We start from the raw sequence: 110,843 nt of genomic DNA on the forward strand, positions 1-110,843 counted from the left end.
ACCGCCCCGCCGCGACGAGCTTGTCGAGCACGGGCGCCATGGAATGGTCCTCGTTGAGGCGTGCCATTTCGCCGCGCCTGTAGAGGTAGAGGGGGCTATCGCCGACGCTGATCCAGCTCACGTGATCATCGTGGAAAGCGACACCGATCAGCGTCGAGCCCATGCCGCGAAGCTGCGGCTGGGCCGCGACGAGCGCGGTTATGGCGCCGTTCGCCGCGCTCAAGGCCGACTTGAGACGGTGCCGTGGGCTCCCTTGCTGCTCGATGAACTGGGCCTCGAAGCTCGCGCATACGGCATCGCTGGCGATGGCACCGCCGGCATGACCGCCCATGCCATCGGCGAGGATGGCCAGCACGCAGGTCGGATCGCCCGCGCTTGCATCGTGATCCGGCGGCTGCCAGACGGCCGCAGCATCCTCCTGGTAGCTGCGCGCGCCCTGGCTGGCCCGAATGGCGACCTGAAACTTCACGATCCAGCCTCCTGGCCCCGATCCGAGCCAAGGCGCCCGGGCGGCCTCCACCTTCATGGGTGCCTCGGTCCGGAGCGTCAAGGGGCCTTCAAGTGAACGTCATGCCGCTCGTGTAGTGATCGAGAAATTCGCCACCTCTCGGGCGGACCCTATTGGGGCTCCGTAGCTCAGCCCTTCAGGTCATTCAGCTCCGACCAGTCGAAATCGCCCCCGCAGAAGGGAACGAAGGCGAGCTGCGTGCGCCCGACCGTAATCAGGTCCATGGCCGATAGCTCAACGGCGCTCGTCGGCTTTTTCTCGTTCACGGAGATGATGTTGGTCTTGGCGAGGTTCGGCACCAGCAGGAACTTGCGATCGACGGAATCATAGCGGAGGTACGCCTGCTCCTCGTTCGAAATGGCCTCATCGCCGAAATTGAGGGGAATGCGCTGCGTCGTACCCCGCCCGATCGTGTTGTTGCCTTCGTAGATGGGCCGGAAGGCGCCGAGCCCTGGCCCCCCGACAATCACCAGCCAGCCGACCACCGGGTCCTGATGAAACTCGGTCCGCTTGACCGTCGAGCGTCCCCGCACGAGTTGCGTGCGCGGGGGCGAGGAGATCGGATCGTCGGCCGTGGATTGCACCTCGACCTCGACGTGGTTGTTTGCTGGGCGCAGAGCGGGCTTTGCCGCAATCACGCGAGCCGGCTCGGCTGCGGGAACAGGCGCCAATGCAGCAGGTGCCGCGGGCAGCGGCGGCGGCACGCGGACGGTCGTCTCTGCGTGGGTTTCAGGCGGCGCGCTGCGCTCGGTGATCTTGGTGATGCGGGCGTCGTCACGTCCGGCCGCGATGAGTGCCTCGCGCAGAGACCCGCTCGGACGGGCCGATACGGCGCGTTTGGATCCCGTCGGCGGGCCGTCCGGCGAGCCCGTCACCGGCGTCTCGTTCGTCATCTGTCATCTCCCTCGCAGATGGGGTGGTCGGCGTGCGCGCATCAGGCTGCCGGCTTGCGGCCGGAACCTCGACGCCGAGATGGAAGGTCAGGATCACGTCGCCGAGCGCGATGCGATCGCTATCGCTCAACATCGCCCGCGAAGCCGGTCGTCCATTGACGAGCGGCTGGTTGCCCGTGCCAGCGGTCAGATCCATGAGCACGAACTCTTCGTCCGGCGTGCGCTGGATGAGCACATGATGGCGATGGACGGACTCGTGCGCGAGCGCGATGTCGTTGTCGCTGTGCCGGCCGATGCGGAGAATCTCGCCTGTGAAGGCAACAGGCATGGCATCCGCACCTTCGCCGATGTTGATCCAGGCCTTGTCAGCGATCGGCGACGGCTCGGGCGCGGATGGTGCATCGCGCTCCCGGCGCGCCGCACGCCGCCGCATCGCGCGGCCGATCGCGAAAAGCCCGGCCAGGAGCGGCACGGCACCCGCAAGTGCAAGACCCATCCCCAGGACCGGCGACCGGCGATAGGCCTCGGCAAACTGCGCACCTGCCTGCCACGCGGCATCCATGACGCGCTGGTGCACGGGCTCCATGCCGAGCGGAACGGTCGTCCCGGGTGGTGTACCTTTCGGCGCCTCGGCGAGAACGGGGGATGAAAGCACGACAATGCAGGCTGCCGCCCGCAGTCCGCGCCATCCTGAGCCACCCCTCGCCAACGTCGCGCCCGCCATTATTCACAAAGCCGAATCACACAAGTGTCCCGATTCCGAAGTTCGCCATACCTCGATACTGGTGTCTCGAGCGAACGTCGGCATCAAAAGGGACACTAGAATCATAGGCTTGCAAGTGCGATTCAGATCGAGAAATTCGCTCGAAACCGTGCAGCAAGGTGTGGCGAATTTCTCGATCATCGCACGAGCACCCTGCGTGCCCATGTCGGCAGGAACATGGCTTTTCTGAGGGGCGCGTCTCTGAGCCGCCGAGGCCTGGGGAAAATCCATCGCACCGAGGGCGCAAGCCCCATCACAGCGAACGCGAAGCTCTCCGCACGGCGACCGCGGGCATACCGCCACGGAAGTAGGCGACAGCACCCCTTCCCGGCAGCCCGCGGCGAGCCAATTAATTATGCATGGCCTTGACGATTTCTTCCGTCATCTTCTTCGCGTCGCCGAGCAGCATCATGGTGTTGTCGCGATAGAAGAGCGGATTGTCGATGCCGGCATAGCCGCTCGCGAGCGAGCGCTTGTTGAACATGACGGTGCCCGCCTTCCAGACCTGCAGCACGGGCATGCCATAGATCGGCGATGACTTGTCCTCTTCGGCGGCGGGGTTCGTCACGTCGTTGGCGCCGATGACGTAAGCGATATCGGCCTGCGCGAACTCGGAGTTGATGTCCTCGAGCTCGAAGACCTCGTCGTAGGGCACGTTCGCCTCGGCGAGGAGCACGTTCATGTGGCCCGGCATACGGCCGGCGACCGGATGGATCGCGTACTTCACCTCGACGCCGTTGGCCTTGAGTGTGTCCGCCATCTCGCGCAGCGCGTGCTGGGCCTGCGCGACGGCCATGCCATAGCCCGGCACGATGATGACCTTGCCGGCATTCTTCATGAGGAAGGCTGCGTCCTCGGCCGAGCCGAGCTTGACGGGGCGCTGCTCCTGCTCGCCGCCCGCTGGGCCCGCGACCTCGCCGCCGAAGCCGCCCGCGATCACGGACAAGAAGGCGCGGTTCATGCCGCGGCACATGATGTAGGAGAGGATCGCACCCGATGAGCCGACGAGCGCGCCCGTGATGATGAGCGCGACGTTGCCGACCGTGAAGCCGATGCCGGCCGCGGCCCAGCCCGAGTAGGAGTTCAGCATGGACACGACGACGGGCATGTCGGCGCCGCCAATCGGGATGATGAGCAGGATGCCGAAGGCCAACGCGAGGATGGTGATCAGCCAGAAGAGCCAGGCCGAGCCGCCGGACTGCGTGAACTGATAGACGAGGAAGATCAGCACGAGGCCGAGCGCGCCATTGATGAGGTGGCGCACGGGCAGCAGGATAGGCTTCCCGGACATGCGGCCCGAGAGCTTGGCGAAGGCAATGACCGAGCCCGTGAAGGTGATCGCGCCGATCGCAACGCCGAGCGACATCTCGACGAGGCTCGACGGGAAGATGTGGCCGGTGCCATCGGAAATGCCGAAGGCGGTCGGCGCATAGAGGGCCGCTGCCGCGACGAACACGGCGGCGAGACCGACCAGCGAGTGGAAGGCCGCGACCAGCTCGGGCATCATGGTCATGGGGATCTGGCGCGCGGTATAGGCGCCGATGCCGCCGCCGATGCCGATGCCGGCGATGATCAGGAACCAGGTGAAGAAGCTGTCGCCGGACTGGAGCAGCGCGAGCGTCGTGACGATCGCGATGGCCATGCCGACCATGCCGAAGAGGTTGCCCGAGCGCGATGTCTCCGGGCTCGACAGACCGCGCAGCGCGAGGATGAACAGGACGCCCGAGGCGAGATAGAGCAGGGCGGCGGCGTTGGCACTCATGGTTTCATCCTGCTGAGAAACGTCATCAAGCGGCTGGGAATGGGGAGCTCGGCGAGTGCCTTTTCAGCAGCCTGCCTGAGCTCGGCCTCATCGGCTTCGTAGGCGCTGTCGGGATCGCGGAGTGCTGGATCGGGGCAATAGGCTTCGACAACGAAGAAGAGCGTCTCGATGGCGGGCGGCGCGGGCACGTGGTCGCGGTCGGCGGCATGCCAGAGCTCGAAGAAGCGGTCATGGAAGGCCACTTCGTCCATGCGGCCGGCCACGAAGTCGCGAACGAGCATGTGCCAGCGCGCATCGCTCACTTCTTCTCCTTCTTCTTGTACATCGCCAGCATGCGCTGTGTGACAAGGAAGCCGCCGAAGATGTTGACCGAGGCCATCACCAGGGCGAGGAAGCCGAAGAACTTGGCGAGGATCGATCCCGAGGCCGCGAGGCTGACGCCGACTGCGAGTAGCGCGCCGACGACGATCACCGAGGAAATCGCGTTGGTGACGCTCATCAGGGGCGTATGCAGGGCGGGCGTGACGGACCACACGACGAAGTAGCCGACGAAGATCGCGATCACGAACACCATGAACTGATAGACGAACGGACTGACGTCACCACCGCCGGCGGCAAGCGCGGGCGCGGTCGTCAGCGCGAGCAGCAGAGGCGTCCATGCTAGAGCGGGGCGCATCATTTCAGGCTCCCTTCGGCTGCAAGCTCGGATGCACGACCTGTCCGCCCTTGGCGACCAGCGTGCCCTTGATGACATCATCCTCCCAGTCGACCTTGAGGGTCTTTTCCTTCTTGTCGATCATGAGCTCGATGAAGGTGAGGAGGTTCTTGGCGTAGAGGCTCGAGGCATTGACCGGCACCTGGCCCGCGAGATTGAGCGTGCCGTCGATGCGCACGCCGTTATGCTCGACGATCTCGCCGGGCTTGGTCAGCTCGCAGTTGCCGCCGCGCTCGGCTGCAAGGTCGATGATCACCGCGCCGGGCTTCATGCTCTCGACCATGGCGCGCGTGATGAGGCGCGGCGCCGGCCGGCCCGGAATGAGCGCGGTCGTGATGACGATGTCCTGTACCTTGATGTGTCCCGCAACCAGCTCCGCCTGCTTCTGCTGGTAGGCCTCCGACATCGGCTTGGCGTAGCCGGCTGCCGTTTGCGCCTGCTTGAATTCCTCGTCCTCGACGGCGACGAACTTCGCGCCGAGCGAAGCGACCTGCTCCTTGGTTGCAGGGCGCACGTCCGTTGCCGAGACGATGGCGCCGAGGCGGCGCGCCGTCGCGATGGCCTGGAGGCCGGCGACGCCGACGCCCATGATGAAGGCCTTGGCCGCGGGCACGGTGCCGGCGGCCGTCATCATCATCGGCACAGCCTGCTCGAACATCGCCGCCGCATTCACGACAGCCTTGTAGCCCGCGAGGTTCGCCTGGCTGGAGAGCACGTCCATGGACTGCGCACGCGTGATGCGCGGCATGAACTCCATGGAAAAGAGTGTGGTGCCCGTTTGGGCGAGTGCATCGAGCCCGGGGCGATCGTCCGTCGGGCTCAACATGGCAATGGCCATGCCGCCCGAGGTCAGACCGCGCACTTCCTCCACGGAAGGCCGGCGCACTTTCAGCAGGATATCCGCACCCGCAACCGCCTCGGCGGCACTCGGCACGATCTCTGCGCCCTGCGCCTTGTAGGTCTCGTCGGAGAAGCGCGAGCGGGCGCCACTCCCCGAGGCAATGCGGACTTTGGCGCCGAGCGCGACAAGCTTGCGCACCGTCTCGGGCGAGATGGCGACGCGCGGCTCCTCGGGCGCCTCGGGCGTAACCGCAACGGTCACCATCGCGTCGCGTCCTTCGTCGTGAATGAGCTTGAGAGAAGGTGCCCCGGCGTCGATATGGAGCCGGGCGCGGCCGGTCGGTAGAGAGGATTGGCGGGTCTAAACCAGGAACCGCGCCATGCCGGCCAGGATGACCACGACGATGACGGTCAGAACGATGGCGCCGCGCACGAAGCCGTTGTAGGTCCGCACGTGCTCCGGGTAATCCATCTCGGGATGGCCATCGGTCGTGTCAATGCTCATGGGTGTCCCCTGCCGCTGCCTGAATTGCGTTGTTCTCACTACCCGATGGCTTTCGGCGCATCAAGCTTGGCTTTTCATCCAAAAGTTGCGCTCCCTGGGCCTTCAGGCAGCAATCGCCTGACGAGCGGAGGCGCCCCAGGCGGCAATGGCCTCGATATCGGGCGGCGTGCCATTGCGCAGTACACGCTGGCCGTCCGTGCTGGCCGCAAAAGCGAGAACGCGGGCACAGAGGTCGGCGGGCTCGGCAGCGGCGAGGCTCTCGGGATCTCGAAAGCCAGCGCCGACGATGAGCTGGGCATGTGTACCCCTCAGGTTCGGCACGGACATGACAAGCGCACTCTGGTCCTGCCAGTCGCGGATGCTGTCGGCTGTGATATGGCGCACGGCGAGCATCTCCGCGACCGCCGCCGGATCGGCCTCCATGAGATCGCCGACCGTCTTGAGGCCGACCGCAATGAGCCGCTCGGCGGTCTTGGGACCGATCGACGGCGCATCGACGATGTCGTGGCCGCGGGCGAGATAGAACTTGTGCGCGCGCGACGTCGCTCCCTCGATGCTCGGAACGGAGCCTGAGCGCGTGCGCTCGTGCGCATCGAGACGCGCGACGAGGCTCGTGCGATCCACGACGCTCTCGGCCTCCGCGGCCGGCGATGCTTCGGATGCTGGTGGTTCCGCCGGCTTCGGCACGGCAGGCACGGACGCCACCGGGGTGGCAGGCTTGCTCGCCGCACGGGCCGCGGCCTGCTCGGCAACACGCCGCGCTGCCTCTTCCAATGCGCGCTTACGATTCTCCTCACGCAGGCGCGCGGCGCGCTCGACGGATGTTTCGGGCGGTGTCACGCCCTGATAGGGAAAAGCCTTGACCGACGGAAGTTGCGCAATCTTTGCGAGCACTTCCTCGGCATGCGCGGCGCGCACAGCACGGTCATCCTCGGGCAGGTTGGCCTCGACCTTCCCGGTTGCCTGAAGCTCGTCATACATACGCTCGACGGCGCGGCGGTCCGCGGCATCGGCGAGGCTTTTCTGCAGGACCCGGAGCGGCACTTTGAGCGTCGCGAGGACAGTATCGAGCGTCAGATCGACCTCGGGCGCTGTGACGGCAGCCTCATCGATCGCGCGTTGCAGCACCATGCCGAATGTCATCGCCGCGCGGGCGATCAGCTCGGCGACGAGACGCTGCGCCACGGTATCGAGCCCCGCCGGCGGATCGACGACGCCACGCGTGAAGTCGTAGTGCGCGATCAGGCGCTCGTAGTGCCCGTTGGCGACGACCGCGCCGTCACAGACGAGTGTCTCGAGCCAGTTTTCAGCGTCTTCGATCTTCACGACCGGCGGCGGCAGTGTCGCCGCGAGCTTCCACAGCGTGTCGTAGGCGCGGTTGATGCTCCACTCGACGGCGCGGTGGATGTCGTTCTCCGCCTGGGACTGGCCCGTGTGAAAGGGATGGAGCGGATCCGTCAGGTAGTGGCTCAGCACGCCCGCGGCATAGACGGCCGTCGGCCAGTCCTTCTGCTTCAGCGCCGTGACGACATGGCCATACCAGTTGCGCACCTTCGGCGGCGCCCCGCCCCAGAAGTTCTCGCGCGGATGCAGGACGTGATTCTTGAAGTCCTTGAAGCTGTCATCGGGCGCCTTGGCGCCGAGCATGAGCAGCTCGGCGTGCTTCAAAAAGACGCAGCGCCATATCTCGGCGTCATCCCCCGCCAAATGGCGCAGGCCGTCGAGTGCGAGCTTGTGGTGCGTGCCCCGTGCATGGGCGGCATAGAGCACGCGAAAGAGCATATTCATCAGCGGCTCCGGCGGTCGCCTCTGCAGTTGGGCGCACGCTAAGGCGAGTCGTGCCCAGAGCGAAGAGCGCCCCGCGCGATGAGGTGTGGTCAAAGTCGTCTGGCCCTGCTCACATGGCCTATTGCCAAAGCACGTTGGGCTTCGGGGGCTTCTTGGACAGCATCTGGATCTGGGCGAGCGTCAGCGCGGCCTTCTTTCAGGCTCTGCGCTATGCGGGCCTCAAGGTGCTGAACCAGCGCCTGTCGGCGCCGGTGACGACCTACGTGCGCATCGTATTCACGCTGCCGTTCCTGATCGTCTATCTCATCGCCATTCTCTGGTGGACGGGCGAAAGTCTTCCACCACTCAACCGCAGCCTCCTCATCTACAGCAGCATTGCCGCGCTCGCCCAGTTCACCGGGACGGTCCTGGTCGTGCGCATGTTCGCGCTCGGCAACTTCGCGGTCGCGACACTGATCATCAAGGCCGATGTGATCATGACGGCGCTGATCGGCACTGCCTTCTTCTCCGAGGCGATCACGCCGATCGGTTGGGTTGCGATCATCGTCACCATGCTCGGCGTGGTGGTTGTCTCGTCCGGCCGGACGCCAGCGCCTGCCGGCGACACGGCAGCCTCGGGGCGGCGCGCTTCGTCGACCGCGCCCGTGGTCCTCGGGCTTTCGGCCGCGATGATCTACGCGCTTTCCTACCTCAGCTTGCGCGAGGGGATCCTGGCCATCGACCCTGCTGCGGGAACGCTCGTCCGCGCCGCTTATGCCGTGCTGGTGATGACCGCCATCTCCGCGGCCATGGTCGGCGCCTACCTGCTGGCACGAGAGCCGCGCGAGCTCGCGCGCATGTTCCTATTTCCGAGGTTGTGCTGGTTCATCGGAGCCGCGAGCGCGATCGCGTCGATCACGTGGTTCTTCGCGACCGCGCTCACGAACGCCTCCTACGTGGCGGCGGTCGCGCAAGTGCAGATCGTGTTCACGCTGCTACTATCGTTCTTCTATTTTGGAGAGCGGATTCGCGCGCTCGAGATCGCCGGCATCGCTATCATCGTGAGCGGGCTCGCATTATTCCGAATGGCATGATTCAGACATCGGAAATGTTTGCCGTTTGATGTCAAGTTGCACACCACACGAGGCTTGACTTCAATGGCCTTGTGACTAAATTGCGACCGATCAACTGCTCGCTTTACAACGCGTCGACGAGACCGAGATGGCCAAGCCCGCAACACTCAAGATCAAGCTGCTCAGCACCGCAGGTACGGGCTTCTTCTATGTGACCAAGAAGAACCCGCGCACCTCGACCGAGAAGATTTCGTTCAAGAAGTATGACCCGATCGCGCGCAAGCACGTCGAGTTCAAGGAAACCAAGATCAAGTAGGAGTCATCCTGCTGCGCGTCCCGCGCTGTATTTTCTTGCGGGCTCGCTCATTAACCACGATTCAGTGAATTTTCAGCAGCGTCCGTGCGGGCGTTGCAGCGGAATTTATTTGGCAAAAACGACGGGAGGGGTCCGGCCTGTGACCTATCTCGGCAGCGGGGTACGAAGACCGAGTAGTCACAGGCCGGCACTGTACCAAGCAGACAACCAAAGAGGGCGTTGGTTCGCTGCCTGGCCAACCGATCAGCGTTTCATGGCATCTTCGAGGAGGCCACTCCTGCCATAGTCGCTGATCGCCTCATTGGGACTAGGAGATGCGGCGGACCTAATCCCAAGAGCTCGGTGTTGCTTCTTTTCCCCCTCTCGACCAGGGCGTCAGCCACTGTCCGGCGACGCAGGTCTTTCGCACAAATAGAATCAGCGGTCTGATAGACGGACTGCAGACGAAATCTACCCCAAGACAATGGCAGATTTCCGGCAGGCGCGCAATGTCAAGATGGGAAATGGAGGGTGAACTCCGGACGCCAAATTTTGTGTTGATAATTAACAACGCCACTCGATGCGAGGCACATCGGATATTTGTCCTATGTGGCGCTGTTGCCTCGCTTTACTGAGCCTCGCAAACCGATCACCCGCCCCAGACCGAGCGGAACACGCGGAGCCAGTTCAGGCCGAGCACTTTGCGGGTCTCCGGCTCGTCGAAGCCACGCTCCGCGAGGCGCGCCGTGAGCCGTTCGAGCGTGCGCGGAGTCTCGATGCCTGCGGGATAGTAGTACGGCGGCGGTGGGTACTCCTCGCGCCGCCAGTGTCCTTCCCGGATGCGCCGCTCGTAGCGCGCAAGGGCCACTGCATCACTCTCCACGCCGTGCTGGCCCTCGTAGTAGTCGATGCCGAGACCGACATGATCGATCGACGTCAGGTCGGCCTTGTAGACGATGTCGTCGATGAAACGATCGAGCGACGGGCGGCTCTCGTCACCGAGAAAGGCCGGGAAGCCGACCGTGCCGACGATGCCGCCGCTTGCGGCAATGGCGCGAATGAGCTCATCCGGCACATTGCGGCCGTTCTGGTGCACGGCGATGGCATTGGCATGGGAGATGACCACCGGCGCCAGCGAAGCCTCGATCGCGTCGAAGGTCGTGCGCAGACCCGTGTGGGCGCAGTCGATCACGAGACGCAGTGCGTTAAGCCGGCTGATGACGGCGAGGCCGAAGTGGCTGAGGCCGCTGTCCGTGCGCTCGGCGGCGCCGTCGCCGATAAGGTTGCGGCGGTTGTAGCAGAGCTGGACCATGCGCAGGCCCGCGGCCGCATAGGCATCGAGGAAATCGAGCTCGTCCTCGACGATGGACGTGCCCTGGCAGTGCAGGATCAGCCCGAGCTTGCCCTCGGCCTTGGCGCGCTCGATATCGGCGGCCGTACGCACGATCAGCGCATCATCGCGCTCGCGGACATAGCGGTGCCAGCCGCCGATTTCCCTCAGCCCGCTCTGCGCGTTGCCGCTCATGCCAGTGATGGTCGGCGCAATGGCTGTGGCCCCACCCTCGCGCCACCAGTCGATGTACTGGTGCGAGCGCGCAAGCGGACAGGTCGCATCGATGATGATGGCTTCGCGATGAAGGCGCAGGGGATCGTCCATCTCGGGCCCTCTCCAGGATCGCTCGTGTCCCGATTCCGAAGTTCGCCGCTCCTCGATGCTGGCGTCCCGAGCGTACTTCGGAATCAAAAGGGACACTAGAATCGTAAACTTGCTCGTGCGATTCAGATCGAGAAATTCGCTCGACGCCGTGCCGCGAGATGTGGCGAATTTCTCGATCAGCACACGAGCGATCGCCCGAGTATAGGTCTCAGCCCGATCGCCGACTACGGCCCACCACTACTCCTGGATCATCGCACGGCCCTGCTCGACGTGGATCGCGACGTCGAGGCCCTCCGCGCCACCGCCGACGCGGGCGCCGCGCACGGCCGCCGCCTCCCGCGCATCACAGCCGATCGCAACGCGCACATGGCGCTCTGTCGTGCAGATGCCGTGGGCCGGATCAAAGGCAATCCAGCCGAGGCGCGGCACGTGGACCTCCGCCCAGGCGTGGCCGGCCTCCTGATCAATGCGGTCGGTTCGAAGATAGTAGCCGCTGACATAGCGCGCCGGCAGACCGAGCGCCCGGGCCGTCGCGAGCATGATGTGCGCGAAGTCCTGGCAAATGCCTTTCTTGCCTTCGAAGGCCTCGCCGGCTGTCGTCTCGGGCTTCGTTGAGCCGATCGCGAACGCCATGGCCTTGTGGATACCGCGATTGAGCGCATGGAGCGTGGCGAGGGCATCGCCCCCCTGCCCTGCCGAGGTCTCGCGCGCAAATCGCCGGAGCGAGGGCGTGAGCCGCGTCAGCGCCGTCTCGCGAAGGAAGAGGCGCGCCGGCTGACGCTCCACGCCGCCGCGGAGAAAGCCGTTCGTGTCGCGCGTATCGACCTCGCCCTCGATGGTGATCGTCGCCTGCGTGAGCGGCCCGTGCAGGAAGACGAGGTGCGTGATGTTGCCGTAGGCGTCCTCGCTGCGGTCGAGGCGCGCATCCGCGTCAACCGTGACGCGCCAGCGCCGCACGAACTGCCCCTCGTGCGGGCGCGGCGTCATGCGCAGGAGCTGCAGCGCGTCGCTTGCAGGCTCGTCGTAGGTGTAGCGCGTCTCGTGCCGGACTTTGATGCGCATCGCAGCGACCGCTTACGAGAGGTACTGCTGGGTGATCGCAGCGCCCAGCCGATTGTTGTCCTCGATGAACTCGACGAGGAACTCGTGCAGACCGGACTGGAAGATCTGGTCCATGTCGGCGTTCTGGAGCCGCGCCGTCGTCGAGCGCGCAATGTGCTGCGCGGGGCCCTGGCGGCCGTAGCGCTCCGCGATCTGATCGAGGTAGTCGTTGAGCGCCATGTAGCAGGAGATGAGCGAGCGCGGCTGCTCGGGTCTCAGGATCAGGAAGTCCGCAACGAGCCACGGCTTGACGTTCTCGCGATACACCCAGTGATAGGACGTGAGCGCATTCACGCTGCGCAGGATCGAGGACCACTGGAAGTAGTCGAGGCCGCCGCCGACCGGCTCCTTCTCCGGGAGCAGCAGGTGGTACTTCACATCGAGTAGGCGCGCCATGTTGTCGGCCCGCTCGATGAAGGTGCCGAGACGCTGGAACCAGTACTGGTCCGAGCGCAGCATGGTGCGATAGGCCGCGCCGTCGAAGCGGAGCGACATCTGCTGCACGCGCTGGAGGAACTGCGTCAGCGCCGACTGCGAGATGCCGTCGAACTCAATGCCGCGCATCTCGTTCCAGCCCTCGTTCAGGATCTCCCACATCTCGCTCGTAATCGCCGTGCGCACGGCGCGCGCATTCGAACGGGCCGTCTCGATGCAGGCCTTGATCGAGCTGGGATTGGTCGGTGAATCGACGATGTAGCGGATGACGTTCTCGCGCGTCGCACCGTCCGGATAGAGCGCCTTGAACTCATCGGCGCAGGCCGCGGTCGCGATCGCCGATTCCCACTCGTTCGAGGCGCCGGCATAGGCCGAAGGAAGCGCGGCGAGGCGCTGCGCCACGTGCAGAATGCGGGCGAGGTTCTCCGCGCGCTCGGTGTAGCGCGAGAGCCAGTAGAGATTATCCGCCATTCGCGAGAGCATCAGGTCTCCACCACCCAGGTGTCCTTCGTGCCGCCACCCTGGGAGGAGTTCACGACCAGCGAACCTTCCTTGAGCGCGACGCGCGTGAGACCGCCCGGCACGCAACGCACGCCGTCCGCGCCGCAGAGCACATAGGGGCGCAGGTCCACGTGCCGCGGCGCGAGCCCCGAGTCGACGAAGCAGGGCACAGTCGAGAGCGCGAGCGTCGGCTGGGCAATGAAGTCGTCTGGGTGCGCCTTGAGCTTGGCCGCGAAGGTGTCGCGCTCGGCCTTGGTCGCGTGTGGCCCGACGAGCATGCCATAGCCGCCCGAGCCGTTCACTTCCTTCACGACGAGCTCATGGAGTCGCGAGAGGACATAGCGGAGCGCTTCCGGCTCGCGGCAGCGATGCGTCGGCACGTTGGAGAGGAGCGGCTTCTCGCCGAGATAGAACTCTATGATCTCGGGCATGTAGCTGTAGATGGCCTTGTCGTCGCCGACGCCCGTGCCGATCGCGTTGGAAATCGTGACATTGCCGGCTTTGTAGGCCGACATGAGGCCCGGCACGCCGAGCATGGAGCCCGGATTGAAGGCGATCGGATCGAGATACTCGTCGTCGATCCGCCGGTAGATGACATCCACGCGGCGCGGGCCTTCGGTCGTGCGCATATAGACGACATTGTCGCGCACGAGCAGATCGCGGCCCTCCACCAATTCAACTCCCATCTTGTCGGCCAAGAAAGAATGCTCGTAGTAGGCCGAGTTGAAGGGGCCAGGCGTGAGCAGCACGACGGTCGGATCGCGCGAGGCCGAGCGCGGGGCGACGGAGCGGAGCGTCTCGAGCAGCGCATCGGGGTAGTTGTCGACGGGCGCGACGCGCAGCGAGCCGAACAGCTCCGGCATGAGCCGCATCATGGCCTCGCGGTTCTCCAGCATGTAGGAGACGCCCGACGGCGTACGCGCATTGTCCTCGAGCACGTAGAAGGTGTCGGCATCGACGCGAACGATGTCGATCCCCGCAATGTGCACGTGGATGCCGCCCGGTGGCATGAAGTCCGTCATTTCCGGCTGGAAGGCCGGGTTCTGCAGGATCAGCTCCTCCGGCACGATGCCCGCGGCGACGATCTCGCGCCCGTTGTAGCTGTCGGCGATGAAAGCATTGAGCGCTTTGACGCGCTGCTCGAGCCCGCGCACGAGCTTCTGCCATTCGGCTGCCGTGAGAACTCGCGGCACGATGTCGAAGGGGATCAGCCGCTCGGTGCCCTGGTTGTCGCCGTAGACATTGAAGGTGATGCCGATGCGGCGGAAAAAGTGCTCGGCCTCGAGCTTGCGGTTGACGAGAAGCTCACGGGGCGCCTGCTTGAGCCATTCCGATATCGCCTCATATCCGGCACGCACGCCACCATCGGGAATATTCATCTCGTCGAAGAATGCGGCGGCAGCGGCTGCGGACATAGGCTCTCCTCGTGCGCGGAGCGGGCAATCAGTGGATACTAGAGTCGGCCGCGTGGCAATTGAAGCGTTTGCTGATTAGGCGTTTGCCCCCTTATTGGGCGGCGCACGATGGCTGCGCCAGCAGATCGGCTGAGATTTGGGCAGATATTGCGCCGCACGATCGCCCGGAGGAACAGGCGCCGCCCAAAGATCGACCACTGACGGGCCGGCCCATCAGCCGATATTCTGTCACCACGCAAGCCCGGCACCGGCGTTCGTGCCGGCGCCCCCTTCATAGGAGACACGCATGAGGTCCCTGCTTTTGACTTGGCAGCTCTGGGCTGTTCTTTCCGCCGTCTTTGCCGCCCTGACGGCCATATTCGCGAAGATCGGCGTCGAGAACATCGGATCGGACTTCGCCACCTTCATCAGGACGATCGTCATCCTGCTCGTGGTGGCCCTGCTCCTTCTGGGGACCGGCCAGTGGCAGTCGCCGACGAGCGTATCGGGCCGCACCTACCTCTTCCTGATCCTCTCAGGCATGGCGACGGGGGCCTCCTGGCTCTGCTATTTCCGCGCCCTGAAGCTCGGGGACGCCGCGCGGGTGGCCCCGATCGACAAGCTGAGCGTGGTGCTGGTTGCGATCTTCGGCGTTCTGCTGCTCGGGGAGAAGCTCTCGGCCCCCAACTGGCTGGGCGTCGCCATGATCGGCGCCGGCGCGATCCTCGTCGCCTATCAGGCTTGAGCGGCGCGCAACGGCACACAACGGGCGGGAATGCGCCCGTAAGCCTTTGATTGTTCGCGCTGGCTGGGATTTTCGATGGAGCGGGCGATGGGATTCGAACCCACGACCCCAACCTTGGCAAGGTTGTGCTCTACCCCTGAGCTACACCCGCATCCATTCGAGAGCGACCGCCCCGGGGGCGATCGAGGGCCACCTTATGGCCGAAAGGCGGACCGATTGCAAGCCGCTCGCAACGCCCCTGGCGATCAATAGTTCCAAGGCCCGCGCCCGCCTCCTCGGAACAACAGCTTCCGCCAGCGTCTGAGAAACCAGAGCGCCCCTCTCGCGCTTTGCTTTAGCCGGGTAACGGAGAGGAGAATTCATATGCTTCGAGGACTGATCGTGGCGGCAACACTGGCCGTCGGCAGCTTGGCCTTTGGCAGTGTCGGTGCGATTGCTGCACCGGCATCGAGCGGCCTGTCCAACGGGATCGCGCCGCAGATGTCGCTCATCGAGAAGACGCAGGCCCGCTTCTGCCGCCGCTGGCACCGCGAATGCCGCGCACGCTGGGGCGGTGGCCGCGACTACCGTCGTTGTATGCGCCGTCACGGTTGCTGAGGTCTCACTTTGGCTTGGCGCGGCTCATGCCGCGCCAAGCTCGCCCGAACGTCGAGACTTTTTCCTCACGCCTTCGAACCTTTCTACGCAGGCCGCGACCAAAGGTGCAGGGACGCACGAAGCGTCTCGGACACCAAAGGAAGCGACCATGAAAACTCCAATCATTGCAGCAATCTTTGCGGCGGTCGGCATGACGGCCATCGCCCAGCCCGCCTTCGCCTGTCCGAACGGCTATGAGTCGGTTTGGATCCAGGGCAACCGGGTCTGCAAAATCAAGACGCCGAAGCTCGGTCTCAAGGCCAAGCAGGGCCATGAGCTGAAGAAGAGCACGACCTTCAAGGCGAAGAAGAGCGCCCGCTAAGCCCGCGATGCTGCCCCACGATGCTGCCTATGAGAACGAGCCCCGACTGCACCGTCGGCTGGGGCTCGTTTTCGGCAGAAACTCATGCCTCGCAGATGTAGCTTACCGTGCGGATGCGCCGCTCCAGGAGGTTGCGCACCTGATTGCGCGTCATCTCCTGAAAGTCGTCCCCGAGGAACGTGCGGAAGGTCAGCGGCGGCGCCGGCCCCTTGCTCATGCGCTCTGCCATGGCCTCGAACCAGCGCCCGCTCTCCTCGGTGGAATCGACGGCGCTCAGGATCTTGAAGCCGGCGCCGGAGAGGAGCGCCTGCATGGCGTCCGGCGTGGCGACATGGCTGATCGACGGCTCGCGCGCCCAGGGCACGGGGAAGAGAATATCGCCGCCTTCACCCTGCAGCACATCGTAGACACCGAAGCGGCCGCCGGGCTTCAGCACGCGCCGGGCTTCCGCGTACATGCGGTCCTTGGCGGCGATGTTCATCGCCACATGGATGGTCATCGCGGCATCGAAGAGGCCATCCGCGAAGGGGAGGTGCGTGGCATCACCGACCTGGAAATTCAGGCGATCGCTCAGCCCAACCCATTGGCTCAGCGCCGTCGCCGCCTCGCAGAAGGCTGGCGTGAGATCGATGCCCGTCATGCGGCATCCGTAGGTCTCGACGAGCGTCCGGGCCGGGCCGCCAAGACCACTGCCGATGTCGAGCACGTGCGAGCTCGCCGAGAGACCCAGGCCTTCGGCAAGCTCGAGGGTCGCCTTGCGGCCGCGGATGTGGAACTCGTCGATTGCGCCGAGATCGGCGGTCTTGAGCGTCGCGATATCCTTCCCGGCCTCTCGCAGCTTGTCGGCAATCTTGTCGGCCAGATTCTGCGTCGCGCTGTAGTGGCTTGCCACCTTGTCGGTCATGGGCATCACTCCGGTTGCTGCGCAATAGGCTTGTTGAGAATTCAGCGGAATCGCAGGTTCGAGCGCGACAACTGCCCGACGGACGTGCATCCCATGAGCTTCATGTCGCGCTCGATCTCTTCCCGCATCAATCCGAGTGCGCGCTCGACGCCGGGCCGTCCGGCCGCCGCCAGCGCAAACAAATAGTAGCGGCCGACGCCAACAGCCTTGGCGCCGAGCGACAGCGCCTTGAGAACGTGGGTCCCGCGCTGGATGCCGCCGTCCATGAGCACGTCGATACGATCACCGACGGCATCGACGATCTCGGCGAGCTGATCGAAGGCGCTGCGTGAGCCGTCGAGCTGGCGGCCACCATGGTTCGAGATGACGATGCCCGTGCAGCCGATATCGATGGCGCGTCGCGCATCCTCGACGCTCATGACACCCTTCAGGCAGAACTGACCGCCCCACTGCTCGACCATCTCCGCAATGTCCCGCCAGCTCATCGTCGGATCGAGCATGTTGGTGAAATATGCACCGATCGAGCTGACGCCGCCGTCCATGCTGATGTGCTCGTCGAGCTGCGGCAGGCGGAACTTCTCGTGCGTGAGGTAGTCGATGGCCCAGCGCGGCTTCATCGCGAACTCGAGTACGCCCCCGAGCGTCAGACGGAAGGGAATGGCGAAGCCCGTGCGCAGATCGCGCTCGCGATTGCCGCCGGTGATGGAATCGACGGTCAGCATCATGATCGGAACGCCGGCCGTCTTGGCCCGCTCGAGCATGGCGCGATTGAGGCCGCGGTCCTTGTGAAAATAGAACTGATAGACCTGCGGACAGGAGAAGTTCGACCTTATCTCCTCCAGGCTGACGGTGCCGAGCGAGGACACGCCGAACATGGTGCCGAACTTGTCGGCCGCATGCGCAACGGCGCGCTCGCCCTCGTGATGAAAGAGCCGCTGCAGGGCCGTCGGCGAGCAATAAACAGGCATGTCGAGCGTATGCCCGAGGACCTTCACAGAAAGATCGACTTCGCCGAGCCCTGTCAGCACGTTCGGTACGAGGTCGCAGGCCTCGAACGCGCGCGTGTTCCGGCGCAGTGTTGCCTCGTCGTCGGCGCCACCGTCGATGTAGTTGAATATCGGACCTGGAAGGCGCCGGCGCGCCAGCTCGCGAAAGTCGTGAAAGTTGTGGCAATGATGCAGACGCATTGAGCCACCTTCAGCGACGCTGGCCGCACTAAGACGGCGCTACTTCCCCCACTTCGCCCAGTACGGCCCGAACAGCGCCTCTTCCGATGGCTTGTCCTCGGGAATGGTCATGACGAGATGCGTGATATTGACGAAGTTACGCCAGGAAAGGTTATCCGAGAAGGCGTTCGCCTGCCACGTGCCGCAGCCCATGGTGAGCGTGAACGGAAGCGCGTTGTTGAAGCCACCGCCATTGCCGAAGGTGTGCGCCTGATTGACGAGGACGCGCACGACGTCGGTGTCCGCGGCAAGCTCGCGCGCGTGGTCCATGTTCTTCGTGTGGATGCCACAGGAATGGCCGCGGCCCTGATAGTCGAGAATGTTCTTCACGACCCGCTTGGCATCGGCGAAATCCTTCGCGCGATAGATGGTGAGCACCAGCGAGAGCTTCTCGCCCGAGAGCGGATGTGCCTTACCGATACCCGTCTCCTCGGCCATGACGAACTTGCAGCCGCGCGCGCGTGACGAAAGCTCGAAGACCTCGACGAGGCGCTCAGGCCCCTGCGCGATCACGGCGCGATTGAGCTTGCCGTCAACCCACAAGCGATCGACGATGCGCGCGCGCTCGGCCTTGTCGGCCATGTAGCCGCCGTGCTTCTCGAGCGCCTTGATCGCTGCATCGTAGACATCATCGACGATGACGACCGCGTTCTCCGAGGAGCACGACGTGGCGTTGTCGAATGTTTTCGACTGCATGATGAGGTCGGCGGCCTGATCGAGATCGGCGCTCGTGTCGATGATGACAGGCGCATTGCCGAGGCCGACTCCGAGCGCGGGCTTCCCCGACTTGTAGGCGGCCTTCACGTTCGCCTGGCTGCCTGTCGCGACGACGAGATCGGACATCTCCATGAGCCGCGTCGTCATCTCGCGCGATACGGGGTTCGGCAGCATCTGCACGAGGTCAGCAGGCAAACCGATGCGCGTCAGCTCCGCGCGCATTCCGGCGACGGCCGGCTCGGTCGCAGCCCAGGCGGCCGGCGGCGGCGCGATGATGATGGCGTTCCCGCCCTTGATGGCCATCATGGCCTTGTTGACGGGCGTTGCCTGCGGGTTCGTCGAGGGCGTGATGGCCGCGACGACGCCGACGGGCTTGGCCCACTTCACGAGGCCCTTCTCGGGCATCTCCTCGATGATGCCGGTGGATTTTGCGCGGAGCAGATCACGCAGCGTGCCGAAGGTCTTGCGCTGGTTCTTGATGACCTTGCTCTCGACATGGCCGATACCCGTCACCTCCACGGCCAGCTCGGCATAGCGCCTCGCCGTCTCCGGCTTGTAGATCGACCAGGCGAGTGCCGTAACCGCCTCGTCAATGCGGGGCTGGCCCTCGCGCGCGATCTCGGCCGCAAAGGTAGCCATGGCCGCGCGGGCGCGCCTGATGAGGTCGGGGACGGGGTCTGCGGCTGTGGTCTCGGCGGGCTTGCGGGCGGGCGTATCCTGCATGGCGTCCCTCTTGGGCTAGGACTTCCGGCTGTTTTTCTCTTTTCGCCTATTCGGCCATCAATTGACAGGCTGCGCACCGGCATGTCAAACCGCGAGACGAAACGTCCTGGTGAATGAGACGCTGCAGTGCGTCATCCGCGGCTTGGCGGCGCCTGGGATGTCCGCAAAGATAGCCGAGTACGTGAACGATCAAGGGAGGTGCGGCCATGACCAAGATGACGACCGAAGAAGCGTTTGTGAAAGTGCTCCAGATGCACGGCATCGAGCACGCTTTCGGCATCATCGGCTCGGCCTTCATGCCGATCTCGGACCTTTTCCCGAAGGCCGGCATCACCTTCTGGGACGTCGCCAACGAGATGAACGGCGGCTTCATGTGCGACGGGTACACCCGCGCCTCCGGCAAGATCGCCATGTGCGTGGCGCAGAACGGCCCGGGCATCACGAACTTCGTCACGCCGGTCAAGACCGCCTACTGGAACCACACGCCCATGCTGCTGGTGACCCCGCAGGCGGCGAACAAGACCATCGGCCAGGGCGGCTTCCAGGAAGTGGAGCAGATGGCCCTCTTCCGCGACATGGTCTGCTACCAGGAGGAAGTGCGCGATCCCTCGCGCATTGCCGAAGTGCTCAACCGGGTGATCCTGAAGGCGAAGCGCCTCTCCGCGCCGGCGCAGATCAACGTTCCGCGCGACTACTGGACCCAGGTCGTCGACATCAGCCTCCCGGCCGTCGTCGAGTTCGAGCGGCCTGCGGGCGGCGCCGAGGCGATCGCGGAAGCGGCCAAGCTGCTCTCGGAAGCGAAGTTTCCGGTCATTCTCTCGGGTGCTGGCGTCGTCATCGGTGGCGCGATCCCGGACTGCAAGGCGCTGGCCGAGAAGCTCGATGCGCCCGTGTGCAGCGGCTACCAGCACAATGACAGCTTCCCCGGCAGCCATCCGCTCGCCGTCGGCCCACTCGGCTACAACGGCTCGAAGGCGGCCATGGAGCTGATCGCGAAAGCCGACGTGGTGCTCGCACTCGGCACGCGTCTCAATCCCTTCTCGACGCTGCCGGGCTACGGCATCGACTACTGGCCGAAGGAAGCCAAGATCATCCAGGTGGACATCAACCCGGATCGGATCGGCCTCACGAAGCCGATCGCCGTCGGCATCGTCGGTGACGCCAAGCAGGTCGCGCGCCAGATCCTCGGCAAGCTCACGCCGACCGCCGGCAATGCCGGCCGCGACGAGCGCAAGGCCCTCGTCCATCGCACGAAGTCCGCCTGGCTGCAGACGCTCTCGGGCATGGATCACGAGGATGATGATCCCGGCACGACGTGGAACGAGCGCGCGAGGAAGCGCGATCCGAACCGCCTGTCGCCGCGTCAGGCCTGGCGGGCCATTCAGGCCGGCCTGCCGAAGGAGGCGATCATCTCCACGGACATCGGCAACAACTGCGCGATCGGCAATGCCTATCCGACCTTCGAGCAGGGGCGGAAGTATCTGGCGCCAGGCCTCTTCGGGCCGTGCGGCTATGGCTTCCCCGCCATCATCGGCGCGAAGATCGGCTGCCCCGATACGCCGGTCGTGGGCTTTGCCGGTGACGGCGCCTTCGGCATCTCGATGAGCGAGATGGGCTCGGTCGGGCGCAAGGAATATCCCGGCATCACGATGGTCGTTTTCCGCAACTACCAGTGGGGTGCGGAGAAGCGCAACACGACGCTCTGGTACGACGACAACTTCGTCGGCACGGAGCTCGATCCGAACCTGAGCTACGCCAAGGTCGCCGAGGGCTGCGGGCTCAAGGGCGTCGCAGTGAGGACGCAGGACGAGCTCAAGGCCGCGATCGCGGAGTCGTGCGAGGCGCAGAAGAAGGGCATCACGACCTTCATCGAGGTCATCCTCAATCAGGAGCTCGGCGAGCCCTTCCGCCGTGATGCCATGAAGAAGCCCGTCGTCGTCGCTGGCATCAAGCGCGAGGACTTCCGGCCGCAGAAGGTGGATTAAGGAGCGCTCTCCTCGCAGTCGCTCCGCGAGTGGGGCTTTCGCCCCACGCCCCAACCGGGAGGGACACCCTCCCGGACCCACCCGCCTTTATTTTGGTTACGCGGGCTGCTGGGAAGAGGCGCTGTCGCTTTCTGACGTAGTGCTATGGCCCCGGCGGCCATGCAGACAGCGCTCACGTGTTGCACCGTTCCTTCCCCTTCTCCCCGTTCTTACGGGGAGAAGGTCGGGATGAGGGGCGGCGGTATACGCAAACGTCTCACAAGTTTCCGCCCCCCCCCCTAACCCTCTCCCCGCATGCGGGGAGAGGGGATGATCGCTGCGCTCGCGGCTTGCTCCAAATCCATAAAAGGCGGGGGTGCGGGGGTGTCCCCCGCTCGGGGTGTGGGGCCTGAGGCCCCACTTGCGCCGAAGGCGCAACTTCCTCGCGGCAGTGAGTTAGGTCTTGGGCTTGCGATCGCCGGCCTGGAGGTGGCGGCCGCTGTCGAGCAGCTCCGCCGTGTATTCCTCGTAGGTCACGCCCGCCGCCTCGGCGCGCTTGAGGCGGAACATCATGATGCTGTAGGGCGGGTTCTTCCAGGCCTCGCGGTGCGCCTTGCGCCAGCGGTAGGCAACGAACGCGTCATTGACCGGCGGATCGAGCGGCGGGCCGCCATTGTGGCCGATAGTCGCCGCAGTCGGGGCAAGGCCCCATTTGATGATCTCCGGGGGAGGGCGCCTGAGCCCCGCGACGAAGGGCGGCCGCGGCCCCTTACCCCAACCTCGGTCGTAACGGTCGCCCATGTGCCGCGCCCGACGTCTGCGATTCCAAGCTTCATCTTGGCTTCCACGGAACCATGAGGCGGAGCCGCGTGGCGAGCCTGAAGTCCGGGCGCCGTGCCCAACAATCAGGCACGCCGTCCGGCTGCACGGACAGGAGGCGTCATTGCCTTCAGACGAAGTTAAGCATCGAGCTCTACAATCTATAGTTGTAAATATAGACGACCACCATCAGAGGAAGAGCGCCGGATGCCGGTCCTCGAGTTTCCCGCCATGTTCGTCAGGCCCGAAGTCGGATGCCCCATCGGCGCCAGGATCCGCTTCGGTAACTCGAAGGTCCATCGTGTGGTCCACGAAAGACGCGCCCGCAGAACCCGCCTCGATCTGAGCCTGCTCACGACCAGCGGCCCCCGCGAGGCCACCTTGGCAGCCATGACGCTCTACGGCGCCACGCTCGATGCGGGGCATCGTCTGCGCAGACGCGAGCTGGTCGCCATGCGCCTGCCGAGCGGCCGGCGGGTCAAGGCCCGCGTTGCCTGGCGTCTCGGTAAGCGATGTGGCGTCACGTTCCTCTCGCCCGTAGCCGACTTCGCCCAGCTCCTGCGCGAGTGCCACGCCGTCCACGGCACGCGCCGGCTACGCCGTGCCAGCCTGACGTCTCAGGAGGCGAAAATCGCCGGGAGAGACTGGGTCCGCCCGCTGCGATCGGCGCTGACAAAAGGGCAGCGGATGAGCCGGCAGCTCCTTCGCTGGTGCCGGACCTTGTGAGCACACCGACCAACGCCGTGCCTTATTTTCCTCGCGTTATCCTGATCGTGGACTGAAAGCCCATCGCGCCCTCCATCACGGCAGAGCGCGCCGGCTATTCATGTGCCCCGTCTGAAGGGCGCGCGAGAAAAGGAGATCGGTGAGCGATGAGGCGCCTGCGGCTGCCGGTGGGCATTGGCCAGCTTGGGCTGGCTGTCACGATCCTGATGACGACATGGACCGCGAGCGCGGTGGCACAGATGGCCACCTACCGCTTGGACAAGGACTACACCGCCATCAATTTCTCCTGGTCGCACCTCGGGCTTTCCCGCCAATCGGCCCGCCTCACGAATGTGGACGGACGCATCCAGTTCGATCCCATGATGCCGGAACTGAGCGTCATCGACGTCACCATGAGGGCGGCGAGCATCTGGACGGGCGTTGCCGAGTTCGACCAGCTCATCAAGTCGCCCGACTATTTCAGCGCCGCGCAGTTTCCCTTGATCACTTTCCGCTCGAAAGAAGTTCGTCGCACCAGCGACAAGACCGGACAGGTCGCGGGCGACCTGACGATCAAGGGCATTACCCGGCCAGTGACACTCAATGTCGTCTGGAATTTCTCGGGCGAGCATCCGCTCGCCAAGGTCAATCCCAACTACCGGGATGTCTACGTCGCGGGCTTCTCGGCGACCGCCGTCCTGAGACGCTCGGACTGGGATATGTCGCTGGCCATACCGCTGGTCTCGGATGAAGTCCGCCTCAGCATCGAGACGGAGCTCCTGCGCAGCGATTAGAATGAGAGCGCCGCGCTGCGTGACAGACCGCAGCCGCCGAACTAGCCTTCGAGGGCTCGGTTTCCACTCGGCGGAGAGGCTTCATGAAGTCGCGCTTCGAACAGCTCGCGGCCTACAACAAATGGGCCAACGCTCGCATCTACGAGGCGGCCCTGGCCCTGGATGAGAAGGACTACCGGCGCGATGTCGGCGCGTTCTTCAAGAGCCTGCACGGGACGCTCAATCATCTGCTCGTTGCCGATCGCATCTGGATGAAACGCCTGACGGGCGAGGGCGAGCATCCCAACACGCTGAATGCCATCATCCATGAAGATCGAAGGGCGTTGGCGCTGGCGCGAGCCGACGAGGACGATCGGATTGTCCGGTTTGTCACTTCACTGGATGAAGCAGCGCTGGCCGGCACGCTGAAGTACGCGACCACATCGGGAAAGACCTTCGAGCAGCCGCGGGCAGACGTCCTCTCGCACTTCTTCAATCACCAGACGCATCATCGCGGGCAGGCGCACACGATCCTCTCGATCTGCACGGGCGAGGAGCCGCCGTCGCTGGATCTGCTCGCCATGCAGCGCGGCGTTGTGGCACCGGATCTACGGGCGCTTGCGCGCGGTTGAAAACACAATCCGTCGACCGACATTCGGCTCAGTCGAACGTCAGCAGGACGTTGCCGATCTTCTGGCCGGAATTGACATAGGTGAAAGCCTCGCGGATGTCGTCGAGGGCGTAGCGGCGATCGATCAGCGGCTTGTACACGCCCTGCGCCAGCAGCGAAGAGACGAGCGCGAGGGATTGTGGAATATCGGTCGGTACGGGAAAGCGGACCTTGGGCCCGCGCATGAGCGGCGCGATGAGCGCCAGAAAAGGGTTTTCCCCTCGCGGCCCGAGCTCGGACGACAGATACACGCCCGTCTTGGCGAGCAAAGGGCGACTTTCTCCGAAGCTGCTCTTGCCGACAGCATCGAAGACGAAGGCGAATGTCTCCCCCTCGAGCTGGGCCGTGAACGGCGCGCGCAGGTAGTCGATCGTGCGGTCCGCGCCGAGAGCGGCGACGGCGGCACGATGCGGCTCGGCGCAGACGGCCGTAACAATCGCGCCGGCATTCTTGAGCAGGGCAATGGCGGCTGAACCGATGGCGCCGGTCGCGCCATTGACGAGCACCGCATCGCCTGGCTTCAGAGGAACGCACCTCAGGAAATTGCGCGCGTAGTGTGCGCCTTCCATGCTCGCGGCTGCCGCCTCGAGGGATACGCCGTCGGGAATGCGCACTATGGGGCGGCGCTCGGACACGCGGAGATATTGCGCGTGAGAGCCAAGGCCATGGTCGTGGAAGCTCATGACGCGATCGCCGGTCGCGAACCGCGTGACACCTGAGCCGATCGCGACGACTTCACCTGCGAAATCGGTGCCCGTGGCCACCTCGCGCGGTCGCGGCCAACCGACGAAGAAGCGAAATATGTAGGGCTTGCCCCAGAGCGCACCGCAGTCCGTGCGGTTCACAGTCGCGGCCCGCACCCGCACGAGAAGCTCGCCCGGCCCCGGCTCGGGGATGGGCATCTCGCGAACAGTCAGGACATCGGGTGGGCCGTAAGCAGTGCGGTAGCTCGTCCTCATCCGGCGGGCCTATAGCACAACCGTCGCAGACGCGTGACGCTTACACGCCGAGGTCCTTCCGCACGGCGAAGACCTCCATGATGCGCGCGCCCTTGTGCGGACCATCGCAGACGAACTGCCAGCGCCCCTCGGAGTAGGTGTCGCAGAGCTTCACGCCCTTCACGAGCACCCAGTGCCCCTCGCGCCCCTTGTGCACCGCGAGAATGTAGTGCGCCCAGGCACTCCGCGGCTTCTGCATCCAGGTCCAGAGGCTCGGACGCTCCTTGCGCTCGAGATGCATGTAGCTTTCGGTGAGATCCATGCGATAGCCGAAGTGCGCCAATGCAGCGGCCACTTCCTCGTTGTCGGTGCCCTTTACGACCGGCTTGCGGTGGGCCGGTATGTTGCGGAAGGTACGGATCTCGTCTTCCATCCGGCTGATCGGATACCCCGTGATAGCCGCGAGCACATAGGGCCCGCAGAAGGCAATGCGGCCCGTGTCGTTCGTGACCTCGTTGAGGCTCGCGGTCAGGTGTGCGCTGGTCATGGCTGGGGTCGGCGGCAGAAGCGGGATGGTTAACAAAATCTTTCCACGTATCGGTTAACGAAAGGTTTCCAGCGAGCGCCATCCGTGACGCGCAGGTGATGAATTGTCGCAATCAGGAACTGGGACCACGGCGCGTCGTTGCATGGGCATGGAAACGCTCCAAACGGACAACTCCCATGACGAAAATCACATCCCTTATCCCCGCTCTGGCAATCACAGCCCTCGTCAGCGGGTTCGGCAGCGGTGCGGTGGCAGCCGCGACAGCCCATCCGACGACGCCCCATTCGCGGCAGAGTACGCAGGGGACCCACGCGCGGCACCCAGTGGCCCATGAGCACGCCCAGCAGGCAGCGCCCTGCGGGCAGTACATGTACCATCACGACGGCAAGTGCACCGATATCAGGAACGAGAAGGGCAAGTCCTGGATGAACTCGGTCTTCTAGGATCACCGAGCTGGTGGTAGCGCCAGATCCTGCGTGCCGTCAGGATGGCGCGCGTGCCGACAGACCGGACTGACGACAGCGCCCCAGCACATCGATGAAGCGAAATCTTTTCATCGATCGCTTGCTGACCGCTTCTCCCCGTCGCAATCTCATGCGGTCGGGCGGGAGAGCCCGATCTCCACGGGTAGCGGGGCCGCCACGGCCCCGCCGGCGAGCAGAGGCGGGGCAATGACAAAAAAAGCGAAATCGGACGGCGCGGATGGCGGCAAGGGCAGCGGCGGCGCGAAAGCGAGCGTGCCGCAGAAGGGCTTTCTCCAGGGCCTCGCCAACTACGGCGATGCGGATTTCTCGATCTACATGCGCCGTGCCTTCGCGCGCTCGCAGGGCTTCTCGCTCGACGAGCTTTCGCGCCCCGTCGTCGGCATCGCCAATACCTACAGCCGCTTCAATCCCTGCCATCGCCATTTCCCAGAGCTCATCGATGCCATCAAGCGCGGCGTCGCCTCGGCCGGCGGCCTCGCGCTCGAATTCCCGACCATCTCGCTGCACGAGTCGACGCTCACGCCGAACTCCATGAAGTTCCGCAACCTCATGGCCATGGACACCGAGGAGATGATCCGCGCCCAGCCCATGGACGCGGTCGTGCTCATGGGTGGCTGCGACAAGACCGTGCCCGCACAGCTCATGGGCGCGGCGAGCGCGAACAAGCCCGCCATCCAGCTCATTGGCGGCCCGCAGATGACCGGCCGCTGGCGCGAGCATCGCGTCGGCGCCTGCACGGACTGCCGCAAATTCTGGGTCGAATACCGCGCCGGCCGCATGGGCAAGAGCGAGATCGAGGAAGCTGAGGGGCGCCTCGTCACGACGGCCGGCACGTGCGCCGTCATGGGCACGGCTTCGACCATGGCCGCCATCGCCGAAGCGCTCGGCATGACACTGCCGGGTACGGCCGCGATCCCTGCTGTGCACGCCGACCGCATTCGCGCGGCGGAGGCAACCGGCGTGCGCGCCGTCGCGCTCGCGCGTGGCGACCTGACGCCGAGCAAGATCATCACGCAGAAATCCGTCGAGAATGCCGCGCGCGTTCTGCTCGCGCTCGGCGGCTCGACGAACGGTGTCGTGCATCTGGCTGCGATCGCGGGACGCGTCGGCGCGAAGCTCGATCTTCAGCGCTTCAACGAGCTGTCCGACACGACGCCCGTACTCGCCGCCGTGAAGCCGGTCGGCAACGAGCACTACATGGAGGACTTCTTCGCCGCCGGCGGCATCGGCGCGGTGTTGCGCGAGCTGAAGGATCGCTTGCATCTCGACGCCATGACCATCACCGGTGAGACGCTCGGCGAACGCTTGGCGGCAGAAGAAGGCATCTGGGTCGACCGCCGCGTGATCAAGCCGATCAAGGAGCCCATCGAGCCGCAGGGTGGCCTCGTCGCGCTCTTCGGCTCGCTCGCGCCCAAGGGTGCGATCATCAAGCGCTCGGCGGCGACGCCGGAGCTTTTCGAGCGCACGGGCCGCGCTGTCGTGTTCACCTCGCTCGCGGATCTCTCAGCCCGCGTCGACGATCCCGACCTGGACGTTACGGCGGACGACTTCCTCATTCTGCAGAATGCCGGGCCAAGTTCGCCCGCGGGCATGCCTGAAGCGGGCTTCCTGCCCATCCCGAAGAAGCTGCTCGCAGCGGGCGTGAAGGACATGGTGCGCATTTCGGATGCGCGCATGTCCGGCACGGCCTACGGCACCATCGTGCTGCACGTCGCGCCTGAAGCCGCTGCCGGCGGCCCGCTCGCGCTCGTGCGCACAGGCGACAAGATCAAGCTGTCGGTGAAGAACCGGACGATCGATCTGCTCGTCGATGAGGCGGAACTCGCCAAGCGCCGCAAGGCCTGGGAGCAGGAAAAGCAGCCGACCGCGCCGCGCGGCTACGACCGCCTCTTCCGCGAGCGCGTGCTGCAGGCGCCGGAGGGGTGTGATTTCGACTTCCTGGCGCCGGGTGAGTAGGTCGCTTCGCGAGCGAGGGCTAGCCCTCGCGCTCCCACCGGGAGGGACACCCTCCCGGACCCACCCGCTTTTATTTAGTGCCGCGGGCTGCCGGGAAGGGGTGCTATCGCGTTCCTTCCGCGTGCAACGCCCGCGGCGGGTCATAGCGACAGGTCTCGCGTGAGGCGCCCCACTTCCCCTTCTCCCCGTCCTAACGGGGAGAGGGGACTGGCGATGAACTCGCGGCACGCGACCGTCATGAGCGCGCGACTGCGCGCCGGCCGGTAGGCCGTACTAGAAACTAAAAATCAAGCCGCGTCGGCGACGACGCGGTTGCGGCCTTCGCGCTTGGCTGAATAGAGCGCACGATCGGCGCGCTTGAAGAGTGTCTCGGGCGTATCGTCGCGATACTCGAGTGTCGAGATACCGACGCTCGCCGTCACGCGCAGCTCTTTGTTGCCGGACATCGGGAAGGGATCGGCGGCGATCGTCGCGCGCAGGCGCTCGCCGACCTGGATGGCGCGCGCGAGATCCGTATCCGGCATGATGATCACGAACTCCTCGCCGCCGAGGCGACAGGCGAGATCGATGCCGCGCGTATTGCGGCGGAAGCGGCGCGCGAACTCGCGCAGCACGTGGTCGCCCGCGTCGTGGCCGTAGGTGTCGTTGACGGATTTGAAGAAGTCGATATCGGCGACGAGCAGCGAGAGCGCGCGGCCGGACTGGATGGACTGCGCGACCAGCGTCTTCAGATGGCCTTCCATGTAGCGCCGGTTGTGGAGGCCGGTGAGGCCGTCCGTAATGGCCATCTCGACGCTCTCTTCGAGACGGGCCTTGAGGAGATCGGCGTGGCGCTTGCGCTTCACCTGCGTCTTCACGCGGGCCATCATCTCGTGGCGATCGATCGGGCGCACGACATAGTCGTTGACGCCCATGTCGAGGCCGCGCAGGAGCCGGGCCTCGTCACTGGGCTCGACGATGATGAGGATCGGCAGGTGCCGCGTGCGATCGAGCGAGCGCACCTGCGAGCAGAGGCGCAGGCCGTCCGCGTTCGTGAGGCTCAGGCTGACAACCAGCACGTCCACGGGCTGCTCGGCGAGTTTCAAGAGCGCAGCCTGAGGATCGCTTTCGAGAGTGACGGTGTGGACGGTGCGCAGTGTCTCGACGAGGCGCTGCGCGGAACGGCCCTGATCCTCGACGATCAGCACGTTGCCGCTCTCACCGGCGCTCTGCCAGTCGAGAGCCGGGGCGCCGCTGATGCCCATTTGGTGGGTGGTGGCGGCGCGCATCAGCATTTCGTCCGAGAGGACCTTGAGGCGCGCGAGGTTCTTCACGCGCGTCACGAGCGCGATGTCATCCACCGGTTTGGTCAGGAAGTCGTCGGCACCAGCTTCGAGCCCGTGCACCTTGTCGGCCGGCTGGTCGAGCGCGGTGACCATGATGACAGGAATGTGCGCCGTCTTCGGGTTTTGCTTGATGTGCCGACAGGCCTCGAAGCCGTCCATGCCGGGCATCATCACGTCGAGCAGCACCACGTCGATGCTTTCACGCTCGAGAATGTCCAGAGCCTCGCGGCCGCTCGAGGCCGTCAGGATCTCGAAGTACTCGGCCGAGAGCCGAGCCTCGAGGAGCTTCACGTTGGACAAGATGTCGTCGACAACGAGGACGCGGGCGGTCATGGGCGAGGTCTTGCCGCTGAGATGAGTTGAAGATCAATCCGCTTCGACGAACCGGCGCACGGTATCGATGAAAAGGCCGATCGAGATGGGCTTTGAAAGGTACGCCTCGCACCCGCCCTGGCGGATCCGCTCCTCGTCCCCCTTCATGGCGAACGCGGTCACCGCGATCACCGGAATGTCGCAGAGGTCCTCGTCGTCCTTGAGCCACTTCGTGACCTCGAGACCGGAGACCTCGGGAAGCTGGATGTCCATCAGCACCAGATCGGGCCGATGGGTGCGCGCGAGATCGAGCGCGTCATGACCGTTGCGCGCCTCGATGGTTGCATAACCATGGGCCTCGAGCAGATCGCGGAAGAGCTTCATATTGAGCTCGTTGTCCTCCACGATGAGCACCGTCGCCTGCCCGGCGCTCGCGCGCGGACGTCGCCCCTCGATCGCCTGTCGGCGCTCCTGGTAGCCCATCGATTTGGTCCGCTCGATTGTGGTCATCCGACTTTCCGCCGAATCGCATGTTTAGTTGGGGATCACTCTGCGCCAAAAGCCTAAGGATATGTTTAAGAATGGCGGTCCAACCGGCACTAGAGGCGCGGCACGGATGCCCAAAGACAACGATCGCGGAAGGGGCGCACCCCTTGAAACAGCACGGCAATTGGCGCTCGACGCGCTCCTCTTCCTTGCCGGGGATGCGTTAAGGATTACAAAGTTTCTCAACGTCACCGGCATGGAGGCCGCGACGCTTCGCGAGCGCGCCCGGGACGACGAGACGCTGATCGCCGTGCTGGAGTATCTGCTGGCGGACGAAACATTGCTCCTCGTCTTTGCCGCGAATGGCAATCATCGTCCCGCTGAAGTGGCGCCGGCGCTGGAGCGTCTGCAGCGCGAGGGAGATATGTCAGGAGGCCGGCGATGAGGCCAAAGGTCTCTGTCTCGGTGTCTCACCCGCCGACCCTGCTGCGGGTCGGCATCGACCTCGGCGGAACCAAGATCGAAGGCGTCCTCATGGACGAGACGGGCGCCGAGCGGCCGCGCCGCCGCGTCTCGACCCCGCGCGACGACTACGCGGCAACCCTCGACGCGATCGCTCAGTTGGTGGATGAGCTTCTGGCCGAGGCTGCAGCCGATCCGGCGCCCTCGACTGCGACAATCGGCGTCGCGACGCCCGGCTCGGTCTCCCCGCGCACGGGCCAGATGCAGAATGCCAATTCAACCTGGCTCAATGGGCGGACGCTCGGACCCGATCTTGCGGATCGCCTCGGACGCCCTGTGCGGCTCGCCAATGACGCCAACTGCTTTGCCCTTTCCGAGGCCCTCGACGGTGCCGCGGCCGGCGCGCGCAATGTCCTCGGCGTCATACTCGGCACGGGCTGCGGCGCCGGGGTCGTGATCGAGGGCCGTCTGCTTGATGGACCACGCGGCATCGGCGGCGAATGGGGCCACAACCCCCTGCCCTGGGCGACCTCGGACGAGTTGCCTGGGCCGCTCTGCTGGTGCGGCCGGCGGGGCTGCATGGAGACGTGGGTCTCGGGGCCGGCGCTGGCCGCCGCGTACCTCCAGGATGGCGGCACAACGACGCGGGCCGAGGAAATCGTTGAACGAGCTGCCGCCGGTGAGGAGAGGGCGCAAATAGCCCTGGATCGCCACGCAGACCGCCTCGCGCGTGGCCTCGCCCATGTCGTGAACATTCTCGATCCCGACGTGATCGTGCTCGGCGGCGGGCTCTCGCGGCTCAATCACCTCTACGAGAAGCTGCCGGGGCTCATGGCACCGCACATCTTCGCCGAGGATACGCGCGTGGACATCCGCCCACCCCGCTGGGGTGATGCCTCGGGCGCGCGCGGGGCGGCTTGGCTCTGGCAGGACACGGCCCAATGAAAACGGGGCCTCACGGCCCCGTCGTCCCATCGCGCCATGCGGAGTGGGTTCAGCTCACGGGCTGTCGAGAAAGCGCGACGGATCCGGCTTCAGGCCGGTGACGCGCTCGAGAGCCATCGCGGCGAGCATGCGATCGCTCATGGTCTTCTCAGGCAGGCGGTCGATGCCGTAGCGGTCCTGGCGCTCATGCGCCTGCGCAACCGAGCCGTAGCCCGGTCCGCCAAGCTTCATCGCGGCAAAGTCACTGCGACAGCCTGCAAGTGCCAGCACAAGGGCCATGGCGACGCCAGCACGCACGATCATGGGTAACCCCCCGTCTTCTGTGCCGCCGCCGAATTGTGGCGAAGTCGCCACGGCGATGGCCAATTCCCGTCTCCCCCGAGGCGGACGAGAGTTAATTTAATGGACTCGTTGCGAGCAGGCAACCAGGAAGAGTTGCTTTTCCACTTACGGCTGTATCGATCTTTTTCTATACACCAATACGGGCGTTCAGGTGCCGTCTCGCGGCTTTCCCGCAGCGTCGACCGAAAGTGCCTGCGTGATGAAGGCGTGCGTCGGCGTCGGCACGCCATGGCGCGCCCCGACACGCACCACGCCGCCCGAGAGCCACTCCACCTCCAGCGGCTTTCCCGCCCGCTTGTCGTGGGCCATGGACGAGACCATCCCGTCAGGGAGCTGATCGATAGTCTTCATGACACCCTCGAAGTCATCGGGCTTGATCGCGACACCCTCGGCCTTGGCGACGTCGATCACCTCCTGAACGGCCGAGCGGATCAGCGCGTACGTGCCGGGCGCATTCCGCAGCTCCTTGGCGGCGTGGCCAGTCAGCGCAGTGACGCCGGAGAAGGGCGCCAGCATCGCGAACTTGATCCACTGCGCGCGGCGGATGTCGGCCGGCATGATGGCGTCGATGCCGGCCGCCTTGCAGAGCGCATGGAAGGCCGCGAGCTTCTCGTTCTTGGAGCCGTCCGGCTCGGCGAACTCTATGCGTGCGAACTTGCTCGCGTGCTCGATCACGCCGGGCCGCGAGATATGCGAGGCAATGCGCGCGACACCCGGAATGACATGCGCTGCGGGCACGACACGCTTCACCACGTCCGCGCCTTCGACACCGTTCTGGAAAGCGATGACGATCGTCTGCGGACCGACAACGGACTTGAGCTGCGCCGCAGCACTCTCGGCATCGACCATCTTCGTTGCGAACATCACGATATCGGGCGTGCCTGCCTCGGCAGGATCGCGGACGGCGCGCACGGGCTTGACGAGCGCCTGGCCAAGCAGGCTGTCGAGCAGAAGACCGTTCTCGAGCATGGCCGCGAGATGGCTCCCGCGCGCGACGAACGTCACGTCGTTGCCTGCCGCGGCGAGCCGGCCGCCGAAGTAGCCGCCGACACCGCCCGAACCCATGATCAGAATGCGCATGACCGATCCTTTCGTTGTTCCTTGGGCGCCACTTTTGCAACCGAGCGGGCTATCGTGCAACGGCCCACGAGGCATTGCAGCCAAGCGGGCCGACTATCCGCCGCTCAGCTACTGCCGGGCTTCGTCAGCACGTATCGATGCTGCTGGATGCTCGCTCCGCGCGGGCGAGAAAAGCGTTCAACAATATCGAGCGGAACGAACCCGAGCTTTCGAAGTACCCGGCCGGAAGCCGCATTGTCATAGGCATGACCCGCTTTGATGCGCGAGAGGCCGAGTTCTGCGAAGCCAAAGCGGGTCACGGCTTGCGCGGCCTCGTAAGCATATCCGCGCCCCCAGCTCGCGCGCTCGATCCAGTAGCCGAGCGCCGCCTCGCTCTCGGTGAGGCCATCGAGATCGACCAGTCCGACGAGGTTTCCATCGCTCTCTATGGCAAAGCGATAGGCCTCGCCATCGCGCCACTCCCGCTCGTGATCGGCGAACCACTGCTCCATTTCCTGTTGATCAGGCGGGAAGGACGCCATGCTCAGCATGCGCGTCACGTCCCAATCGCTCTGAATTTCGAATGCGCGATCTGCATCCGTACCACGAGATGGGCGCAGGACGAGCCGGTCGGTCTTTATCGAACGCATCGGCACGGACGACATTACTGGCTCGCAACCCGGAAACATAAAGGTCCCGGCCAAAGCCGGGACCCTGAACACAAGGCCTCGCGCGGCAGGCTCAGTGATTGTCGCGCGGAAGGCCCTTTGTCTTGGCAATGCGCTGGTACTTCACAGCAGGCTTCAGCACCATGCCGTTCGACAGCTCGTCGACAATACCGCGCTGTATCTCCTGCCACGGCGTCTGATGGTCGGGATACTTGTAGCCGCCGGCCTTCTTCAGAGCCTCGCGACGCTTTTCCAGCTCGGCCGCACTGATCTTGATGTCGGCCGTGCGCTTCCTGAGGTCGATGCGCACGATGTCGCCGGTCTTGAGCAGCGCGAGCCCGCCGCCTGTCGCCGCTTCCGGCGAAGCATTGAGGATCGAGGGACTTCCCGAGGTGCCGGACTGGCGCCCATCGCCGATGCACGGCAGTGAGGTGATGCCCTTCTTCAGCAGATAGTCTGGCGCGCGCATGTTCACGACCTCGGCCGCGCCGGGATAGCCGACCGGCCCGGTGCCGCGCATGAACAGCAGACACGACGCATCGATCTCGAGCTTCGGGTCGTCAATGCGCTTGTGATAGTCCTCCGGCCCGTCGAACACGATCGCGCGCCCCTCGAAGGCTTCGGGATCCTTCGGGTTCGACAGGTAGCGCTGGCGGAACTCCTCGGAGATCACCGACGCCTTCATGATCGCGCTGTCGAACAGGTTGCCCTTGAAGTTCAGGAACCCGGCGCTGCGCTTCATCGGCTGATCGTACGTCTTGATGACATCGCGATCCGACGCGAACTTGCCCTCGCAGTTCTCGTAGAGCGTCCGGCCGTTCACCGTCACGGCCTTCTTGTTGATCTTGCCCTTGGCGATCAGCTCCGCGACCACGGCCGGCACGCCGCCCGCGCGATGATACTCCTCGCCGAGATACTCGCCCGCCGGCTGCAGGTTCACGATCAGCGGCACCTCGTAGCCGATCTTCTCCCAGTCGTCATTGTCGAGCTCGACGCCGATGTGGCGCGCGATCGCATTCAGATGGATCGGCGCATTCGTCGAGCCGCCAATCGCCGAATTGACGACGATCGCGTTCTCGAAGGCATGGCGCGTGAGAATGTCGGAGGGCTTCAGATCCTCCCACACCATCTCGACAATGCGCTTGCCCGTCAGATACGCCATCTGCTGGCGCTCGCGATAAGGCCCGGGGATCGCAGCGCAGCCGGGCAGGCTCATGCCCAGCGCCTCGGCGAGGCTGTTCATGGTCGAGGCCGTGCCCATGGTATTGCAGTGGCCCGCGGACGGCGCCGACGAGGCAACGAGCTCGAGGAATTCTTTGTACTCGATCTCGCCGCGCGCCATCATCTCGCGCGCCTTCCACACGATCGTGCCCGAGCCCGTGCGCTCGCCCTTGAACCAGCCATTGAGCATGGGCCCGCCCGAGAGCACGATTGCCGGCAGGTCGACGGTCGCCGCCGCCATGATCTGCGAGGGCGTGGTCTTGTCGCAGCCCGTGGTCAGCACGACGCCATCGAGCGGATAGCCGTAGAGCACTTCCACGAGCGAGAGATAGGCGAGGTTGCGGTCGAGGCTCGCGGTCGGGCGCTTGCAGGTCTCCTGGATGGGGTGCAGCGGAAATTCGAAGGCGATACCGCCGGCCTCGCGGATGCCCTCGCGCACGCGCTCGGCGAGGACGAGATGATGCCGGTTGCAGGGCGAGAGGTCAGAGCCCGACTGCGCGATGCCGATGATCGGCTTACCCGACTGCAGCTCGTCCAGCGTCAGGCCGAAGTTCATCGTGCGCTCGAGGTAGAGCGCCGTCATGTCGGCATTGTCTGGATTGTCGAACCACGCCTTGGAGCGCAGCTCCGAGGGTTTCACGCGGCGCGCGCCGTTCGGAGATTTCTTGCCGTTTTTCATGATTGAGCCCCGGTTCCGAGAACGTTTCCAGGATGGACCATAGCGGAAGGCTGGCCCATCGGACATACTCGGATCGTGCGGCGCATATCAGCTCAGGCCACCCGAGCGAACGCATGAGCCAAAATCGGAGCCAGATTCACGCCACGGCCATCGCCCTCGACGGGCGCGTGGCCCTGCTCATCGGGCCGCCCGGCTCGGGGAAGTCCGATCTCGCACTCCGCTGCATTCTGCAGGGCGCGTGGATCGATGGGCGCCATTGCCTCGCGACACTCCTGGCGGACGATCAGGTCATCGTCGATCGCAGCGGCGGCGGGCTCGTCGCCTGCGCACCGGACACGATCGCGGGGCGCATCGAGGTCCGCGGGCTCGGCATTATCGACATGCCGAGCGTACCGGCAGCCGAGATCGGGCTGGCCGTGGAGCTTGTGGCTCCGGCCGCCATCGAGCGCCTACCCGAGGCCGGATCGACGTGGCCGCTGCTCGGTGCGGAAGTGCCGCTTCTGCGGGTCTCGGCATTCGAGACCTCGGCGCATCTGAAGGTTCTGCTCGCTCTCGCGCGCGGCTTGCCGAGCGCCTGACGGATTTCGCGCCTCCGGCGCGAGCGAGGCTAAGCCTCGCGCTCCACTGGGAGGGACACCCCGCCTTTATTTAGTGCCGCGGGCTGCTGGGAAGAGGCGCTGTCGCCTTCCAGCGTCGTGCTATGCCCGCGGCGACCAGTGCGACGGCGTTTCCGAGCTACGGAATGAGGGGCGGCGGCATACGCCGACGTCAGCGCAAGTTCCCACCCCTCACCCTAACCCTCTCGTCGCGCCAGAGGCGCGCTTCCAGCGCGACAAGAGCGGGGAGAGGGGATTCGGGGCGCGCTCACGGCGAACTCCAGGTCATAAAAAGGAGGGGGTCCGGGGTCTCCCCGGTTGGGGCCAGGGGCGAAAGCCCCGTCGCGCCGCAGGCGCGAGCTGCGATCACCGCGCCGGCAGCAGCTCGGGCCGGTACTCGAAGTGCATGGTATCGTAGTGGTACCACTTGCCGCCCCAGATGAAGCCGTGCTTCTCGAAAATGGCGACGATCTCCTGTGGGATGCGATTGCGAAACGCATAGCTCCCGTCAGCGCCGGGCTTCCCCCAGCGCCAGTAGTCCGATTCCTTGGTCGAGATATCGATCGCGATGCCAAGGCCGTGCGGGCTGACGCGCTCCGTACCGGCGATCGCCCGGCAGTTGTAGGTGCCTGCAGGCGGATAGAGATAGACGTCGAAGCGCGCCGGCAGGCCATCGAGCTCGGCCGAGACAGCCGCCAGCCGCTCGGCAACGCCGTTGACACGGGTCACCTGCAGGGTTTTTCCCCACTTCTTCGGCAGCCACACCACCGGCGCGAGGTTCTTGCGCACCTCATCGCGGCGGCAGTCGCCGTACATGGTGGTGAAGAATTCACCATTGCGCGCCCGGCCGGGATCGGCGTCTCGCGCGGGCTGCGGCGCGGCGCCGAGAGGATAGGGCTGAGCCAGCATGTCCTTGAGATCAGGGGCATCCAGGCGCGCTGCCGGGGTCTTCGGGCCGAGGCCGTCGTCGATAGCCATGCGCTTGCCGTCACGCCACACCAAGGCGTTGCCCTCCCGCCGCGCCAGGAATGTGGGATAGGCCGCGATCAGCCGATCCGTGATTGCCGTAATATTGGGCGTTTCGGCCCTAAGTGCCTCCGGTGCCCAGAACAGAAGCCCGAGGATAAGCGGCAATAAAGCCATGCTTTTCCTGCATATCATGGGACCAGCTCGCTCCGATTCGACTTTCGGTGAACGATTGCTTTCGCCTCATCTGACGATCACGATCGCTTTACGCCACCGATTTAGCTGCTAAACTTTGCCGCAAGTACGATCCAGACCGAAGCCTGTTGACCCGTACCGGGGTGTTGCCGAGCGGCATCACGCGTCCCAGGCGCTGGAGTATCGCACCTATGGAGGCGGATGACGAACAGGGAGCCGTGGCTCCCGCCGGGCAGTTGGCACCCGCGATTTCGCCGGGGCTGCCGGACTGCGCCGCCGCCATTCAGCCGATCGCTTTCCGCAATGAAGTCCCGGACGTCCCCCTCACCGTCGAGCCAGTTCCTCCGCCCCGCACGATCGAGCGTACGGGCGAGCGCACAGGTGAACGCAACGGCGAGCGTCACAACGGCCCGACGTACGGCGCACTCGACCTCGGCACGAACAACTGTCGCCTGCTTGTCGCGCGGCCGTCGCGGCGCGGCTTCCTCGTCGTCGATGCCTTCTCGCGCATCATCCGCCTCGGCGAAGGCGTCTCCGCGACGGGACGGCTCTCCGACGCCGCCATGCACCGCACGATCGACGCGTTGAAGATCTGCGAGGCGAAGTTACGCAAGGCAAATGTCGCGCGCTCGCGCCTCATTGCCACCCAGGCCTGTCGCGTCGCCGAGAACGGCGATGAATTCCTGGAGCGCGTGCGCCGCGATGTCGGCCTCGAGATCGAGGTCGTCTGCCGGGAGACCGAAGCGCGCCTTGCCGTCTCCGGCTGTGCCGCACTGATCGATCGTCACTGCGATCTCGTGCTCGTCTTCGACATCGGCGGCGGCTCATCGGAGCTCATCTGGCTCGACCTGAACCGGCGCCGCGACGGCTGGCGCCGTTCGATCGCCGATCGCATCGAGGCCCAGCACTGCATTGCCGCCTGGACCTCGCTGCCCGTCGGCGTCGTCACCATTGCGGAGCGCTTCGGCGGCCGCCACGTGGATGAAGATTCCTTCGAGGCCATGGTCGACTTCGTCTCCGACCTGCTGGCGCCCTTCGAGCGTGAGCACGGCTTCCGCTCCCGCATGCACAATCGGCGCGTGCACCTGCTCGGCACATCCGGCACCGTGACGACCGTCGCCGGGATCCATCTGCGCCTCCCCCGCTACGATCGCAATCGCGTCGATGGCTGCTGGCTCAAGTCGGGCCAGGTGCGCACGGTCACGGCCGATCTGCTGGCGCGCGGCTATGACGGGCGCGTCAGCGAGCCCTGCATCGGCCGCGACCGCGCCGATCTCGTGCTCGCCGGCTGCGCGATCCTCGAAGCCCTCATGCGCATGTGGCCGTGTGAGATGCTGCGCGTCGCCGACCGCGGCCTGCGCGAGGGCATTCTCGCGACGCTCATGGCCGAGGACGGCGTCTTCCGCGCTTCACGCCGCGATGGTTGGCAATAGATGACGAGCGATGGCAAGCGCAAAGGCAAGGGCACCGGCAGCGGCGGCTCTTCGACGAAGAACTTCGGTGACGCGCGCCAGCTCACGGTGCGCCTCAAGACGGCGCGCGGGCGCTCGGCCTCCTCTCAGCGCTGGCTCGAACGCCAGCTCAACGATCCTTATGTCGCCGCCGCCAAGCGGGAGGGTTGGCGCTCGCGTGCCGCTTTCAAGCTCATCGAGATCGACGACAAATATCACATCCTCAAACCCGGCCAGCGCATCGTCGACCTCGGCGCGGCGCCCGGCGGATGGACGCAGGTCGCCGCACAACGCGTGAAGGCCGTCGAAGGGCGCGGCCAGGTGATCGGCATCGACTATCTGCCCGTCGATCCCATTCCCGGCGCCACCATTCTGGAACTCGACTTCCTCGCCGACGACGCCCCCGACAAGCTCAAGGCCCTGCTGCGGGACGGCGGCGCGGATGTGGTGCTCTCTGACATGGCCGCGCCGACCACGGGTCACGCCAGCACGGACCATCTGCGCATCATGGCGCTCGCCGAGGCCGCTGCCCAATTCGCGACGGAAGTTCTGGCGCCTGGCGGCGCGTTCATTGCCAAGGTGTTCCAAGGCGGCACGGAGCGCGCGCTGCTCGATATGCTCAAGCGTGACTTCGCCATCGTGCGTCACGTCAAACCCAAGGCGAGCCGCGCCGACTCCTCCGAGCTCTACGTCCTCGCGACGGGCTTTCGCGGCCGAAGCTAACCCTCACGCGGCCGCCTGCGAGCGCGGCTCGAATTGCGCGACCACGACATAGGCGAGGAAAGCCGAGGCAAGGCCCGCCACGTACGGCGCTTGGAGCTCGAAGACATGCGAGCCGATCAGCCACACCAGCGCTCCGCTTGCCATGGAAGCGAAGGCGCTGAGCTCACCGCCGAGGCGCGTGAACAGGCCGAACACGAGCGCCACGAAAATGCCGGCGCTCGCGAACGCCGATGCCAGCTCCACGAGATCGGAAATGTGCGTCGCGCGCAGTGCCAGCAGATAGGCGATCACGCCGAGCGTCGCCACCGACGTGCGCGCGACGGTGACCTTGGTCCGCTCGGTCGCTGTCGGATGAAGCCGGAGCAGCAGGTTGTGAGAGAGCAGCGTGCCCGCGGCAAGCAGCGCGGAATCCACTGTCGTCAGAATGGCCGAGATGAGCGCGCCGACGAACAGCACGTACAGCACCGGCGGCAGGTGTCGCTCCGCGATCTCCGGCACGATCTGCTCCGAGTTCGCGATGTCGGGCACGATATGTGGCCCGACGAGCCCGAGCGTCACCGGAACGAGCGCGATCAGCAGATAGCAAGCCCCACCGAGTGTGGCACCCGTGCGTGCGACCTCCGGCGAGCGGCAGGCGAGCACGCGCGAGATCAGCTCGACAGCAACTACCGAGCCGCAGATCGGGATGGCCCATTTTTCCATGATCGCGAGCAGCGACTGCTCCGGCGGGAAGAGCACCCAGCGCGATGGCTCGATACGCGCGAGGCTCGTCGCAATCCCACCGGCTTCGGCGACGGCAACCCAACACAGCCCGGAGAGACCAGCCACGATCACCGTGCTCTGAATGGCGTCGTTGTAGGCGTCCGCGAGCAGGCCGCCGAGCACCGTGTAGCAAACGACCGCGATGACGGCGAGCGTCAACGCCGTCTCGAGCTCGATGTCTGCAGCCGAGCCGACAATCTGCCCGAAGCCGCGGATCTGTGCTGCTGCCCACAGCACTGAGCCCGGAATGAGCAGTGCTGCCGCAAGGCGCTCGATGCGTCCGGAAAATCGAAAGCGGAAGAAGTCGGCCAAAGTCTGGATGCCGCGCCGCCAGAGGCGCGCCGCAAACACGAGCCCCATGACCATGATGCCCGCGGCATAGGCAAAGGGCTCGGCTTGTGCGCCCGAAATGCCCTGCGTGTAGACGCGGCTCGCAGCGCCGATCACAACCTCGGCGCCGAACCACGTGGCGAAGATCGAGACGCTCGCCAGAGCGACGCCGAATGAGCGTCCGGCCAGCATGTAGTCGGTCTCGGTCGCGATGCGCCGCGAGACCCAGGCGCCAACCAGAATCTGCAGGCCGACATAGCCGATGATGCCCGCAACCGTCGCGTTCATGCGATCCCCCGCCTCATCCGCGCCCGGCGCAAGCATCGTTCAAATCGCGCGAAGGATGCAAGAGGCGACGACGTCACTCGGATGATCGCGTGTTCGATGCATCGTGGCTTTGCCACGAACAGGGCTGCCGCCCTGTAACCCGCTCGGGGGACACCCCCGAACCCCCGTCTTTTGTGTGTTTGGAGCGCGCGGCAAACGCGACAGGTCCCTTCTCCCCGTCCTTTACGGGGAGAAGGTTAGGATGAGGGGCCGCGACACATGAGACATCGGCATATGCCGCCGCCCCTCACCCCGACCCTCTCCCCATTGAAGGCAATGGGGAGAGAGGGAAAGTGGCGCGTCTCATACGCTGGCTGTCGCTCTGTCCGCCGCGGGCATAGCACCGCCGCAAGGTTGCGAAGCACCCCTTCCCAGCAGCCCGAGGTACACAAATAAAAGGACGGGGGTTCGGGGTCTCGTCGTGTCGAAGACACGCGCCTTCGGCACGATACGGGTTTGGACGGTAGCCCATTCGCGCCGCAGGCACGAGCTGCGATCAGAAATCCAGCGGCAGGACGCGCACGGTTTCGCCAGGCACCACGGCCGGAGATTTCGGCGAACGCACGATCAGGCAATCGGCAATGGCCAGCGGCGACAGCAGCGAGCTGTCCTGCGAGCGCACCGGCGTCACGCGCGGCAGGCCGTCGCCGTCGCCCGCGAGCGTGGCGCGCATGTAGTGCTGGCGCGGGCCGTTCGCCTCGATGGCGACGGCCGCCTCAGCAAGACGCGTCGCCTCCGATGCTTCAGCGCGCCCCGCGAGATGCTCGACCAGCGGAACGAGGAACACGCGCGCACAAACCAGCGCCGACACCGGATTTCCCGGCAGGCCGATCACGCGCAGATTGCCGAGCCGTCCGCTCATGAGCGGCTTGCCCGGTCGCATGGCGATCTTCCAGAAGGCGAGCTCCATGCCCTGCTTCGAGAGCACCGGCGCGACGAGATCATGATCGCCGACAGAAGCCCCGCCGATCGTCACCAGGATGTCCGCGTCCTTGGCGCGCGCGACATGCGCGTTGAGGCTTTCCGCAGTGTCGCGCGCAATGCCGAGCTGGATGACCTCGGCCCCAAAGCCGCGCACCATCGCGCCGACACCGAGGTGGTTCGAGGCTACGATCTGCCCTGTACCCGGCGTCTCGCCCGGCCGCACGAGCTCGTCGCCCGTGGAAAGAATGGCGACCTTCGGCCGCCGATAGACGACGACTTCGCCATGCCCCATGGCAGCCGCGAGCGAAAGCTCGCGTGGCCCGAGGCGACGGCCCGCATCCAGCAGACGCAGTCCCTCGCGGAAATCTCCTCCGCGCGGGCGAATGTGATCCGTCTGGACGTCATCGCCCTGCACGAGCACCTGAGCGCCCTCACGCGTGGTGTGCTCCTGAATGACGATGCCGTCGGCACCCTCCGGCACCGGCGCGCCCGTGAAGATACGCACGGCTTCGCCTTGTCCCACGCGGCCGAAGAACGGATGTCCTGCCGCCGACTCGCCGATCACCGTGAGCTTGGCGGGAAGCTGTGCCACATCCGCCGCGCGCACGGCATAGCCGTCCATGGCGGAGGCATCGAACGGCGGCTGCGTGAGACGCGCGGCCAGCGGCTCGGCGAGAATGCGATCGTGCGCTGCGTCGATTGTGATGCGTTCCGTGCCGAGTGGCGAAGCATCCGCGAGTATGCGGGCCAGTGCCTCTTCGACGGACAGCAACGGCGATGCCATGACCTCAGTCCTTCGTGCTGGCCGGCGCCGCGCGCCACGTGCCCGAGCGGCCGCCGGTCTTCGCGACGAGTTGCACCGGACCGATGACCATGCCGCGGTCGGCAGCCTTGAGCATGTCGTAGATCGTAAGGCACGCGACCGAGACGGCCGTCAGCGCCTCCATCTCGACGCCCGTCTGGCCGCTCACCTTGACCTCGGCCGTCACGGCAATGCCGCACGGATCGGCACTCGTCTCGAAATCGACGCTCGCCTTGGTGATCGCGAGCGGATGGCAGAGCGGGATCAGCTCGTGCGTGCGCTTGGCCGCCATGATGCCGGCGAGGCGCGCCGCAGCGAGCACATCACCTTTCTTGGCCTCACCCGTCGTGACGAGCGCCAGCGTCTCGGGCGCCATGGCAACGAAACCTTCGGCGACTGCCGTGCGCGCGGTCACGGCCTTGTCCGACACATCGACCATGACGGCATCACCCGCCTCGTTGATGTGCGAGAGGCGGCTCATGTGGCTTGCCCCGTGAGCAGCTCGCGCGTCGCAGCCGTAACGTCGTCCTTGCGCATGAGGCTCTCGCCGACGAGGAACGTGCGCACGCCGACCTTGGCGAGACGCTCGAGATCGCCGTAGTTGGCAATGCCGCTCTCGCCGATGACGATGCGATCCTTGGGCACGCGCGGGGCGAGGCGCTCGGTCGTCGCAAGCGTCGTCTCGAAGGTCTTGAGATTGCGGTTGTTGATGCCGATCAGACGGCAGGGAAGTTCGAGCGCGCGATCGAGCTCGGCATCGTCGTGCACTTCGACGATCGCATCCATGCCCCAGGCCTGGGCCGCCGCCGCGAGATCGCGTGCCACGGCATCCTCGATCTGCGCCATGATGATGAGAATGCAGTCCGCACCCCAGGCGCGCGCCTCGGCCACCTGGTAGGTGTCGAGCATGAAATCCTTGCGCAGCGCCGGCAGCCGCGTCGCCTTGCGCGCCGCGGTCAGAAATTCGGGCGCACCCTGGAACGACGGCGTGTCCGTCAGCACGGAAAGACAGGCTGCGCCACCCGCCTCGTAGGCCTTGGCGAGCGACGGGGGATCGAAGTCCGCGCGGATGAGGCCCTTGGAGGGCGAGGCCTTCTTGATCTCCGCGATCAGGGCGAACTGGCCCTCGCGGATGCGCCGATCGAGAGCCCCGGCGAACGAGCGCACAGGCGTCGCGCGCCGCGCCGCCTCCTCTATGGCCGCCTGCGGCCGGGCGCGCTTCGCCTCGGCGATCTCGGCGAGCTTGTACTTTGTGATCTTGCTGAGAATATCGCTCATGATGCCCGTATACTCCGGTCGGGCCTCGCCTTTCCAGCACCAACGATCGCCGGGGCGGACACAACGCTGGGATTGCTTAAGGTTTGCGCCTTTGCCGCACCTCGGCAGCTCGCGTATAAGCCACCACATTCACCTTACCATGGCAGGCGCGGGCAGAATGACGGAGGCAAACAGGCGCAGCACGGACTTCACGCCCGATTTCACATTGGCGCATCTGTCGGACGTGCACCTCAGCCCCCTGCCGCCCATTGGCGCTCGCCATTGGAACCTCAAGCGCCTCCTCGGCTGGCTCAACTGGCAGCGCCGCCGACGCCACCTCTACAGCCGCGACGTTCTCGACCGGATCGTCGCGGACATCGCCGAGCAGGCCCCCGACCATATTGCCGTGACCGGCGACCTCGCCAACCTCGGCCTCCCCGCCGAGCACGAGGCGGCGCTCGCCTGGCTCCGCACGCTCGGCGACGCCGAACGCGTGACCGTCATCCCCGGCAACCACGACATCTACAGCCATATCGGCGCCGACCGCGGCACGGGGCGCTGGCATCCGCACATGTCGCCGAACACCGCGGCGGCGGACTATGCGATCGCCGAAGCCCAAAGCGCGGGCATGAGCGGCGACGCGGCTTTTCCCTTCGTGCGCCGCTTCGGCAAGCTCGCGATCATCGCGCTCAACTCGGCCGTGCCGACACGCCCCTTCTATGCCATCGGCCGCATCGGCAAGGCGCAGCTCGATCGCCTCGCCCGCATTCTCGATCGGCTCGGCGCCGAGGGGCTGATGCGCGTGGTGCTCATCCACCATCCTCCGCTGCCGGGCCTCGCGAAAGCGCGCCACGATCTCCAGGATGCCGATGCGCTGGCCGAAGTTCTCGCGCGCCACGGCGCCGAGCTCGTGTTGCATGGCCACGAGCACATTTCGAGCGAGCACTGGCATCCGGCGCCCTCCGGCCATATTCCGATCATCGGCGTGCCCTCCGCCTCGCTCGCGCGCCCCTACAAGAAAGAGCCGCCGGCGCGCTATCATCTCTACCGGGTTGCCCTCGACACGAACCGCCCGAGCATCGAGCTGATCGCGCGCGGTCTCGCCGAGCCCGGCGGCCCGATCATCGAGTTGGAACGGCGGCTCATCGTGCCGGATAGTCAATAAAGGCGGGCGGGTCCGGGAAGGTGCCCCTCCCGGCAGGGGTTCAGGGGTCATGCCAGAGGCATGCGCCCCCATCGCGCCGCAGGCGCGAGCAGGGCTGCCGCCCTGCACCCGCGCGGGGGACACCCCCGCACCCCCGTCTTTTATGGATTTGGAATCAGCCGCGAGCGCACCAGTATCCCCTCTCCCCGTCCTTCACGGGGAGAGGGTTAGGGTGAGGGGCGGCGGCATACGCCGACGTCGCAAAGTGGCCGCCCCTCACCCCGGCCCTCTCCCATTGAAGACAATGGGGAGAGGAGGAAGTGCGCGTCTCACTCCCCCAACAGCTCGAGCTGGCCTCTGCTGTCCACGACGATCACCGGGCCACGGCGCTGCTCGATCCAGCCGCGCACCAGAACGCGTCGGCCAACGAGCGTACGCGGCGCAGCGCCGCCAGTCACGTGCGCGCGGTTCGGCGGAACCACGGCCGCAAGCGGATAGGCACGGCCGCGACGTGCACCGAGCGACACGAATATTTCGCCGGAGCCGCGCGAGACGCGATGCACGGTGCCGCTCACGACCTGATAGGAACCGACAGCACGCGCCCAATCGCCGCGCGAGGCCACACGCGCGCGATAAGCGGCGTTCTCCCAGAGGCCGAGGCCTTCCTCGCGCGCGCTCCGCTCCAGCCTGACCAATGCCTCGGTGCAGGCGTCGACACCAGGACGCCCATACACGCGCGCGTGGCCGCGCGAAACGAGCGCGCCCTGCAGCCAGTCTTTGCCGATGGTAACGTGGGCAAGCACATGCCCGTAGCGGTCGCTCTGCACCGTATCGTGCCAGAGCGTCACCGATTGCCCCTCGGCGAGCGCCGCGAGCGCTGCTCGCGCCTCGTTCTCCGGTGGCCAGCTTCCGGCTGCCGCACCGACATCTCCGGCCCGCGGCGCCAGGGCGCCGATCAGGCGAACGCGGCGGCCATCATCAAGCGCGAGGGTCTCGCCATCGAGCACGCGCGCAACGGCGTGCGTTTCGCCACGCGTTAGGGCACACGGCGGCGCCTCCGCATACGCAACGGTCACGAGAAATGGCAGCGCCGCGACTGTGAGCCACGCGGCGCGCATCACACTAGTGTCCCGATTCCGGAGTTCGCCTCACCTCGATGCCGGCGTTCCGAGCGAACTTCCGCATCATAAGGGACACCAGAATCACAATCTTGCTCGTGTGATGCAGTTCGAGAAATTCGCTCGGTGCCATGCCCCGGGATGTGGCGAATTTCTCGATCATCACACTAGAGCCAGCCCTTGCGCCGGAAATAGACGTAGGGGAGCACGGCCGCGAGCACCATGAGCCCAATCGCGAGCGGATAGCCCCAGGGCCAGTCCAGCTCCGGCATATGCTTGAAGTTCATGCCGTAGATCGAGGCGATGAGTGTCGGCGGCAGGAACACGACGGCAGCCACCGAGAAGAGCTTGATGATCTGGTTCTGCTCGATGTTGATCATGCCGAGCGTCGCCTCGAGCAGGAACTCGAGACGCGTGCTCAGGAAGCGCATGTTGTCGAGCAGCGAGGAAATGTCGCGCTGCGCCGACTTGATGCGCTTGCTGATCTTGGAGTCGCCGCCGCGTTCGCGCATCGCGCTCGCGAAGAAGGCCAGCACGCGATCGATGGAGAAGGCGCTTTCCTGCACGCGCGCGATGATGTCGCCTTCCTTGCCGATCGTGCGCAAAGCCACATCGAGGCGCCTGCCGCGCGTCTGCTGTCCGCCCTTGATCACGAAGACGCTCGGCGCGAGGCGATCGACATCGTCCTGGATGCGCTCGATGAGATCGGCTTGGCGATGGATCAGCGACTCGATCAGCCCGACCATGATGTCCGGCCCGCTCGCGCATGGCGCGTGGCCCTTCTCTGCCCGCGCGAGAAATATGGGAAACGCCTTGGGCTCGGCATATCGCACGGTCACCAGACGGTTGTCCGCGATGATGAAGGTGATCGACGACGCGGCTGGAACGGCCTGCTCGATGGCGTAGATGACATAGGCGGTCATGTAGACCGCGGCATTCTCGATGTAGAGGCGGTTCGAGGCCTCGATCTCGCGCATCTCGGCCCGTGTGGGGACCGAAATGCCCAGGGCCTGCTCGACGGCTGCGTCCTCCTCCGGCGTCGGGTTGAGGAGGTCGATCCAGATGGTCGCCGCCGTGATCGCATTCACATCCTTGGAGGTCGCGAGGCCGTTACCGGCGACGTCATAAAGTGTCAGCATTCCCACGGGCCTCTGCTCGAATGGCCAAACGTCCGCTCCCTATAGCGCACATGCGACAGCCGGGCGACGGTTGCGCTGAGGCTCAGGTCAGGGGGCTGGGTTGAGACGGCACGCGGCCATTGGGCGGCCGATCTGTGCGCCAGAAGAGCCAGATGAAGGCTATGAGCGACAGCCCGACGAAGAGGCCGAACGTCCAGGGCTCGGCCCCGGCGCCGAGCAGGCGGACGGCCCAATCGTTGATCTGTGGATAACGCAGGATGGCAACAGCGCTCGCGATCACGCTCGCGCCCTGGGCAATCATCTCGCGGTTCTTGTCGAGGCGGCGGAGGAAGAAGAACGGCAGCAGGATCGCCCACGGCACGATGACGAGGCTCCAGCGCAGGTGCAGCCCGCCGTGCGTCCGCCCGAACATGGCCATGCTCGTCTGGAGGTAGGCGTAGTCCATGAGCGGCCACGTCAACATGGCGAGGCCGCCGATGATGATGCCTCGTTCGATCACCGGCACGTAGTCGGGATAGAGGACGTCGATGCGCTTGCGCCAGAAGGCCAGCAGGCCGGCGATGATCACCATGACGGCGATGAAAAAGACTTTGAGCGGCAGGAAGTACTGATCGAGCTCGGCTGATCGTGAGCGGAGGCGCCGGTCATCCTGAAGCGTGCGAACCTCGGCGGCGAAGGCCTTCTGCACGTCGCAGCACTGTCGCGCATCGAGGAGCGTATCGGCGGGGAAGCAGTAGCGCTTCTCGCGATACTCCAGCGGGCGCTCGAGGAGCGGATCCGGGCTGCAGTTGCGCGTGAACTCGGCAAAGCCGACGCGCTTGCGCCCATGTGCGCGCAACTGCTCGAGCGCCGTCAGGATCGGCACGCGCTGACAGGTCGAGCTGGTGCCATCAACAGATGTGCAGGGAACCGGGCTGCCCTTGTCGCGCGCGAGCGCCGAGGGTTGAACCTCCCAGACGCCGCGCAGATCCGTACTGTCAATCTGCTGCGCAACCCACCATGAGGCCCCGATCAGAAGCGCGAACCAGAGGAGGAAGCGAAATTTTCCGAACCTGACACCGGCATCCTTGGCCCAGTACAGGTGCGTGAAAATGACCGAAGGCCAGTAGAAGGCGGCCAGAACCACGATGCCGAAAGTCGGGAAGAAGACGAAGAGGTGGCTGTGGGCGAGCGCCATCGACAGCCAGTCCAGGTCCTTGAACTCGGCGATCATCGTGGCAGTGGAAGCGACGAAGCTGGCCGCCAGGGCCGCGTACACGACGGCCACGAAAAGATGAGCGCCCCACATAACCCCCTCCCACCACGCACGCTGGCCCAGCCTTCCGGCCAGTGCCTACACCCCCGCCGAGTACTACAACATTCTTGCGACGGCGGCACAACGGGAGAGGCCTGCGTGCCTATGGCACTGTGGCTCCGACGGAACATCACGCCCGTATCGATGACGACGTCGTGAAAAAGTTCGTGGCCGCCGCCCCGACTGGCAGGATCGGGGCAGCGGCCAATGTCCGCGGGAAGAGGGCCATGCGGTCGGGCATTCAAGGCTCTTGGACGAGCATGGAGGGACGCGTGGGATTGCCCATCCGGAACCTAAGCCCTGGCGGGGGGTCGACCGCCTTCCGCTGGCTTCGCTGTGCCGCGGACCAAAACGACATAAAAAATTGCACCTCCTTTCGCGTGGGCGCGATAAGTGTCTCGCCTGGAGCCGGTCCGCCACAGGGGTACGCAGATGGCGTCCGGCCGGCTGGTTTGGGGAGCGGCGCCCAGCCGGGCGAGGTCGTGGTGTCATTGGCCGCTACGTGATTTCCGCCACACGCTAAGGTTGACATCAATCCCTGAATACATTCTAAACGTGCACAACTTTAATCTTCTCCACCGGCAGTTGCATTTCTGCCTCGGCCGCACCCGCAGGGGGACCGACTCGGCGGCAGCAGGGTCTGGGGTCGAAGCGGATGCCTGCGGTGCCTGCACCTGATGCCGCACGCTGCGGACAAGGGGGCTGAAGAGCATTGCCAATCAGCCTCGCCGCGGCTATGGACTGCTCACCATTCCGGCGCGCCCCGAGCGCAGCCGCGTGCCGCAATAGCTCAGCCGGTAGAGCATCGCATTCGTAATGCGGGGGTCGGGGGTTCGAGTCCCTCTTGCGGCACCATCACACACGGCTCAAACCCTTGCTCCCAGTGAGTAACTGGCAACGGCTGAGCTAGTCCGTTTGGATGTTCCGGCATCCTGCGTCGGGTTCTTTCAAGCCAGTAACGTGCAACCCCGCACCTGTCGGCGAACACTCAAATGAGCGATGCGCATCTGCGCACGCCTGGAGGCACGTTCAATCCGGACGCAGGACGAACGGACCGGGATTGCAGCCGGCACGCTCCCCTTCGCAGACTCATTTCTGCGCAATGGCGGTGCAAGCAGGACGTTCGGACGGCCAGCGTTTATTGAAACGACCAAAGTCGTTGCTCGGCCCTTGTCTCTCGGGGCTCGCCTTCAGACAGGAGCCGGCGTTGCGCCGGGAGCGCCGATGTTCATAGCCTTCTCGGGTCCGCCGAACCGCGCGACTAGCGCCGCTTGATCGGCCTTGGCGCGTGCGTCTGTCGTCTCGGGATCGACGAGCGTCCTGAGAACGGCCTCGAAGCTCGAGACGACGGACGCGTATTTTGGATCGGATGCAAGATCGTGCGCCTCGCCTGGATCGACGCGAAGGTCGAACAGCTCGGCGGGATAACCGACGTAGTAGTTGTACTTGTAGTGCCCGTTGCGCAGCATGAATGCCGCCGAAGGCGAGCCGAAGGCGTGATACTCGGAGAATACGGTGCGCTTCGGATCGTCGGCTGTGCTGCCGATCTCGAACAGGGAGCGGCCCGGCAGGGGGATTTCGGACCAGGCACATGCGTCCTCGCCGACGGCGTCCATGATGGTCGGCGCTAGATCGATAAGACTGACCGGCGTGTGGCACACGCGACCGGCGGCTACGTCAGGGCCGGCAACGATCATCGGCACGCCCACGGCATCGTCGTAGTGCGTGCTCTTGCCCCACATGCCGCGCGCACCGATGTTGTCACCGTGATCGCTCGTGTAGATCACGCGCGTCGTATCGCTGAGCCCACTGCGTTCCAGTGCGCCGATGACCCGCCCCACCTGTCGGTCGACCCATGTGCAGAGACCGTAATAGCAGGCCGTTGCGAGGAGCCGGCGCTCGTCATCCAGTCCATCGTCCACAGGATGACGGCAGTGACTATCCTCGAGCCATGGATGACGCGGAAAGCCGTTCTTGGGATGCAGCCGCGGATAGGGCATCCGGTCGACGGGATAGAGATCGAGTATGTCCTGCGGGACCATCAGCGGGAAATGGGGAGCCACGAAGCCGATGTAGAGCACCCACGGGCGCTCGTGCTTCTCGCCGGCGGCGCGCTCGATCCAGGTCTCGGCCTCGGTCGCGATCCGATCGTCGTAAATGTTGTACTTCGACGTGCCGGCGCCCATCGGGTTCATCATGACATGCGCGCGCTCACTGAAATCGGCCTTGCCGTCGCGCAGCGCGCCCCAGACCATGCCATAGCCGCCATAGATGTGCATGGGATGATACTGATGGTCGAAGCCGGTCGGGTCTTCGGCATTGCGATAGTGCAGCTTGCCGATCGAATCTACGCGGTGCCCGGTCCGTTGCAGCGCATGTCCCCAGCCCGGCACCGAGCCGTCATAGGCCGTGGCATTATCCCACGTCCCGAGCTCATGCACGTAGCGGCCCGTCGCGAACGAGGCGCGCGAGGGAACGCATATCGGGCAGTTGCAGTAGGCCGCGTCGAAAAGTGTGCCGCGCGCGGCGAGCCGGTCGAGGTTTGGCGTTTGCACGAACGGGTGGCCTGCCGCGCCCATGGCGCGCGGGTGATGCTCGTCCGACATGATGACAACGAGATTGTGAGGATGCATTGCCTGTCCGTGACTGATGTTCGAGGTGCCGTGCTTTTGGATGGATGAAGCCCACTAGATGTCATACGCGAGACGAAACCCAACATGCCCGGTAGAGCTGTCGGGGCTCACGCCGGTTCGCGCCGCTATGCGGTAGCGGTAGCAATACGATCGATGGCAGAGGTACGAGCCGCCCTTGAGCACGCGCTCGCCGTTGGCGTGCGCCGCCTCGTTGCGCCGGCGGGCATTGCGTGAGAGGGAGCGTACGCGGAACGCGTCGGCGCACCACTCCCAGGCATTGCCGACCATGTTGAAGAGGCCGACGCTGTTCGGTGCGAAACTGTCAACGGGAGCCGTGCCGCCAAAACCATCCTTGCGGGCATTGTGCGCGGGGAAATCGCCCTGCCAGATGTTGCAGGGCTGGAAGTCCTTGTCATCCGGTTCTTGATCTCCCCAAGGGAAGCGCGCAGCCTGAAGCGTGCCGCGCGCGGCGCACTCCCACTCTGCCTCGGCCGGCAATCTGCCACCTGCCCAGGCGGCAAACGCGACGGCGTCGTTCCAGGAGATGTGCACGACGGGATGATTGGAACGTTCGGCAATCGAGGCATCCGGCCCTTCGGGATGGCGCCAGCAGGCGCCGTCAATGCGCCGCCACCATGAGGGCGCACCCGGCGCGTCGGGACCTGCAGGTGCGGCGGGGACGAAGTCCTTGAACACGAGTGACCAGCCGAAGCGCTCAGCATCGGTGCGATAGCCGGTCTCACTTACGAACTCGGCAAACCATGTGTTGGTGACGGCAAACGGATCGATGGCGAACGGCTTTACTGCGACGAGGCGGGAAGGGCTTTCTCCATCCTGCGGCAGCGGGCTGTCGTCCTCTCCAATACGTATTCGACGGCCACCATCGATGCGCACCGCGCGATCGGGTATGCGCGCAGCTCGGCTGGCGACCGACACACCCACCGGCAATCTCGGCGCACCGCGCGACGAGCCCGCGCTGCAGCACGTTCCTGTCGCGGATGCGATGCTCGTCGGTAGTTGATCCAAGTCGAGGCCCTAGTTGTAAACCGGCTTTGTCCCGGGCACAGGCGAATAGCCGAAGCTTCCTTTTGCGAGAATGGCCTCCCGGCCTCCGAGTGCAGCAATCTTCGCGCCTTGATCCTTGCGTGCCTGCGCGTCTGCCGCTTCGGGATCGACGATCTTTCGCAAAGCTGCTTCGCAGTCCGCAACAAAGCCGCGGTATCCCGCATCCTGACCAAGATCGCGCGTTTCGTACGGGTCGGCTTCAAGATCGAACAACTGCGGCGGCATGCCGACGTAGTAGACGTACTTGAACCTGCCGTGCCGGATCATGAAGGCGCCGGTGGCCGCGCCTGCGGCATGATACTCGCTGAGCACCGTGCGCTGCGGTGCCTTGCCGCTGACGATGTCGAGGAGCGGCGCACCAGGCAGACCGGCATCGTCGGGATGCGGCGCGAGCCCTGCGCAGTCGATGATGGTCGGGAAGCAGTCGACGAGGGTTACAGGCTCGCGGCATACGACGCCCTGCGGCACATCCGGACCGGCCATGATCATCGGCACGGCCGCGGACTCCTCGTACATGTTCGACTTGCCCCAGAGGCCGCGCGTACCGAGGTTATCGCCGTGATCACTCGTGTAGATGATGCGGGTATCGCCGGACAGCCCATTGTCCTCAAGAGCTTTCATCAGGCGTCCGACGTTATTGTCGACGAAGCTGACGAGGCCGTAGTAGGCAGCGATCGCCTTGCGCACCTTGCTCGGGTCATCAAAACCCTGATCGTAAATCTGGCAGGCGCGCATTGCATTGACGTACGGATGGTCGGGCCGCTCGGCTTCGGTATAAAGCCCAGGCCACGGCACCTTGTCCTCGGGATAGAGATTGTACCATTCGGGGCGTGCGATCAGCGGGAAGTGCGGGCACACGAGCGACACGAAGAGCGTCCAGGGCTTGTCGTCCTTCTGCGCAGCGCGCTCGCCCAGCCAAGTCTCGGCGGCGGCCGTGATGCGATCGTCGTAGCCCTGGTAGGTGGAGTCGCCGCAGCCGGCGTCCGCTGCCAACCTCAACGCAGCCTTCCGTGGAGGTGGAGGATCGCGCAGCATTCCGATCGGGTCGCCGATACCTTCCACGACGTGCAGCGGCATGTGCTCCTTGGTGAAACCGTTGTCCTCGTCAGCACTGCGGAAGTGCAGCTTGCCGATCGAGTCCACGCGATGGCCTGCGGCCTTCAGACGGTGCGCCCAGGACGGCACACTGCCGTCGTACGGATTGCCGTTGTCCCAAAAGCGAATGTCGTGGACGTACCGTCCCGTCTGGAAGCTCGCCCGCGACGGCACGCAGATGGGCGAATTGCAGTAGGCATCCGTAAAGTGAACGCCGCTCGCCGCCAGGCGGTCGAGATTGGGCGTGCGGATCAGCGAATTTCCGTTGCACCCGAGGACGCGCTTGCTGTGCTCGTCCGACATGATGAACAGCAGGTTTCTGGGCTTCTTGCTCATGGGCTGACCCTATTGGCTCGTATCGCCTTGCATGGCGACGCACTCGGTGATCGGGACGATGAGATTGACGTTTGCACCTGGCTCGAACGCCTGCTGGCGGTCGCCCTGCACGCGCATGAGCGATCCGCTGACATCGACCTGATGGTCGACGATGTTGCCGAGGAACGTGCTTTCGACGAGCTTGCCTGCGAGCACGTTATTGCCGGCCACGGGTGCAGCCTCGCCAAGCCGGATGGCCTCAGGCCTGATGGCGACGACGATCGCGCCGTTTGGATCGATACCGTCGCTCGTGCAGGCCTCGATCGTCTGCTCGCCAATGCGGACGCGGGCGCTGGTGCCCCGGCGCTCGACGAGCTTGCCCGGCACCTTGTTGACGAGGCCCATGAAGTCGGCGACGAAAATGTTGGCCGGCCGCTCATAGACGTCACGTGGCGCGCCCACTTGCTGCACGGTCCCCTGGTTGAAGACGACGATGCGATCCGACAGCGCCATGGCCTCCGCCTGATCGTGCGTCACATAGATGAAGGTGATGCCGGTCCGGCGCTGGAGCGTCTTGAGCTCGGTGCGCATGCGCTCGCGCAGCTTGGCGTCGAGATTGGACAGCGGCTCGTCGAGCAGAAGAATGGACGGTTCGACCACGAGCGACCGCGCGAGCGCGACGCGCTGCTGCTGACCGCCCGAGAGCTGACCGGGATGGCGCTTTTCCAGTCCGCGCAGACCCACGGCATCCAGGATGCGCGACACGCGCTCGCCGATCTCCGCGCCCTCGACTTTCAAGAGGCGCAGTCCGAAGGCCACGTTTTCGAACACCGACATGTGCGGCCAGACGGCATAGTTCTGGAACACCATGCCCATGCGCCGATGCTCGGGCGGAACGACGGCTTGCGGGGAAGAGAGCAGCTTGCCACCGACATGGATGGTGCCACTGTCGGGCGTGAGAAAGCCCGCGAGCGTGCGCAGCATCGTGGTCTTGCCGCAGCCCGACGGACCGAGGAACGTCACGAACTCGCGTTCCTCGATCGCCAGCTCGATGCCGCTCAAGGCCTTGAAGCTGCCGAAGCGCTTGTCGATGCCCGCGATATCTATGAATGCCATCGTATCAACCTCGTACCGCGGGAGTTTCGCTGGACGACCAGCTCGAGCCGGAGAGCCAGCTGACGAGCGCAGCGAGCGTGAGCACGACGACGATCGTAAAGACCGCGAGCGCCGACACGACCTCTAGCTGACCGAGGTCATTGAGCCGATAGATGGCGATGGCGATGGTCTCCGTGCCGCCGGTGTAGAGAAGGATCGTCGCACTGAGCTCGCCAAATGCCGGAATGAACACGAGCAGGAATGCAACGAGCAGGCCGGGGCGCGACAGCGGTACGAGAATGCGCCGGATCACGTGAAACCATGAGGCGCCGGTGATGCGGCCTGCTTCTTCGAGCGAGGGGTCGATCTGGCGGAACGTCGCGTTGGCGCTACGTGTCGCCAGCGGAATGAAGCGTGCGACGTAGGCAGCGAGCAGAATCCAGATTGTGCCGTAAATGGGAATGGGCAGCCGTATGAAGGCGAGGAGAATGCCGACGGCCATGACCGTTCCTGGCAGACCAAGCGGAAGGATGGCGAGATAGTCGAGCACGCGCCGCCCGCGGACATTCGTGCGCAGGTCCAGGTAGGCGACGGCAGCGCCGATCAGCACGGCGATGGCCGCCGCGGACGTCGCCAGCTTGAAGCTGTTGATGATACCTCGCACCGCGACCTGATCGAGGAACAGGGCCGTATGAAAGTGCTCGAGCGTCAGGTTGCTGAGCGACAGCGGATCGGTCCAGCTCTTGGAGAAGGCATTCAGGGTGAGGATGCCAACCGGCGCGATCGCGCTGAAAAAGACGATGGTGAGGCAGAAGGCAAGGAGTGCCCATCGCGCAGGACCGAGGTTGAGGAGCTGCGTGCGCACACCCTTCCCGCTGACGGTGACATAGGAGCGCCGTTCCAGGTAACCCCGCTGCAATGCCAGCCCGGCGACGGTCAAAAAGACCAGCAGCAGGGATAGCGCCGAGGCTTCGGCCCAGCGTGGCGGGTAGCTGCCGATCGTGGCGTAGATGCGGGTCGGCAGGAACACGATCTGCGCCGGTGTGCCGATGATGGCCTGTGGACCGAACAGCGCGAGTGAATCGATCGCCGACAGCAGCGCGCCGCCCGTGATCGCGGGCGCGACCAGCGGCAGATTTATGCGCAGTGTCGTCTGCCAGCGCTTCGCACCGAGCACCTGCGCCGACTCCTCGAGAGAGGCATCGACGGATTTCAAGGCGCTGTAGGTGAGAAAATACGTGAAAGCGAACACGTGGATGCCGATGACGAAGATCACGCCCGGCATGCTGAAGATGTTGAGCGGCCCGCTCTCGAAGCCGAAAAGACCTTGCAGCAAGCGGTTGAAGTGCCCCGCTTCCGGTCCGAGCAGGAAGATGTAGGCAAGAGCCGTAAGATACGGCGGCATGATGTAGGAGAGCGCCACCAGCGCATGGATCACGTAGCGCAACGGCATGTTGGTGCGCGACGTGGCCCAGGCGAGGGGCACGCCGATCAACACGCTCATGACTCCGGTGCCGAGGGCGAGCTGCAGCGTATTGACGAGCGCGGCGTAGTTCTGCGGCCGCGCGAACGCACGCTGAAGATGCTCGAGACCAAGCGACTGGGGTGCGCCGAGCGAGCCCAGGAAGAGCCACAGCAGCGGATAGCCGACGAGGAAGAGCAGCAATGCTACCGCAAAGCCCAGAACCAGGCCTTGGAAGCTTATCTTGCTCGCGATGGAGCGCCCGTTTGCACGATCGGCAACGGCGGCAGGTGCAGCAGCTTGCATTCTTGGCTATTCCCTGACGCGCAGCATCTGCGTCAATTTCCCCATTCGCCGCCGAATGTCGCCGCCAGGCGATCGAGGATCTGGGACTTGTTCTTCTTGTACTCGACGTGGTCGGGGGCGATGAGCTTGATCTTCGAAAGAGGCACGCTGCCCTCGGGCGGCTCGACATCGGTCCGGCTCGAGTACTTGCCTCCTTTGACGAGGATCGCTTGCCCCTCGGGGCCCATCCACCATTCATAGTAGAGTGCTGCCGCATGCGGTCGCGCCGAGCTTTTCAGCAGCCCGCAAGCACCCACTTCCGTCGGGACGCCTTCCGCAGGGAACAGGTAGTCAGTGGGCTTTCCCTGGCGCTTGGAACGCCAGGCAATGTTGTCGTTCTGCAAGAAGCCGGCGCCGCGTTCGCCGCGCTCGAGAACTTGCGCGATGACCTGCGGCGTTTGCACGCGCAGTGGTTTGGTTGCCGCGAGCTTCTTCAGCAGGTCCCAGCCAAAATTGCTGGCAAGCGTATAGAGACGCGGTGCGCCATCGCCGGAGGAGCTCGAGAAATAGACGAGGCGACCGCTTGCCTTCGTCAGATCTTCCCAGGTCGAAGGCGGCGCCGAACCGAACTCCTTGGTGTTGTAGTGGATCACTGCCTGCGTGAGCCGATCGGCAATCCAGGTGCCGTCGGGATCGCGCAGTTCCTTGGCAATGGGATCCATCGCAGGAGACTTGAACGGCTTGAGCAACCCCCGCTCTTTCATGAGCATGAGACCGGCGACGTCAGACGCATCGACCATGTCTGCTTGCGATCTGCCGGCATCGGCCTCCGCAAGCACCTTCCCGGTAACGTCCGAGGAGCCGCCGCGGAAGTACTGGACCTCGATGCCGTATTTCTTGGTGAACGCAGCGTTGATCGCATCGACGATCTGCGTGTCGAGGCTGGTGTAAAGAACAACCTTGCCCTCGGCCTTGGCCTTCTCGACATCGATCTGACCGGCGTCGGATGGACCTGCAGCCTGGCTCCACGCGTGGCCGGCTATGAACGGAGCCGTACCAGCCGCGGCCAATCCTTTGAGTACCGAGCGTCGCTCAATGCTCATGCCATTTCCTCCCGGCAAAAGTCGGTCGCAAATGCTTTGGCGCCCCGCCCATGGCCGCGGCGTGCTTTGCGTTTGTTGCTTTATTGGTGGAGCACTTGCCTGAACGCGACAAGTGACGCAAAGTCTCTCAATCCATGACCAAGAGACATAGATATGGACTACCGCCAGCTCCAACTATTTCTCGCAACTGCGGAACGCTTGAACCTCAGCCACGCGGCCGAGGCCATGAGCATGACGCAGTCCGGGCTCTCCAAAAGCATGCACCGGCTGCAGCAGGAAATGGGCACCCGCCTCTATCATCGGCGCGGCCGGGGCATCGAGCTGACGGAGTCAGGGCGCGCGCTCGCCAAACATGCGAGGCTGATCGAGAGCCAACTCGCGGATGCCCGGATCGAGGTCGTCGGGATAGCCAGTGGCAGGTTCGGGCAGGCCCGGATCGGGGCTGGCCCGTCCTGGCTCAGTCGTCATCTTCCGGCTGCCATTGCGCGTGTCATGGAAATCAACGCCAATATACGCTTCACCGTCGATACGGGCTTTCCGGGTCGGCTTATCCAGCGCCTGCGGCAAGGCGAACTCGATGTCGTTATCGGCGGGCTACCTGATAACCGGGTGGATCCTGATCTGCGCTTTTCGCGTCTGACCGCTGACGTCATCAAGGTCATCGGCCGCAAGGATCATCCGCTGTTAAGAAAGCAGGAGCGGTCGCTCGCCGACTATGCAGGCCAGCGTTGGGTTCTTCCCGGTCCCCGGGAGCTTATTCGCCAGCGCTTGGTTCAGGTCTTTGCTCAAGCTGGTCTGCCCGAGCCGGAAATTGGCGTCGAGACGGATTCCCTCTCGCTGAAGCTCGCCATGCTGAAAGCCTCGGATTGCATCGGGATGTTGACCACGCAGATGCTCCGGTTCTACAGCGCGCAAGGCATTGTTTCTATCGACCATGCTCAGCTCCAGTTCCGGCGCGAGGCGGGCATAATCCGCCGTCGCTACTCGGACATGTCGCCGTCGGTGAAGCTCCTGAGCGCAGAACTCCGCAAGGTCGCCGTGAAGTATGGGCCGACCTGATGCGGCGGGCGCCTTGCCGTCGAGAGCAGTAAGCCTCAATCCTGAGCGCATGGCCGAAGCCTCAAGGAAGCAAAGCCAAGCGCATCTAACATTCCGGATAGCCAATCGGGCCTCGTCGGAGCGGGTCGCACTCGTCGAGGTGAGCGGACGGAATACGAATCCATTCCGCAACGCTGACCGACGTCGCCAAGCGCTGTGGGTTTGGCGGCACGAGCCAGTTCAGCCGGGCATTCCGCGCGCGCTTCGGCTTGCCGCCGCGTCAGTATCGAGCGCTCGTCCGCCAACAGGATCGCGATTGGCACGAAGCACGGCTCGGGGCCGATGGCTTCGATCGGGATGCCTTGTTTTGGCGACACCCGGGATCGACCGGTTCGAAATAGTCCAGGCGGCTTGAACCCCTGCGCGTCGGCTCACCGCTTCGCCCTCTGATGGCCGCCTTGCAGCCCAACGCACGCCCCAATCAGCGCCTCACTATCCGGCGGGATATGTGGGTTTCCTGCACTGGCGGGGTCTCGGGTTGCATCCGATACTCCTCCCGGGACACTGCCAATTCACGTCACGAGCCTGTCTCATGCGCATCGGCGCCGGAGCCGTCTGTGCGGCCGTCGTAGTGGCCGCTGTCAGTGCTGTTTCTTCCTCCCCCATGTCCGCCAGCGAGGGCATTCTTTGGGAGAAGGATGGCTGGCGCGTGCGGACGCTTGCATCCTCCACCTCTGCTCAGGGTTGTCAGGCCGTCAAAGCCCCCACCAGCGCGCCCGACGCGAGCGGCGCTGCGGCCTGGGGTTTCATCGGCACCGTCGACGGACGCCTGAGCCTCGCGATGGTCGGGCCGGCCGCCGAGAGAATGATCGGCAAGAAAGTCACCATCACGGTGGACGATTGGCGTTTGCCCCCTGCCGTCCCGCGGCGCCTCTCGCGTGATCTCGCAGTGATCGGGGAGCTTCCGGCGAAGCAGATGAGCCGTATTGCCGCCGCCCGCTGGCTCACCATCTCCACGACGACCGCCAAAGCCCGGTACCGGATGACCGGCGCCGAAGCTGCCCTTTCCGCTGTCTCTCTCTGCGCCAATGCCATCCGCGCGGCAGGCGCCAAGCCCCCGGCCACGCCGCGTTCTGTCAACCGGGACACCAAGTCCGAGACCTCCCCGCGCATGTCCGCCGGCACCGGCTTCTATGTATCGGCGTCCGGCGACGTGCTCACCAATGCTCACGTCGTCGAAGGCTGCTCCGCCATCGGCATCAAAGGGCACGGGGACACCGGCTTCCGGGCTGTGCGCGTACGCGCCTCCGACATCAAGCACGACCTGGCCCTGCTCGGGACGCTCATGCCGCCAATCAACCCGCCCGCCGTGCTCGCATGGCGCCGCGAGACGAGGCTTGGTGAGTACATTTCCATTTTCGGTTTTCCCTACATGGGAAGGCTCGCCTCCGCGGGCACTTTCTCGCGTGGCGATATCGCAGCGCTCGCCGGCATGAATGACAACGATGCCCAGTTTCAGCTCTCCGCCCCCGTGCAGCCGGGAAACAGCGGCGGCCCTGTCGTGGACGAGCGGGGGCACGTCGTCGGCGTCGTCGTGGGGCGGCTCAATCCGCTGGCGATGGTGCGGGAGAAGGGCGACTTTCCCCAGAATGTGAACTTCGCGATCAAGTCGGCCCACGCAATTCCGTTCATGGAGGCGCACGGCATTGCCGTCGCCGCGGCCGAGCCGAACGCGCCCCGCTTGAGCGGCCCCGATGTTGCCGAGCGCCTGCGCAGCGGTGCTGTGCTCGTGATGTGCGCGGGAGGCCTGGAGACGAGTAGCCGCTGAATGCGGCCGAGCCTCCAGAAACGCCGAAGCCCGGCGAGCTGAGGGGGAAAGCTCACCGGGCCGGGCTGAGAAGAACGCTCCATCGACGGGGGGAGGCTCGGAGCGTTCATACTCTCCAACAACGCAAGCCCATTCGGGTTTCCGTCGCGGATCGGATTCTTTTCTAGCGTCTCTAGCGCCGCTCGCGTTCGTCGCTCTTCCGAGCGCCGGCCTCGGCACGGACTTTCTCGCCAATGCCATTCGAGAGCGCATCCAGCGTCGTGCTCAGCTCGTGGATGAAACGCTCGGCATCGGCCCAGCGCTCGTCCTTCACGGCCGCCGCGAGCGCGCTCATCTTCTCCATGGCCTCATGCGCCTGCTGCAGCATGTCTCAAGCCCGCGCCCTGCGCTCGGCGGCCAGATCGTAGACCCTGGCGCTCCGCATCATCGGCTTGCGAAGCTCGCGCAACAGAAGGCCCGTCTGGATGTGCATTTCCTCGATGACGCGCGCCATCGACGGCACATCGCCATCACGGGCGGCCCGCTTTGCCAGAACGATGATTGCGTGAAGCTCGTCGAGCTTTCTTCTTGGATCGGCCATGCCACAACTCCCGCACTATGCGGGCACAACGCCGCCGGAGCGCGGCGGTTCCGAAGCGGCGCCGGCGATCTGGAGACGACCTGCGCGCAGTTGCGCGGATGCAATGCCGAGAGCGGCCCCGTCGGCTTCATCGGCCGGGGCACATTTGCCCCATGCTCCCGCCGCACTGTCGCCCCATGAATCAGCTCAACTCCTCTCACTCGGGCGGTTCAAGCCATCAAGCTTCCCGGTATTTCAGGAACCCTGGGCTATGACGGCCCAGGGTTCTGTTGGTTCTGGGGGTCCTGATCCGGCACGACCAGCCCGAAGCTCGACACCTTCGAGCTGGTAGCGCACGCGACGGCGCGCGGACCATGACCAAGCAGGCGCCACCGCCGCGCCCACGCATCGCGCAAGGCTTCGCCTGCAGCAGATGCTTTCCCGATTACCAGTGGGCAGCAATGGCCTGGCCGACGCTGCTCAGCATCACGACCATGAGGCCCGCCAGGAGAGCCTGGCTCCATGCTGCGCGCTTCGGTGCCGAGGTCACGATCGACGGCCGCACAACCTCGGGCGCCGGCAAAGGCACGGGCGCGGCCTCGCAAGTATCCGGCTCGATCACCCGCAGCGGTGGCCAGCGCGCCTCCCGGCTCGACCGGGGCATGCGCACGAGCGCATCATTGCCACCAACCACCCGCAAATGCGGTCTTTTTTCCCCCGACATTGCCGTCCCGTTTCCCCCAGAAGCATTCTGATATGTTAGATGGGAAAGACGGCATCGTCAGGGCGCTGATTTAGATTTTTCCACAGGAACGCTGCACTTCGCGCGATCGTGCCTAGGATGCACCGCACTCGCTGGTTCAAACTTTCGTCAACTGCGCGCGATCGCGGCAACCGGAAGCTAGCCATTTTGCTGGGTTTGCTGCGCCGCATCAGGTTTACCGGCTGGTAGGTATCGGATTTTTCTCCCCTTATTGTCTCATTGAGGACATGCGCGCTGACTAGACGGAAGACAAAGCGCAGCGCGTGCAGTGCACGCCAATCAGGTTGACGCCCTGGTGTGTGCGCGCGCTAGCTCCAAAGACGAACGCGGCTGCATCGAAACAGGGGTAGTGCGATGATGATGCGTTTGAAGGGCCAGTCGATACTGGTAGTAGAGCATGAGCCGGCCGTGGCTCGTGATCTCGAGAGTGAATTCACTCAAGCTGGCGCGAAGGTGTTTGCAGCAGATCGGCTGCGCCACGCGCTCTATCTGGCGGAGTATCCGGCCCTGTCTGCGGCCGTGATCAATCTCCGTCTCGGCACGGACACGACGGCCGCTGTCTGCCGTCGTCTGGAGGATCTCGGCATCCCCTTCATGTTCTACACGAAGTTCGATCCGACGGAGTTCGCTGCAGCGTGGCCTAAGGCGCCGGTCCTTACCAAATCTTCAGACAGCGCCGCGGTAGCCGAGACAGTCGCGGGCCTGCTGCACTAAAGCAAAGGACTTGAAATTCGCCTCACCTCGACGCGGGGCAGGGAGCGAATTTCAAGTTGCTTTAGACCCATAAAATCTACATCGCAGAACGGAATTTCCGGGTTTGTGGGAACAGAGCGCACGCGGGCGCGTTGATGAAATGCGCCAGCGTGCGCCCACGCAAACCCAACCCGGAGATTTTAATGCGCCGAACGATCGCCGCGCTTGCTTTTGCTGCTGCTGCACTCGCAACGAGCCCTGCCTTCGCCGACCGTCCTGTGACGGCCGAGGAGCGTGCGACGCTCGATGACTTGCTCCAAGCTGAAGGCTGCATCGGCGGCGAGATGGAGTTCGACGACGGCAAGTACGAAGTCGACGATGCGCAATGCGCCGACGGCCGCGAGTGGGACTTCGAGTTCGATCGCGACTTCCGGCTGATCAAGAAAGAGCTCGACGACTGACGCACGGCAGGTTGCCCAAAGCGACTTTGGCACGCCCGACCCGGACCGCAGGTCGCAATTGAGGTCCGGCGCTTCAGCGCCACGCCTGCCAGCGGCCATCCCGCCATACGTGCGGCAGGTATGACGGCACTACGGCGTCGCCCTTGGCATCAAAGCGCACGGCGCCAACGCGCGTCGGATGCGCTGATGCCTCGAGCACCCCGGTGACGCGATCCAAGGCAAGGCTCCCGCTTTCGACGACGGCTGCCACCCACACTTCGAGTGCGGCGGCGGCAAGCTCGTGCGCCGTGCTCTCACTTTTCTCTCCGCCGGCGCCTTCGCCCATGCCAGGCCACGGCAGCATGACGAGGAAGGCATCCACGGCCGCGAGCAGCCGCGCCGGCGGCCTGTCGGCTGCCAGCACATCCGTGCCGATAGCCGTCGCGATCCGCGCGCCCGCGCGATCGGCCTGATCGAGGATCATCGATGCCTCGAAGGGCTGGCCGGGGAACACGACGAGATCCGCCTTGGCCTTGGCGAGCTCGCTGACGATGGCTGCGTGATCCTTGATGCCCGAGGTGTACGTCGCGACCAGCACTGGCGGCACCTGCGCCGCGATCATGCTCCGCCGGATCTCCTCGGCCATGCCCCGCCCTTGAACACTGCGGTCATGGATGATCGCCGCCCGCGCGGTCGGGAAGCGCGCGGCGATCAGCGTGGCGATGCTCTCGTCCTGACGATCGTCACGTCCGGCGAGGCGGAAGATGCCGCGATGCGCCACCGGGCTGGTGAGGCGCGGGTGGCGCGGCCCGGTCGCGATCATGAGAACGCCGGCCTGGGCGTAGAGGGCCGCAGCCTTGATCGCGCCGCTCGAGCACGGGTGCCCGATCACGACGCTGACGCCGTTCGCGACGGCGCGCGCGGCAATGGCGGCCGCTTCCTCGGCCTCGCACTGGTCGTTCTCATGAGTGACGCGCACGCGCCGCCCCAGCAGGCCGCCGCGCTGATTGAGATCGCGGGCAACTTCCTCGACACCATCGCCGACCGGCCGCAGCGCGACGCGATGGCCCGCGCCGTCGGGCTCGGGAATGCGGCTCGAGTCGACCGCCAGGATCACGACGTCGCCATTCGGGACCTGCGCTATTGCCGGCCTTCCCGCAAGCAATGCTGCACCGACGAGCGCGCCGAGCACGCCGAGCGCCACAAAACCAAAAGGCAGCCACGAGGGCTGCCTTCCGGTTATCGTATTGAAGCGCGTCGTCACCAACACGTGCTCAGTTCTGCACGTAGGTGATCTTGTCGCCCTCGACCTTCTTCCACGTGTACATCGTGTAGTCGGGCCGCGTGATGTCGCCCTTCTTGTTGAAGGAGAGCGATCCGATGACGGTCGAGAACGGCTTGCCGCCGCGGATCGTCTCGGCGATCTTCTTCGGATCCGTCGATTTCGCCTGCGTTGCTGCTACCGCGATCACCTGAATGGTCGCGTAAGCATAAAGCGTGTAGGCCTCGGGCTTGAAGTTCGCCGCGATGAACGTCTTCACGACCTCAGCCGCTTCCGGCCGGCGCTGCGGATCGGGCGCGAAGGTCATGAGCGTGCCTTCGACGCCGGGCCCGCCGATCGCGGCGAACTCGTCGGTCGCGATGCCGTCGCCCGACATCAGCGGCGCCTTCACACCCTGATCGCGCATCTGGCGCACGATGAGGCCGCCTTCGGTGTGCAGCCCACCCCAGTACACGAGATCGGCGCCGGACACCTTGATCTTCGAGACGAGCGCCGCGAAATCCTTCTCGCCCGGATTGACGCCCTCATAGAGGACTTCCTTGAGGCCGCCGGCATTGATCGTCTTCTTCGTCTCGTCGGCGAGACCCTTGCCGTAGGTCGTCTTGTCGTGGACGATCGCGACCTTCTTGCCCTTGAAGTTCTGCAGCAGATACTTGCCGGCAACCTCGCCCTGCTGGTCGTCGCGGCCGCAGGTGCGGAACGTATTCCAGAGATTGCGCTCGGTGAGGCGCGGGTTCGTCGAAGCCGGCGAGATCATCAGCACGCCGTTCTCGGCATAGACCTCGGACGCGGGAATCGAGACGCCCGAGTTGAAGTGGCCGAGCACGATCCGCACCTTGTCACCGACGAACTTGTTGGCGACCGAGACGCCTTCCTTGGGATCGGAGCGGTCATCGCCGAATGAAAGCTCGATCTTCTGGCCGTTGATGCCGCCCTTGGCATTGATGTCGGCGGCAGCCTGCTCGGCACCCCGCTTGAGCTGCGCCCCGAAGGTCGCATTGGCGCCCGTCAGCGGACCTCCGACACCGATCTTGACTTGCGCGCTCGCCACGCCGGTCATCGCGAGCAGCGCCGCAACGGCCACCCCCGACCACATGAGCTTTTTCATGCAACTGCTCTCCCTTTTCGCCAACTGGCTATTGCAATCCGAGGACCGGCACGGGCCCACCCTGCCGGCGCAGGCGACAATCCCGCCCGTCCGTGCAGGATTCCTCGAAAGTGCGGCAAAGTCACGCCCAATCCACAGCCGTCCCATGAGCGAGGATCAGGCTGTACAGTGCACGATCAGAGATCTGCGCGGCGTACCGTCTGCTCGGCCGTGCCGGGGGCGAGCCAGTCATACTGCTCGCGCATCTGGCGTCGGCGCGTGACGCGAAATCCGAACGCCGCCGCGGCGATGAGCACAATGAGATCAACCACATAACTGCGCGGCGCGATGAAGGGCTCATGGAAGAGCGCGTAGTGGATGAAACGCACCGCACACGCGATCAGGAAGCCATAGACGACGAGCTGCCAGCGCGGCCGCCAGGTCGCGGCAATGGCACTGCCCGTCGCATAAGCTGCAAGGCCGCCCATGACGACCGTAACCAGCACAAAGACCCAGTCGCCGTTCGGTCCCGCGTCGTAGAGCCATTCGGGCATGACCTCTCCTGATCGTCCTAGTGCCGCCCGCCTTCGAGGTAAGCAGCGCGGATGTCGGGCCGCTCGAGCAGCTCGGGGCCCGTCCCCTGCATGGTGATGAGGCCATTGACCATCACGTAGCCGCGGTGCGCGAGCTTCAGCGCGTGATAGGCATTCTGCTCGACGAGGAAGATCGTCATACCCTCGCGCCGGTTGAGCTCGCGAATAGCATCGAAGATCTGTCTCACGATGATCGGCGCCAGCCCGAGCGAGGGCTCGTCGAGCATGAGCAGGCGCGGACGACTCATGAGCGCGCGCGCAATGGCCAGCATCTGCTGCTCGCCGCCGGAGAGCGTGCCGCCGCGCTGTGCGAGACGCTCGCGCAGGCGCGGGAAAAGCTCCGTCACCCGCTTGAGGTCCTCGTCGAAGTGGCGCGCACGATCAATCTCGGCCCCCATCTGCAGGTTCTCGAGCACGGTCATGCGCGGGAAGATGCGCCGCCCCTCGGGCGACTGCGCGATCCTCAGGCGCGCGATGTCGTGCGTCTCGAGCTTCGTGATGTCCTGGCCGGCGAAGCTGATCGTGCCTTCACGCGCGCGGGGGTTACCGCAGATGGTCATCATCAGCGTCGACTTGCCGGCACCGTTGGCGCCGATCAGCGAGACGATCTCGCCTTCCGCAATCTCGATGTCGACGCCCTTCAGCGCCATGATGCTGCCGTAGAAGCTTTTGACGCCACTAACGCGGAGGAGAGTATTGCTCATGGCAGCTCTCCCTTGGCGACGGCCTCGACCTCGTCATCCTCGACGCCGAGATAGGCGGCAATGACTTTCGGATCATTGCGCACGTGCTCAGGCGTCCCGTCGGAAATCTTGATCCCATACTCCAGCACGACCACGTGGTCCGAAATCCCCATGACCACCGACATGTCGTGCTCGATGAGCAGGATCGATGTACCGTGCTCCCGCTGGATGGTCTTGAGCAGCTTGTTGAGCTCGGCGCTCTCGCGCGGATTGAGGCCGGCCGCGGGCTCGTCGAGACAGAGCAGCAGCGGATCGCTGCACATGGCGCGTGCGATCTCGAGGCGCCGCTGGTCACCATAGGGCAGGCTGCCGGCCGAGTCGTCGGCGCGTGCCGTGAGGCCGATGAGATCGAGCCAGTAGCGCGCGCGCTCGATCGCCGCGTGCTCGGCGCGCGTGTAGCGCGGCAGGCCGATGAGACCGAGCACGGTCCAGCCCGAGGCCTCCATGAGCGTATTGTGCTGGGCGACGATCAGGTTCTCGAGCGCCGTCATGCCCGTGAAGAGGCGGATGTTCTGGAACGTGCGCGCGACGCGTGCCTTGGCCGCGATCTCGAAGTCGGGCATCCGCTCCAGAAGGAAGAGCGCATTCTCCCCGTACCGCCTGAAGCGCGCGCCGCTGCGCGTGAGCGCGGCGACCTCGTCGGCAGCCGCGTTGCCCGTGTGGCTCATGACCATGCGCCCGGACGTCGGCTTGTAGAAGCCGGTGATGCAATTGAAGACCGTCGTCTTGCCGGCACCGTTCGGTCCAATGATTGCGGTGATGTCGCCGCGGCCGGCGGCGAAGGAGACGTCGTTGACGGCAATGAGGCCGCCAAAGCGCATCGTCAGATGCTCGATCTCGAGAAGTGGCGCCGTCTCCCAGCGCATCAGCCGTGGCCCTCCTTGACGAGATCGCCGGAGATGGCGCGGCGTGTGGTGAGAAACAGTGTCGGCTTGCGATTGGCGATGAGGCCGCGCGGCCGCCAGATCATGATGATCACCATGGCGAGGCCGAACAGCAGCATGCGGTACTGCGTCGGATCGAAGTCGGCGCCGAAGATGCGCTTCAGCCAGTCGAGCTCGCGCAGCAGCTCGGTGCCGCCGATCATGGCGATCGCAGCAATGGCGACGCCGATCTGGCTGCCCATGCCGCCGAGCACGACGATCGCGAGGATCACCGCGCTTTCGAGAAAGGTGAAGCTTTCCGGGCTGATGAAGTTCTGCCGCGCGGCGAAGAACGCGCCTGCAAAGCCGCCGAACCCAGCGCCGATCGCGAAGGCCGTGAGCTTGGTGTTCGTGGTGTTGATGCCGAGCGAGCGGCAGGCGATCTCGTCCTCGCGCAGTGCCTCCCAGGCGCGCCCGACAGGCAGGCGGCGCAGGCGGATGGTCACGGCGTTGGTGATGAGCGCGAGCACGAGGATCAGATAGAAGAGGAAGATCGTGCGATGCAGCGGCGAGAATTCTATGCCGACGGTCGCGGCAAAGCCCTCATCTGACGCGTTGAACGGAAGGCCGAAGAAACTCGGTCGCGGAATTCCCGAGATGCCGGCATAGCCGCCCGTGACGTCGACCCAGTTGATGAGCACGAGGCGGATGATCTCGCCGAAGGCAAGCGTGACAATGGCGAGATAGTCGCCGCGCAGCCGCAGCACTGGAAAGCCGAGGATGATGCCCCAGAAGGCGGCGAGAATGCCGGCCACCGGCAGACACAGCCAGAAGCCCCAGGCCGGCCAGAACCACGGGCCGATCATCTCGGCCATGAAGTCCTTCACGACATCGTTCGACGCGAGCAGCGCGTACGAGTAGGCGCCGACCGCGTAGAAGGCGACGTAGCCGAGATCGAGCAGCCCGGCGAGCCCGACGACGATGTTGAGGCCCCAGCCGAGCATCACGTAGATCAGGATCTGGATACCGAAGTTGTCGATCCACTTGATGGAGCCGGCCGGCCCGACCAGCGCCAGCGACAGCATGGGATAGGCAAAGAGGAAGATGAGCCCGCCGATCGCGAAGCGGCGCGCGGCCTCCGGGCTCACGCTCATTCCGGCCAGGATCGGCACGCGCGTCACGGGCGTCGGTCGGCGCGCCGTCCAGTTCGCAGCGAGCAGCCACACGAGGCGCGCGGCGAACGCGATGCCGACGAGCGTCAGCGTGAGCCCGACGCGCGGCTCCAGGATGAGCTGATTGGAAAAATCCTGATCCGTGCGCAGAAGCACGATCGGAATGCAGAGGCCGAGCGCGAGCAGCGCCGTCTTGCAGCTATCCCAGATTGCGGCCAGGAGGCCGATGGGTTGATGCTGTCCGCCGCGCGCCTCGCCGCCTGCCATGATGCTCAGACCTTCTCGACTTCGGGTTTGCCGAGCAGGCCCGAGGGCATGAAGATGAGTGTGATCGCCAGGATCGAGAAGACCGCGACATCCTTGTAGTCGATCGAGAAATAGGCCGACCACAAGGCCTCGATGAGCCCGATCAGCAGGCCGCCGAGCACGGCGCCCGGCAGCGAGCCGATGCCGCCGAGCACGGCCGCCGTAAAGGCCTTGATGCCCGGCACGAAGCCGTCGGCGAAGTTCACGACGCCGTAGTAGACGAGGTAGAGGACACCGGCCACGGCCGCGAGCGCGCCGCCCATGATGAACGTAATCGAGATGGTGCGATTGACGTTGATGCCGAGGAGCGCCGCCATGCGCCGATCCTGCTCGCAGGCCCGCTGCGCGCGGCCAAGCGGCGTGTGCTGCACCACCCACCAGAAGACCGTGAGCAGCGCGACCGTCACCAGCATGATGATCATCTGCTTGTAGGAGATCGTGACCGCGTAAGCCGCGCCCTGCTTGAGCGTGATGACGTCATTGAGCATGGGCGCGATCGGCTTGTTGCGCGGTCCCTGGGCGAGCTGCACCAGGTTCATAAGGAAGATCGACATGCCGATCGCTGAAATGAGCGGCGCGAGGCGGAAGGAGCCGCGCAGCGGCCGATAGGCGAGGCGCTCGATGGCCCAGCTCCAGAGCGAGGTCAGGAACATGCTGGCGAACAGGACGACCAGCAGTGCCATGGCCACCGATCCGACGCCGAGCACGGCGGTCATCAGCAGGAAGAAGATGAGCGCGATGAACGTGGAGACCATGAAGAGGTCGCCGTGGGCGAAGTTCACCATGCCAATGATGCCGAAGACCATCGTGTAGCCGATGGCGATCAGGCCGTAGATCGAGCCGAGCGTAACGCCGTTGATGATCTGCTGGAGGAAATATTCCACCTAGTGTCCCGCTTCCGAAGTTCGCCCCGCTTCGACGCTGGTGTCCCGAGCGAACTTCGGAAGCAAAAGGGACACTAGGATCATAATGTTGCTCGCGTGATGCAGAGCGAGAAATTCGCTCGATGCCGTGCCGCGAGATGTGGCGAATTTCTCGATCATCACACGAGATCGCTCCCTTCTCACCTCGATCGGGCGCGCGCCGGCGCTACTACGGTCGGGCCATGGGAGACGATTCGATCCGCCGGTATCGTTCCGGTCGTAGTTTTCTCCAGGAAAATCGGCTCGTCCCCAAGGCTGGAAACAAAGTCTGCGGGGAAGGCGCGGCGGAGTAAAGCACGGTTGCACTGCAACTTGGCCGGGAACGCCCATTCTACGGGCATCCTGTGCCGCACCCGTCACAGCCTGAGGCGCGCGCGCCTCAGAGCATGTTGTGCGTACCGTCGCAGAAGGGCTCGTCGTCCGTGCTCTTGCAGCCGCAGAGATTGAACGTGCCCGAAGATTCGGCGACGAAGCGGACGGGGAGGATCGACGTCCCCTTGTGGCCCTGCGAGTCGCAAAAGGGCTGGCGGGACGAGCGCCCGCACTTGCACCACAAATAAGCCCGGCCTTCCTCGAGCTCGACCTGATAGGGCCCAAGCTGCGCGACCACCGCTTCATCGGACATCGATCGGACTCCTTGCCCAGTCACCTTGCCATGACGGATCGGAAGGCCACCGAGCAGGATGGCCTGGTGCCGTATCTGGCCCAGGATCGAGACATGAGGCAAGAGCGCCGTTCGGCGCAGCACGCGAGCCCCGCCGTCCGACTATTCGACGAGCTGCAGACGATCGCGGACCACGGTTTGCTGCCGCGCTTCCGGCTCACGGGGCGCATCGTCCCAGCGCTCGTAGCGCACACCCGGGAAGAGGATGACCTCGCCCGGGGCTTTGCTACGGCGCATCGGCCGCCTGCGCGGGGCCACATGCATCTCGGGAAAATCGAGTATCGTCGCCATGGCTCACCTCCAACCGGGGGCGCTCTGATGAGATACGCGTCACGGCCGGGGTTTCCGGCGAAATTAACGATTACGTAATGAGAGCTGATGCGGTTAACAAAAGGTTAACGCCGGGCGTCGCGGAATATCCGCGTGCGGACACGATGCATCAGGGCAACAATTTTGGCGCGGAAGTCTAAAGCCGCCGGTGGCTCGCGACGGGGATCAGGCCGCGCACGCGCGTGATCTGATCGCGCTCGATGTTGGCGGTCGCGTAGCCGGTGCCATCGGACACCTTGGCGATCACGTGCCCCCAGGGATCGGCGATCAGGCTGTGGCCGTACGAGAGCCGCGTCGCACCACTGCCATCGACGAAGGGGCCGTACTGCCCAGGCGCCACGATGTACGTCTGTGTCTCGATGGCCCGCGCCCGCAGCAGAACCTCCCAGTGGTCCTTGCCCGTCTGCAGCGTGAAAGATGAGGGCACCATGATGATGTCGGCGCCGGCCTTGGCGAGCGCGAGGTAGAGCTCGGCGAAGCGCATGTCGTAGCAGATGGTGCAGCCGACCTTGAAGCCTTCGAGGTCGTAGAGCACGACGTCCGTGCCGGCCTTCACGGTCGCGCTTTCGTTGTAGGGCGTGCCGTCCGGCGCGGTGATGTCGAACATGTGGATCTTGCGATAGCGCGCGACCTCGGTCCCCGAGCGATCGAACACGCAGGTCGTGTTGTAGACCTGACTGCCGCCGGGGATCAGCTCGATCATGCTGCCGCCGTGCACCCACACCTTGTGCGTACGGGCAAAAGCCTGGATGGCTTCGTAGGCCTCGCCGCCGGGAATGCGGTCGGCATTGGCGATCTTGGTGGCCGTCGTGCCGCCGCGCCAGTTCCACACCTCGGGAAGCACCAGCACATCCGGCCGGTCCGTCTCGACGGCCCGCGTCATGAGGTCGAGGGCCTGGGCGATGTTCTTCGCCTTGTCGTGGATGGAGTTGGTCTGGACGACGGTGATGCGCATTGTTTTTCTTGCCCTCGCCTGCAGGAAAGAGGCGTCACCCTCCACCGTGGTGCTATGGCGAGGGCGGCCCTGCGGACATCTTGCGCCAAGTCCCGGCCTGCAGGAAAGAGGTGTCTCCCTCCGCCGTGGTACTATGGCGAGGGCGGCTATGCAGACATGTTGCGCCAGCAGGGGCGCTGTCTGCCGTCCGCAAAATCCCGCAGCAATAGGGCGCCCGCAATACCGCGGACGCCCGCGCGCTTACTCCTGATCGAGCGCCACGGCCTCCCGCTTTGCACGAAGCACCGGCAGGAGCGGCGCCAGGATCATCGCCGCTGCCACGATCAGGCAGGCGAGCGAGATCGGCCGCTCGATGAAGACCGAGAAATCGCCCTGCGAGAGGATGAGCGACTTCCTGAGGTTGTTCTCGACCATGGGCCCGAGCACGAAGGCGAGCACCAGCGGCGCCGGCTCATAGCCGAACTTGCGCATGAGATAGCCGATGAGACCGAAGACCGTCATGACGAACACGTCGAAGACGGCACTGCCCGAGCTGAACACACCGACGATGCAGAACATCAGGATCAGCGGGAAGAGCAGCTTGTAGGGCACCTTCAGCACCTGCACCCACATGCCGATCAGCGGGAAGTTCAGGATCAGCAGCATGATGTTGCCGATGTACATGCTGGCAACGATGCCCCAGAAGATCCCCGGGTTCTGCGTGATGAGGAGCGGGCCCGGCTGAATGCCGTGGATGATGAAGGCACCGAGCAGCAGCGCCATCACCACATTCGGCGGAATGCCGAGCGTGAGCAGGGGAATGAACGCGCCGCCGGCCGCCGAATTGTTCGCCGCTTCAGGCCCTGCGACGCCCTCGATGGCACCCTTGCCGAACATCTCGGGGCGCTTGGAGAGCCGGCGCTCGAGCGCGTACGAGGCAAACGAGGAGATGACCGCGCCGCCGCCGGGCAGAATGCCGAGGAAGAAGCCCAAGATGGTGCCGCGCGCGATCGCCCATTTCGAGTAGGCCCAATCCTGAAGGGTGGGCCAAAGGCTGCCGATGCGCGCGGAGACGACCTCGCGCTGTACGCTGCGCTCGATGTTGGCGAGGATCTCGGCGACGCCGAAGAGGCCCATGACCACCGGAATGAGGCCGACGCCATCGAGCAGCTCGAGGCGATCGAAGGTGAGGCGCGGTGCCGCCGTGATCTGGTCGATGCCGACGAGGCCGAGCGTGACGCCGACGCAGGCCATGAGCAGGGACTTCGCCATGGAGCCCTGCGTGAGGAAGGCGAGGACCGTCAGGCCGAGCACCATGAGGCTGAAATACTCGGGCGGACCGAAAGCAATGGCGAACTTGGCGAGCCAGGGGGCCACCAGCATCAGCGCCACGATGGCGAACGTGCCGGCGACGAACGAGCCGATCGCGGCAATGCCGAGCGCGGGGCCGGCGCGGCCGTTCTTGGCCATCTGGTGGCCGTCGAGGCAGGTGATGACGGAGGCCGCCTCGCCCGGGATGTTGACCAGGATCGAGGTCGTGGAGCCGCCGTACATGGAACCGTAGTAGATGCCGGCCATCATGATGATGCCGGCTTCAGGCGAGCCCGAGAGCGTGACCGGCAGCAGCAGCGCCATGGCCGAGACCGGCCCGATGCCGGGGAGCACGCCGACGAGCGTGCCGATGAACACGCCGAAGAAGCAGGCCATCAGATTGATGGGCTGAAGCGCTACTGCGAAGCCGTGGCCGAGCGCCGAAAGGATTTCCATGGGGCGCTCCTCAACCGAGCCAGGGGCTCAGCCACCCATTGGGAAGCTGGATCATCAATAGCTTGTTCAGGCAGTACCACATGCCGAACGTGGCACCGAACGAGACGAGCAACGCCGTCGGCCAGGGCACGGGGTCCACGACGCGCATGAGCACGAGCAACAGGACGAGCGAGCAGATGACGAAGCCGATCGTCTCGAAGAGGAAGCCGAAGACGAGCAGCATCACGATGATCAGCAGCACCTTGGGCCAGCGCGTGTCGCGCCACAGGCTCGCGATGTCCTCGCTGCCGTTCTTGATGGCGCTGAAGACGATCGAGGTGGCGAAGGCCGCCATCATCAGGCCGAGCCAGAAGATCGCGAAGCCGGAGCCCGGTTCGCGTGCCTGTCCGAGGCCGAGCTCGTAGCCCTGGAAGGCGATGAAGAGGCCGAAGGCGAGCCAGAAAAGCCCTCCCCACAGCTGAGCATTACGCAGCAACGAAATCGTCTCCTCCCGATGTTCTTCTCTGTTGGGCCGTGCCCGACTTCTTCCCCCTCTCCCCATTGTCTTCAATGGGGAGAGGGTCGGGGTGAGGGGCGGCGCAATCGTAGACGTCGGCGTATGCCGCCGCCCCTCACCCTAACCCTCTCCCCGTAAGAACGGGGAGAGGGGATTGAGAGCGATCAGTCCTTCTTGAGAAGGCCGATCTTGCTGAGCGCCGCGGTCTCCTGCTCGATGACCTGCTTCACGAACGTGTTGTAGTCGGCCGTATTCATGTAGCGCGGGACCATGTCGTAGCGCTCGAGCGCAGCGATGGTCGCCGGATCCTCGAGCGACTTCTTGAAAGCATCGTGCAGGATCTGCACGATCTTCGGATCGATGCCCTTGGGACCGGCGAGACCGAACGGGCTATCGAAGACGAAGGGATAGCCGAGCTCCTTGAGCGTCGGCGTGTCCTTCCAGATCTTGCTGCGATCGGCCGTCCAGATTGCGAGGAGGCGGAGCTGGCCGGCATCGACGAGCGGCTTCCACGCCGTCGAGTCCGCTTGCAGCATCGTGTGTCCGCCGAGGACCGCCGCGTTGGTCTCCGCGCCGCCCTTGAAGGGAACCTGCGTCAGCTTGATGCCCGCGGCTTCCGCGATCTGCTCCATACCGATGTGGAGCGAGGTGCCGGAGCCCGGCGTCGCGTACGTCACCTTGCCCGGATTGGCCTTGGCATAGGTGACGACGTCCTGCCACGTCTTGAACTGTCCGTCGGCCTTGGCCGTGATGCCGAACGTGTAGCCGGTCAGGTGGATGATGTAGGTGAAGCTCTTCTCGGCATCCCAGCTCACTTTCTGCATGAGCGGCAGGCGCATGACCGTGATCGGCATCTGCGCGACGGTGTAGCCGTCGGGCTTCGCGGTCGCGGCCATCGTCGCGGGCCCGAGCGTGCCGGAGGCGCCGGCCTTGTTGTCGACGACGATCGGCTGGCCGAGGATCTTCGAGGCGCCTTCCGCGATCGCGCGCATGGCGACGTCGGTCGAGCCACCTGCCGGCCAGGGCACGATCATCGTGATCGGCTTGGTCGGGTAGCTCTGCGCCGCGGCCATCGTCGCCGTGGCTGCGACGACGGCAGCCGCCAGCGTCGATGTGACAATATTCCTGATCCTCATGCGTTTCCTCCGGTTTGCGAATTCTTGCGGCGCCGCCGCCGGCCGCCTGCTCATAGACGGCCTTGCTCTCGAAAACGTGATAAGGGCCCAATGCCCGATCGCGGCGCTACTTGGCAAGTCCAATTCGCTCCAGAGCCTGCTTTTCGTAGGCAGTCGTCTGCTTGATAATCTCCAGATATCCTTTCTGGTCGGCGTAGTTCGGGACCATGAAGAACTTGTCGAGGACCGCGAGCGTCTCCGGATCGTCCAGCGACTTCTTGAAGGCATCGTGCAAGATCTGAACGTGCTTGGGATCCATCCCCTTCGGGCCGGCGATACCGAACGGGCTGTCGAAGACCCAGGGATAGCCCAGATCCTTCAGCGTCGGCACATCCGGCCACGCCTTGGCGCGCTCCTTGGTCCAGATCATGAGCGCGCGCATGGTGCCGTCGGCCACGAAGGGCACGAGCCCGCTGCCGCCAACCGCCATATCGATGTGCCCGCCGAGAACGGCAGCGCGCTGCTCACCATCTCCCTTGAAGGGCACATGCGTGAGCTGGATGCCGGACTGGCCGGCAATGAGCTCCATGCCGATGTGAAGCGAGGTGCCGGCCCCCGGCGTGCCGTAGGAGACCTTGCCGGGATTGGCTTTGGCGAAGTCGACCACGTCCTGCCACTTCTTGAACGGACTCTCGCCTCTGACGCCGACGGCAAAGGCGTAGCCCGTCAGATGGACGATGTACGTGAAGTCCGTGTCGGGGTTCCACGAGACCTTCTGGTTCTTCATGAGCGGCAAGCGGAAGATCGTGATGGGGATCTGCGAGATGGTGTAGCCGTCAGGCTTCGCCGTGGCCGCCATGGTCGCGGGCCCGAGCGTGCCCGAGGCGCCGCCTTTGTTGTCGACGATGACGGGCTGGCCGAGATGCTTCTCGGCGCCTTTCGCGATCGCGCGCATGGAAATGTCGGTCGAGCCACCTGCGGGCCACGGCACGATCAGCGTGATGGGCTTTGCGGGATAGGCCTGTGCATAGGCTGGCGCATGAAATGAGAATACAGCCGGAAGCAATCCAAAAGCAGCAATAGCAGCAACTACCCGGCGACGGGTCATAACAAGTCCTCCCTTGATGCTTCCCGCTTTTGTGCGGGATTTTTGTTCGACTACAGACGGAGCGCCCGTCGCGGTGGCCAAAGGCGCCGCGGCCGGGCTTTGTGGTGTTTCCGCCCTGTCGTTGCAGAACGGATTTTCTTCTCCCGACAGTGGCCTGTCAGGATGCGCTTGTCCAGCGCTGCAAACCCCGGTTCCGGGCCTCAGGAGCCGATCGTCACGCCGCCATCGGCGACGATCACCTGACCGGTGATGAAGGCACCCGCCGGCGCCGCCAGGAACGCCGCGATACCGCCGATGTCATCGGGCTCGCCGATGCGGCGCAGCGGTGTCGTGACGAGACGGCGCTCGAGGTTCGCCTCGTCCTCCCACAGTGCCTTTGCGAAGTCGGTCTTCACGAGGCCCGGGGCAATGCAGTTCACGCGGATGTTCTTCGGCCCCCACTCGACGGCGAGCGCGCGTGCGAGTGCGAAATCGGCGGCTTTCGAGATGCCGTACGCGCCGAGGATGCTCGAGCCGCGAATACCGCCGATCGAAGAGATGATGGTCACCGTGCCGCCGCCGCGCTCGGCCATACCGGGGATCGCGAGATTGGCGAGCCAGAGGTTCGACTTGATGTTGGTCGCCATGATCTTGTCGAACTGCTCGTCGGAGATGCCACCGAGCGGGCCGTAGTACGGGTTCACCGCGGCATTGCACACGAGCGCGTCGATCTTGCCGTACTTGTCGAGCGTGCCCTTGACGAGCATCTCGACCTCCTCGCGCCGGCCGATGTTGCAGGGAATGACGTGCGCGTCGCCGCCGTCCTTGCGGATGGCCGTCGCAACCTCCTCGCAGGCGTCCGCCTTGCGGCTCGAAACGACCACCTTGGCCCCAAGCCCCGCCATGATCTCGGCAATGGAACGGCCGATGCCACGGCTCGAGCCGGTGATCAGCGCGACCTGACCCTTGAGATCGAAGGGGTTCTTCATCGTTGTGTCTCCTCGGTGGGAAATTGGGCCCTCGTGTCCCGATTCCGAAGTTCGCCACGCCTCGATGCTGGGTCCCGTGCGAACTTCGGAATCAATAGGGACACTAGGAACATGATCTTGCTAGTGTGATTCAGATCGAGAAATTCGCTCGATGCCTGGCCGCGGTCTGTGGCGAATTTCTCGATCATCACACTAGCGCATCTGAGCAGGCTTGCCATCGGGTGGCAATGGCTCTGGACAGGACCCCGCCTGCGCCCTACGCATGCGGAGCCCAATCAAAAATCCCTCAGAGGAGTGAAAGCCCATGAAGCTCGTTCGCTTCGGTGCGCACGGCGCCGAGAAGCCCGGCCTTGTCGGTTCCGACGGCACGATCCGGGATCTTTCGGGTCACGTGAAGGACATCGACGGCAGCACGCTGAGCGACGCGGGCCTCGCCAAGCTGCGCGCCCTCGATCCCGCCTCGCTGCCGGCAGCACCCGCCGGCGTGCGCCTCGGCGCGCCGGTCGGCAACGTGAAGAACTTCCTCGCCATCGGCCTAAACTATGCCGACCACGCCAAGGAGGCCGGCCAGCCCATTCCTGCCGAGCCGATCGTTTTCTACAAGCTCACGAACTGCATCTGCGGACCCAATGACGACGTGATGATCCCGCGCGACTCGACCAAGCTCGACTGGGAGCTCGAGATCGCCTTCGTCGTCGGCAAGCGCGCGCGCTATGTCGATCTCAAGGACGCCAAGAGCCACATCGCCGGCTACACCATCTGCAACGACGTCTCCGAGCGCGCCTTCCAGATGGAGCGCGGCGGCCAGTGGATGAAGGGCAAGTGCGCCGAGACGTTCGGCCCGCTCGGCCCTTGGCTCGTCACGGCCGACGAGGTCAAGGACGTGAACAACCTCACCATGTCGCTCGATCTCAACGGCAAGCGCGCGCAGTCCGGCTCCACGAATACGATGATCTTCAAGTGCGACTTCATCCTGCACTATCTCTCGCAGTTCATGGTGCTCGAGCCGGGTGACGTCGTGACCACGGGCACGCCGCCGGGCGTCGGCCTCGGCATGAAGCCACCGACCTTCCTCAAGGCCGGCGACGTGATGAAGCTCACGATCGAGGGTCTCGGCACGCAGCAGCAGAAGGTCGTGCCCTTCAAGCTCTAAAAAGCTCTACTGCGCCGGCGCGCCCGCAATTCGAAAACAAGAGGCGTGCCGGCTTGCCCCGGGAGGCACGCCCATGAAAGCGCTGGTCTATACCGGTCCGAAGACGCTGGTCTTCCGGGATGAGCCCGATCCGCAGGCCAATGAGGACGTCGTCGTGAAGGTCGACGTCTGCGGCATCTGCGGCTCGGACATGCACGCCTATCTCGGCCACGACGAGCGCCGCCCACCACCGCAGATCCTCGGCCACGAGGCGGCAGGCGTCGCAACCTCGGGCGCCTACAAAGGCAGACGCGTCGCGCTCAATCCACTGGTGACGTGCGGCACGTGCGATGCCTGCCGGGGTGGCCGGCCCCATGTCTGCCGCTCGCGCCAGATCATGTCCATGATGCCGCGCGCAGGCGCCTTCGCCGAGTTGGTCCGCGCGCCTGAGCAGAACCTCGTTCCCATTCCCGAAGGCCTCGCGACCGACATCGCAGCCCTCACCGAGCCGCTCGCGGTCGGCTATCACGCCGTCAATCTCGGCGAGCGGGCGCTTCACATGCCGCTTGCCGCCGCGCGCGTTGCCGTCATCGGCGGCGGTGCCATCGGCCTCTGCGTCGCTCAGGTGCTCGAATCCCGCGGTGCGCGCAACATCCTCATTGCCGAGACGAGCGCCATCCGCCGCGTGCGCCTCGAGAGCAAGGGCCGCTTCGGCGCGTACGACCCCGCTAGTACTCCACCGGCAGCGGCTTCCATGGATCTCGTGCTCGATGCCTATGGCGGCACGGCCTCGCGCAGCGAAGCCTGCCGTCTCGTCGCACCGGGCGGCGCGATCGTCCACATCGGCCTCGGCTCGGCCGAGGGCGGCATCGACGTGCGCAAGCTCACGCTGCAGGAAGTGACCTTCATCGGCTCGTACTGCTACACGCCCGTCGAGTTCCGCGAGACGCTCGCAGGCCTCGCCGCGGGCATCTTCGGCCCCATTGATTGGACAGAGGCGCGGCCCCTCTCCGAAGGTGGCACCGCCTTCGCCGAACTCGCTGCCGGCAAAGTCGCCTCGGCCAAGATCCTCCTCAAGATGTGAGAGAGCGCGCACGCATGACCGACACGACCATCACCGCCCTGAAGACCACGCTGCTCAGCGTACCCTGGCGCGACGGCCCACCCGCAGCCGGCATCGTCGATCCGACGCCGCGCCAGTTCGTGGTGGTCGAGATCGCGACGAAGGGCGGTCTCACCGGCCTGGGCTATCTGCACATTCTCGGCGACGGCTCCGCGACCATCGCAGCCTGTCTCGAGGAGATGATCGCACCGAGGATCCTCGGCCGTGACGCAACCGAGGTCGAGGGCATCTGGCAGTCGCTCTGGAAGAGCACGTACCGCGTCGGGCGTGCGGGCGTTGCGATCTTCGCCATGTCGGCCGTGGACATCGCGCTCTGGGATATCGTCGGCAAGCGTGCCGGCCTGCCGCTGCATCGGCTCTGGGGCAACGCACGCGCGTCGGTTCCCGCGTACGGCTCCGGCTGCTGGCGCGGGCTCGGCCGCGACGGCATGATCGATCGCGCGAAGTACTTCGTCGGCATGGGCATGAAGGCCATCAAGATGCAGGTTGCGCATCTCCGCCCCTGGCGCGAGGACGTGCGCAATGTCCACGCCATGCGCGAAGCGCTCGGCCCCGGCATCGAGATCATGATCGACGTCAATATGGGTTGGACGGCCGACACCGCCATCCAGGCGGGCCATCACATCGACGAGGCCGATCCCTATTGGCTCGAAGAGCCCGTCGTGTGCGAGGACTTTTCCGGCTACCAGCGAGTTGCAGCCGCACTGAAGACGCGTGTCGTCGGCGGCGAGAGCCACTTCACGCGCTATGACCTGCGCCCGTTCTTCACGACGCCCTCGTCACCCATTCTCCAGCCCGATCCCATGCGCGGCGGCCTCACCGAGCTCCGCAAGATCGCGGCCATTGCCGACACGTGGGGCATCCAGATCGCACCGCACCTCTTCCATGAGTTGACCGTGCACGTGATGGCGTCGATCCCGAATGCCAACTACCTCGAGTACATGGATTGGAACGACGATCTCTGGGTGAGCCCCGCCATACCCAGGGACGGCGTGCTCAAGCCGGGCGAGGCGCCGGGCCACGGCGTCGCCTTCAAACCGGAAGTCCTGAAGGACCACCGCGTTGGCGGGAATGAAGTTAAGGCCCGCTGATCGTCCTCGGTGGGCAGCAGCGGGCTATTCCAAGCCGGCCGTTTGCCTTTCCTTCACCAATTGGTGGCTAACTCGGCAAGAATTGCTCCACCCCGCTCGCCGAGGATGGCCCCTGATGACTGCCAAAGCCGTCACCCGTATTGCTCTTGCCGGATTGGCGCTTGCCGCGCTGGCCCCGACCGCCGTCGCCGGCGATCTCGTCGTCAAGTACGACCAGTCGCAGCTCCTGCGGATCCCGCGCCCGGTTGCCTCGATCATCATCGGCAATCCGAGCATCGCCGACGTGACCGTGCAGACCCCGAACCTGCTGGTCGTGACCGGCAAGACGTTCGGCATCACGAACGTGATCGCCCTCGACTCAGACCGCAACGTCATCCAGGACCAGCGCGTCGTCGTGGTGCGCGACGGCACGAGCCAGGTCAGCCTCTATCGCGGCCTGAAGCGTGAGACGTACAATTGCGCGCCGCAGTGCAATCCGAGCCTGATGGCCGGCGACGATCCGAAGTTCTTCGGCGAGGTCCGGGCCGGCTTCCAGGGCAAGACCCAGTTCTCCGACAAGGCAGCGGACGACACGGGCGGCTCCAGCAACTGAGCCGCTACCCCTTCTTGATCTCGACTTCGATGAACGCGACGTCGTGGCTCGTGGGGTTGATCACATTGTGCTCGACGCCTTCGCCGCGGTAGTACGGCACGCCGTTGGTCAGCGGCACGACGCGCTCGGTCCCGCCCGGCTCCTCGAGCTTGAGCGCCCCGTCCGTCACCGGCAGCACCACATAGTCATGGCCATGGCGGTGCCAGCCCGTCTCGGCGCCAGGGGCAAAATCCCACCGCGTCGTGATCACGCGCTCGTTGTCGATGAGCACCGTCGGGACGGCCTTGGGGCGGCTTGAGGTCATTCTCTTCACTCCAAAACGTAGCTGGTCGAGGCCGACTTTAGGCCGCTCGCGCCCCTCGCCGCAACGTGCCCATCTGCAGCATACCCGGCCCGCCTTCCATAGCGCCCTGCTTCCCTCTAGGCTATGCGCGCATACCCCTCGAGCGCGCGAGAGCCCTCATGATCTTCGATCACCGCACCTACACCTTGAAAGCCGGCATGGTCCGTGCCCATCTGGCCCAGTATGAGCAGTACGGCCTCAAGCCGCAGACCCGCCATCTCGGCCAGCCCGTGCTCTATGCGACCACCGAGGTCGGCGACGTGAACTCCTACGTGCACGTGTGGGTCTACAAGGATCTGGCCGATCGCACGGCGCGCCGCGCCGCGCTCTGGGCCGACCCCGAGTGGCTCGACTACGTGAAGCGCTCTCAGGAGCTCGGCGCGCTGCTCAAGCAGGAGAACAAGATCCTGGTGGCGGCGCCCTTCTTCAAGCTGCCGGGATCCTGAAACCGAGGCCCCTACTTCCAAGCGAGACCATCGCCGACATGACCACGCTGCTGCTGACACATCCGGTTTTCCTCGAGCACGACACGGGCCCCGGCCATCCCGAGCGCCCTGACCGGATGCGCGCCATCGACAAAGTGCTCGCGCACGACATCTTCCAGACGCTGAAGCGCGAGGAGGCGCCGCTGCGCGACGATGTCGAGGAATGGATCGCGCTGGCGCACCCCCAGAGCTACATCGACGCCATCAAGCAGCTTCGCCCCGCGCCCGGTGAAGGTCCCGTCCATCTCGACGGCGACACACTCCTTTCGTCGGGCTCGTGGGAAGCCGCGCTCCGGGCCGTCGGTGCCGGATTGCACGCCGTGGATGCCGTGCTCGACAAGTCTTCCGGCGTCGCCAACGCCTTCTGCCAGGTGCGCCCTTGCGGCCATCATGCCGAGACGGCACGCGCCATGGGCTTCTGCATCTTCAACAACATCGCCATCGCCGGCATGTACGCCCGCAGGAAGCACGGTGCCGAGCGCATCGCGGTCGTCGACTTCGACGTCCATCATGGCAATGGCACGCAGGACATCTTCTGGAGCGACAAGGATCTTTTCTTCGCCTCGACGCACCAGATGCCGCTCTATCCCGGCACCGGCGCACTCGCCGAGACCGGCGTCGGCAACATCTTCAATGCCCCGCTCCGGCCGGGCGATGGCGGCGAGCCATTCCGCGAGGCGATGGAATCGCGCATATTGCCGGCCTTGCGGAACTTCGGCCCGGACCTCGTGCTGATTTCCGCGGGTTTCGATGCCCATCGCGACGACCCGCTGGCAAACCTGCAGCTCGTCGAGAGCGATTTTGCCTGGGCGACCGGGGCTCTCGCCGAAGTGGCTCGCCGCCAGGCCGGGGGCCGCCTCGTCTCGATGCTCGAGGGGGGCTACAATCTGACCGGCCTCGCGCGCTCGGTCGCGGTTCACGTCAAGGGTCTGATGGACGCTGGCTCGTAGCGTTCCAGCCCCGGGAGACCAACAAGATGCAGACGGCCAAGCCGCAAGCGCGGCACACCGACATTCGCGAGATGACGTTCGAGCGCGCGCTCAAGGAGCTCGAGGCCATCGTCGGCCGCCTCGAGCGGGGCGACGTGGAGCTCGAGGAATCGATCAACATCTACGAGCGCGGCGAGGCACTCAAAGAGCATTGCGATCGCCTCCTCAAGCAAGCCGAGGCCAAGGTCGAGAAGCTCACCTTCGCTGGCGACGGCACGCCCAAGGGCACAACGCCCCTCGATCCCGACAAGGACACCTGAGGCTCACGCGGCAACGCCACGTCGGCCGTGCCCTTACGGCCCTCGCTGGGCCGACCCCGACAGCAATAATTATTTGGTGCGGACCGGACACACCGTCCGCGCGCTGAGCGTCGTGCGCGCAATCCTCGGGCAGGCTGCCAAGAAATTTCGCGGCAAATGCCTGGGGATAGGTCTGCGGCAGGTACTTGCTCGCGCTGAATCACGAGAAAATGAGCACGCTGCGCTGCAACTGGCGGCATCATCTCGCCGCTACTGGCAGCATGGTCTTGTCCCCCGGGCAAGACGCACGAGGGAACTTATCGAGAAAAGCGGACGCTATTGGGAGGGAGCACGGTGAAAAAATAACCCGAGAGGTCACCATGCGACTCGGACTTGGACTAGCAGTTCTCCCGGTTCTGATGATCCCCGCGCCTGCGAGCGCACATGACTGGTATCCGATCGAATGCTGCAGTGGCATCGATTGCGCGCCGGTCGATCAAGCTGAGTTCCGCGAGGGTGACACGCTGGTAGTCACCACTAAGCACGGCACGGGCATCGTGCCCTCCTCGATGACGAGACGCGAGTCCAAGGACAACAAGATGCACGTCTGCATGCGCAAGAGCTGGGACGGCCAGATGCGCGTGATCTGCGTATTTCTCCCCCCGCCGAGCTGAACAGGCAGACCTTTTCCTGCTCGGATCGCCCGGCGGAACCCCGTCTTCGGCGCCCGGCGGCCGTATTGCGCCGTCAATTGCGACCTTTGGCGCCTTCGCATGGGCTTACTGCTGGCTTAGGATCGTCTTTTGTTCGTGTATTGTCCGCACCTTCTGCTACGTTCTGTGGCGTGATAACGAGGCGCCCAGGCCCTAGATCCTGAGCGGGGAATTTAATGTCCGAAACGCCAAGCAAGACACCCCTTCTGGACCAGGTCCACACCCCCGACGAGCTGCGTCGCTTGCCGGAGAAAGACCTTCGACAACTGGCCGATGAATTGCGCCACGAGACCATCGATGCGGTCTCGGTCACGGGCGGCCACCTCGGCGCCGGCCTCGGCGTGGTCGAGCTGACCGTCGCCCTCCACTACATCTTCGATACGCCCCGCGACCGCCTCATCTGGGACGTCGGCCATCAGGCCTATCCGCACAAGATCCTCACCGGCCGTCGCGACCGCATCCGCACGCTCCGCCAGGGTGGCGGCCTCTCCGGTTTCACCAAGCGCGCCGAAAGTGAATACGACCCCTTCGGCGCCGCCCACTCCTCGACCTCGATCTCGGCCGGCCTCGGCATGGCCGTCGCGCGTGACCTCGAAGGCGGCAACAACAACGTCGTCTGCGTGATCGGCGATGGCGCCATGAGCGCCGGCATGGCCTACGAGGCCATGAACAATGCAGGCGGCCGCAACGAGCGCCTTATCGTCATCCTCAACGACAACGACATGTCGATCGCGCCACCCGTCGGCGCACTCTCGACCTACCTTGCGCGCATCACCTCGAGCGGCACGTACCTGCATCTGCGCGAGGCCATGAAGCAGCTTGCGAAGCGGCTCCCCAAGCAGTGGGAGCTGCGCGCTGCTCGCGTCGAGGAATACACGCGCACCTACTGGACCGGCGGCACCCTCTTCGAGGAGCTCGGCTTCTACTACGTCGGCCCGATCGACGGACACGACCTCAATGTGCTGCTTCCTGTTCTGAAGAACGTGCGCGAGGCCGACCACGGCCCCATCCTCGTCCATGTCGTGACGAAGAAGGGCAAGGGCTATCCGCCGGCCGAGGCCTCGGACGACAAGTATCACGGCGTCAACAAGTTCAACGTCGTCACCGGCGCGCAAGTGAAGGTCAAGCCGAACGCGCCGAGCTACACCAAGGTCTTCGCGGACAGCCTCATTACCGAGGCCCGCAAGGATCCGAAGATCGTCGCCGTCACGGCCGCAATGCCTTCGGGCACCGGCCTCGATCTTTTCGGCAAGGAGTTCCCCGAGCGCACGTTCGACGTCGGCATTGCCGAGCAGCACGGCGTGACCTTCGCTGCCGGCCTCGCGACCGAAGGCTACAAGCCCTTCTGCGCCATCTATTCGACCTTCCTCCAGCGCGCCTATGACCAGGTCGTGCACGACGTCGCGATCCAGCGGCTGCCCGTCCGCTTCGCGCTCGATCGCGCGGGCCTCGTCGGCGCTGACGGCCCGACGCATGCCGGCGCCTTCGATCTGGCCTATCTCGGCTGCCTCCCGAACTTCGTGATCATGGCCGCCGCCGACGAAGCCGAGCTTCGCCACATGGTCGCGACCGCGGTCGCCATCGATGATCGCCCGAGCGCGTTCCGCTATCCGCGCGGCGAGGGCGTCGGCGTCGACCTTCCCGACGTCGGCGTGCCGCTCGAGATCGGCAAGGGCCGCATCGTCCGCGAGGGCTCGGCCGTTGCGATCCTTTCGCTCGGCACGCGCCTCGCCGAGAGCCTCAAGGCCGCCGATCAGCTCGCAGCCCTCGGTCTCTCGACCACGGTTGCGGATGCGCGCTTCGCGAAGCCCCTCGACGAGGATCTCGTGCGCCGTCTCGCGCGCAATCACGAGGTGCTGATCACGATCGAGGAAGGCTCTATCGGCGGCTTCGCCAGCCAGGTCCTGCAGTTCCTCGCAACCGCGGGGTTGCTCGACAGCGGCATCAAAGTGCGCCCGATGGTGCTGCCCGATAGCTTCATCGACCACGACAAGCCCGAGCGCATGTACGAGCAGGCGGGCCTCGGTGCCGCCGGCATCGTCGCGACCGTGCTCGGCGCTCTCGGCCGCCCGGTCCAGGCCAACGAGGCCGGCAACCGGGCTTGAGGTCTCCCGCCGCTTTCAAAAGCTACTGAGAGTTGAGGCTGCGCAATCCGCACCGCGCGGGCCATGGTTTCCCGCGCCTTAAGCAAATCGATAAAATGCGCGCATCGTCATTGACCGATGGATCATATTAACTTCCGTAAAGCATGGCATTGAAAGCGTAATTCCGGCAAATTTGAAATATTCGGCGCCTCAGCGGAAATGCCGCGCCGGAGAGACGCATGGCGCGGGCATTTCATTGCCGCCAGGCGCATTCGCTTTTTCTGGAGCCAACAGAGATGTCCGCCGCCGTCATGGAAGAACAGCTTCTGGTCGCGCTCGGCACTGACGCGGATCTCAGCGCAGCCGGCTGCGCTGCCGAAGCCGCGAGCCCGGTCGGAATTATCGTGCGCCGCGGTGAGCACTATCGCGGCGCGTGGTCCTGGAAGCGCGGCGTCTATGCCTTTACGCCCGCCGGCTACAGCGAGGCGACGCTCAACGCCGAGACGATCGACGAGGCGCTTCGCGTCACGCGCCAGATTGCGCTGAAGTAGGCACGCAGGCGCTTCAATCTTGCGCACCGCGCGGCGCCCACTCGGGCGGCGCCATCTCGAAACCGCTGAACTCGAAAGCCGGGCTGACGGTGCAGCCGATCAGCGTCCACGCGCCGAGGCTCACCGCGCTCTGCCACACGCCCGCCGGCACCACCACCTGCGGCCGCGCGCCCGATGCGAGGTCATTGCCGAGTGTCGCAACCGCGACCTCTTCGCCGTCCCTCGACACCGATAGCTCGAGTGGCGCGCCTGCATACCAATGCCAGATCTCGGCGGCATCGACGCGGTGCCAGTGCGAGCGCTCACCCGTCTGCAGAAGAAAGTAGATCGCCGTTCCTGCTCCACGACTGCCATCCACGGTCGTGTGCCGCCACGTCTCGACGTAGTGACCACCCTCCGGGTGGGGCTTCATGCCGAGCGTCGCGATGATCTCCTCAGGTGTCATTTTTTTCTCCGCGGGCTGCTGGAAAGAGGCGCTCCACCCCCATCGTGGTGCCATGCCCGCGGGCTGCCATCTACCAACGTTACGCCCGCGGCGCACTCACCGACAGCGGAGCTCACGCTCGCGCGCCTGCAAGGCATCGACCGTCGCTCGGTTGGCCGGCGACATCGCCGCCCGCGCCGCCGCCTGATCGCGGAAACACGAGGACGTATCGAAGACCTGGCGCGCGCGTGCCGTTGTGAAGCAGTAGCCGTGACTGTGCCAGATGGCATTGCGGCGATACCAGAGCTCGTCGCAGCTCGACACAGCAGCCGGCGGTGCCGCGGATGAGGCGGGCGGCACGCGCGGCGGAGCGACTGGAACCACAGCCGGCTGCGGCCGCGCCATGGCCACCGAGCGGCAGCAGGCAATCCAGTTGCTGTGCGCCCAGCCGCTCATGCCGTCGATGAGCTCGACGCGGCGCCACGGCCCCCGGCTCTCATGCACTTTGAGAAGCGTGTCGGGCCCCATGGTGGCAATGCGCACGTCCGCCGGCGTCGGGCCGGTTCTCAGCGCGAGGAAGTTGTCGCCCTTCGGATCGAGGCCCGTGACGTAATGATACTGCTGCATGACCGGCGGCGGCATCCCGCGCGGCTCCGAGCGCGGCGTCGGCACCGGAACTTCGGCCGTGCGCTGCGGCGGAGAGGGTGCGGCGGCATCTCCGGCAAAAGCCACCTCGTCGACGAGCGACGAGTTCTCCCAGGGGATCTGCTCCTCGTTCGTCTCCTTCTGCACATCCGCGCGCACGCGCCGCATGACCGCGTGAACGTCGGCACCGGCGAGCGGCAAATGCTGCAGCAGTGACTTCGTGAAGGGGCTGTTGCGGCCCGTTCCATCGAGCGCGACATTCCCTGGCTGCGTCGAGTAGACGATGAACGAGCCGACGCCGGCATAGACGCGCGCAAGGCCTTTGGCCGTCCCCACCGAGCGGGTCTTCTCGCCGCCGGCTGCGATCTTGTCGGTGAACGGGTTGTCGCGGCAGGCATCGAGGATGACGATGCGCGTGCGCGAGAGCCGGGACAGGTCGGCGAGGAACGCATTGAGCGGCACGAACTGTCGCCGCACGCCCTCTTCACTCTCGATGCGCGCATCGATGGGAGCGAGATAGTTCTCGCCGCCCATCTGCAGGGCGTGGCCCGCAAAATACACGAGCGAGAGATCATCGGGCTGGAGCTGGCGCGAGAATGCCGCGAAGGCATTCAACATCTGAGCCCGCGAAAGATCGAGTTGCAGCGTCACGTCCCAGCCGAGATCGCCCAGCCGCTTGGCGACGTCCTGCGCGTCGCTCGCCGGATTGGCGAGCACGGAGGTGTACTGGTAGGCGGAATTTCCGACGATGAAGGCGCGCCGTGTGGCGGCATCTGCGGACGCGGAAAACGTCGCAAGCGCCACCAGCAGCGCGACGCACGACTTCAAGGCGCACGAGAGAGAGACCTGCATCAAGCTCTGCTCCATTGGTTCCGGACCGAACCAATAGCCGATGCAGGCCCGTATTTCTACGCGGCCGGAAGCGCCGGCTCGGCACTCGCAACCTTGACGGCCGGCTTCTGCGCCGCGGCCGGTGTCGCAAAGGCAGCCTCATTGCGCTGGACCCACTCATCGAGCTGCGCGACGCCATCGGCAACGCTCACCTCGGGCTTCCAGCCGAGCACGCGCTCGAGCTTGCGGATGTCGCTGATGTACACGCGCTGGTCGCCCGGCCGCCAGTCATCGAAGCGCAGCGGGATCTTGCGGCCGAGCCGCTTCTCGAGAATATCGACCAGATCGATCAGCGACAGAAGCTGCCCCGGTCCGCCACCGATATTGAAGGCCTGGCCCGCGATCTTGTCCGGTGCGACGATCGCCGCCTCGTAGGCGCGGACGAGATCATCGACGAAGAGCACGTCGCGGACCTGCTTGCCGTCGCCGAAGATGGTGATCGGGCGTCCGAGGCGCGAGGCGATCGTGAACCACGCCACCCAGCCCTGATCCTCGATGCCGAACTGGCGCGTGCCGTAGATGCACGACTGCCGGAATGCCGTCGCCGGAATGCCGTAGATGCGCGCGAAGTCGAGCGTGTACTGGTCGGCCGCCCCCTTCGAGCAGCCATAGGGCGAAAGAAAATCGAGCGCCTGCTCTTCGCCGATGCCATAGGGGCGATCCGCATAGGCATAACGGCTGCCGCTGAGCTGGTAGCGGGCCCCCTCGATCTTGCCATAGACCTTGTTCGTCGAGGCGAAAATGAAAACCGCCTCCGGGCGATGCCGCCTCACGGCATCGAGCAGGTTGAACGTGCCGAGCGCATTGATCATGAAATCTGTGCGGGGGTCCGTGACGGACGTCGTCACGGCGACCTGGGCCGCGAGATGGATGACCGCATCGTAGCGCCGCTCGCTGAACACGCGCTCGACCGCAGCGCGCTCGCGAATGTCCACCCGCTCGAAATCGAAGGACGTGCCGTCGCGCAGCCAGTGGAGGTTCTGCTCGGTACCGTCGCGGGAGAGATCGTCGAGCACTGTGACGCGCCAGTTCCGCGTGCCGAAATAACGCGCTGCATTGCAGCCGACGAACCCGGCGCCCCCCGTAATCAACACCCTCTTGCCGCGCATTTCACCTCCTAGTGCCCCACCACAACCGCAATCATGCGCTCGCATCCGACCGCACGCGGGTATCCCGCAGGCCCCGCCGCCGATTAAGACGCCGTGCCCCGCCAAATGGTTCAGATCGCAGACAGTACCTTAGCGGACATGAACGGATCCCGAGCACAGCGCAACGGCTCGTTCGTCGTGCAGGGCTGCCGGTATTGCAGGCGTGCATCAGTCGAAAGTTCAACAGCGACAGGATGGAACTTCTTCAGCCAGCCGGCGTTCATCGCGGGTTCATCTGCGGTTCCGCAGGGAGCGGGGGACGACTGCACGTCGGCCGCGTAGCGCATGGAGCGTCCGCATAAATGAGAATTCTCGTCACCGGGGGGGCGGGCTTCATCGGCTCCCACCTCACCCGACGCCTGCTCGCCGACGGCCACGAAGTCCACGTCATAGACAACGAATCCAATGGCTTACGGAGCGTAGTGCCGAACGGCGCGCACTTCGTCCACGGGGACGTCACGCGTCCCGAGGATCTCGAGCCGCTCTTCGCGAAAAAGCTCGACGCCGTGTGCCACCTCGCGGGCCAGGTCTCGATCATCCGCGCCTTCGACAACCCGGTCGGCGACCTCAGGACGAACACCGAGGGCACCGTGAATGTCGTCCAGCAGTGCGTGAAGCACCACGTGCCGCGCCTCATCTATGCAAGCTCGATGACCGCCTATGGCGATTGCGAGCAGGTGCCGACGCCGGAAAGCGAGCCCTGCGAGCCGGATTCCTACTACGGCATCACGAAGTTCGCGGCCGAGCGCTACGTGCATGCCACGGCCATCCGGCCCGATCTGGACTTCCGCTTCCGCGTCACGTCGCTGCGCATGTTCAGCGTCTACGGGCCCGGCCAGGCGCTCGATAACCCCTACCAGGGCGTGCTCGGCATCTTCATCGGGCGCCTCATCCGCGGCGAGCCCATCATCATCTTCGGCGATGGCGAGCAGACGCGCGATTTCGTCTACATCGGCGATATCGTCGAGGGCTGGGTGGCCGCGCTCAACAGCGACAAGGCCGCGGGCGGCATCTTCAATCTCGGCAGCGGCCGCTCGACCTCGATCAACGACCTCGCGAGCTATGCCGCTAGTGCCTTCGGCCACAAGCCCGGCGCTTACGACATCCGCCACGCGCCGTCGCGCCCCGGCGAGCAGCGCCGCGTGCAGGCCGATATTTCACACGCACGCGCCGTTCTCGGCTGGGAGCCGCGCACGCGTCTCGAGAACGGGCTTGCCGAGACCGTGCGCCAGGGCCGCGCGAGCACGGGCAGCTGAGGACACGCATGAAACTTCTGCTCGTCACTTCGTGTGACCCCTGGACGCGCAGCGTCTCGACCATCCATCACTACGTCGCCGCCGGGCGCGCCCTCGGCCACGACGTCGCCCTCTATGGGCCGCCGAACGCTGATCTGCCGGGTCTCCCGACCACGACTGATCTCGACGGCGTCGATCTCGCCCTCTTCGTGATCCAGGTGCCGGGCGACTTCCCGCAGATGCCGCACCTCGCGCGCCTCATCGACACGATCCCGCGCGAGAAGCGCGCCGTCGTCGATCTCTGGGGCCGCTACAATGAGACGATCTTCATCGAGCACGACTTCAATCATCTCGAGAAGCTCGACAGCCATCCCGGCTGGGAGTGGGAGGAGGCCCTTCGCGCTGCGTCCGATACGATCCTGCAGCCGACACTGAGTCCGCTGCGCCCCGACGTCGGCTCGTTCCTCTTTCATGCCTTCGCGCCCGATGCCGTCGTTCAGCCCGAGACGAGCGCCGAGAAAGCCGCCGCGCGGTGGCGCGACAGCGAGCGCTGGTTCGGCGTCGCCTACGTCGGCAGCAACTGGCAACGCTGGGAGCAGGTGCGCGACTTTTTCAAAGCCCACGCCCCTGTGCGCAAGGAAGTGGGCTGGGCCGGCCTCATCGGCTGGGATTGGAAAGAGCGCCCCGAGTGGGCCATCCAGCAGGGCATTGTCGGCATCGACACCGATCCCGAGCTTCTGCTCAGCATGGACGTCACCGTAAAAGGCGGCGTCCGCTTCGACGAGATCTTCCGCTATCTCAATCAATCGAAGTTCGCGCCGGTCTTCCATCGGCCGCTGTTCCGTCACCTGAACTTCGTCACGGGCCGCTCCTTCGAGACCTTCCACGCCGACACGGTGCCGCTGCTGATGCTGCCGCGCCCCTTCGTCGAAGCCATCTATGGGCCGGCAGCGCTGGCCCTCGTGCCGGGCGAGGACATTGCCGGCTATCTGACGAAGGCCCTCAAGGAGCCCGAGCCGATCTGGGATGCCGTGATCAAGACGCGCGCGCATCTTGCCGCGCATCACTCCTATGCGCGCCGCTTCGAGGAGCTGGCGGCGCTCGCCGCCGGACGCCCGCGATGAACATCCTGTTCGTCATGAAGCATCGCGGCAATGCGGGAAACACGCACGCGGTCGCCGACTACATGCGCGTTGCTCCGAAGTTCGGCCATCACGTCGCGATCTTCGGCCCGTCGCTGCCGTGGCTCCCGGAGATCAACTTCTCCGATCAGGTGCGCGGCTTCGACAAGGCCGTCTATCTTTTCGAGTCCGAGATCTATCGCCTGAGCCCGGTGCGCGAGACCATGCTGATCGGCGGCATCGCGCGCAAGGATCGCATGATCCTCGACATGGACGGGATGTATAACCCCGTCGTCTGCCTCGATGGCTACGACCGCAATCATGATACCGAGGAAGAGCGCGCCGCGTGGATCGAGCACTACCATGCGCTCGCCGATCGCGTGCACAAGCCGACGCTCGCGCCGCCCGCTACGCCGCGCGATGTGCCGCTGACTTTCTATGGCTACGATCCGGCGCTCGAAACCGATCCCAAGACCGCGCCGGAAAAGATCTACGATATCCTACACGTCGGCCATAACTGGTGGCGCGGGCGCGATATCGAGAACATACTCCTGCCGGTCGTCGACAAGAACCGCAGCAAAATCGGCCGTATCTGCTTCATCGGACTGTGGTGGGACAAGGCGCCGACGGAACCCGGTTCGGGCAATCCGCTCGCCTTTGCCTTCGATTCCGAAGCCTTCAGGCGGCTCGATATCGAGACGCGGGACTCGGTCATGTACGACAAAGTCGTGCACGCCATGAGCCAGGCGAGGATCAACATCTTCACGCAGCGGCCCGTGCTCCATCATCTGCGCCACCTGACGCTCAAGTACTTCGAGATCTTCTACGCCGACACGATCCCTCTCCTCGTGCTCGACGCCGACCACGCCGCCGATGTCTACGGCCCGGCTGCGCGCGAGCTGATCCTGTCCGCAGAGCGCGCGGAAGAGAGGATCATGGATGCGCTCGCGCGACCCGAGCGCTATCGCGAGATCGTGCAGGACGTGCGCCGTCATCTCGCAAAGCATCACGGCTACGAGCTGCGCATGCAGGAGCTCGCTGCGGCCCTGAAGAACTGAAAGCATTGCAGGAGCGCAGCGCATCATGAAGCTGGTGTTCGTCTACTGGGGCTTCGAGAACGCCGGCAGCATGCTGGACCTCAAGGGCTACGCGCGCGCTGCCGAGGCCGCCGGCCACGAGGTGACCGTCTACGGCCCGCCCGGACACGTGTATGCACTCAACTATTCCAAGGACCTCTCGAACGCCGATGCCGTCGTCTTCGTCGTCGAGTGGACGACCGAGCTGCAGTTCGGCGACCGCCTCGACTGGCTGCGCCTCATCGCCTCCGTCCCGCGCAGCCGCCGCGTCGTCATCGACTGCGATGGCGCCTACAATGAGCCGATCGCCTTCCGCGGCGACTACAATCACAAGACGCCCGAGAAGAGCCGTGCCTGGATCGATATCTGCGACAGCATTGCCGACAAGATCTGTCAGCCGACGCTGAAGCCCGAGCGGGCCAACGTCATTCCCTTCCTCTTCCACATCTACGATCCCGCCTGGGAGACACCGCTCGACTTCTCGGCCAAAGAGTTCGGCATGATCTATGTCGGGCACACGAAGTTCCGCTGGCACGGCATGTCGCAGGTGCTGCACGGCATCGAGCCCATTCGCGACAAGCTCGGCCGCATCGGCCTCGTCGGCGAAGGCTGGGATGCGCCCCTCGAATGGACCGAGTGGAAAGAGATCCGCGACGACTATTACGTCGATCGTGACTATCTCAAGCAGCTCGGCGTCGAGGCCCTGGGCGCGGTCAAATACAACGAGGTGATCGCGACCATGAGCCGGGGCATTTTCAACCCCGTCATCTACCGCCCGCTGTTCGAGCGGCTCGGCTTCGTGACCTGCCGGACATTCGAGACGCCGGCCTCGGGCACGATCCCGCTCTTTCTGCTCGACACCGACTATGTCCGCGGCATCTATGGTCCCGATGCCGAGGCGCTGGTGCTCGGCTCCGCCCCCGAGGAAAAGATCCTCGATGTTGTCAGCCGCCCGCAGCATTATGCGGATATTGTCATGGGTATCCGCGAGGACTTCCGGCAGCGCCACAGCCCTGCGGCCCGCCTCAAAGATCTGATCGAGATCATCGAATCCTAGTGCTATGGCCGAGGCGACCAAGCCAAGTGTCGTTTCCAGCGACCGCGTGAACGAGGGCTCGGCCCCCGCGCGGCGCATGGGCCTGCGCTATGGCTTCAACGAGATCAATGGCTGGTGGCATCTCTCGGAAGGCCCGCACGGCGCGGAGATCCGGCGGCGCCTGCAGCTCATGGACACGCAGCTCGTCCGCATTTTCGTCTTCGATCCGCAGGTGCCCGATCCATTCGCCGACTGGCGCAGCTTCAGCGTCTACGTGCAGGGCGTGCTCGATGCCGGCGCCCTGCCGATGATCACATTCGCGCGTTTCGGGCCGCCGTTCGACGGCGCGCACCAAATTCACTCGTTCGTCGCGCGCTGCCGCGAGATCGTGTGGGGTGCGATCGAGCAGTGGGGCGGCGAACGCGTCAAGGACTGGTTCTGGTGCATCTGGAATGAGCCGAACAATCCGATCATCGGCGGCGGGCTCACCTACGAGCAGTACCTGCGCATCTACGTCGAGGTCGCGACGTGCATCCATGCGCAACTGGCGCCGCACCTCGGCGGGCAGAAGGCGCATATCGGCGGGCCTGCCATCGACGGCAATCACCGCGCCTACTGGATGGACTGGATTGCCCGCCTCGTCGAGGACGTGGACGACCACCTTCTCGGCTTCGTTTCCTGGCACCGCTACGGCGACTGGCGGCCGGCAGTGACGAGCCGCTCGCTCGGCCTCGAAATGTGGGGCGCGCCGGACGCACCGCTCGGGCCCACGCTCGAAGCGCTGCTCATGGCGCAGCTCCCCGAATTCGAAGCCCGCGCCCGCGGCGTCGCGCGCCTGCTCAAGGGCCGCGACATCCTCAACATCTGCGGCGAGCTGAACACCATATCGCACCACGAGAACTACTATACGCTCGGCCTCAACCAGAACATTTTCGGCGCTGCGTTCTACATCTCCGCGCTCATCAATCTCATCCGCGGCGGCGCGGATGCCGAGATGCGCTGGACGGCGACCGCCCACGGCGACGATGCCTACGGCCTTCTCTCCATGCGCGGCGAGCCCACGCCGGCGGCCCTCGCCAAGCAGATCTTCGCGCAGCACGTGCGCTTCGGCGATCTCGTTCGTTGCCCGCCGGCGCCGCGCGACCACCCCGAGATCGACGCCATCATGGCCGAGAGCGCCGACGGTCGGCTCAGCGCCGTCTTCGTCAATACGTCGCGAGGACCTGTCGTCCTCGATGTCGCGGAATGGGGCGGCGCACTTGCATCCTGCAACGAGATCCTGCACCTCGATGCTGGCACTGGCGGTCGCGTCCTCCGCGCACCGTTCGACGGCACCGTGCGGCTCGATGGCTATGGGCTCGCCATCGTGAGCAACCGCGCAGCCGCGACCACAATCGACTAGAAATCTGCATTCGGCGCTGAGGGAGACGACGGGTGGATAAGGCATTCGGCTGGATTGGCGAGATCTTTCAGACGCTGCTGCGGCTGCTGCCGTGGCTGGTCATCGTGCCCGCGACGCACGCCGGCGTCGCATTCGTGCACGGACACCGGATCAAGAAGTGGGACCCCGGCCTGCACTTCTATTGGCCCGTGGTCACGACCTACAAGCTCATGATGACCGTGCGCCAGACGCAGAAGATCCAATCCAAGGTCATCATGAGCCGCGACCAGAAGACGATCATCGTCGGCGCGCTCGTCACGTACTATGTCGATGACATCGTTGCGGCCCTCGCGCACATCGCCGACCTCGCATCCGACGTCATCGAGCGCTCGCAGGGCGCTATCCTGAACGAGGTCAGCAAGCATACGCTCGAAGAAATCCAAGCCGACCGCGCGGCCTTCAACATCAAGCTCAAAGAGGTCAGTGGCGCCGCGCTCAACGGCTATGGCGTGCAGATCCTGCAGATCCAGCTCACCGAGTTCGCGCCGACCCGCTCGCTGGCCTTCAACGGTCATGCCGCCGTCGGCAACTACGCGCTCTGGAGCGGTTTTTGAGTTTCGCGCTGTCCGGCATGGGCGGCGCTCGAAGGTGTCGGCGATGTCACCGCACGCCGCCATGCACGCGGAAGGACGCGCAACATGCGCCCGGCAAGCTCACGCCGGGCGCGCGGTAGCGCGCAATCATCCGAGGGCGACTTCAGGCAGGTTGATGGGCGCCGCGCTTCGTCGCGTCGATCTGCGCGACGTTGCCCGCGAGTGTGTTCTCGATGTCGAAGGCGATGCGCGCCCGTTCGGCTGCGGACGTGCGCTCGATGCGGAAGTGCACCTCGTTGGCGCCGAGCGTCGCGCCGGCTTGGCGGATGCGCGCGAGGTTCAGCGAGCGCGCCTTGCTGTCGAGCGTACCGACGCGCAGGACACGGGCCGCGCCCCCGGCATCGCGATGCAGGAGCAGATAGGTCCCTTCCGGCATCTCCGGGCAGAAAATCAGGCTGGTGACCGTGTGCGTATAGAGCGCGCCGGAGGCGCCTCGCCAAGTGTGCTGCGCTGCCGGAGTGGTGGTGCCTGTCGGTGCATCGGAAGACGCAAGCGCGGGTACGGCATCTCGCCGCTTCCTCTCGCGCTTGGGCGCACCCTCTGTCCGACGCTCGGCCATCTCACGCACTCTCAAAACGCAACAACGCGCCATCCGACCGGAAGCCGGCGCGCACCAACAATGACTTCGTACGCTGAACACACAGGGTCGCAGAGCGGCACCCTGGAAGTTTGTTCTATACGCACATTATTCAAGTTCGAAAATCCTTGATCGCACGGTTTTGTTAACGGGCAACTCTCATGTGACGCGAGAGCAACACTTCTTTCAACCGGGCTCATGCGCCGGACACCCCTCTCCGCTATCCGCACGTCGAGTATCCACAATCGAGACATACGTGGCAGCCTTCCTGCGGAAGAAACTGATTTCCCTGGCATTTCGGGCAGCGCCGCACACTTCCGCGGCGCCACGGCGGGAGTGGCACGCCCCCGGGGCCCATCGGGCTGCCGACCGGATCCCCCCCTCCAGCCGGTTCCGCAGCCAGGGCCTTCGCCGGGAGCGCGACATCCGGGCGGCCCCCGCGTCCTTCCGGCGGCGCGAGGAAGCCAATGCGGATCATGTGCGCCTCGATGACCTCGCCGATGGCGGCAAGCAGGCTCGGCACATAGCGCCCGCCCATCCACTGGCCACCCTGGGGATCGAAGACCGCCTTGAGCTCCTCGACGACGAAGGTGACGTCGCCGCCGCGGCGGAAGACGGCACTGATCATGCGGGTGAGTGCGACCGTCCAGGCGTAATGCTCGAGATTCTTGGTGTTGATGAAGATCTCGAACGGGCGGCGGCGCCCCTCGCGCTCGATGTCGTTCATCGTCACGTAGATGGCGTGGTCGCTCGCCTGCCATTTGAGCTTGTAGGTGAAGCCCGGCAGGACGGGATCGCGCTCGAGCGGCCGCGACATGTACACGACATCGCCACGCGGCGAGGGCGCAGCAGTGGCAGCAGGCACACGCTCGGCGACTTCGGCAGGCGCGGCAGGGGCGGCAGGGGCGGTTGCGGCGGCAGCAGGTGCCGCCTCGAGCACGGCGCCGGTAACCGGGTTCGGCCGATAGGTCGTGCAGCCCTTGAGGCCGAGCGCATAGGCTTCTGTATAGATGCTCTCGAAGGCCTCGAACGGTATGTCGACGGGGCAATTGATGGTCTTCGAAATGGCGCTGTCGACGTGCTTCTGCAGGGCCGCCTGCATGGCAAGGTGGGCCGCCGGCGCCAGCATGTGTGCGGTCACGAACGCCGCGGGCAGCGGCGCGTCGGATCCGGCATGACGACGGAAACGGCGATAGGCGTAGTCCTCGACCATCTCCTCGCTGATGCTGTCACCCGCACCGCGCACACGCCGCTTGTAGGAAAGATCGAAGATCGGCTCGATGCCGCTCGACACGTTGCCGGCGAGCAGCGAGATCGTACCCGTCGGCGCGATGGAGGTCAGACAGCCATTGCGAATGCCGTTCTGCGTGATCGCACGACGCACGTGCTCGGGCAGGCGTGCGACGTTGGGCGCCGCGATGAACGCGGCCGCATCATAAAGCGGGAAAGCGCCCTTTTCCGCGGCAATTTCCGCGCTCGCGGCATAGGCCAGCGCCGCGATCTGCGCCATGAGCCTTTCAGCCAGGGCACGCGCTTCCGGGGAGTCGTAGCGCAACCCGCACATGGCGAGCGCATCGCCGAGGCCCGTAATGCCGAGGCCGATCCGACGCTTGGCCTTGGCCTCGTGGCGCTGCGCCTCGAGCGGGTAGTGCGAGAGATCGATCATGTTGTCGAGGAAGCGCACCGCGACTGGCACGAGCTCGGCAAGGCGCGCCTCGTCGATGTGCGCGATGGCCGTGAAGGGATCGCGCACGAGGGATGCAAGATTGATCGATCCGAGCAGACACGCGCCATAAGGCGGGAGCGGCTGCTCGCCGCACGGGTTGGTGGCGCGGATCTCCTCGCAGTAGGTGAGGTTGTTCATGGCATTGACGCGATCGATGAAGATCACGCCGGGCTCGGCATAGTCGTAGGTCGCGCGCATGATGCGCTCCCAGAGCGCGCGCGCCCGCACAGTCCGATAGACCGTGCCCTCGAACGTCAGCGCCCAGGTGTCGTCGCGCGCAATGGCCTCCATGAAGGCGTCCGTGACCAGCACTGAGAGATTGAAGTTTCTGAGGCGCGTCGCATCGGACTTCGCGTCGATGAAGGCCTCGATGTCGGGATGGTCACAGCGCATGGTGGCCATCATGGCGCCGCGCCGCTGGCCGGCCGACATGATGGTCTTGCACATGGAATCCCACACATCCATGAAGCTGACCGGCCCCGAGGCCCCCGCGCCGACGCTCTTCACGAGCGCGCCGGTCGGCCGCAGCGTCGAGAAATCATGGCCGATGCCGCCCCCCTTCTGCATGGTGAGGGCGGCTTCCTTCACATTCTCGAAGATCGAGCCGAGGTCGTCGGCGATCGGCCCCATGACGAAGCAGTTGAAGAGCGTGACGTCGCGGCTCGTGCCGGCACCGGCAATGATGCGGCCTGCAGGGAGGAACTGAAAATCCGTGAGCGCATCGAGAAAACGCTTCTGCCAGCTCTTACGCCCCCGCGCCTTCTCGACGCTGGCGCCGGCCGCGGCGAGGCGCGCCCAGGTCTCCTCGATGCCTGCCTCGAGCGCCGTGCCGTCAGCCGCCTTCAAGCGATATTTCGCATCCCAGATGAACCGGGAAATGGGCGGGATTTCTGGTCGTTCGCTCGCCATGCTGCCGGGGCGCTCCCATCCGGAGACAGGAGCTATATATAGGGCACCCGGAACAAATGGTCAAGAAATGTTCTTCTTTAGTTCCGAGTCAGGCGGCCCCTCGCCGAAGCAACCTTACGCTGCCAGATCCAGGTGGATCGAGGTGAAACGCCCCTCGACGGCGGCGTCCTGCTGCGTGGATGATGTGGCCGTGTCCGGCGGAACGTTCAGATCGCGGAGATCCCTCTGCCATGACCATGTCGGCTGCCGAGATCTCGGCGACGGTGGATTACAGCGTGGACAAATGGCACATGAACCGCTTGCCCTTGGGCCTGTGGTTCTGCGTTGGCGGCCTCGCCATCTGCCTGCATACGGAAAGCCGTGGCGCGAACGGGGCCGCACTGGCAGTCGTCTATGTCGCTTTGCTCGGCCTAGCCTTTGCCGGTTGGGCAGCGACAAGCCTGATCGAACGCTCCGCCTACCCTTTCTACGTCGTTCTCCCGCTGACCTTCCTCATCGCTTTCCTCGTCGTTTGCGTGATCGCCTTTTTCGGAGCGGTTGGCAGCAATCGCTCAGCCGGGCGAATGTGGTGGAGCCAGCTCGTCCATCCGCCATTCAGAGTGTTCGGCTGGATGCTGCTCTACCTCGGGACCGGATGGATCGTAATCGTGCTGTTCCGGCACTTCTTTCCGGCGCGACCAGTCATCAGGCTTTCGCCGGCCGGCATCTCATTCCACAGGAGCTGGCTGCCGGACCTGTTCATTCCATGGCAGGAGATCTGGGGCGTCGGCCCTCTGCAGTGGCCGAATGCACAGGGAAGCCCGACCAGCTACCCACACGCAGTTGCGATAGCCGTCACGCGAGATTTCTACGAAAGCCACATGGCGCCGAAGCGCAGCATCCTCTCTCCTCCCGGCAGCGAACGCATGTTCGTGCCGAACGGTGCGCACATGCAGATGGTCCTCACCAGCCCTGAGCTTCTCGTCGCGCCCGAGGACATTCGCGGGCCCATCGAGGCACGATGGAAGGAATTCCGGGGACTGTCCGCGGCAGTCCTGCCACTGAGCGTCGGGGCCCCCGTGGTATTCGGCCGCTGGTCGATGGACGGCTCGTGGTGGCAGGCATCGATGCTCGCGCTGCCGCTCCTCGTCGCGATCGCCATCGTGATGCAGGCGGCTGGCGTTTGGCCTCATTGATCCCCGATCCCAAGTCCGCGCACCGAACGCTCAGCCTGCGACGCTCCCTCGGTGAGCGAGTTCAGCAAGCCGCGCCACGGCCGTCGGCGGCAAAGGCGGCGCATCGGGTGCGGCCGCCGCTTCCTGCAGAAGACGGTCGCTCGCCGCTTCGAGGCGTGCTTCCAACACAGCCCGGAACTCCTTGCGCGAAAGCCCCGGCGGGATCGGGTCGAGGATCTCGACGATGATCGTGCCCGGGTAGCGCAAGAGCTGCCGGCGCGGCCAGTAAAGCCCGGAATTGAGCGCCAGAGGATAACAAGGCAGGCCCAGGCCCTCGTAGAGCGCCACATAGCCCGGCTTGTAGTCGGGCTCGGCGCCGGGCGGGCGGCGTGTGCCCTCGGGAAAGATGAAGACCTCGCGGCCCTCGGCGGCGCGGTCCTTGGCATCGGCGACGAGCTTCTTGAGCGCGGCGCTCGCGCGATCGCGGCTGACCAGGATGTGCTCGAACTTCAGACAGAACCAGCCGTAGAAGGGGATGTACTTGAGCTCTTCCTTGAGCACGATCGCGGGATCATGGAAGAGCGGGATGAGCGCGAACGTGTCCCACGCCGACTGGTGCTTGGAGACGACGAGGCAGGCGCCGTCGGGCAGCTTCTCGCGCCCGCGCACCTCCATGCGCGTGCCGCAGATGAGGCGCAGCAGCCACGTGCAGGTGCGGCCGTGGATCTCGAGGCCCTTCATGGCCCACGAACGCGGCGCCACGAACAGCCAGCTCCCGAGCACCACAAACAGCGCCGTGACGATGTAGAACACCACGAAGTAGACGAGCGAGCGCGCGAGTGTCATGACGCGGCGCTCCGAAAAAACAAGCTTTGCCGTCCCCCTCCCCCTTGTGGGGAGGGGTTAGGGGTGGGGGGAATCCATCCCGCTGATGTTCCGCAATCCCCCCCTCCTAGCCTCCCCCACAAGGGGGGAGGGATAAGGTCACCGGATGATGCGGACTGAACCATGTCAACGGGCCGTGCTGCTAGATCGTCAGCACGATCTTGCCGACGTGCTGGCTCGTCTCCATGCGCTTGTGCGCCTCCGAGGCCTGCGCCAGCGGGAAAGTCGAATCCATCACGATCTTGATGCGGCCCGCATCGAGCAGCGGCCAGACCTTCTTCTCGAGCGCGCGCGCAAAGCCGGCCTTCACCTCGCGCGTGCGCGGACGCAGCGTCGAGCCCGTCAGCGTCACGCGCTTCATCATGAGGCGCGCGAGCGTGAACGTGGTACTCGGCCCGCCGAGCGTCGCGATCTGCACAATGCGGCCGTCCTCGGCAGCCGCCACGATATTGCGCTCGGTGTAGTCACCGCCGACCATGTCGAGCGTGACGTCGATGCCGTGGCCGCCGGTCGCCTCTTTCACGACGGCAACGAAATCCTCGGTCTTGTAGTTCACAGCGACGTCAGCGCCGAGATCGCGGCAGACCTGACACTTGTCGGCGCTGCCGGCCGTCGTGATGACGCGCGCGCCGAAAGCCTTGGCAAGCTGGATGGCGGTGGTGCCGATGCCGCTCGTGCCGCCGTGCACGAGGAACCAGTCGCCCGCTTCGAGCCGCCCCCGCTCGAACACGTTGTTCCAGACCGTGAAGTACGTCTCGGGTACGCCGCCCGCCTCGGCCATGGAGAGGCCCTTCGGGATCGGCAGCGCCGTCACTTCCTCGGCAATGCAGTATTCCGCATAGCCGCCGCCATTCACGAGCGCGCAGACCTTGTCGCCGACTTTCCAGCGCGCGACACCCGGGCCGACCGCCGCGACCTCACCTGCAATCTCGAGGCCCGGAAGCGGCGAGTGCCCGGCAGGCGGCGGATAGGCACCCATGCGCTGCTGCACGTCGGGCCGGTTCACGCCGGCAGCCGCGACCTTGACGAGGATCTGGCCATGGCCGGCCTGCGGCACGGGCATGGACGCCGGCTGCAGGACCTCGGGGCCGCCTTTGCCGTTGAGGGCTATGCCGGTCATGGTCGCGGGAAGAGAGGACACGGCGCTTCTCCGTCAATGAGGTTCGAATTGGGGCGGGCGCGCGCCCACGGGAGAGCTTAAAGCAGGGCGCGCAAAGGGTGGCAAGCGGCCCGCTCGCTCATCAAGGGCCGGCATTCCCGAGCTTCAGTAAATGTTGCAACAGCCGCTCCGCGGGCGCAGGTAGCCGGCCGGCCGAGCGCGTGCAGACAACCAGCCGGCGCCGGGCCCAGGGCTCTGCCAGTCCCACGATAGCAACGCCCATCGAACGGCGGCATCGCCTGGCGGCGGCTTCAGGCACGACGGCAAGACCGACGCCCATCTCGACCATGCGGCAGATCTCGTCGAAGCTGCCGACGCCCACACGAAGATACATGGATCGGCCGAGCCGCGCGGCATGACCGGCCAGATGCCGCTGCAATGCGCTCTGGCGCGGCAGGCCGACGAAGGGCCGCTCGATGACCTCCTCGAAGCGTGCGCGACGGCGCGCCGCAAGCGCATCGCTCTTCGGCACGACCAGCACGAGGCGGTCCTCGCGAAAGGGATGCGCACGCACGCTCTCGGGCACGGCACTATCGGTCGCAATGCCGATGTCGGCCGCGCCCGCCGCGATCGCCTCGGCAATGCCCGCACTTTCCCGCTCCTCGAGATCGACGCTGATCGTCGGATTGGCCTTGAGGAACGACGCGAGCCCCCGCGGCAGATGCTCGCTGAAGGCGGCCGTGTTCGAAAGCACGTGCACACTGCCGCTGAAGCCGCGCGCAAAGGCGCCGAGATCGCCGCGCATGGCCTCGACCTGCTGCGTGACGATGCGCGCATGATCGAGCAGGCACTGCCCGGCCGGCGTCAGCGCCACGCCGCGACGCCCGCGCTTCAGAAGATCGACGCCGAGCGTCTCCTCCATGCCGCGAATGCGCGCACTCGCCGAGGCAAGTGCCAGATGAGAGCGCTCAGCGCCGTGTGTGATGCTGGCCGTATCGGCCACATGGAGGAACAGGCGCAGATCGACGAGGTCAAAGCGCATGGGTAGGCCTCCTCAGCCTTCGTTTAAAACGAAGGCTAACTCCTTATGCTCCACATTGCGAGTTTCTCGGGCTTGAGGCACAAGGCGCTCATGATGGAAACCTCCGCCCTCTTCATTGCTGCCGTCTTCGTGCTCGCCGGGCTGACCAAAGGCGTGATCGGCCTCGGCCTGCCGACGATCTCCATGGGTCTGCTGGCCCTCGTCATGCCGCCCGTGCAGGCCGCGGCACTGCTGGCGCTCCCCTCGTTCGTCACGAATTTCTGGCAGATGGCGGCCGGACCGTCCTTCAAGGCGGTGGTCTGGCGTCTCTGGCCGATGATGGTAGGCGTGTGCCTCGGAACGTGGGCCGGCATGGGCCTCATGACCGGCGCCAGTGCGCGCTACGGCACGGCGCTGCTCGGCATCGCGCTCGCGTTCTATGCGGTGACGGGGCTCGCCGCTTTCCGCTTTTCCATCGCGCCGTCGCGTGAGGTCTGGGCCGGGCCGCTCATCGGCGCGCTGACGGGCGTGATCACGGCCGCAACGGGCGTGTTCGTCATTCCGGCCGTGCCCTATCTCCAGGCCATCGGCCTCGAGAAGGAGGATCTCATCCAGGCTCTCGGCCTGTCGTTCACGGTCTCGACGGCAGCGCTCGCGGTCAATCTCGCCGCGGACAATGCGCTCAACTTCGGTCTCGCCACACCGGCGCTCGGCGCGCTCGCCATGGCCGCAATCGGCATGTGGCTCGGGCAGGTGCTGCGGATGCGCATGTCGCCGACAACCTTCCGGCGCTGGTTCTTCATCGGGCTTCTGCTGCTCGGCATCTACCTCGCGCTGCGCGCGTTCGCCTGAGCAAGCGGCTGCATCTGGGCCAGGGCGAGATCACGCCGAACCGTCCGGTTGCGTCCGCCGCCCTTGGCGAGCGAGAGCGCCTCGTCCGCCACCTGCAGCAGAGGCTCGATCGAGGTCGGTGCCTGGGTCGCGCAACCGAGCCCGATGCTCAATGTCGCTTCGACCTGGCGGCCATCTCCGAGATCGATCGGCGTTGCCGCAAAGACCTGGCGGATGTGCTCGGCCGCCGCGGCACCATCTGACGGCGACGCGCCAGCCAGCAGCGCGGCGAACTCCTCGCCACCGAGGCGGCCGATCAGCACACCATCGCTGAGCGTGTTCTTGAGGACCGCGGCGAATGTCTGGATGGCGCGATCGCCGGCCCAATGCCCGTAGGTCTCGTTGATCTTCTTGAAGTGATCGATGTCGAGCATGAGCACCGCAACGGGCATGTTCGCCTGGGCCGCTTGCGCGAGGACCTGATTGGATCGCTCGGCGAAGGCGTGCCGCGTGAAGAGCCCGCTCAGCACATCGTGCGCGGCCAGCAGCTCGTAGCGTTCGCGCAGCCCTTCGTGCGCGGCCATCGTGCTCGCGACCGTCAGCGGCGCGAGACCCATGAGCGTCACGGCAAGGCGCACGGAGACGAGCGCGTATCCCTCGTCGAGATCCGGCCAACCCGAGATGACGTCGAGCGCGAGACCGCCGAGCGTCCAGATCCCGACGAGCAGCGTCAGCACGGCCGTCGCAAAGACGCTGTAGCTGAGCGCACACCAAAGCAGCGCCACGAGCGGGAACATCAGCGCCGCGGGTCCGCCGACAAAGAGCCCTGCCGCGCACGCAATGATGAGTGCGCCCGCGGGCGCGAGAGCCAGGAAATCGATCTGGCGGAGGTCGGGACGGCTCTTCAGGTCGTATTGCCGGATCAGCCCTTCGGGGAGGGTCAGCATCACCGGCAGGATGGCGAGATAGTTCACGAACTCGCCGACCAGCCAATAGACGAAGCCCGTGAAGCTCGCCGAGCCCGGGACGAGCAAGTTGCCGATCGTCCCGAAGAGCGCTGCCACTGCCGATGCCGCAACGAGGATGATGGCGACGCGCACCACGGCCATCGGCCCGACGAGCTGGCGCGTCGCACTGCTCTCGCGCTGCAGGAGGACATAGCCCGCAACCACGCCGGCCAGGCTCGCAACCGTCAGCAACAGCGTGTTGAGGAGACTATTCCCGGTCAGAAGGTCGGCGATGAAGTAGGCCGCGACGCCCGCCGCCCAGCCGGCCGGCGTCGCCAGATGCGGATAGCGCACCATGAGACCGAGCAGGATCGCATTGGCCGGCGAGACGGCGGCGAGAAGCCCGGCCGACCTGAGCCCGATGCCGACCAGCGCCGCCACGACAACAATGCCGCCGACGATCGCCGCAATCTCGAGATGCTGGCGCGGTGTCCCGTCCAGACGGACCTTGTCCAGAAAGCCACGTGCCATTCCGAGAGCCATTGCGATACGCCTCGACGCACGGCGGAAGGAAGCCCGCCGGGACGGAAGATGTTGCGAACAATAGAGTTATTCGTGGCATAGAACAGTAGGCCAATCAGCGAAAACGATTAACGGCCGCCAAGAACGCGCGCCCCCTGCGGCAGTGCGGTCACGGACAGCGAAAACCGCGGCAGAAGGGGCTGACACGAGCATAAGCCTCGCAGTCACATCATAGTTGCAAAACTGAAGAACGCGCGACATCGGCCAATCCTATTCGGGTGCGTCCTCAATAGGAGACCGCAATGCTACGTCGACTTCTGCTCGCTTCGACCGTTTCCGTCCTCGCCCTTTCGACGGCCATTGCCGAGGAGCACCCGGCCAAGCTCGCCGGCCATGTCGTGCTGCCGGCCGCCACGTTCATCGATGCCCCGGCTGACGCGCCGGCCGATCTCAAGACCTCCGGCAAGTTCTCGACGGGCCCGACCCGCGTCGAAGCTCTAGGCTCGGTCGAAGGTAAGTCGCGGGGCCGTCCGACCGGCCTCAAGGTGCCCTTCAAGGGCCAGCCCGTGCAGGGCCACTCGGGCATCAAGCGGATGGCTGACGGCACCTTCTGGGTCATCATCGACAACGGCTTTGGCTCCAAGGCCAACTCGCCCGACGCCGCGCTGTTCCTCAATCAGTATCGCATGGAGTGGGACAAGGGCACGGTCGAGCGCCTGAAGACCATCTTCCTGCATGACCCCGACAAGAAGATCCCCTTCCGCATCGTCCACGAGGGCACCGAGAAGCGCTACCTCACCGGCGCCGATCTCGACCTCGAAGGCTTCCAGATCATCGGCGACAAGATCTGGATCGGCGAGGAGTTCGGTCCCTACATCATTCGCACCGACATGAACGGCAAAGTCGAGGCGCTCTTCGAGACGCTCTCCGACGGCAAGCCCGTCCGCTCGCCGGATCACTACACCGTCACTGCAGCCAATCCTGGGGCTTCGAACGCGAGCGTCAATCTCCGCCGTTCGAAGGGCTATGAGGGCTTTGCCGCTTCCAAGGACGGCAAGTTCATCTATGGCATGCTCGAAGGCCCGCTGTGGGACACCGAGAAGAAGGATTGGGAGAGCGTGGACGGCAAGACCGTGCTGCGCATCATCGAGTTCTCCGTCACCGACGAGAAGTGGACGGGCCGCCACTGGAAGTACCTGCTCGAGCCCGGCGCGTCGGCGATCGGCGATTTCAACATGATCGACGCGACGACGGCGCTGGTCATCGAGCGCGACGACAAGGAAGGCACCGCCGACAAGGCCTGCCCCGAAGGCAAGAAGGCTACCGACTGCTTCGATGACATCGCCAAGTTCAAGCGCATCGTGAAGATCGAGATGACCGATGCGAACGCCGGCGCCGCCGTGCGCAAGGTCGGCTACATCGATCTCATGAAGATCCAGGACCCGGACAAGAAGGCGCGCAAGCCGCTGAACAACGGCGTGCTCACCTTCCCGTTCTTCACGATCGAGAACGTCGATGTCGTGGACGCGCGCCACATCATCGTCGGCAACGACAACAACCTGCCGTTCTCCACGAGCCGCGAGCCGAACAAGGTCGACGACAACGAGTTCGTTCTGCTCGAGGTCGAGAGCTTGCTCAAGGCGAAGTAAGGCGTCCGATTTCTAAGGTGACGACAAGGGGCGGTCGCTCGCATGAGCGGCCGCCCTTTTTATTGTGCTTCACAACTGCAGCGGACTCAGATCTCGATCACCAGGCCGTCGTCGGCACATTCCTCCGGCACGCGATGGCGGTTCGCGAGCATCTCCGGCCCGAGGTGCGTTAGCACAATGCGCTTCGCTTTGAGCTCGTGCCGGCGCTCGCGGATCGTCGGATAGTTCAGGTGAAAGCGGATAGGTTTCTCGTAGTAATAGCACTCGCAGATCATGAGGTCGGCGCCGTCCGCGAGCTTCGGCGTGTCCTCCGTCCAGTCGCCATCGCCCGTGTACGAGATGATCTTGCCGCCGCAGTCGACGCGCAGGCCGGTCGGGTTGGTCTCCCGCGTATGATCGGCGGGATAGGGCGTCACCGAGAGCCCGCACACCTGATGGGTCCGATGCGTTTCCATCTCGATGTAGGTGAGCGGGAACTTCGGCTTCATCACGTGCATGCCGGGCATCAGCGCATCACGCATCTGAGCGAGCCGCGCCTCGACATCGCGCGGTCCCGCAATCGTCAGCGGCTTCTCGCGCCGCGCGCCGAGCATGGAATCCGCGAGCAGTTGCGGAATGCCGCCACTGTGGTCCGCATGAATGTGCGTCAGCAGGACGAGGTCGATGCTCGTGTGTGCAATGCCGAGCTTGTTGAGCGCAATGAGGCTCGAAGCCCCGAAGTCGATGGCAAAGCGCAGGCCCGGGATGTCGACGAGGATGCAGGTCTGGAAGCGCCCGCCGGAGCCGAAGGCATCGCCCGAGCCGACGAACGTCACTGTAGCTTTCACTGGTCTCACTCTCCCTAAGGGCGGCTCCGATTCATTGGGTTGGGATAGGGCCACGTCGCCGCGCGCACGTCCAGATGCCAGTCCTCGATGCGGGGCATCCACTGCGCCTGGCCGAAGGCGGGCAAGTACGATGAGCGTGCCCTGACGCTCGGACATTCCCAGCGCCAGGCCCCGTGCCGGGCCCACCATTAAAGATCCCGTGGCTACTTGCGGGGAATGCAGCGCCGCTGGCGGAGCATTTTCTTGCTCCCGCCCACTGAGGTGTGATTGCCGCCGACGACTTCCTTGATCTGGCCCTTTGGACAAGTGCCGTCATCGACGAGCACGCGCTGGCCTTCTTTGAGAGCCCCCATGGCGGGCTCCTGTTTCAGTGTCGCAGCAGAGGCCCAAGTGCCGAGGCCGGCCAAAGCCATTCCGGAGAGAACCGTGATGACAATTCTTCGCATGGTGCGAGATCCCGGCAGCCACTGAACGCCGAGCAAGAATATCGGGACGTGTCGCCCGAGGCCATCCAATTCGCAAGCTGCCGAAATAGCGCCCCCGCGACCCTGACGGAGTACCAAGACTGCGCTTCCGGGGCCTTTTCTGGGGCACCCCCGGTTACGGCGATCCGGTAAGGAAATTGATCTTGTTGGTCGGAGCGGGGAGATTCGAACTCCCGACCCCTTGCTCCCGAAGCAAGTGCGCTACCAGGCTGCGCTACGCTCCGCCAAATATTCAGCCCGCACGCGGCGGGCTCGGGAAACGAGGCGGCCCCAAGCCTTCCGGGGCCACCACGCGTGGGCTGCGTTATGCCTTTCGGCTTGACGTAATGTCAACCCCGCGCCTATAGAAGCCGCCACACGCTCCGCCAGTGCGCCCCGGGCGCCCCAGTGCGGAGCCTTCTTTCATTCGAGAGGCCCGATTGCGGCTGCCGGCACAAGCTGGCGCCCGGCCGCGGCCCAGAACGGCCCAGAGGGGCCAAGGAGCACGTTATGACGAGGCGCTGTGAGCTGACCGGCAAGCTGCCCATGTCCGGGAACCTGCGGAGCCACGCCGAGAACAAGACGCGCCGCGTCTTCCGGCCGAACCTGTGCGACGTGACGCTCATGAGCGATACGCTCAAGCGCAAGGTCCGCATCCGCGTCAGCGCCCACGCGCTGAAGTCGATCGAGCACCGCGGCGGCCTCGACGCCTACCTCATCAAGGCCAAGGCGGACGAGCTTTCCGACCGCTGCCGCAAGCTGAAGCGCGAGATCGAGAAGGCCACTGCCGAGACGGCGGCCTGATCCGAGCGCACATGCCGGAAACGGACACGGCGGCCCGCAAGGCCGCCGTTCGTGTTTTCTGCGCCGTCGCTGCTGCCTAATTCACCAGCGCGGCCTGATCACGCCACGCAGCCGCTGCCTGCTCAGCTTTCTGGCGGTCGGCGCGCGAGAGCTTCTTCGCGATCTCGTCGAGGCTCGGATCCTCGATGCCGCCCTCCTTGGCAATGAGGTGCCATTTCACGGCTTCGACGACGTTCATCTCGACGCCGGCTCCGTGCGCAAGGCAGCGCGCATAGCGGTTCTGCGCGACCGGATTGCCCTTCTCGGCGGCCGTCTTGAAATAATACGCCCCGCGGACCTCGTCGGGCGTCAGGCCATGCCCCTTGAAGAGCAGGATGCCGTATTCGACCTCGGCATCCGCGTGGCCGGCCAACGCGGCGCGTCCGATCCAGCGGGCGGCCTCGAAGACATTGGCCGACGTGCCGGTACCGGTCGCATAGAGCGTTCCGAGGTCGTACTGCGCAGCGGGTAGGCCCTGCTCGGCCGAGTATTCCATAAGCTGGAAGGCGCGGATCGGATTCTCGGGCTTGCCCTCGCCGGACAGGAAGAGCAGCGCAAGGTTGTAGGTCGCGAGCGGATTGCCTTTGCGCGCCGCCATCTCGAGATACTTCGCGCCGAGCGGCACGTCCTTGGCGACGCCATTCCCCTGCACGAGCATGGTGCCGACGGCGAGCGCGCCCTCGACATCGCCGAGCTCCGCGGCCTTGGCGTACCACTGGCCCGCCGTGACCATATTCTGCGGCGCGCCGAGCCCCTCGGCATAAATGCGCCCGATGAGCGTATGCGCCTGCGGCTCGCCCTTGGCGGCAGCTTCCTCGGCGAGCTTGAGTGCCGTCAGGTACTTGC

The 110,843-nt window shown here is 65.2% G+C and carries 111 protein-coding genes and 3 tRNA genes (2 of these 114 cut by a window edge); 43 read left to right on the forward strand and 71 right to left on the reverse strand.

Annotated features, from left to right (window positions below; all coding sequences use genetic code 11):
- The 9 genes from CS1BSM3_RS04990 to CS1BSM3_RS05030 form a co-directional block, all read right to left on the reverse strand.
- A protein-coding gene (locus CS1BSM3_RS04990) for a PP2C family protein-serine/threonine phosphatase (protein ID WP_244540426.1) crosses the window boundary here: on the reverse strand, positions 1-469 show its 5' portion. The gene continues 302 nt to the left of window position 1, outside the view; only the first 469 of its 771 coding nucleotides appear in the window; the start codon lies at positions 467-469; the stop codon falls past the left edge of the window.
- Between the two features lie 167 nt (positions 470-636).
- A complete protein-coding gene (locus CS1BSM3_RS04995; protein ID WP_072385918.1) occupies positions 637-1,401 on the reverse strand; it encodes an FHA domain-containing protein in 765 nt (254 codons plus the stop codon).
- Positions 1,283-1,978, reverse strand: a complete 696-nt coding sequence (locus tag CS1BSM3_RS05000) for an FHA domain-containing protein (RefSeq protein WP_174263626.1) — start codon at positions 1,976-1,978, stop codon at positions 1,283-1,285. The genes CS1BSM3_RS04995 and CS1BSM3_RS05000 overlap by 119 nt, the downstream gene beginning before the upstream one ends.
- A gap of 535 nt (positions 1,979-2,513) precedes the next feature.
- The gene (locus CS1BSM3_RS05005; protein ID WP_072385922.1) at positions 2,514-3,926 is read right to left on the reverse strand and encodes an NAD(P)(+) transhydrogenase (Re/Si-specific) subunit beta; all 1,413 of its coding nucleotides are present in this window, start codon (positions 3,924-3,926) and stop codon (positions 2,514-2,516) included.
- The gene (locus tag CS1BSM3_RS05010) at positions 3,923-4,228 is read right to left on the reverse strand and encodes a colicin immunity domain-containing protein (RefSeq protein ID WP_072385924.1); all 306 of its coding nucleotides are present in this window, start codon (positions 4,226-4,228) and stop codon (positions 3,923-3,925) included. The genes CS1BSM3_RS05005 and CS1BSM3_RS05010 overlap by 4 nt, the downstream gene beginning before the upstream one ends.
- Positions 4,225-4,602, reverse strand: a complete 378-nt coding sequence (locus CS1BSM3_RS05015; protein ID WP_083528464.1) for a proton-translocating transhydrogenase family protein — start codon at positions 4,600-4,602, stop codon at positions 4,225-4,227. Before CS1BSM3_RS05015 ends, CS1BSM3_RS05010 begins: the two co-directional genes overlap by 4 nt.
- 4 nt (positions 4,603-4,606) lie before the next feature.
- Entirely contained in the window at positions 4,607-5,746 is a 1,140-nt protein-coding gene (locus CS1BSM3_RS05020) for a Re/Si-specific NAD(P)(+) transhydrogenase subunit alpha (RefSeq protein ID WP_072385925.1), read from the reverse strand.
- A gap of 96 nt (positions 5,747-5,842) precedes the next feature.
- Positions 5,843-5,986, reverse strand: a complete 144-nt coding sequence (locus CS1BSM3_RS05025) for an aa3-type cytochrome c oxidase subunit IV (RefSeq protein ID WP_072385927.1) — start codon at positions 5,984-5,986, stop codon at positions 5,843-5,845.
- 102 nt (positions 5,987-6,088) lie between these two features.
- On the reverse strand, positions 6,089-7,774 hold the full coding sequence (locus CS1BSM3_RS05030; RefSeq protein ID WP_072385929.1) for a DUF4332 domain-containing protein: 1,686 nt from the start codon (positions 7,772-7,774) through the stop codon (positions 6,089-6,091).
- Between the two features lie 152 nt (positions 7,775-7,926).
- Here CS1BSM3_RS05030 and CS1BSM3_RS05035 point away from each other — a divergent pair, with 152 nt between their 5' ends.
- Together CS1BSM3_RS05035 and rpmG are read left to right on the forward strand one after the other, a co-directional pair.
- Positions 7,927-8,847, forward strand: coding sequence for a DMT family transporter (locus CS1BSM3_RS05035; protein WP_174263627.1), 921 nt, complete (start codon positions 7,927-7,929; stop codon positions 8,845-8,847).
- A 127-nt stretch (positions 8,848-8,974) separates the two neighbouring features.
- Entirely contained in the window at positions 8,975-9,142 is a 168-nt protein-coding gene (gene rpmG / locus CS1BSM3_RS05040; protein WP_072385932.1) for a 50S ribosomal protein L33, read from the forward strand.
- Positions 9,143-9,770: 628 nt separating this feature from the next.
- Here the strand turns inward: rpmG and CS1BSM3_RS05045 are convergent.
- From CS1BSM3_RS05045 to CS1BSM3_RS05060, 4 genes are all read right to left on the reverse strand, one after another.
- Positions 9,771-10,778 (reverse strand): membrane dipeptidase, encoded by a 1,008-nt coding sequence (locus tag CS1BSM3_RS05045; RefSeq protein WP_072385933.1) that lies wholly within the window; start codon positions 10,776-10,778, stop codon positions 9,771-9,773.
- 237 nt (positions 10,779-11,015) lie between these two features.
- Entirely contained in the window at positions 11,016-11,840 is an 825-nt protein-coding gene (locus CS1BSM3_RS05050) for a transglutaminase family protein (RefSeq protein WP_072385935.1), read from the reverse strand.
- 12 nt (positions 11,841-11,852) lie between these two features.
- Entirely contained in the window at positions 11,853-12,797 is a 945-nt protein-coding gene (locus tag CS1BSM3_RS05055; RefSeq protein ID WP_072385937.1) for an alpha-E domain-containing protein, read from the reverse strand.
- Positions 12,797-14,230: a circularly permuted type 2 ATP-grasp protein gene (locus CS1BSM3_RS05060; RefSeq protein WP_072385938.1), complete on the reverse strand. Its 1,434-nt coding sequence runs from the start codon at positions 14,228-14,230 to the stop codon at positions 12,797-12,799. Before CS1BSM3_RS05060 ends, CS1BSM3_RS05055 begins: the two co-directional genes overlap by 1 nt.
- A 286-nt stretch (positions 14,231-14,516) precedes the next feature.
- Between CS1BSM3_RS05060 and CS1BSM3_RS05065 the strand changes: the two genes are divergently transcribed.
- The gene (locus CS1BSM3_RS05065) at positions 14,517-14,954 is read left to right on the forward strand and encodes an EamA family transporter (protein WP_072385940.1); all 438 of its coding nucleotides are present in this window, start codon (positions 14,517-14,519) and stop codon (positions 14,952-14,954) included.
- Positions 14,955-15,030: 76 nt separating this feature from the next.
- Here the strand turns inward: CS1BSM3_RS05065 and CS1BSM3_RS05070 are convergent.
- Positions 15,031-15,105, reverse strand: a tRNA-Gly gene (locus tag CS1BSM3_RS05070).
- A gap of 212 nt (positions 15,106-15,317) precedes the next feature.
- Between CS1BSM3_RS05070 and CS1BSM3_RS05080 the strand changes: the two genes are divergently transcribed.
- Both CS1BSM3_RS05080 and CS1BSM3_RS05085 read left to right on the forward strand, forming a co-directional pair.
- Complete coding sequence (locus tag CS1BSM3_RS05080) at positions 15,318-15,551, forward strand: hypothetical protein (protein WP_072385943.1); 234 nt, start codon at positions 15,318-15,320, stop codon at positions 15,549-15,551.
- Positions 15,552-15,699: 148 nt separating this feature from the next.
- The gene (locus CS1BSM3_RS05085) at positions 15,700-15,912 is read left to right on the forward strand and encodes a hypothetical protein (RefSeq protein ID WP_072385944.1); all 213 of its coding nucleotides are present in this window, start codon (positions 15,700-15,702) and stop codon (positions 15,910-15,912) included.
- Between the two features lie 82 nt (positions 15,913-15,994).
- Here CS1BSM3_RS05085 and CS1BSM3_RS05090 read toward each other — a convergent pair whose 3' ends face one another.
- The 3 genes from CS1BSM3_RS05090 to CS1BSM3_RS05100 are packed head-to-tail and all read right to left on the reverse strand — an operon-like array spanning position 15,995 to position 19,482.
- Positions 15,995-16,816, reverse strand: a complete 822-nt coding sequence (locus tag CS1BSM3_RS05090; RefSeq protein WP_143149079.1) for a class I SAM-dependent methyltransferase — start codon at positions 16,814-16,816, stop codon at positions 15,995-15,997.
- A 41-nt stretch (positions 16,817-16,857) separates the two neighbouring features.
- The gene (locus CS1BSM3_RS05095) at positions 16,858-18,003 is read right to left on the reverse strand and encodes an alpha-hydroxy acid oxidase (protein ID WP_072385948.1); all 1,146 of its coding nucleotides are present in this window, start codon (positions 18,001-18,003) and stop codon (positions 16,858-16,860) included.
- A gap of 39 nt (positions 18,004-18,042) precedes the next feature.
- The gene (locus CS1BSM3_RS05100; protein WP_072385949.1) at positions 18,043-19,482 is read right to left on the reverse strand and encodes an acylating sulfoacetaldehyde dehydrogenase; all 1,440 of its coding nucleotides are present in this window, start codon (positions 19,480-19,482) and stop codon (positions 18,043-18,045) included.
- 206 nt (positions 19,483-19,688) lie between these two features.
- On the opposite strand from CS1BSM3_RS05100, the gene xsc reads away from it, so the two are divergent.
- Entirely contained in the window at positions 19,689-21,467 is a 1,779-nt protein-coding gene (gene xsc, locus CS1BSM3_RS05105) for a sulfoacetaldehyde acetyltransferase (protein WP_072385951.1), read from the forward strand.
- 435 nt (positions 21,468-21,902) lie between these two features.
- On the opposite strand, the gene CS1BSM3_RS05110 is transcribed toward xsc, so the two are convergent.
- Positions 21,903-22,247, reverse strand: a complete 345-nt coding sequence (locus tag CS1BSM3_RS05110) for a hypothetical protein (protein ID WP_244540427.1) — start codon at positions 22,245-22,247, stop codon at positions 21,903-21,905.
- Between the two features lie 225 nt (positions 22,248-22,472).
- Here CS1BSM3_RS05110 and CS1BSM3_RS05115 point away from each other — a divergent pair, with 225 nt between their 5' ends.
- The 3 genes from CS1BSM3_RS05115 to CS1BSM3_RS05125 all read left to right on the forward strand — a co-directional run bounded on the left by CS1BSM3_RS05115 (position 22,473) and on the right by CS1BSM3_RS05125 (position 24,375).
- The gene (locus CS1BSM3_RS05115; protein WP_072385953.1) at positions 22,473-22,991 is read left to right on the forward strand and encodes a hypothetical protein; all 519 of its coding nucleotides are present in this window, start codon (positions 22,473-22,475) and stop codon (positions 22,989-22,991) included.
- Between the two features lie 146 nt (positions 22,992-23,137).
- Positions 23,138-23,764, forward strand: coding sequence for a YceI family protein (locus CS1BSM3_RS05120; protein WP_072385954.1), 627 nt, complete (start codon positions 23,138-23,140; stop codon positions 23,762-23,764).
- Between the two features lie 83 nt (positions 23,765-23,847).
- Positions 23,848-24,375: a DinB family protein gene (locus CS1BSM3_RS05125; protein ID WP_072385955.1), complete on the forward strand. Its 528-nt coding sequence runs from the start codon at positions 23,848-23,850 to the stop codon at positions 24,373-24,375.
- A 28-nt stretch (positions 24,376-24,403) separates the two neighbouring features.
- Here CS1BSM3_RS05125 and CS1BSM3_RS05130 read toward each other — a convergent pair whose 3' ends face one another.
- On the reverse strand, positions 24,404-25,372 hold the full coding sequence (locus CS1BSM3_RS05130) for an NAD(P)-dependent alcohol dehydrogenase (RefSeq protein ID WP_072385957.1): 969 nt from the start codon (positions 25,370-25,372) through the stop codon (positions 24,404-24,406).
- A gap of 40 nt (positions 25,373-25,412) precedes the next feature.
- Positions 25,413-25,898, reverse strand: coding sequence for a hypothetical protein (locus CS1BSM3_RS05135; protein ID WP_072386693.1), 486 nt, complete (start codon positions 25,896-25,898; stop codon positions 25,413-25,415).
- 176 nt (positions 25,899-26,074) lie between these two features.
- Here CS1BSM3_RS05135 and CS1BSM3_RS05140 point away from each other — a divergent pair, with 176 nt between their 5' ends.
- Positions 26,075-26,341: a hypothetical protein gene (locus CS1BSM3_RS05140; protein WP_072385958.1), complete on the forward strand. Its 267-nt coding sequence runs from the start codon at positions 26,075-26,077 to the stop codon at positions 26,339-26,341.
- A gap of 228 nt (positions 26,342-26,569) precedes the next feature.
- Positions 26,570-28,339 (forward strand): IlvD/Edd family dehydratase, encoded by a 1,770-nt coding sequence (locus CS1BSM3_RS05145; protein ID WP_083528288.1) that lies wholly within the window; start codon positions 26,570-26,572, stop codon positions 28,337-28,339.
- A 287-nt stretch (positions 28,340-28,626) separates the two neighbouring features.
- Here the strand turns inward: CS1BSM3_RS05145 and CS1BSM3_RS05150 are convergent, their stop codons facing one another.
- Complete coding sequence (locus CS1BSM3_RS05150; protein WP_072385960.1) at positions 28,627-29,997, reverse strand: PleD family two-component system response regulator; 1,371 nt, start codon at positions 29,995-29,997, stop codon at positions 28,627-28,629.
- Positions 29,998-30,030: 33 nt separating this feature from the next.
- A complete protein-coding gene (locus tag CS1BSM3_RS05155; protein WP_072386695.1) occupies positions 30,031-30,459 on the reverse strand; it encodes a response regulator in 429 nt (142 codons plus the stop codon).
- A 133-nt stretch (positions 30,460-30,592) separates the two neighbouring features.
- On the opposite strand from CS1BSM3_RS05155, the gene CS1BSM3_RS05160 reads away from it, so the two are divergent.
- Entirely contained in the window at positions 30,593-30,907 is a 315-nt protein-coding gene (locus tag CS1BSM3_RS05160; protein WP_072385962.1) for a DUF3572 family protein, read from the forward strand.
- Entirely contained in the window at positions 30,904-31,869 is a 966-nt protein-coding gene (locus tag CS1BSM3_RS05165; protein ID WP_072385963.1) for an ROK family protein, read from the forward strand. The genes CS1BSM3_RS05160 and CS1BSM3_RS05165 overlap by 4 nt, the downstream gene beginning before the upstream one ends.
- Positions 31,870-31,923: 54 nt before the next feature.
- Here the strand turns inward: CS1BSM3_RS05165 and CS1BSM3_RS05170 are convergent, their stop codons facing one another.
- The 4 genes from CS1BSM3_RS05170 to CS1BSM3_RS05185 all read right to left on the reverse strand — a co-directional run bounded on the left by CS1BSM3_RS05170 (position 31,924) and on the right by CS1BSM3_RS05185 (position 35,838).
- The gene (locus tag CS1BSM3_RS05170; RefSeq protein ID WP_072385964.1) at positions 31,924-32,172 is read right to left on the reverse strand and encodes a hypothetical protein; all 249 of its coding nucleotides are present in this window, start codon (positions 32,170-32,172) and stop codon (positions 31,924-31,926) included.
- 186 nt (positions 32,173-32,358) lie between these two features.
- Positions 32,359-33,291, reverse strand: coding sequence for a 2-dehydropantoate 2-reductase (locus CS1BSM3_RS05175; protein ID WP_072385965.1), 933 nt, complete (start codon positions 33,289-33,291; stop codon positions 32,359-32,361).
- A gap of 104 nt (positions 33,292-33,395) precedes the next feature.
- Complete coding sequence (locus CS1BSM3_RS05180; protein WP_072385966.1) at positions 33,396-33,935, reverse strand: GNAT family N-acetyltransferase; 540 nt, start codon at positions 33,933-33,935, stop codon at positions 33,396-33,398.
- A 76-nt stretch (positions 33,936-34,011) separates the two neighbouring features.
- Positions 34,012-35,838: an IlvD/Edd family dehydratase gene (locus CS1BSM3_RS05185; RefSeq protein ID WP_072385967.1), complete on the reverse strand. Its 1,827-nt coding sequence runs from the start codon at positions 35,836-35,838 to the stop codon at positions 34,012-34,014.
- Between the two features lie 113 nt (positions 35,839-35,951).
- On the opposite strand from CS1BSM3_RS05185, the gene CS1BSM3_RS05190 reads away from it, so the two are divergent.
- Positions 35,952-36,416, forward strand: a complete 465-nt coding sequence (locus tag CS1BSM3_RS05190; protein ID WP_072385968.1) for an HPr kinase/phosphorylase — start codon at positions 35,952-35,954, stop codon at positions 36,414-36,416.
- 384 nt (positions 36,417-36,800) lie between these two features.
- Here the strand turns inward: CS1BSM3_RS05190 and CS1BSM3_RS05195 are convergent, their stop codons facing one another.
- Positions 36,801-37,577 (reverse strand): M15 family metallopeptidase, encoded by a 777-nt coding sequence (locus tag CS1BSM3_RS05195; protein WP_143149081.1) that lies wholly within the window; start codon positions 37,575-37,577, stop codon positions 36,801-36,803.
- Positions 37,578-37,786: 209 nt separating this feature from the next.
- On the opposite strand from CS1BSM3_RS05195, the gene CS1BSM3_RS05200 reads away from it, so the two are divergent.
- Positions 37,787-39,028, forward strand: coding sequence for a Ppx/GppA phosphatase family protein (locus CS1BSM3_RS05200; protein ID WP_143149082.1), 1,242 nt, complete (start codon positions 37,787-37,789; stop codon positions 39,026-39,028).
- Positions 39,029-39,769: an RlmE family RNA methyltransferase gene (locus CS1BSM3_RS05205; protein ID WP_083528296.1), complete on the forward strand. Its 741-nt coding sequence runs from the start codon at positions 39,029-39,031 to the stop codon at positions 39,767-39,769.
- Positions 39,770-39,772: 3 nt separating this feature from the next.
- Here CS1BSM3_RS05205 and CS1BSM3_RS05210 read toward each other — a convergent pair whose 3' ends face one another.
- The 4 genes from CS1BSM3_RS05210 to trpC all read right to left on the reverse strand — a co-directional run bounded on the left by CS1BSM3_RS05210 (position 39,773) and on the right by trpC (position 44,192).
- The gene (locus CS1BSM3_RS05210; protein WP_072386697.1) at positions 39,773-41,149 is read right to left on the reverse strand and encodes a high affinity choline transporter 1; all 1,377 of its coding nucleotides are present in this window, start codon (positions 41,147-41,149) and stop codon (positions 39,773-39,775) included.
- 535 nt (positions 41,150-41,684) lie between these two features.
- Positions 41,685-42,896, reverse strand: coding sequence for a molybdopterin molybdotransferase MoeA (glp, locus tag CS1BSM3_RS05215; RefSeq protein ID WP_072385970.1), 1,212 nt, complete (start codon positions 42,894-42,896; stop codon positions 41,685-41,687).
- Between the two features lie 4 nt (positions 42,897-42,900).
- Positions 42,901-43,395 (reverse strand): cyclic pyranopterin monophosphate synthase MoaC, encoded by a 495-nt coding sequence (moaC, locus tag CS1BSM3_RS05220; protein WP_072385971.1) that lies wholly within the window; start codon positions 43,393-43,395, stop codon positions 42,901-42,903.
- Positions 43,392-44,192 carry an indole-3-glycerol phosphate synthase TrpC gene (gene trpC / locus CS1BSM3_RS05225; protein WP_072385972.1) on the reverse strand — a complete coding sequence of 267 codons (801 nt, stop codon included), beginning with the start codon at positions 44,190-44,192 and terminating at the stop codon, positions 43,392-43,394. Before trpC ends, moaC begins: the two co-directional genes overlap by 4 nt.
- Positions 44,193-44,349: 157 nt before the next feature.
- Here trpC and CS1BSM3_RS05230 point away from each other — a divergent pair, with 157 nt between their 5' ends.
- A complete protein-coding gene (locus tag CS1BSM3_RS05230) occupies positions 44,350-45,336 on the forward strand; it encodes a metallophosphoesterase family protein (RefSeq protein WP_072385973.1) in 987 nt (328 codons plus the stop codon).
- Between the two features lie 308 nt (positions 45,337-45,644).
- Here CS1BSM3_RS05230 and CS1BSM3_RS05235 read toward each other — a convergent pair whose 3' ends face one another.
- The 3 genes from CS1BSM3_RS05235 to CS1BSM3_RS05245 all read right to left on the reverse strand — a co-directional run bounded on the left by CS1BSM3_RS05235 (position 45,645) and on the right by CS1BSM3_RS05245 (position 48,860).
- On the reverse strand, positions 45,645-46,433 hold the full coding sequence (locus CS1BSM3_RS05235) for a thermonuclease family protein (protein ID WP_143149083.1): 789 nt from the start codon (positions 46,431-46,433) through the stop codon (positions 45,645-45,647).
- A 167-nt stretch (positions 46,434-46,600) separates the two neighbouring features.
- Entirely contained in the window at positions 46,601-47,572 is a 972-nt protein-coding gene (locus CS1BSM3_RS05240) for a magnesium transporter CorA family protein (RefSeq protein ID WP_072385975.1), read from the reverse strand.
- An 82-nt stretch (positions 47,573-47,654) separates the two neighbouring features.
- Positions 47,655-48,860: a hypothetical protein gene (locus CS1BSM3_RS05245; protein ID WP_072385976.1), complete on the reverse strand. Its 1,206-nt coding sequence runs from the start codon at positions 48,858-48,860 to the stop codon at positions 47,655-47,657.
- Positions 48,861-49,645: 785 nt separating this feature from the next.
- Here CS1BSM3_RS05245 and CS1BSM3_RS05250 point away from each other — a divergent pair.
- Positions 49,646-49,721 (forward strand) — tRNA-Thr (locus tag CS1BSM3_RS05250).
- A gap of 335 nt (positions 49,722-50,056) precedes the next feature.
- On the opposite strand, the gene CS1BSM3_RS05255 is transcribed toward CS1BSM3_RS05250, so the two are convergent.
- The 6 genes from CS1BSM3_RS05255 to CS1BSM3_RS05280 all read right to left on the reverse strand — a co-directional run bounded on the left by CS1BSM3_RS05255 (position 50,057) and on the right by CS1BSM3_RS05280 (position 57,919).
- Entirely contained in the window at positions 50,057-51,499 is a 1,443-nt protein-coding gene (locus CS1BSM3_RS05255) for a sulfatase-like hydrolase/transferase (protein WP_072385977.1), read from the reverse strand.
- A gap of 54 nt (positions 51,500-51,553) precedes the next feature.
- Positions 51,554-52,441 carry a formylglycine-generating enzyme family protein gene (locus CS1BSM3_RS05260; RefSeq protein ID WP_244540428.1) on the reverse strand — a complete coding sequence of 296 codons (888 nt, stop codon included), beginning with the start codon at positions 52,439-52,441 and terminating at the stop codon, positions 51,554-51,556.
- A gap of 93 nt (positions 52,442-52,534) precedes the next feature.
- The gene (locus CS1BSM3_RS05265) at positions 52,535-53,995 is read right to left on the reverse strand and encodes a sulfatase-like hydrolase/transferase (RefSeq protein WP_072385979.1); all 1,461 of its coding nucleotides are present in this window, start codon (positions 53,993-53,995) and stop codon (positions 52,535-52,537) included.
- 9 nt (positions 53,996-54,004) lie between these two features.
- A complete protein-coding gene (locus CS1BSM3_RS05270) occupies positions 54,005-55,090 on the reverse strand; it encodes an ABC transporter ATP-binding protein (RefSeq protein WP_072385980.1) in 1,086 nt (361 codons plus the stop codon).
- Positions 55,091-55,094: 4 nt separating this feature from the next.
- A complete protein-coding gene (locus CS1BSM3_RS05275) occupies positions 55,095-56,837 on the reverse strand; it encodes an ABC transporter permease (protein WP_072385981.1) in 1,743 nt (580 codons plus the stop codon).
- Positions 56,838-56,869: 32 nt separating this feature from the next.
- Complete coding sequence (locus tag CS1BSM3_RS05280) at positions 56,870-57,919, reverse strand: ABC transporter substrate-binding protein (protein WP_072385982.1); 1,050 nt, start codon at positions 57,917-57,919, stop codon at positions 56,870-56,872.
- 153 nt (positions 57,920-58,072) lie between these two features.
- Here CS1BSM3_RS05280 and CS1BSM3_RS05285 point away from each other — a divergent pair, with 153 nt between their 5' ends.
- Positions 58,073-58,978, forward strand: a complete 906-nt coding sequence (locus tag CS1BSM3_RS05285) for a LysR family transcriptional regulator (protein WP_072385983.1) — start codon at positions 58,073-58,075, stop codon at positions 58,976-58,978.
- Between the two features lie 571 nt (positions 58,979-59,549).
- Complete coding sequence (locus tag CS1BSM3_RS05295) at positions 59,550-60,785, forward strand: S1 family peptidase (RefSeq protein WP_072385984.1); 1,236 nt, start codon at positions 59,550-59,552, stop codon at positions 60,783-60,785.
- A gap of 172 nt (positions 60,786-60,957) precedes the next feature.
- Here CS1BSM3_RS05295 and CS1BSM3_RS05300 read toward each other — a convergent pair whose 3' ends face one another.
- Positions 60,958-61,152 (reverse strand): hypothetical protein, encoded by a 195-nt coding sequence (locus CS1BSM3_RS05300; RefSeq protein WP_072385985.1) that lies wholly within the window; start codon positions 61,150-61,152, stop codon positions 60,958-60,960.
- Between the two features lie 3 nt (positions 61,153-61,155).
- Positions 61,156-61,365: a hypothetical protein gene (locus CS1BSM3_RS05305; protein WP_072385986.1), complete on the reverse strand. Its 210-nt coding sequence runs from the start codon at positions 61,363-61,365 to the stop codon at positions 61,156-61,158.
- Positions 61,366-61,718: 353 nt separating this feature from the next.
- On the opposite strand from CS1BSM3_RS05305, the gene CS1BSM3_RS28190 reads away from it, so the two are divergent.
- The 3 genes from CS1BSM3_RS28190 to CS1BSM3_RS05320 all read left to right on the forward strand — a co-directional run bounded on the left by CS1BSM3_RS28190 (position 61,719) and on the right by CS1BSM3_RS05320 (position 63,261).
- Positions 61,719-62,099, forward strand: coding sequence for a hypothetical protein (locus CS1BSM3_RS28190; RefSeq protein WP_174263628.1), 381 nt, complete (start codon positions 61,719-61,721; stop codon positions 62,097-62,099).
- 362 nt (positions 62,100-62,461) lie between these two features.
- A complete protein-coding gene (locus CS1BSM3_RS05315; RefSeq protein ID WP_072385988.1) occupies positions 62,462-62,821 on the forward strand; it encodes a response regulator in 360 nt (119 codons plus the stop codon).
- Positions 62,822-63,003: 182 nt separating this feature from the next.
- A complete protein-coding gene (locus CS1BSM3_RS05320) occupies positions 63,004-63,261 on the forward strand; it encodes a PepSY domain-containing protein (RefSeq protein WP_072385989.1) in 258 nt (85 codons plus the stop codon).
- Between the two features lie 73 nt (positions 63,262-63,334).
- Here the strand turns inward: CS1BSM3_RS05320 and CS1BSM3_RS05325 are convergent, their stop codons facing one another.
- The 15 genes from CS1BSM3_RS05325 to CS1BSM3_RS05395 all read right to left on the reverse strand — a co-directional run bounded on the left by CS1BSM3_RS05325 (position 63,335) and on the right by CS1BSM3_RS05395 (position 77,591).
- Positions 63,335-64,510 (reverse strand): ABC transporter substrate-binding protein, encoded by a 1,176-nt coding sequence (locus CS1BSM3_RS05325; protein ID WP_083528303.1) that lies wholly within the window; start codon positions 64,508-64,510, stop codon positions 63,335-63,337.
- Between the two features lie 4 nt (positions 64,511-64,514).
- Positions 64,515-65,630, reverse strand: a complete 1,116-nt coding sequence (locus CS1BSM3_RS05330) for a branched-chain amino acid ABC transporter substrate-binding protein (RefSeq protein WP_072385991.1) — start codon at positions 65,628-65,630, stop codon at positions 64,515-64,517.
- A 176-nt stretch (positions 65,631-65,806) separates the two neighbouring features.
- Entirely contained in the window at positions 65,807-66,163 is a 357-nt protein-coding gene (locus CS1BSM3_RS05335) for a DUF6867 family protein (protein WP_072385992.1), read from the reverse strand.
- A 17-nt stretch (positions 66,164-66,180) separates the two neighbouring features.
- Positions 66,181-66,906, reverse strand: coding sequence for an ABC transporter ATP-binding protein (locus tag CS1BSM3_RS05340; protein WP_072385993.1), 726 nt, complete (start codon positions 66,904-66,906; stop codon positions 66,181-66,183).
- Positions 66,903-67,811, reverse strand: a complete 909-nt coding sequence (locus CS1BSM3_RS05345) for an ABC transporter ATP-binding protein (RefSeq protein WP_072385994.1) — start codon at positions 67,809-67,811, stop codon at positions 66,903-66,905. The genes CS1BSM3_RS05340 and CS1BSM3_RS05345 overlap by 4 nt, the downstream gene beginning before the upstream one ends.
- Positions 67,811-69,247: a high-affinity branched-chain amino acid ABC transporter permease LivM gene (livM, locus tag CS1BSM3_RS05350; RefSeq protein ID WP_072385995.1), complete on the reverse strand. Its 1,437-nt coding sequence runs from the start codon at positions 69,245-69,247 to the stop codon at positions 67,811-67,813. The genes CS1BSM3_RS05345 and livM overlap by 1 nt, the downstream gene beginning before the upstream one ends.
- 5 nt (positions 69,248-69,252) lie before the next feature.
- A complete protein-coding gene (locus CS1BSM3_RS05355; protein WP_072385996.1) occupies positions 69,253-70,170 on the reverse strand; it encodes a branched-chain amino acid ABC transporter permease in 918 nt (305 codons plus the stop codon).
- A gap of 418 nt (positions 70,171-70,588) precedes the next feature.
- The gene (locus CS1BSM3_RS05360) at positions 70,589-70,834 is read right to left on the reverse strand and encodes a CDGSH iron-sulfur domain-containing protein (RefSeq protein ID WP_072385997.1); all 246 of its coding nucleotides are present in this window, start codon (positions 70,832-70,834) and stop codon (positions 70,589-70,591) included.
- 141 nt (positions 70,835-70,975) lie between these two features.
- The gene (locus CS1BSM3_RS05365; protein ID WP_072385998.1) at positions 70,976-71,164 is read right to left on the reverse strand and encodes a hypothetical protein; all 189 of its coding nucleotides are present in this window, start codon (positions 71,162-71,164) and stop codon (positions 70,976-70,978) included.
- A 175-nt stretch (positions 71,165-71,339) separates the two neighbouring features.
- Positions 71,340-72,158: a carbon-nitrogen hydrolase family protein gene (locus CS1BSM3_RS05370; protein ID WP_072385999.1), complete on the reverse strand. Its 819-nt coding sequence runs from the start codon at positions 72,156-72,158 to the stop codon at positions 71,340-71,342.
- A 240-nt stretch (positions 72,159-72,398) separates the two neighbouring features.
- A complete protein-coding gene (locus CS1BSM3_RS05375) occupies positions 72,399-73,904 on the reverse strand; it encodes a tripartite tricarboxylate transporter permease (protein ID WP_072386000.1) in 1,506 nt (501 codons plus the stop codon).
- 10 nt (positions 73,905-73,914) lie between these two features.
- Positions 73,915-74,379 carry a tripartite tricarboxylate transporter TctB family protein gene (locus CS1BSM3_RS05380; RefSeq protein WP_174263629.1) on the reverse strand — a complete coding sequence of 155 codons (465 nt, stop codon included), beginning with the start codon at positions 74,377-74,379 and terminating at the stop codon, positions 73,915-73,917.
- A gap of 185 nt (positions 74,380-74,564) precedes the next feature.
- Positions 74,565-75,536, reverse strand: a complete 972-nt coding sequence (locus CS1BSM3_RS05385; RefSeq protein ID WP_072386001.1) for a tripartite tricarboxylate transporter substrate binding protein — start codon at positions 75,534-75,536, stop codon at positions 74,565-74,567.
- Between the two features lie 106 nt (positions 75,537-75,642).
- Complete coding sequence (locus CS1BSM3_RS05390; RefSeq protein WP_072386002.1) at positions 75,643-76,623, reverse strand: tripartite tricarboxylate transporter substrate binding protein; 981 nt, start codon at positions 76,621-76,623, stop codon at positions 75,643-75,645.
- 200 nt (positions 76,624-76,823) lie between these two features.
- Positions 76,824-77,591, reverse strand: coding sequence for an SDR family NAD(P)-dependent oxidoreductase (locus CS1BSM3_RS05395; RefSeq protein ID WP_072386003.1), 768 nt, complete (start codon positions 77,589-77,591; stop codon positions 76,824-76,826).
- A gap of 304 nt (positions 77,592-77,895) precedes the next feature.
- Here CS1BSM3_RS05395 and CS1BSM3_RS05405 point away from each other — a divergent pair, with 304 nt between their 5' ends.
- The 4 genes from CS1BSM3_RS05405 to CS1BSM3_RS05420 all read left to right on the forward strand — a co-directional run bounded on the left by CS1BSM3_RS05405 (position 77,896) and on the right by CS1BSM3_RS05420 (position 81,529).
- Positions 77,896-78,744, forward strand: coding sequence for a fumarylacetoacetate hydrolase family protein (locus tag CS1BSM3_RS05405; RefSeq protein WP_072386005.1), 849 nt, complete (start codon positions 77,896-77,898; stop codon positions 78,742-78,744).
- 73 nt (positions 78,745-78,817) lie between these two features.
- Positions 78,818-79,807: a zinc-dependent alcohol dehydrogenase gene (locus tag CS1BSM3_RS05410; RefSeq protein WP_072386006.1), complete on the forward strand. Its 990-nt coding sequence runs from the start codon at positions 78,818-78,820 to the stop codon at positions 79,805-79,807.
- Between the two features lie 14 nt (positions 79,808-79,821).
- Complete coding sequence (locus tag CS1BSM3_RS05415; protein ID WP_072386007.1) at positions 79,822-80,937, forward strand: mandelate racemase/muconate lactonizing enzyme family protein; 1,116 nt, start codon at positions 79,822-79,824, stop codon at positions 80,935-80,937.
- A 115-nt stretch (positions 80,938-81,052) separates the two neighbouring features.
- Complete coding sequence (locus tag CS1BSM3_RS05420) at positions 81,053-81,529, forward strand: pilus assembly protein N-terminal domain-containing protein (RefSeq protein WP_072386008.1); 477 nt, start codon at positions 81,053-81,055, stop codon at positions 81,527-81,529.
- 4 nt (positions 81,530-81,533) lie between these two features.
- On the opposite strand, the gene CS1BSM3_RS05425 is transcribed toward CS1BSM3_RS05420, so the two are convergent.
- A complete protein-coding gene (locus CS1BSM3_RS05425; protein ID WP_072386009.1) occupies positions 81,534-81,833 on the reverse strand; it encodes a cupin domain-containing protein in 300 nt (99 codons plus the stop codon).
- A 158-nt stretch (positions 81,834-81,991) separates the two neighbouring features.
- On the opposite strand from CS1BSM3_RS05425, the gene CS1BSM3_RS05430 reads away from it, so the two are divergent.
- The 6 genes from CS1BSM3_RS05430 to CS1BSM3_RS05455 all read left to right on the forward strand — a co-directional run bounded on the left by CS1BSM3_RS05430 (position 81,992) and on the right by CS1BSM3_RS05455 (position 86,933).
- Positions 81,992-82,318, forward strand: a complete 327-nt coding sequence (locus CS1BSM3_RS05430) for an NIPSNAP family protein (protein ID WP_072386010.1) — start codon at positions 81,992-81,994, stop codon at positions 82,316-82,318.
- 38 nt (positions 82,319-82,356) lie between these two features.
- Complete coding sequence (locus CS1BSM3_RS05435) at positions 82,357-83,307, forward strand: histone deacetylase family protein (RefSeq protein ID WP_072386011.1); 951 nt, start codon at positions 82,357-82,359, stop codon at positions 83,305-83,307.
- 26 nt (positions 83,308-83,333) lie between these two features.
- Positions 83,334-83,606, forward strand: a complete 273-nt coding sequence (locus CS1BSM3_RS05440; RefSeq protein WP_072386012.1) for an exodeoxyribonuclease VII small subunit — start codon at positions 83,334-83,336, stop codon at positions 83,604-83,606.
- 359 nt (positions 83,607-83,965) lie between these two features.
- Complete coding sequence (locus CS1BSM3_RS05445) at positions 83,966-84,259, forward strand: hypothetical protein (protein ID WP_143149085.1); 294 nt, start codon at positions 83,966-83,968, stop codon at positions 84,257-84,259.
- A 215-nt stretch (positions 84,260-84,474) separates the two neighbouring features.
- Complete coding sequence (gene dxs / locus CS1BSM3_RS05450; protein WP_072386014.1) at positions 84,475-86,403, forward strand: 1-deoxy-D-xylulose-5-phosphate synthase; 1,929 nt, start codon at positions 84,475-84,477, stop codon at positions 86,401-86,403.
- A 275-nt stretch (positions 86,404-86,678) separates the two neighbouring features.
- Positions 86,679-86,933 (forward strand): hypothetical protein, encoded by a 255-nt coding sequence (locus CS1BSM3_RS05455; RefSeq protein ID WP_072386015.1) that lies wholly within the window; start codon positions 86,679-86,681, stop codon positions 86,931-86,933.
- Between the two features lie 13 nt (positions 86,934-86,946).
- On the opposite strand, the gene CS1BSM3_RS05460 is transcribed toward CS1BSM3_RS05455, so the two are convergent.
- From CS1BSM3_RS05460 to CS1BSM3_RS05470, 3 genes are all read right to left on the reverse strand, one after another.
- Positions 86,947-87,378 carry a cupin domain-containing protein gene (locus tag CS1BSM3_RS05460; RefSeq protein WP_072386016.1) on the reverse strand — a complete coding sequence of 144 codons (432 nt, stop codon included), beginning with the start codon at positions 87,376-87,378 and terminating at the stop codon, positions 86,947-86,949.
- Positions 87,379-87,474: 96 nt separating this feature from the next.
- Positions 87,475-88,854 (reverse strand): caspase family protein, encoded by a 1,380-nt coding sequence (locus CS1BSM3_RS05465; protein WP_072386017.1) that lies wholly within the window; start codon positions 88,852-88,854, stop codon positions 87,475-87,477.
- A gap of 56 nt (positions 88,855-88,910) precedes the next feature.
- The gene (locus tag CS1BSM3_RS05470; RefSeq protein ID WP_083528310.1) at positions 88,911-90,002 is read right to left on the reverse strand and encodes an NAD-dependent epimerase/dehydratase family protein; all 1,092 of its coding nucleotides are present in this window, start codon (positions 90,000-90,002) and stop codon (positions 88,911-88,913) included.
- Positions 90,003-90,343: 341 nt separating this feature from the next.
- Between CS1BSM3_RS05470 and CS1BSM3_RS05475 the strand changes: the two genes are divergently transcribed.
- From CS1BSM3_RS05475 to CS1BSM3_RS05500, 6 genes are read left to right on the forward strand one after another with little or no spacing between them, the layout of a single operon-like run.
- A complete protein-coding gene (locus tag CS1BSM3_RS05475; RefSeq protein WP_072386018.1) occupies positions 90,344-91,297 on the forward strand; it encodes an NAD-dependent epimerase/dehydratase family protein in 954 nt (317 codons plus the stop codon).
- Between the two features lie 8 nt (positions 91,298-91,305).
- Positions 91,306-92,400: a hypothetical protein gene (locus CS1BSM3_RS05480; protein WP_072386019.1), complete on the forward strand. Its 1,095-nt coding sequence runs from the start codon at positions 91,306-91,308 to the stop codon at positions 92,398-92,400.
- Positions 92,397-93,455 carry a glycosyltransferase family protein gene (locus CS1BSM3_RS05485; protein WP_072386020.1) on the forward strand — a complete coding sequence of 353 codons (1,059 nt, stop codon included), beginning with the start codon at positions 92,397-92,399 and terminating at the stop codon, positions 93,453-93,455. Before CS1BSM3_RS05480 ends, CS1BSM3_RS05485 begins: the two co-directional genes overlap by 4 nt.
- 25 nt (positions 93,456-93,480) lie before the next feature.
- Positions 93,481-94,530, forward strand: coding sequence for a glycosyltransferase family protein (locus CS1BSM3_RS05490; protein WP_072386021.1), 1,050 nt, complete (start codon positions 93,481-93,483; stop codon positions 94,528-94,530).
- Between the two features lie 4 nt (positions 94,531-94,534).
- Complete coding sequence (locus tag CS1BSM3_RS05495; RefSeq protein ID WP_072386022.1) at positions 94,535-95,911, forward strand: GH39 family glycosyl hydrolase; 1,377 nt, start codon at positions 94,535-94,537, stop codon at positions 95,909-95,911.
- A gap of 32 nt (positions 95,912-95,943) precedes the next feature.
- Positions 95,944-96,504, forward strand: a complete 561-nt coding sequence (locus CS1BSM3_RS05500) for an SPFH domain-containing protein (protein ID WP_072386023.1) — start codon at positions 95,944-95,946, stop codon at positions 96,502-96,504.
- A gap of 142 nt (positions 96,505-96,646) precedes the next feature.
- On the opposite strand, the gene CS1BSM3_RS05505 is transcribed toward CS1BSM3_RS05500, so the two are convergent.
- Positions 96,647-97,102 carry a hypothetical protein gene (locus CS1BSM3_RS05505; RefSeq protein ID WP_072386024.1) on the reverse strand — a complete coding sequence of 152 codons (456 nt, stop codon included), beginning with the start codon at positions 97,100-97,102 and terminating at the stop codon, positions 96,647-96,649.
- A 238-nt stretch (positions 97,103-97,340) separates the two neighbouring features.
- On the reverse strand, positions 97,341-99,755 hold the full coding sequence (locus CS1BSM3_RS05510) for an adenosylcobalamin-dependent ribonucleoside-diphosphate reductase (protein WP_072386025.1): 2,415 nt from the start codon (positions 99,753-99,755) through the stop codon (positions 97,341-97,343).
- A gap of 230 nt (positions 99,756-99,985) precedes the next feature.
- Between CS1BSM3_RS05510 and CS1BSM3_RS05515 the strand changes: the two genes are divergently transcribed.
- Entirely contained in the window at positions 99,986-100,930 is a 945-nt protein-coding gene (locus CS1BSM3_RS05515; protein ID WP_072386026.1) for a hypothetical protein, read from the forward strand.
- 30 nt (positions 100,931-100,960) lie between these two features.
- Here the strand turns inward: CS1BSM3_RS05515 and CS1BSM3_RS05520 are convergent, their stop codons facing one another.
- From CS1BSM3_RS05520 to CS1BSM3_RS05530, 3 genes are all read right to left on the reverse strand, one after another.
- Complete coding sequence (locus CS1BSM3_RS05520; RefSeq protein ID WP_072386027.1) at positions 100,961-101,755, reverse strand: lysophospholipid acyltransferase family protein; 795 nt, start codon at positions 101,753-101,755, stop codon at positions 100,961-100,963.
- Between the two features lie 181 nt (positions 101,756-101,936).
- A complete protein-coding gene (locus CS1BSM3_RS05525; RefSeq protein ID WP_143149086.1) occupies positions 101,937-102,935 on the reverse strand; it encodes an NAD(P)H-quinone oxidoreductase in 999 nt (332 codons plus the stop codon).
- A gap of 100 nt (positions 102,936-103,035) precedes the next feature.
- Entirely contained in the window at positions 103,036-103,935 is a 900-nt protein-coding gene (locus CS1BSM3_RS05530) for a LysR substrate-binding domain-containing protein (RefSeq protein ID WP_072386029.1), read from the reverse strand.
- Positions 103,936-104,025: 90 nt separating this feature from the next.
- Between CS1BSM3_RS05530 and CS1BSM3_RS05535 the strand changes: the two genes are divergently transcribed.
- A complete protein-coding gene (locus CS1BSM3_RS05535) occupies positions 104,026-104,766 on the forward strand; it encodes a sulfite exporter TauE/SafE family protein (protein WP_072386700.1) in 741 nt (246 codons plus the stop codon).
- On the opposite strand, the gene CS1BSM3_RS05540 is transcribed toward CS1BSM3_RS05535, so the two are convergent.
- The gene (locus tag CS1BSM3_RS05540) at positions 104,739-106,235 is read right to left on the reverse strand and encodes a GGDEF domain-containing protein (RefSeq protein WP_072386030.1); all 1,497 of its coding nucleotides are present in this window, start codon (positions 106,233-106,235) and stop codon (positions 104,739-104,741) included. The two genes, CS1BSM3_RS05535 and CS1BSM3_RS05540, sit on opposite strands and share 28 nt — an antisense overlap.
- Before the next feature lie 281 nt (positions 106,236-106,516).
- Between CS1BSM3_RS05540 and CS1BSM3_RS05545 the strand changes: the two genes are divergently transcribed.
- Positions 106,517-107,863, forward strand: coding sequence for an esterase-like activity of phytase family protein (locus CS1BSM3_RS05545; protein WP_072386031.1), 1,347 nt, complete (start codon positions 106,517-106,519; stop codon positions 107,861-107,863).
- Positions 107,864-107,949: 86 nt separating this feature from the next.
- On the opposite strand, the gene CS1BSM3_RS05550 is transcribed toward CS1BSM3_RS05545, so the two are convergent.
- The 3 genes from CS1BSM3_RS05550 to CS1BSM3_RS05560 all read right to left on the reverse strand — a co-directional run bounded on the left by CS1BSM3_RS05550 (position 107,950) and on the right by CS1BSM3_RS05560 (position 109,399).
- Complete coding sequence (locus CS1BSM3_RS05550; RefSeq protein WP_072386032.1) at positions 107,950-108,690, reverse strand: MBL fold metallo-hydrolase; 741 nt, start codon at positions 108,688-108,690, stop codon at positions 107,950-107,952.
- Positions 108,691-108,893: 203 nt separating this feature from the next.
- Positions 108,894-109,136 carry a DUF6719 family protein gene (locus tag CS1BSM3_RS05555; protein ID WP_072386033.1) on the reverse strand — a complete coding sequence of 81 codons (243 nt, stop codon included), beginning with the start codon at positions 109,134-109,136 and terminating at the stop codon, positions 108,894-108,896.
- Positions 109,137-109,322: 186 nt separating this feature from the next.
- Positions 109,323-109,399, reverse strand: a tRNA-Pro gene (locus CS1BSM3_RS05560).
- A gap of 265 nt (positions 109,400-109,664) precedes the next feature.
- Between CS1BSM3_RS05560 and rpmB the strand changes: the two genes are divergently transcribed.
- Positions 109,665-109,958 carry a 50S ribosomal protein L28 gene (gene rpmB, locus CS1BSM3_RS05565; RefSeq protein ID WP_072386034.1) on the forward strand — a complete coding sequence of 98 codons (294 nt, stop codon included), beginning with the start codon at positions 109,665-109,667 and terminating at the stop codon, positions 109,956-109,958.
- A gap of 76 nt (positions 109,959-110,034) precedes the next feature.
- Here rpmB and CS1BSM3_RS05570 read toward each other — a convergent pair whose 3' ends face one another.
- On the reverse strand, positions 110,035-110,843 hold the 3' portion of the coding sequence (locus tag CS1BSM3_RS05570) for a tetratricopeptide repeat protein (RefSeq protein WP_072386035.1). 328 nt of this gene lie beyond the right edge of the window; only the last 809 of its 1,137 coding nucleotides appear in the window; its start codon lies off the right edge, out of view — the gene reads right to left on this strand; it ends in the stop codon at positions 110,035-110,037.

The sequence above is a fragment of the Hyphomicrobium sp. CS1BSMeth3 genome, from assembly GCF_900117415.1.
Classification (GTDB): Bacteria; Pseudomonadota; Alphaproteobacteria; order Rhizobiales; family Hyphomicrobiaceae.

Bases quoted from the DNA above. Each gene is read 5' to 3' on its own strand.
- CS1BSM3_RS05470 (WP_083528310.1), bottom strand. From the start codon at position 90,002: ATGCGCGGCAAGAGGGTGTTGATTACGGGGGGCGCCGGGTTCGTCGGC.
- CS1BSM3_RS05045 (WP_072385933.1), bottom strand. From the start codon at position 10,778: ATGGACGATCCCCTGCGCCTTCATCGCGAAGCCATCATCATCGATGCG.
- CS1BSM3_RS05255 (WP_072385977.1), bottom strand. From the start codon at position 51,499: ATGCATCCTCACAATCTCGTTGTCATCATGTCGGACGAGCATCACCCG.
- CS1BSM3_RS05270 (WP_072385980.1), bottom strand. From the start codon at position 55,090: ATGGCATTCATAGATATCGCGGGCATCGACAAGCGCTTCGGCAGCTTC.
- CS1BSM3_RS05275 (WP_072385981.1), bottom strand. From the start codon at position 56,837: ATGCAAGCTGCTGCACCTGCCGCCGTTGCCGATCGTGCAAACGGGCGC.
- CS1BSM3_RS05545 (WP_072386031.1), top strand. From the start codon at position 106,517: ATGCTACGTCGACTTCTGCTCGCTTCGACCGTTTCCGTCCTCGCCCTT.
- CS1BSM3_RS05150 (WP_072385960.1), bottom strand. From the start codon at position 29,997: ATGACCGCCCGCGTCCTCGTTGTCGACGACATCTTGTCCAACGTGAAG.
- CS1BSM3_RS05200 (WP_143149082.1), top strand. From the start codon at position 37,787: ATGGAGGCGGATGACGAACAGGGAGCCGTGGCTCCCGCCGGGCAGTTG.
- CS1BSM3_RS05160 (WP_072385962.1), top strand. From the start codon at position 30,593: ATGCCCAAAGACAACGATCGCGGAAGGGGCGCACCCCTTGAAACAGCA.
- CS1BSM3_RS05345 (WP_072385994.1), bottom strand. From the start codon at position 67,811: ATGCGCTGGGAGACGGCGCCACTTCTCGAGATCGAGCATCTGACGATG.
- CS1BSM3_RS05335 (WP_072385992.1), bottom strand. From the start codon at position 66,163: ATGCCCGAATGGCTCTACGACGCGGGACCGAACGGCGACTGGGTCTTT.
- moaC (WP_072385971.1), bottom strand. From the start codon at position 43,395: ATGAGCCGCCTCTCGCACATCAACGAGGCGGGTGATGCCGTCATGGTC.
- CS1BSM3_RS05060 (WP_072385938.1), bottom strand. From the start codon at position 14,230: ATGTCCGCAGCCGCTGCCGCCGCATTCTTCGACGAGATGAATATTCCC.
- CS1BSM3_RS05155 (WP_072386695.1), bottom strand. From the start codon at position 30,459: ATGGGCTACCAGGAGCGCCGACAGGCGATCGAGGGGCGACGTCCGCGC.
- CS1BSM3_RS05480 (WP_072386019.1), top strand. From the start codon at position 91,306: ATGAAACTTCTGCTCGTCACTTCGTGTGACCCCTGGACGCGCAGCGTC.
- CS1BSM3_RS05090 (WP_143149079.1), bottom strand. From the start codon at position 16,816: ATGACCGACAAGGTGGCAAGCCACTACAGCGCGACGCAGAATCTGGCC.
- CS1BSM3_RS05240 (WP_072385975.1), bottom strand. From the start codon at position 47,572: ATGCTGACACTTTATGACGTCGCCGGTAACGGCCTCGCGACCTCCAAG.
- CS1BSM3_RS05320 (WP_072385989.1), top strand. From the start codon at position 63,004: ATGCGCCGAACGATCGCCGCGCTTGCTTTTGCTGCTGCTGCACTCGCA.
- CS1BSM3_RS05140 (WP_072385958.1), top strand. From the start codon at position 26,075: ATGACGAAAATCACATCCCTTATCCCCGCTCTGGCAATCACAGCCCTC.
- CS1BSM3_RS05445 (WP_143149085.1), top strand. From the start codon at position 83,966: ATGCGACTCGGACTTGGACTAGCAGTTCTCCCGGTTCTGATGATCCCC.
- CS1BSM3_RS05175 (WP_072385965.1), bottom strand. From the start codon at position 33,291: ATGCGCATTCTGATCATGGGTTCGGGCGGTGTCGGCGGCTACTTCGGC.
- CS1BSM3_RS05520 (WP_072386027.1), bottom strand. From the start codon at position 101,755: ATGACACTCGCGCGCTCGCTCGTCTACTTCGTGGTGTTCTACATCGTC.
- CS1BSM3_RS05210 (WP_072386697.1), bottom strand. From the start codon at position 41,149: ATGAACGCGACGGTTGCGGGCATCATCGGCTATGTCGGCCTGCAGATT.
- CS1BSM3_RS05185 (WP_072385967.1), bottom strand. From the start codon at position 35,838: ATGAAAAACGGCAAGAAATCTCCGAACGGCGCGCGCCGCGTGAAACCC.
- CS1BSM3_RS05005 (WP_072385922.1), bottom strand. From the start codon at position 3,926: ATGAGTGCCAACGCCGCCGCCCTGCTCTATCTCGCCTCGGGCGTCCTG.
- rpmB (WP_072386034.1), top strand. From the start codon at position 109,665: ATGACGAGGCGCTGTGAGCTGACCGGCAAGCTGCCCATGTCCGGGAAC.
- CS1BSM3_RS04995 (WP_072385918.1), bottom strand. From the start codon at position 1,401: ATGACGAACGAGACGCCGGTGACGGGCTCGCCGGACGGCCCGCCGACG.
- CS1BSM3_RS05300 (WP_072385985.1), bottom strand. From the start codon at position 61,152: ATGCTGCAGCAGGCGCATGAGGCCATGGAGAAGATGAGCGCGCTCGCG.
- CS1BSM3_RS05315 (WP_072385988.1), top strand. From the start codon at position 62,462: ATGATGATGCGTTTGAAGGGCCAGTCGATACTGGTAGTAGAGCATGAG.
- CS1BSM3_RS05020 (WP_072385925.1), bottom strand. From the start codon at position 5,746: ATGGTGACCGTTGCGGTTACGCCCGAGGCGCCCGAGGAGCCGCGCGTC.
- CS1BSM3_RS05330 (WP_072385991.1), bottom strand. From the start codon at position 65,630: ATGAAAAAGCTCATGTGGTCGGGGGTGGCCGTTGCGGCGCTGCTCGCG.
- CS1BSM3_RS05555 (WP_072386033.1), bottom strand. From the start codon at position 109,136: ATGCGAAGAATTGTCATCACGGTTCTCTCCGGAATGGCTTTGGCCGGC.
- CS1BSM3_RS05540 (WP_072386030.1), bottom strand. From the start codon at position 106,235: ATGGCTCTCGGAATGGCACGTGGCTTTCTGGACAAGGTCCGTCTGGAC.
- CS1BSM3_RS05530 (WP_072386029.1), bottom strand. From the start codon at position 103,935: ATGCGCTTTGACCTCGTCGATCTGCGCCTGTTCCTCCATGTGGCCGAT.
- CS1BSM3_RS05375 (WP_072386000.1), bottom strand. From the start codon at position 73,904: ATGGAAATCCTTTCGGCGCTCGGCCACGGCTTCGCAGTAGCGCTTCAG.
- CS1BSM3_RS05420 (WP_072386008.1), top strand. From the start codon at position 81,053: ATGACTGCCAAAGCCGTCACCCGTATTGCTCTTGCCGGATTGGCGCTT.
- CS1BSM3_RS05110 (WP_244540427.1), bottom strand. From the start codon at position 22,247: ATGGGCGACCGTTACGACCGAGGTTGGGGTAAGGGGCCGCGGCCGCCC.
- CS1BSM3_RS05235 (WP_143149083.1), bottom strand. From the start codon at position 46,433: ATGCGCGCCGCGTGGCTCACAGTCGCGGCGCTGCCATTTCTCGTGACC.
- CS1BSM3_RS05135 (WP_072386693.1), bottom strand. From the start codon at position 25,898: ATGACCAGCGCACACCTGACCGCGAGCCTCAACGAGGTCACGAACGAC.
- CS1BSM3_RS28190 (WP_174263628.1), top strand. From the start codon at position 61,719: ATGACCAAGCAGGCGCCACCGCCGCGCCCACGCATCGCGCAAGGCTTC.
- CS1BSM3_RS05395 (WP_072386003.1), bottom strand. From the start codon at position 77,591: ATGAAGAACCCCTTCGATCTCAAGGGTCAGGTCGCGCTGATCACCGGC.
- CS1BSM3_RS05465 (WP_072386017.1), bottom strand. From the start codon at position 88,854: ATGCAGGTCTCTCTCTCGTGCGCCTTGAAGTCGTGCGTCGCGCTGCTG.
- CS1BSM3_RS05065 (WP_072385940.1), top strand. From the start codon at position 14,517: ATGAGGTCCCTGCTTTTGACTTGGCAGCTCTGGGCTGTTCTTTCCGCC.
- livM (WP_072385995.1), bottom strand. From the start codon at position 69,247: ATGGCAGGCGGCGAGGCGCGCGGCGGACAGCATCAACCCATCGGCCTC.
- CS1BSM3_RS05385 (WP_072386001.1), bottom strand. From the start codon at position 75,536: ATGAGGATCAGGAATATTGTCACATCGACGCTGGCGGCTGCCGTCGTC.
- CS1BSM3_RS05050 (WP_072385935.1), bottom strand. From the start codon at position 11,840: ATGCGCATCAAAGTCCGGCACGAGACGCGCTACACCTACGACGAGCCT.
- CS1BSM3_RS05115 (WP_072385953.1), top strand. From the start codon at position 22,473: ATGCCGGTCCTCGAGTTTCCCGCCATGTTCGTCAGGCCCGAAGTCGGA.
- dxs (WP_072386014.1), top strand. From the start codon at position 84,475: ATGTCCGAAACGCCAAGCAAGACACCCCTTCTGGACCAGGTCCACACC.
- CS1BSM3_RS05180 (WP_072385966.1), bottom strand. From the start codon at position 33,935: ATGTCGTCCGTGCCGATGCGTTCGATAAAGACCGACCGGCTCGTCCTG.
- CS1BSM3_RS05085 (WP_072385944.1), top strand. From the start codon at position 15,700: ATGAAAACTCCAATCATTGCAGCAATCTTTGCGGCGGTCGGCATGACG.
- CS1BSM3_RS05360 (WP_072385997.1), bottom strand. From the start codon at position 70,834: ATGTCCGATGAAGCGGTGGTCGCGCAGCTTGGGCCCTATCAGGTCGAG.
- CS1BSM3_RS05145 (WP_083528288.1), top strand. From the start codon at position 26,570: ATGACAAAAAAAGCGAAATCGGACGGCGCGGATGGCGGCAAGGGCAGC.
- CS1BSM3_RS05505 (WP_072386024.1), bottom strand. From the start codon at position 97,102: ATGGCCGAGCGTCGGACAGAGGGTGCGCCCAAGCGCGAGAGGAAGCGG.
- CS1BSM3_RS05055 (WP_072385937.1), bottom strand. From the start codon at position 12,797: ATGCTCTCGCGAATGGCGGATAATCTCTACTGGCTCTCGCGCTACACC.
- CS1BSM3_RS05485 (WP_072386020.1), top strand. From the start codon at position 92,397: ATGAACATCCTGTTCGTCATGAAGCATCGCGGCAATGCGGGAAACACG.
- CS1BSM3_RS05205 (WP_083528296.1), top strand. From the start codon at position 39,029: ATGACGAGCGATGGCAAGCGCAAAGGCAAGGGCACCGGCAGCGGCGGC.
- CS1BSM3_RS05495 (WP_072386022.1), top strand. From the start codon at position 94,535: ATGGCCGAGGCGACCAAGCCAAGTGTCGTTTCCAGCGACCGCGTGAAC.
- CS1BSM3_RS05120 (WP_072385954.1), top strand. From the start codon at position 23,138: ATGAGGCGCCTGCGGCTGCCGGTGGGCATTGGCCAGCTTGGGCTGGCT.
- CS1BSM3_RS05030 (WP_072385929.1), bottom strand. From the start codon at position 7,774: ATGAATATGCTCTTTCGCGTGCTCTATGCCGCCCATGCACGGGGCACG.
- CS1BSM3_RS05370 (WP_072385999.1), bottom strand. From the start codon at position 72,158: ATGCGCATCACCGTCGTCCAGACCAACTCCATCCACGACAAGGCGAAG.
- CS1BSM3_RS05455 (WP_072386015.1), top strand. From the start codon at position 86,679: ATGTCCGCCGCCGTCATGGAAGAACAGCTTCTGGTCGCGCTCGGCACT.
- glp (WP_072385970.1), bottom strand. From the start codon at position 42,896: ATGGCATCGCCGTTGCTGTCCGTCGAAGAGGCACTGGCCCGCATACTC.
- trpC (WP_072385972.1), bottom strand. From the start codon at position 44,192: ATGAGCGATATTCTCAGCAAGATCACAAAGTACAAGCTCGCCGAGATC.
- CS1BSM3_RS05190 (WP_072385968.1), top strand. From the start codon at position 35,952: ATGAGCCAAAATCGGAGCCAGATTCACGCCACGGCCATCGCCCTCGAC.
- CS1BSM3_RS05515 (WP_072386026.1), top strand. From the start codon at position 99,986: ATGACCATGTCGGCTGCCGAGATCTCGGCGACGGTGGATTACAGCGTG.
- CS1BSM3_RS05415 (WP_072386007.1), top strand. From the start codon at position 79,822: ATGACCGACACGACCATCACCGCCCTGAAGACCACGCTGCTCAGCGTA.
- CS1BSM3_RS05340 (WP_072385993.1), bottom strand. From the start codon at position 66,906: ATGAGCAATACTCTCCTCCGCGTTAGTGGCGTCAAAAGCTTCTACGGC.
- CS1BSM3_RS05015 (WP_083528464.1), bottom strand. From the start codon at position 4,602: ATGCGCCCCGCTCTAGCATGGACGCCTCTGCTGCTCGCGCTGACGACC.
- CS1BSM3_RS05305 (WP_072385986.1), bottom strand. From the start codon at position 61,365: ATGGCCGATCCAAGAAGAAAGCTCGACGAGCTTCACGCAATCATCGTT.
- CS1BSM3_RS05440 (WP_072386012.1), top strand. From the start codon at position 83,334: ATGCAGACGGCCAAGCCGCAAGCGCGGCACACCGACATTCGCGAGATG.
- CS1BSM3_RS05095 (WP_072385948.1), bottom strand. From the start codon at position 18,003: ATGCGTCTGCATCATTGCCACAACTTTCACGACTTTCGCGAGCTGGCG.
- CS1BSM3_RS05165 (WP_072385963.1), top strand. From the start codon at position 30,904: ATGAGGCCAAAGGTCTCTGTCTCGGTGTCTCACCCGCCGACCCTGCTG.
- CS1BSM3_RS05285 (WP_072385983.1), top strand. From the start codon at position 58,073: ATGGACTACCGCCAGCTCCAACTATTTCTCGCAACTGCGGAACGCTTG.
- xsc (WP_072385951.1), top strand. From the start codon at position 19,689: ATGACCAAGATGACGACCGAAGAAGCGTTTGTGAAAGTGCTCCAGATG.
- CS1BSM3_RS05430 (WP_072386010.1), top strand. From the start codon at position 81,992: ATGATCTTCGATCACCGCACCTACACCTTGAAAGCCGGCATGGTCCGT.
- CS1BSM3_RS05425 (WP_072386009.1), bottom strand. From the start codon at position 81,833: ATGACCTCAAGCCGCCCCAAGGCCGTCCCGACGGTGCTCATCGACAAC.
- CS1BSM3_RS05080 (WP_072385943.1), top strand. From the start codon at position 15,318: ATGCTTCGAGGACTGATCGTGGCGGCAACACTGGCCGTCGGCAGCTTG.
- rpmG (WP_072385932.1), top strand. From the start codon at position 8,975: ATGGCCAAGCCCGCAACACTCAAGATCAAGCTGCTCAGCACCGCAGGT.
- CS1BSM3_RS05230 (WP_072385973.1), top strand. From the start codon at position 44,350: ATGACGGAGGCAAACAGGCGCAGCACGGACTTCACGCCCGATTTCACA.
- CS1BSM3_RS05405 (WP_072386005.1), top strand. From the start codon at position 77,896: ATGAAGCTCGTTCGCTTCGGTGCGCACGGCGCCGAGAAGCCCGGCCTT.
- CS1BSM3_RS05410 (WP_072386006.1), top strand. From the start codon at position 78,818: ATGAAAGCGCTGGTCTATACCGGTCCGAAGACGCTGGTCTTCCGGGAT.
- CS1BSM3_RS05130 (WP_072385957.1), bottom strand. From the start codon at position 25,372: ATGAGGACGAGCTACCGCACTGCTTACGGCCCACCCGATGTCCTGACT.
- CS1BSM3_RS05490 (WP_072386021.1), top strand. From the start codon at position 93,481: ATGAAGCTGGTGTTCGTCTACTGGGGCTTCGAGAACGCCGGCAGCATG.
- CS1BSM3_RS05435 (WP_072386011.1), top strand. From the start codon at position 82,357: ATGACCACGCTGCTGCTGACACATCCGGTTTTCCTCGAGCACGACACG.
- CS1BSM3_RS05245 (WP_072385976.1), bottom strand. From the start codon at position 48,860: ATGTGGGGCGCTCATCTTTTCGTGGCCGTCGTGTACGCGGCCCTGGCG.
- CS1BSM3_RS05535 (WP_072386700.1), top strand. From the start codon at position 104,026: ATGATGGAAACCTCCGCCCTCTTCATTGCTGCCGTCTTCGTGCTCGCC.
- CS1BSM3_RS05100 (WP_072385949.1), bottom strand. From the start codon at position 19,482: ATGCAGGATACGCCCGCCCGCAAGCCCGCCGAGACCACAGCCGCAGAC.
- CS1BSM3_RS05460 (WP_072386016.1), bottom strand. From the start codon at position 87,378: ATGACACCTGAGGAGATCATCGCGACGCTCGGCATGAAGCCCCACCCG.
- CS1BSM3_RS05295 (WP_072385984.1), top strand. From the start codon at position 59,550: ATGCGCATCGGCGCCGGAGCCGTCTGTGCGGCCGTCGTAGTGGCCGCT.
- CS1BSM3_RS05195 (WP_143149081.1), bottom strand. From the start codon at position 37,577: ATGGCTTTATTGCCGCTTATCCTCGGGCTTCTGTTCTGGGCACCGGAG.
- CS1BSM3_RS05265 (WP_072385979.1), bottom strand. From the start codon at position 53,995: ATGAGCAAGAAGCCCAGAAACCTGCTGTTCATCATGTCGGACGAGCAC.
- CS1BSM3_RS05390 (WP_072386002.1), bottom strand. From the start codon at position 76,623: ATGACCCGTCGCCGGGTAGTTGCTGCTATTGCTGCTTTTGGATTGCTT.
- CS1BSM3_RS05475 (WP_072386018.1), top strand. From the start codon at position 90,344: ATGAGAATTCTCGTCACCGGGGGGGCGGGCTTCATCGGCTCCCACCTC.
- CS1BSM3_RS05125 (WP_072385955.1), top strand. From the start codon at position 23,848: ATGAAGTCGCGCTTCGAACAGCTCGCGGCCTACAACAAATGGGCCAAC.
- CS1BSM3_RS05025 (WP_072385927.1), bottom strand. From the start codon at position 5,986: ATGAGCATTGACACGACCGATGGCCATCCCGAGATGGATTACCCGGAG.
- CS1BSM3_RS05170 (WP_072385964.1), bottom strand. From the start codon at position 32,172: ATGATCGTGCGTGCTGGCGTCGCCATGGCCCTTGTGCTGGCACTTGCA.
- CS1BSM3_RS05510 (WP_072386025.1), bottom strand. From the start codon at position 99,755: ATGGCGAGCGAACGACCAGAAATCCCGCCCATTTCCCGGTTCATCTGG.
- CS1BSM3_RS05280 (WP_072385982.1), bottom strand. From the start codon at position 57,919: ATGAGCATTGAGCGACGCTCGGTACTCAAAGGATTGGCCGCGGCTGGT.
- CS1BSM3_RS05365 (WP_072385998.1), bottom strand. From the start codon at position 71,164: ATGGCGACGATACTCGATTTTCCCGAGATGCATGTGGCCCCGCGCAGG.